Here is a 110,273-nt window from a genome sequence, read left to right on the forward strand (position 1 = left end):
GCTATTCCCGGGCTGATGTGGCGCGGATTCTGGATCATGCGGCGGCGCTGCATATCCAGGTTCTGCCGGAAATCGAGGTTCCGGCCCACAGCTTTTGCCTGAACCTCGCCCATCCCGGCCTGCAAGACCGTGGTGACAACCGGGCCGAGGTCTCGATCCAGGGCTACCGTGACAATATCGTGAACCCCGCCCTGCCCGAGACCTGGGCCTTCCTGGAGCCCCTGGCGCTAGAGGTCGCGCGGCTGTTCCCCATGGCGATGATCCACCTGGGCGGCGATGAACTGCCGCCCGACGCCTGGGCGGGCTCGCCCGAGGTGACGGCGCTGAAAGCGCGCGAGGGGCTTGCGACCCATCTGGATGTGCAGGGCTGGACCATGGCGCGGATGGCGGGGTTTCTGGCCGACCACGGCTTTCGCTCGGCCGCCTGGGAGGAGGCCACGCGCGGCAATCAAGGCGGCATCGGCCATGACGCGCTGATCTTTTCCTGGACCGGGCAGGGCGAGGGCGTCCATGCCGCGCGCAAGGGCCATCAGGTCGTGATGTGCCCGGCGCAGAACACCTATTTCGACATCGCCCACAGTGCCGATGCGCAGGATTGGGGCGCGACCTGGGCCGGGATCACGCCGCTAGAGCAAGTCGTGAACTGGAAACCCGTCCCCGACTCTGCCCCCGATATCGCGGACAGGGTCGTGGGCGTCGAGGGCTGCTTCTGGGGCGAATTCACGACCGAGGACGCGCAGATGGAGCCGATGGTGGCCCCCCGCATCCTTGGCCTGGCCAACAAGGCCTGGGACCGGGCGGACAGCGTCGACGGCCCCAAGCTGCGCGCCTTGGCGCAGGCCTATGCGCCGCTGTTGGATCGGATCGGCTGGCAACGGCACCGGGGGGCGTAGGGTTAAACCCGGGGTGTACCCCGGGCTACGCTGTGGCGACAGACTTCCCGATCCTGCAAGCGCGCTCTTGTGGCGCTGCGTAGCCCGGACCTTAAAGCCCCGCCTCACGCGCGATCTCGGCCTTGCTTTTCCGCGCCCTTTCGGTGGCGGATTTCAGCTGGCCACAGGCCGCCATGATATCCTCGCCCCGCGGTGTGCGGATGGGCGAGGCATAGCCCGCGTTGTGGATGATATCGGCAAAGGCATGGATGCGGTTGCCGCTTGACCTTTTATACGGCGCGCCGGGCCACTCGTTGAAGGGGATCAGGTTGACCTTGGCCGGGATGCCCTCCAAGAGCTTGACCAGCCGATGCGCGTCTTCCTTGGTGTCGTTCACGCCCTGCAGCATCACATATTCAAAGGTGATGCGTTCCGAATTCGACAGGCCGGGATAGGCGCGCAGCGCGTCCAGCAGCGTCGCGATGTTCCACTTTTTGTTGACCGGCACCAGCGCATCCCGCACCTCGTCGGTCGTGGCATGGAAGCTGACCGCCAGCAAACAGCCGATCTCGGTCGCGCAGCGGGCAATTTCGGGCACCACTCCGCTTGTCGACAGCGTGATCCGGCGGCGGCCAAGGGCGATGCCCTCGTCATCCATCACCACCCGCATCGCGTCGCGGACATTGTCGAAGTTATACAGGGGCTCGCCCATGCCCATCAGCACGATGTTGGACAGAAGCCGCTGTTCCGGCTTGGGCTGGCCCTTGACCGGCCATTCGCCCAGATCGTCGCGCGCCAGCATGACCTGACCCACGATTTCGCCAGCCGTCAGGTTGCGCACCAGCTTTTGCGTGCCGGTGTGGCAGAAGGAACAGGTCAGCGTGCAGCCAACCTGAGACGAGATGCACAAGGTCCCGCGCCCCTCTTCGGGGATATAGACCACTTCGACCTCATGGCCGCCGGCGACCTTGACCAGGTATTTCCGCGTGCCGTCATTCGAGACCTGGCGCGTCACCACCTCGGGCAGTTCGATCACGAAATTCGCTGCCAAAAGCTCGCGGTAGTCGCGGGCCAGGTTGCTCATCGCCATGAAGTCGCGCAGGCCCCAGTAATAGACCCATTGCCAGACCTGGCCCAGGCGCATCTTGACCTGCTTTTCGGGCGTCCCCGCCGCGATCAGCGCCTCGCGCAATTGGTCCCGCGTCAGGCCGATGATGTTGGTCTTGCCCGTCTCGGGCAGGATGCGCTTGATGGTCAGGACGTCCTGCGTGATGGGCGCAGCGGCTTCGGTCATGGCGATGTCCGGGATAATGCGGGTTCAGCCGCCCCACTTACCCGATTCGGGTGAAGAACGAAACCCATGCGTTGCGAAAGCCTGCCCCCCGCCCCCGACATGGCTTGCCAGCCGCGTATGCCAGGGGCTAGCCTTTGCCCAAAAAGCGACCCATTGGAGCCAAGCCCATGTCCACCCTTGTCTTTTCCGGCTATTCCGACCTTGCCTGGCTGGTGGGCGGCACGCCCTTTGACCTGACCCCCAGTGGGTTTTCCTATGTCTCGGCCTGGGGCGTGACGCTTCGGGTCACGGGGTCTGGCCTGGTCTATGCCGATGGACTGCCTTCGGGCGGGCGGATCGCCAGCGTGGTCATGGGGGGCGATGTGCCGGTGATGACCTGGACCGGGCTGTCGGTGCTGGCCACCGGCTTTGCCCTGAACGCCTTCACCGCGCCGGACGCGCTGAAGCTGGAACAGCTGATGCTGGCCCTGTCCGACCGGATCGAGGCGGGCGACGGCAATGGGTCTGTCCATGGCCGCGCGGGCAATGACACGATTTACGCCGGGGCGGGCGACGACTGGATCTTTGGTGATGGCGGGCGCGACACCTATTTCGGCGGCGAGGGCACCGACGGCGTCAGCTTTCGCACCCCGGCCGCGGGTGGCCATGGCATCAAGCTGAACCTGACCTATGCGACCCAGGTCCGCGACGACGGCTTCGGCAATTACGAGGCCGCCACCGACGTCGAGCGCTGGGAAGGGTCGGATCTGAACGATTCCATGGTGGGCGCTGCGGCGTCGGACACGTTCTGGGGGGCCGATGGCGATGATACGTTGCGCGGCGGCGGCGAGAGCGACTGGCTTTATGGCAATGCCGGCAACGACCGGATCTATGGCGATGCCGGCGTCGATATCCTGAACGGCGGGCGCGGGGTGGATTACTACGACGGGGGCGCGGATGGCGATATCCTGCAATTGTGGATCGACGAGGGCAATGACACCGGTGCCCGCATCGACCTGCGGCTTTACGGCGGCAACATCCTGAACGACGGTTTCGGCAATGTCGAAACCGCGGTGAACATCGAAAACATCGAGGCGACCGCCCTGGCGGACTGGCTTCATGCCGGCGACCGGGCCACGGCGCAACCCGTGGTGATCCATGGGCTGGCAGGGGATGACACGCTGATCGGCGGCCGGGCCTCTGCGGTGCTGAACGGTGGCGAGGGGGCCGACCTGATCCAGGGTGGCGCGGGCGCCGAGAGCATCTCGGGCGGGGCGGGGGTCGATACGCTGGACGGCGGGGCGGGGGTCGACATGATCGACCTTTACCTGACGACCTTTGGCCTGCCGAACGGCGTGCGGGTGAACCTGAGCCTGGCCACGGGGCAAATCCAGGACGACGGTTTCGGCAATGTCGAAACCGCGCTGAACTTCGAAAACCTGTCCCTGTCGGATCAGGCGGATGTGGCCACCGGCAATTCCAAGGCCAACCAGATCCATGGCAATGGCGGGGCGGATTGGCTGGTGGGGGCGGCGGGTGACGACTTCCTGTTCGGCGGGGCGGGCAATGACACGCTGCAGGGCGGGTCGGGCAATGACTGGATCGAAGGGGGGGCAGGCGACAACCGCTTGACCGGGGGCACCGGGGCCGACCGCTTTGCGCTGGACGCGGGCGGCGGGATGCAAAGCCTGACCGATTTCGTCTCGGGCCTGGACAGTATCATCCTGGACATCGACTTCATCGACTTTGGCGGCGCCTTCGCCCTGACCGAGGCGCAATTCGCCCAAGGCCTTGCGGCCGTGACCGAAGAGACGCGGGTGATCCATGATCAACCGACGGGGCGGCTGTGGCTGGATGCGGATGGCGCGGGGGCCGGTGGGGCGGTGCTGATCGCGACGCTGACCAACCATGCCGCGCTGACCTATGGCGATTTCGGCATCACCTGGGTCTAGCGCAAAGAAAAAGGGCCTCCGCTGGCGGGGGCCCTTCGACGTCCAAACCGGCGCTTACTTGCAGCGCTTGGAGGCCTCGCCCACCGCGGCGCTAAAGCCCGACAGGCTGAACGTGTCCTTGGTCTGCGTGCCCTTGCCGGACCGCGCCACCAGAACCGCGGTCGACCCCTTTTGCATCGCGGCCAGCATCTTGGCATCGTCATCGGGCGACCCGGCCCAGGCCCATTCGCCCTGCGTCACCATCTTGAACGCATTGCCGTCGATCGTGACATCGACATTCGACCCCTCGGCAAAGGTATAGCCGCCGGTGAAGGACACTTCGCCCGGCTGACCCGGCCGATAGGTGATGTAAAGCAGGATGTCGGACCGTTTCGCGGTCACTTCCTTGCCGTCGCGGGTGTTCACCGTCGTTTGCGGCTTGGACACGCCCCAGCACTCCACTGGGTCCTTTTCGGCAAAGACGCTCCACGCGGTCTTGGAGGCCACCACATTGTCCGAGGTCTGGGCCAAAGCGCCCGTCACCAAAGAGCCGGTCGCCATCACAGCCAGCGCCGCGCCCGTGGCCATTGCACGCATCATTCCCTTGGTCATCCTTGAACCTCCAGCCTCGCCCGCCCGGGCCCGTTGAGACGGTTTTTCCTGTGGCGCGGGTCTAAATCACTCGATACGAGATGTGGTAGCGAAAAGGTGCGGCCTGCGAAAGCCCCATGGGCTACACAAGGGCGTAAATTCGCTGAGAGCGAGGGGAAATGGCGGGAAATCTGAACGCGGAACGCATGGTCGAGGTTTGGCGCGGCGGCTTGCTGGAAAGCTATCACGCGGGGCATGCGGTGATTTGCGACGACAAGGGCAGCGTGATCGAGGCCTGGGGCGACCCTGCGGCGGTGGTCTTTCCGCGGTCCTCGGCCAAGATGATCCAGGCCTTGCCGCTGATCGAGACCGGGGCGGCGGATGCCTTTGGCCTGAAAGAGGCGCAATTGGCCTTTGCCTGCGCCAGCCACATCGGCCAGGGCTTTCATGTCAAGATGGCCGAGGCCTGGGTGACGGGGCTTGGCCTGTCCGAGGCCGATTTGCGCTGCGGGTCGCATGAGCCCGGTGACAAGATCGAGCGCGACCGGCTGATCGCGGCGGGCGAGCGGCCTTGCCAATTCCACAACAATTGCTCGGGCAAACATTCGGGCTTTCTGACCGTGACCAAGCATCTGGGCGCCGGTCCGGAATATGTGGACATCGACCACCCGTTGCAAAAGGCCATCTGGCAGGCGACCGCCGACGTGACGGGCGAAGAGGCCGCGGGCTGGGGTGTTGACGGCTGTTCGGCCCCCAATATCGCCATGACGGTGGCGGGCATGGCGCGGGCCATGGGGCGCTTTGCCGGGGCCACGGGTTCGGGCGACGCACGGGATCGCGCGATGTTCCGGCTGGCCAGCGCGATGCGCGCCTTTCCGGAACTGGTGGCGGGGGATACGGCCAGCGACACCGAGTTGATGCGGGCGATGGATGGCCGCGTGACGCTGAAGGGCGGCGCCGAGGCCTATCACATCGCCATCATCCCGGACCTGAAACGCGGCATCGCGCTGAAGATCGTCGATGGCGGCGCGCGGGCCTCTGATGCGGTGATGACCGCTTTGCTGGTGCGGCTGGGGGTGCTGGACGCGGCCCATCCTGCGGCGAAAAAGCGGCTGAACACGGTGCAAAAGAACTGGCGCGGGATCGAGACCGGGACGTTGCAGCTGGCGGAAGGGTTCCTGTAAAGGGCCATTCACCGCAGGGGACTGGGGTCTGACCCTGCCGACTGGACCCGCCTTTGACTGGGGCCTGACCCTGCCGCGGCGGCCCTTGGCCCATCTTCGGGCGTGACCTGCACAAGCATCGAAAGGCCCCTGCCATCCTGGCGGGGGCCTTTCTGCTGCGGTCAGGGGCCGGGTGATTTGGGTGGGGGCTTCTCTCACCCGGCCGGTTCCTGTCCTGCTCTCTGTATGCCGGGGATTCGTGTCGCGGATATGGCGGGGGCATGGCCTTTTCGCGGGCGACTGGGGGGGCCTGTTACGGGTTCTTGATTTGTAAACCTTCTGCGATAATCTTGTAACATGACGCTGCAATCGCCCACGCCCTTTCCTGCCCCCGAAGTGGTCTGCTTTGACCGCCGCGAGTTTGGCGCGATCTTTTCGGTCTATGGCCGTCAGGTCGCCGCCGGAGAGTGGCGGGACTACGCCCTGACCACCGGGCGCGATGCCGCCGTCTTTGCGATCTTTCGCCGCGCGGCAGAGGTGCCGCTTTACCGCATCGAAAAGCGGCCAGAGCTGCGGGGGCGTCAGGGGATGTTCGCGGTCCTTGGCCCGGATGGCCGCATCCTGCGCCGCGGCCATGATCTGGCGCAGGTGCTGCGGGTGCTGGAAAAGACCGTCAAGGTCGTCGAATAGCCCGCGTTACGGCCGGCGGTGGCTGGACAGCACGCGCCCCTCGGCGGCCTTGATGCGGGCGAGGCAGGCCTCGATCGGCTCATAGGCCACCGACATCGTATGGCCATTGGCATGGATCAGCAGGCTTTCCCCCACTGCCAGGGCAACATGGCCTTGCCAGAACAACAGGTCGCCGCGCTGAAACGGCCCCTCGGCCCGGGGCGTCGCCGCCTCCTGCAGGTCGCTATCCCCCGGCAGGGTGATCCCGCAGGCGTGATGCGCCAGCTGCACCAGGCCCGAACAGTCGATCCCGGCCCGCGAATTGCCGCCCCACAGATAGGGCGACCCCAGAAGGCTTTCCGCCACCGAGACCGGATCGGCCAGCCAGCGCCCCAGCGGCGTCAGGTGGACCATGGGCACGAAACCCAGCGGCGTTTCGGCAAAGGCCCCGACCTCGGCTGTCACGGTCAGGCGGGCGCCCATCGGCAGGGCGGCCCGTTCATGGGCCTGCACCCGCGGCTCCGGGTAAAGATGGCTGCTGGGCGCGCTGATCCAATGGGTCGCTGCTGTGCCCTCGGCCAGGGCGCTTTCCGGCAGCCAGCCGCAATAGCCATCGCGCTGCGCCTGGCCGAAGACATGGTCGCCCTCGCGGTCGATGACGGTAAACCGCTCGCCCAGCCACAGTTGGCGATCCCGGGGGCCGCCGGGGCTGCGCAACAGGTCGACCAGCGGCAAGGCGACGCGCAAGAGGCTGCCTTCGGTCAGGGGCAAGTCGGTCTGGCCCGCAAGGGTCGCAAGCGCCAGACGAGAGGTCGCGGGGGTCAGGCGGCGGTCGGTCATGTCAAACTCCCAACAGGGTGGGCAGCGCGCCCAGCACCGCCCGCGCGCCTTGGCCCACGGCACCCTTCGGGCGGGCGGGCAGGTCAGAGGGCGAATGGGCGTAAAGGTCGAAATGCAGATAGGGCCGGTCATCGACAAAGCGGCGCAGGAACAGAGCGGCGGTGATCGACCCCGCAAAGCCATAGCCCGGCGCGTTGTCCAGATCGGCAATCCCGGGCTCGATCACGGATTCATAGGCGTCATGGAAGGGCAGGCGCCAGACCGGGTCAAAGCCCTGCTGTGCGGCGGTCTCCAAAGCCGCGACCACGGCGGCGGCATCGGTGTAATAGGGCGCAAGGTCGGGGCCGACGGCCACCCGCGCCGCCCCGGTCAGCGTCGCCATCGACACCAGAAGGTCGCTTGGCTCTTCGCAGGCCCAGGCCAGCGCATCGCCCAGGATCAGCCGGCCTTCGGCATCGGTGTCATTGACCTCGACCGTCAACCCCTTGCGAGAGGTCAGGATATCCTTTGGCCGCATGGCATTGCCGGAGATCGCATTTTCCACCGAGGGCACGATGACCCGCAGCCTGACCTTCGTCCCCAGAGCCATGATCATATGGGCCAGGCCCAGGACGGTGGCCGACCCGCCCATGTCCTTTTTCATCAGCTGCATCCCCGAGGAGGGCTTGATGTTCAGCCCGCCCGTGTCGAAACAGACCCCCTTGCCGACCAGGGTCAAGGACGGCCCCTCGGTCCCCCAGCGCATCTCCATGATGCGGGGCGCGCGGTCAGGGCTTGCGGCCTGACCCACGGCATGAACCATGGGGAAACCTTGGGCCAGATCCTGCCCCAGGACCGTCGTCACCCGGGTGCCATGACGGGCGGCCAGAGCCTCGAAGGCGGCTTGCAGCTGGGCCGGGCCCATGTCTTGCGCGGGCGTGTTCACCAGGTCACGGGTCAGGTATTCGCCCTCTGCCATGGCCAACAGGCGGGCCTGGTCCAGCCCCTGTGGCGCGACCAGAAGCGCGCCGGGGGTGCCGGATTTGCGATAGCGGTCAAAGCGGTAGCCCTGCAAAAGCCAGGCAAGCGCGGCCTCTTCGCGCTGGGCCGGGGTCATGTCGCCCTCCAGCCGCCAGGCGCCTGCCGGCAGGCCCGCGATGGCCCGCGCCAGGCCAAAGCGCTGGCGACGCCGCGCCTTTTCCGTCCCCAGCCCTGCCACAGCGCCGATCACCCCACCGGGACCGGGCAAAAGCCGCACCTCGCCCAAAGCCGCCTCGAAACCCGACGAAAGCAGCCACTCGGCCTGGGGATGGGTCTGCGCCAGCGCCGGCCAGTCCTCGGCGCGGATCACGGTCAGGGGGCGCGCGCCATCCGCATCGGCGAAACGGGGCTGGCTCAGGGGGTAAGTGGGGGCAAGGGTCATCGGCTTCTCCGGCTCTGGGGGCGGAGAATAGGTCAGGATGCGGCCGTCGCCTAGGTTGGAAATGCAAGGAATTCCCCGGCCTGAAAGGGCAGGGCTTTGATGGCGCCGCGCAGCCCGGGGTATGGTCCCTGATGGCGGGAAACCCGGGGCCTCTCCCCCGGGCAACGCCACGCCACCACAGCCCGTTCAGACCACAGCCCGGTCAGACCACAGCCCGGTCAGACCACCGTCTGATCGGCCAGGCAGTCTTGGGCCATCGACCTTTCGGCCACCCGCAACAGCCGCGCCCAGACCGCGGCAAAGGCCGTGGGGTCCTGCGCTTCCAGGCAGTCGCGCACATCGCCCGCCACCGCGCCAAGGCTGATCATTCCGATGTTTTCCGACATGCGCTGCAACCGGCGCAAGCGGCGGTTCAGGTCATCCATGTCATGCGCTTGCACCTGGGCCGCAAGCCCGGCCATGGTCAAGGCCAGCTCTGTCAGGGCCCGCGTCACCACCTGTTCGGCCGAGGCCGTGCCAAGGTTGCGGTATATCGTGGCAATCGGCTCGACGCTTTGGCGCACCCGTTCCTTTGGCCGCAGGGCAAAGACATTGCCCCCGTTCCTGTCACCCGTCTTCATGTCCCAACTCCGTATCACACACCCAAGGCGGAATGTGCGCCGGCTTGCTTTAGAATTGGTTGCAGGTCTTTCGCGGGCCGCGTCATAAATATGCAAGATACCTCTCGAACTTGCTGCGATTGCATCCTATCTAGGGAAAAACCCCAAGGAGCCTTGCATGGAACACGCCAGACCCCTTCCGGCCTACCTCGTCAGCCGCTTTCAAGGCTGGAGAGCCACAACCTATCAGGACAACCGCGCCTGGTATCGCCGCTTGGCCGAAAGCGGCCAGCATCCCCGCGCCATGGTGATTTCCTGCTGCGACTCGCGCGTGCATGTCACCTCGATCTTCGGCGCGGACGAGGGGGAGTTCTTCATCCACCGCAACGTGGCGAACCTGGTGCCGCCCTATAATCCCGATGGCGAGTATCACGGGACCTCGGCGGCGGTCGAATATGCGGTGACTTCGCTGGGGGTGGCGCATATCGTGGTGCTGGGCCATTCGTCTTGCGGCGGGGTCAAGGGCTGCGACGCCATGTGTTCGGGCCATGCGCCGGAACTGCTAGAGAAAAGCTCTTTCGTCGGGCGCTGGATGGACATTCTGCGGCCGGGCTATGAGCGGGTGCGCCACCTGCCCGACGGCGAGCGCATCCCCGCGCTAGAGCGTCAGGCGGTGCTGGTCAGCCTGGAAAACCTGATGAGCTTCCCCTTCGTCGCCAGCGCGGTCCAAGGGGAGATGCTGACCCTGCATGGCCTGTGGAACAACACGGGCGAAGGTCTGCTGGAGCAATACGACCCGGCCCGCGGCTTTGTCGCAGTGGGCTGAGGCCTGGGTTTAGGTTTGCAGGTTGAGGGCTGCGGCCCAAGCCTTGTGAAGAAGGCCGGTGGAGAGATCCGCCGGCCTTTTTCGTGGCCTCCGGCCTTTTTTCTGGCACCCCTCGTCCTGGCCCCGGCGTTTGGGACAGCCCCTCACGTCAAGCCGGGTGCTTGCGGCCAAGCGGGCGCTCGGGCAGAGCCCTCGCGCTGCCCGGCAGGCCCGGGGGCGGCGGGCTTGCGCCCGCCGCTATTGCAGCTCTTTGCCCTCGGGCCAGGACAGCGTCGTGGTCAGGGCAATGTCCTGCACGGCCTTGGGCCCGAGGTCGAAATCCCAGGCCAGAAGGCCGCGTTGGCCTTCGGGGTTTTCTTCGGAGGCCGCGGGTTCGGCCTCGTAACTTACCTTCAGATCCTCCTGTTCCGAATAGGGCACCTGATCCATCAGGCGGACCTTCCAGGCCTCGTCGGTCAGGTTCTCGATCGTCAGGACGGCCTTTTCCTGCCGCTCGGTCGAGGAGGTAAAGACCCCGCGGTCGCCGGTCATGGTCTGGGGCATGTCGCGCGTCAGTTTCAGCCCCGGGATGGCGCCGAAGCCCAGCTTGGCCTTGTCGCCCGGGGCCAGCGAGGCCAGCTCGGCCTGACCGGTCAACATGCCATCGCGGTAAAGGAAGGCGGTCCCCGGAAGCAGAAGTTCTGCGCCCGCATTGGTGATCTCGGCTTGCAAAAAGGCGGTCTGGTCGTAGCGCGGCACGGCCAGGGCCAGGACCGTGGCGGGCAGGGTCTGGCTGTCCAGGCCCAGGCGCAGGTCCTCGATCCCATCGGCCAGGTCGACCGGGACGGGGTAGTGATAGGTCACCGTGTCACCCTGGAACGCGACGCCGGCCACCATACTGCGCGCTTCGACGGCGGGGGCAGCGGCCATGAGGGGTTCGGCCATGGCATCTTCGGAAGCATAGACGCCTCTGACCTTGGCCTGTGCGGCCGGATCGACGACCTGCCGCAGCTCTGGCCAAAGCTGGCTCGCCTGCGCCTGTTGCCCGGGTTGCGCGGTGGACAGGGTCAGGTCGACCCCGGTCCAATCCTCGCCGCCATATTGAGTGACCAGAAGCCCGCGGTCCAGCTCCACCGTGCCCGCCTTGCGGTCCAGCCGCAGGTCATAGACCGGGCGCCATGCGGCCTCGGAGACGAAGTGTTTCACCGTCACATGGCCCTCGCCGCCCTTGGCGGTCACGGCGACGGTCAGGGCGGCGCGGTCCTCTGCGCCTTGGGACAGGGCGGCTTCGGCCTCATCGGCCTTGGTCAGGGCCTCTTGTGCCTTGGTCACGGCTTCGGTGGCGGCGGGCAGATCGGTCTGTGCGGTGATGGCGGCCTGACGCGCCTCCAGCACCTTGGCGGCCACCATGTCGGAAATCGCGGTCAGGCTTTCGGCGCTTTGCCCCGCCGCATCCAGCTTCAGCCCGGACAAGAGCGCGATGCGGGCGTTTTGCGCCTCGACCTTGGCATTGACCTGGGCCAGGGAGGCTTCGGCGGCGCTCAGGGCGGCGCGGGCCTCCTTGACGGCGGCTTTGGCGGCCTTGGTGGCTTCGGTCTCGGGCAGGTCCGAGGGGGGCAAGCGGTCGGTGCGCAGGGCAAAGGCGCCCAGGTCGGTGTCGGTCGAGGCGAGGCGCAGAAGCGTCGGCTCGGTTTCCAGGGGCAGGTCGGTGATGACCAGGTCATGGGCGCCCGCGGCGGCGGTGAAGGTGACTTCGCGGGTGACTTCGGCGCCCTGGGGATAGATCGTGACGGCGGTGATGCGGGAGGAGGCCTGGATCGTCTCGGCCCAAAGCGGCGCTGTGGTCAAGAGCAGGGCAAGGCTTGTCGCGAGTTGGGGGGCAAGGCGGGTCATGAAATCCTCCGGTGTCTATGGCGGCAGGGTAGGGGAGGCGTTCAGGTCGGGCAAGAGCGGCCCGGGGGGATGCGCGGCGGATGGCCGGGTCCAAGCGGAGCGCCTGCGGCGCAAGTTGATGTCTCGCCTCTGGGGCTGCGCCCCAACCGGCTCGGCGCTTGGGCTGCGTCCCGGGGCGGAGGCCTGCACGGGCGGGGCCTTGCAACAAGCGGGGCCGCATGTTCGCCGCCAAAGGGGCGAGGCGGGATCGTCCGGGCTCATGGCCCCTGGCGGGCCTCGTCCTTGCTCAGGCGGGAGAGCCAGCGCCCGGCCGGCGGATGGGCCGGGGCCTTGCGACCTTGGGCCAGCACGGGACCGGTTGCCGCCGTCCCCGGCAGGGCCGCAGGCGGGGGCTCGATGCCCCCGGTTGCGGCGGCTTGGGGCGGGGGGGATAGGTCCGGCGTGAACCAGGGCCGCAAAAGCGCCATCGGGTGGCGGCGCAGCGTCAGGCGCAGGCTCAGGTAGTCTTCCACCACCGCCTCGCCCTCGCTCATCTGCGCAAAGACCACCGCCGGTTCCGTGATCCCCTCGCCGTCCAGATCCCCCGCAAACAGCGGCAATTCGCGGCCCTTGACCAAGGCGCGGGCCTCCCACAGGGCCTCGCGCCGGGTGATCCCCAGGTCGGCAAAGGCATCGGCCTCGGCCAGGCGCTCCAGCGTGGCGGGCGAGGCCCCGGCGCGGCGCCAGACATCCTGAACCCCCGTATAGCCATTCCGGCGCGCGGCGGTGATCCACAGGGCCTCTTCCTCGGCCAGGCCGGTGATCTGGCGCAACCCCAGGCGCAGCGCGAGGCCCGCCTCGGTCTCTTCCATCACATTGTCCCAGGCCGAGCGGTTGATCGCGGGCGGCAGCACCAGAACCCCATGTTCGCGGGCATCGCGCACGATCTGGGCCGGGGCGTAAAACCCCATCGGTTGAGAGTTCAAAAGCGCGCAGGCAAAGATCCCGGGGTGGTGGCATTTCACCCAAGCGCTGGCATAGACCAGAAGCGCAAAGCTGGCGGCATGGCTTTCGGGGAAGCCGTAACTGCCAAAGCCCTCGATCTGGGCAAAACAGCGGGCGGCGAAATCGGTGTCATAGCCATTGGCGGCCATCCCCGCCAGAAAGCGGTCGTGGAATTCGGACACGCTCCCATGTTTCTTGAACGTGGCCAGCGACCTGCGCAGCCGGTCGGCCTCGGAGGGCGTAAAGCCCGCACCGATGATGGCGATCTGCATGGCCTGTTCCTGAAACAGCGGCACGCCGAGGGTTTTCCCCAGCACCCGTCCCAAAGCGTCGGAGGGGAAGGTGACGACCTCTTGCCCATTCCGCCTGCGCAGATAGGGATGGACCATGTCGCCCTGAATGGGTCCCGGGCGGATGATTGCCACCTGGATCACCAGGTCGTAAAAGCAGGCCGGCCGCATCCGGGGCAGGAAGTTCATCTGCGCCCGGCTTTCGACCTGAAAGACCCCCAGACTGTCGGCCCGCCCCAGCATGTCATAGACCCTTGCGTCCTCGGGCGGGAGCGTCGCCAGGGTGTAATCCGCCTGGTGGTGCTTTTGCAGCAGGTCAAAGGCCTTGCGGATGCAAGACAGCATCCCCAGAGCCAGGATATCGACCTTGAGTATCCCCAGGGCGTCGATGTCGTCCTTGTCCCAGCAGATGACGGTGCGATCCTCCATCGTGGCGTTCTCGATGGGGACAAGCTCGTCCAGCCGGCCTTCGGTGATGATGAAGCCGCCGACGTGCTGCGACAGGTGCCTGGGGAAGCCCTGGATTTCCTCGATCAGGGACAGCGTCAGTTGCAAGCGCCGGTCGGCGGGGTCCAGGCCGATTTCGCGCAACCGCTGTTCATTCATGGTCTTCGAGGACCCAAAGCCCCAGATTTGCGAGGACATGGCCGAGAGCGTGTCCTCGGTCAGGCCCATGGCGCGGCCGACCTCGCGGACGGCGCGCTTGCCGCGGTAGTGGATGACCGTGGCGCAAAGCCCCGCGCGGTGGCGGCCGTATTTCTCATAGATATGCTGGATGACCTCTTCGCGGCGTTCATGTTCGAAGTCGACGTCGATGTCGGGGGGCTCGTTCCGGGCCTCGGAGATGAAACGTTCAAAGACCATCGTCCCGATTTCCGGACTGACCGAGGTGACGCCAAGCGCATAGCAGGTGATCGAATTGGCGGCAGAGCCGCGGCCCTGGCACAGGATGTTCCGCGACCTGGCAAAGGCCACGATGTCATGGACGGTCAGGAAATAGGGCTCGTATTTCAGTTTCCCGATCAGGTCGAGTTCGTGGCGCATCTGGGCGCTGGCACGCTCGGGCGGGCCCTCGGGGTAACGCCAGGCCAGCCCCTCCCAAGCCAGGCGGGCAAGGCGGGCGGCTGGGGTTTCGCCATCCGCGACCTCGGACGGGTATTCATAGCGGAGTTCGTCCAGGGAGAAGGTCAGGCTCTGGGCGAGGGCGCCCGCGCGGTGGACGGCGTCTTCGAACCCGCGGAAAAGGCGCAGCATCTCGGCTTCGGACCGCAGGCGGGTTTCGGCATGGGGGGCGGCGTCAAGGCCAAGCGCCTCGATCCGGCGGCCCAGGCGGATGGCGGTCAGGACATCAGCCAGGCGGCGGCGCGCGCCGTGGTGCATCAGGGGGCGGGCGGTGGCCAGGGTGGGGATCTGCAGGTGGTCGGCCAGCCGCGTCAGGCGGGCAAAGCGGGCGAGGTCCTGGCCGTCATAGGCCGGGGCCAGCGCCAGGTGGCAGGCGCCCGGAAAGCGGCGCGTCAAGCTTTGCGCGCGTTTCACCCAATCGCCCGCGCCGCCCGGCACCGGGGACGTGGCTTGTGCCGTTTCCGGTCCGGAGGGGGCGCTTGTGCGGTGAGGGGGCTGGCCTGTCAGCTGGACAGGGCAGGCGAGCTGTGCCGGCCGGGGCGGCGGCTGTGATGTGCCCGGTTCTGGGGGGGCAGGCCTTGGGGCTGTGGTCCTTGGGGCCGCAGTCTTTTGGGCCGCAGTCTTTGGGGCCGCAGTCTTTGGGGCTGTGGTCTTTGGGGCTGTGGTCTTTTGGGCGGTGATCTCCGGTGAGGCCGTCTTATGGGTTGCAATCTCTGGTGGATGCAGCAGCAGCGTCATGCCCTCGCCCCAGGCCAGAAGGTCGGTCAGGCCGATGTCGCAATCGCCCTTGGGCGCGCGGGTGCGGCCCAGGGTCAGGAGGCGGCAGAGCCTCCCCCAGGCGGCGCGATCGCGGGGCAGGGCCGTGATCTCCATCCCGTCGGACAGGACCAGGCGGGCGGCGGGGATCAGGCGGATCGGGGGGCCAGAGGGGGGGGGCGTCACGGGTCCCGCGCGGGGGCCAGAGTTGTGTTTGGCGTCTTGGGGGGGCTTGCGGCCCGTGACGGGGGCCCCGTCTGGCTCCCCGTCTGGCCCCCCGTCTTGTTTCCTGTCTTGTGCGCTGTCTTCGGCGATCTTGCGGGCGATTTCGCGGGCGCGGGTGTGCGCACGCACGATGCCCGCGACAGAGTTCGTATCGGCGATGGCCAGGGCGGGCAGGCCGAGATCGAGGGCGCGGGTGATCAGCTCCTCGGGGTGAGAGGCCCCGGTGAGGAAGGTGAAGTTGGAAATGGCGCTGAGTTCGATGAAGGGCATGGGCGCGCACTGAATTGGGAACATATGGCGAACATACTGCCCCGTCCGGGCGCGGTCCAGTGAGTCGGAAGGGGCCGAGAATTGGGGAGCCGAGAGCTAGGGAGCCAAGCGCGGGCGGGCGGGAGCGGGGGCGGCAGTTTCCCGGGGGCGCGCTGTGGGAGCGGCCGGGTTTGGGGCCCGTGTCGGGTGCCCGAGTTGGGTGCCCGAGTTGGAGCCTGTCGCTTGCCCGCTCCGTCCTTCATCCGGGAGGCCCGGGTTCCGCAGTCCCCGGCAGGGCCGGTCGAGGGGGCTCGATGCCCCCGAGAGCGGCGATGGGGTCGTGTCAGGCGGGGGTCTTGGGCGCCTCGGCCTTGGGCGCTTCCGTCTTCAGCAACAGCCCCAGCGCGACCAGCACCAGGCCAATACCGCCCAGCACGTTCAGCGGCGGGTGGTCATGGCCCAAGGCCAGCTCCCACAGGATCACCCAGGCTGGCACCAGGTAGGTATAGGCCATGACCTTGGCCGCCGGCAGCCGCAGGGCCGCGAATTGCAACAGGACAAAGGTCATCGCCGAGGCCGCAAGCGCCACATAGACAAGGCAGATCCAGACGATCGCCGGCAGGGCGGCCCAATCGGTCGCCAGGACATCCCGCCCGCCCCAGGCCGCCAGCAGCACCAGCCCCGCCATCATCGTGCCAAAGGTAAAGGACAGCGCGCTTTCTCCGCGGTTCAACTTGCGCACCATCGGCGCATAGATCGCATGGGCGATGCAGCCGGCGAAATAGATGACCTCGCCCCGCCCGATGTCCAGCGCCAGAGCCGCGCCGATATCGCCGCGAAAGACCACCCACAGCGCGCCAAGCGCCCCCAGCGCCAGGGCCAGGGCCATCCGCGCCGAGGTCCTTTGCCGCAAGATCACCCAGCCAAACCCCGCCGCCATGATCGGCGTCAGGGTAAAGACCGCGGCGGTCGGGATGGCCTTGGCGGTCTGCAGGCCCTTGAACATCAAGACGAAATAGGCGGCCAGAAGGGCTCCAAGCACCAGGTGGCGCCAAGGCGCGCGAAAGGCCTGGCGGGGCAGGCCGGGCCCCAGGGCGGCCACAAGGCCCACGGCGGCCCCGGCCAAGGCAAAGCGCGCCACGGTCAGGGCCGCGGGCGAGATCAGCGGAGCCGCCAGCGCCCCCAGCGAGAAAGAGCCCGCAACCAGGGCCGAGAAGGCCAGCATGGCAAGATGGCCTTGGGCGGAAGGGGTCATGCGGGCTCCGGGCTGGGTGGGTGGGCTGCGATGGGGGCCAGGGTGCAGGGCCAGAGGGAGAGATCCTGGGCAGGGCAGTCTTGGGGCGGGGCCGGGGGCGGGTCAAGGGGGCTCTGCCGATGTGCTGGAACAGCGCCGCAAGCCGGGGCTTCGGTCGCGCAAGCTGCCCTGCCCGGGTTGGGGGGCCAGATTGGGGAGCAGATTGGGGCGCGCGGGCCGGGGGCATTGCAGCGGGTCCTTGACCTTCAAGGGAGCCTTGGGGGCTGGCCTTGGGACGCCGCCGGGATGGTGCTCTGTCAGGCCGTCAGGGCACCGCGTCTTGCGGCCATGTCTTTCGGCTCCCGCCCCGGGGCCGAACTTCAGGCAGCTGACGGCCCTTGCCCCCCCCGGCACGGCCCCCCCGGGGAGGCATCCGCGGACGCCCCCCAGCCCCCCGTCAAGCGCAGTTCCACCCCGCTGCGGCCTTTTTCAGCGCGGTCAGGAAGGCCTGGACCTTCAGCGTCCGGTGCAGGTCGACATGGGTCACAAGCCACAGCGGGCTTTCCCAGTCGGGGCCAAGGCGCAGGACCTCGACCAGGTCGGGATCGCCTTCGGCCTCACGCACCGGGATGAAGCCCAGGCCCAGACCCGCCCGCACCGCAGGCGCCCAGGCCTCGGGCTCTGACACCCGCATCGTCACGCAGGTCTCGGGCACATTCTCGCGCAGCCAGCGGTTGAAGGGGGCGCGGTTCTCGGCATCGGTCGGCCCGACAAAGCGGTGGTCCGCGTAATCCGCCGCCCCCTGCGGCACGCCACGGGCCGCCACATACCCGCGGGAGGCATAAAGCCCCATTCCCATCCGCAGCAGGGGTTGCACCACGTAATCGGCGTCCTCGGGCATGGCGCCGGCGCGGATCGCCACATGGGCCTCGCCATAGTCCAGCCGATACAGCCGCATGTCCGAATGATAGCGGATCACCACGCCGGGATGGTCGTCCTGAAAGGCCGCAAAGATCGGCGTCAGCAGTTTCGCCATTCCCGCGATCGAGGTCACGACCAGCTCTCCGGTCACAGTCTCGCCCTGGCCCTTGATCCGGCTGACCAGCTGGGCAAATTGCTCATCCGTGCGCTGGGCGGTGGACAAAAGGTCGCGCCCCGCCTCGGTCGCCGTATAGCCGCGCGCGTGACGCTGGAAGAGCTTGGTCCCCAGCCGCTTTTCCAGCGCGTCGATGTGGCGGATCACGGTGGCATGGTGGACGCCCAGGACCTCTGCCGCGCCCGAGACGGTGCCAAGGCGGGCGACTTGATAGGCGGTGCGGATTTCGTCCCAGGTGTCGAGACTCATGATTTGCGGCTCATGCAGGGCTCTTTCTGTGCGCGGGTGAACAGGTGATGTCAGACTTGGGGGGGAGACCTTGGGTTTTGCAAGGGTCAGACTGTGGAAAGTTAAAGACTGGGTAAAGTTGAAGACTGGGTAAACTTGCAAGCGAACAGGAGGATATCGCGATGAAATATGTGGTGATGGGTGTGAAGGTGCTTTTGACGGCGGCCTTTGCCGCGGCGGGGCTGGCGAAACTGGCGGGCGTCGAGATGATGGTGCAGACTTTCGACGCGGTGGGCGTCGGCCAATGGTTCCGTTATGTGACCGGGCTGATCGAGTTCGGATCGGCCATCCTCCTTTGGGTTCCGGGCCTGCAGGCCTATGCGGCGGGCCTTTTGGCCTGCACGATGGTCGGCGCGATCATCGCGCATTTCACGGTTCTTGCCGCCATGGGCGCGGGGGCGGCCGTTCCGGCCATGGGTCTTCTGGTGTTGGCGGTCTTTGCGCTTTGGGCGCATCGTGATCAGATCCCGGGTCTTGTGCGGGCCTGAACCTGCAGGCTCTTGAGGTTCGACCTCTGCCCGGGGTAGGGAAATCCCTGTCGGGCGGAGGGTTTCATGGCATCCAGGCTGTTCAAGATCGCGCTGGCCCTGATCTTTGCGCTGGCGGGGATCGCGCTGGCCTTGGGCTATGACCGCATGGGCCTGCGGGCACAGGCCCTGGGCCTGCCCCTTGTCGCCAGGGTGCCCGCGGGGCTGTGGCAGGTGGCGGCGGCGGTGTTTCTGGTCATGCCGGGGCGGGTCGGGTATGGCGCGCTGATGGGGCTTGTGGCTGCGGGTGCCGCGCTGGCGGCGCATCTGATGACCCTGGGGATGGATTCCGCGCCGCCCGCGCTGGCTCTGTTCCTGGCCTGCCTTGTGCTGCTGCTGCGTCATCGTGGCGACCTGCGCCAATGACTCCCTGCCAGTAATACTTGACTCTTCCCGCGCTGCGGCTTAGGTCAGCGCCAATTCCCCGGAGGCACCAGGCTTCCGGTCCCTTGGCCATGGCCGGGATCGCCATCCGTCAGCGCGTTGCGCCCACGGGTGCTTTACCGCTTTGGCCGCCAGAGTCTTTAACGCGCGATGGAGCGTATGATGTTCGAGAGCCTTTCCGAACGCCTTGGCAGCGTCTTTGACCGCCTGACCAAGCAGGGGGCCTTGTCCGAAGCCGATGTCGAAGCCGCGCTGCGCGAAGTGCGCACGGCTTTGCTGGAGGCCGACGTTTCGCTTCCCGTGGCGCGCGACTTCATCAAGAAGGTGACGGCGCGGGCGACGGGTCAGGCCGTGACCAAGTCGGTCACGCCGGGCCAGCAGGTCGTCAAGATCGTCCATGACGAGCTGATCGCGGTCCTGGCCGGTGAGGGCGCGCCCGAGGCTTTGAAGATCGACAACCCGCCCTCGACCATCCTGATGGTGGGTTTGCAGGGGTCGGGCAAAACGACCACGACGGCGAAACTCGCCAAGCGGTTGAAGGAAAAGAACAACAAGCGCGTTCTGCTGGCGTCTTTGGACACCAACCGTCCCGCCGCGATGGAGCAGCTGGCGATCCTGGCCGGGCAAGTGGGCGTCGACAGCCTGCCCATCGTCAAGGGCGAAACCGCGGTGCAGATCGCGCGCCGGGCCAAGCAGCAGGCCTCTTTCGGCGGCTATGACGTGCTGTTCCTCGACACCGCCGGCCGTCTGCACATCGACGAAGTCCTGATGGACGAGGTTCAGGCCGTCCGCGACATCGCCGACCCGCGCGAGACGCTTTTGGTTGTCGATGGTCTGACCGGCCAAGACGCGGTCAATGTCGCGGCCGAGTTCAACGGCAAGGTTGGCATCTCGGGTGTTGTCCTGACGCGGATGGACGGCGACGGGCGCGGCGGCGCGGCGCTCTCGATGCGGGCCGTGACCGGCAAGCCGATCCGCTTTGTCGGTCTTGGCGAAAAGATGGACGCGCTGGAGGTCTTTGACGCCGAACGTGTCGCGGGCCGAATCCTTGGCATGGGCGACATCGTGGCCCTGGTCGAACGCGCCCGCGAGACCTTTGAGGCCGAACAGGCCGAACGCATGGCCAAGCGCTTCCAGAAGGGTCTGTTCAACATGAACGACCTGCGGATGCAGCTGGAACAGATGCTGAAAATGGGCGGGATGCAGTCGATCATGGGGATGTTGCCCGGCATGGGCGGCATGGCCAAGGCGGCGGAAAAGGCCGGTTTCGACGACCGTATGCTGAAGCGTCAGATCGCGTTGATCCAGTCGATGACCAAAAAGGAACGGGCGAACCCCGACCTGTTGCAGGCCTCGCGCAAGCGCCGGATCGCCTCGGGGGCAGGGGTCGAGGTGCAAGAGCTGAACCGTCTTTTGAAACAGCATCAGCAGATGGCTGACATGATGAAAAAGATGGGCAAGGGCGGCATGATGAAGCAGGCCATTGCCCAGATGATGGGCGCGAAAAATTCCGGGGGTGGGGCCGGGATGCCCGACCTGAAGAACATGGACCCCAAGCAGCTGGAAGAGGCTGCCAAGGCGATGAAATCCGGTATGGGCGGGATGCCGCGCCTTCCGGGGCTGGGTGGCGGCATGGGCCTGCCCTCGGGCCTGTCGGGGATGTTCAAAAAGAAATGACCGCGCCCGTTCTTCATACGGCGCGTCTGACGCTTCGTCCTCCGGTGATGGAGGACTTCCCGACCTATGCCGCCTTTCTGGCGGGTGGGCGGTCGGGTGGCGTCGGCGGGCCTTTGGACACCAAGGGCGCCTGGGCCTATTTCACCTCCGATGTTGCGCTTTGGCCTTTGCAGGGTTTTGGCGCGCTGATGATGGAAAAGGACGGCCAGCTTGTCGGGTCGATCAGCCTGAACGGCGGTCCGCTGTTCCCCGAGACCGAGATCGGCTGGATGGTCTATGACGGCCATCAGGGTCAGGGCTATGCGCCCGAGGCTGCCTCCGTCGTGCGCGACTGGGCCTTGGGTCCGCGCGGGCTTGCGACACTGGTCAGCTATGTTGGCCGCGACAACGCCCCCTCGCGGCGGGTGGCCGAAAAGCTGGGCGCCGCAATCGACCCTCAGGCCGTCTCCATGGGCTCCGAAACGCTTGTCTACCGCCACAGGAGGCCTGCATGAGCGACACCCAACGTGCGGCAGAGATCCTGCGCGAGCACCGCGCCTCGATCGACCGGCTGGATGCGATCCTGGTCTATACCCTGGCCGAACGCTTCAAGCACACGCAATCGGTCGGCAAGCTCAAGGCCGAACACGCCCTGCCGCCGTCTGATCCCACGCGGGAATCCCGCCAGATCGAAAGGCTGGAGGCTTTGGCCCGTGATGCCGACCTCGACCCCGAATTCGCCAAGAAATTCCTGAACTTCATCATCTCGGAAGTGATCCGCCACCACGAGAAGTTGCAGAAGTAGGGCGCGCAATCGCCTCCGCCAAAGGTGCGTGACATCACGCACCCTACCGAAGACGGGGGCAAGAAGGCCCCCAGAAGACCCCCGGCGCGCAAGCGCCACACTGAACCCCCGGCGCGCAAGCGCCACACTGAACCCCCGGCGCGCAAGCGCCACACTGAACCCGGTGCGGAAGCGCCAAGCAACCGGCCTTCGCGCCAAGACCAACAACCAAGGAGACTATCCCATGTCCATGAAAATCCGCCTCGCCCGTGGTGGCTCCAAGAAGCGCCCGCACTATTCGATCGTCGCCACCGACTCGCGCATGCCGCGCGACGGCCGCTTCATCGAAAAGCTGGGCATCTATGACCCGATGCTGGCCAAGGACAACGAAAACCGCGTGAAGATGGACCTGGACAAGGTCAAGGCCTGGCTCGCCAAGGGCGCCCAGCCGACCGACCGCGTCGCCCGCTTCCTGGAAGCCGCTGGCGTGCTGGCCAAGACCGTCCGCAACAACCCCAAGGCAGCCGTCCCCGGCAAGGCCATGACCGAGCGCGCCAAGAAGAAGGCCGCTGCTGCCGCCGCTCCCGAAGCTGCCGAATAAGCCCCGGGCCGCTTTGGCGGTCTGACTGGACAAAACCTTCCGCGGGCGGCACCTTGCCGCCCGTGCGTGTTTCCAAGAGGCCCAAATGCCCGATCCCTCTGATCTTATCTGCGTTGGCGTCCTGTCGGGCGCTTTCGGTGTCCAGGGCGAAGTCCGGCTGAAAAGCTTTTGCGCCATGCCCGAGGATATCGCGGCCTATGGCCCGCTTTACACCGCCGATGGCAGCCGTCAGTTCCAGATCAAGCTGACCCGCGACGTGGCGGGCGGCATGTCGGCCCGCGTCAAGGGGATCGAGACCCGCGAAGAGGCCGAGGCCATGAAGGGCACCGAACTTTACGCCGAGAAATCCCGTCTGCCGCGTCTGCCCGACGATGAATTCTACCACGCCGACCTGATCGGCCTCGAGGTCCGCGACACGCAAGGCGCGCTGCTGGGGACGGTGCGCGCGGTGCATAATCACGGCGCGGGCGATATCCTGGAGGTCGCGGGGCCCAAGGCGCTGCTTCTGCCCTTTACCATGGCCGTGGTGCCGACGGTCGATCTGACCGCGGGTCGCATCGTGGCCGACCCGCCGGATGTGGCAGAGTAGGCTTCGGCCAAATCGGGCGGCCAGGGTGCTCTGACCGCCCCGCCTGACACCTGTAAGGGCACACACCGCCGCAGCGTTTCGGCCAGGGCAGCGCACCACAGCCGCCGCCCCCCGTCAAGGCCCTCCCCCCTGCATGCCCGGCGCAACCCCCGGAAGAGGCAGCGCCACAGCTGCAAGCCTTGGCTGCATTTCCCGACCGAAAGGTCAATAATTTCGCCCCCCGCACGCCGAGGCACTGGACGGAGCCCCCGCCTTGGGTGAGAAGTTAACCTCTTTCAACACCCGAGGTTTCCGATGACGACCCGCCTGCGCCTCCTGCAGGGCGCAACCGCGCTGCTGTATATGGGCCCGCTTTTGGCGGGGCTGTCGGGGCATGGCTGGGCCATGGTCCTGCCCTTTGTCGCGATCTTTACCCTGTGGAGCGTCATCCTGCGCCCGCATCTGTGGCCCACGCCGGACCAGGTCCGCCGCCCCGAGGCCCTGGTGGCGCTGGCGTCCCTCTTGGCCACCCAGGCGCTGCTGGTCGTGATCTGCTTCGCCTTGGGGCGCGGTTTTGGCGGGGTCATGGGGATGCGGGTGGCGCTGCCCTTCTGGTTCCCGGCGGCGCTGTCCTTTCTGTCGGTGCCGCTGTCGCGCCTGACCTGGCCCAAGCCCAGCCAGGACTTCGACCCGCTGGCCCATCGCCTGGGGACGGCCGCGCCCGAGGGTCCCGGGCCCCTGATGACCGCCCTGACGCGCCTGCCCGACACCGCCTCCGAACTGCAGCTGCAAGCGCATCTGATGGCCTCACGCGCCGATCCCCAGGACCTGCGCGAGGCCCTGGCCGCGGCCCCGGGGCCGGTCTTTGCCCGGGCGCGCGTGATCCAGGCCACCGATCCCGAGATGGCGGCCTTTTTTGCCGGCTCCCGCTATGCCGCCAGCCTCTTCCCCCCCGCGCCCGAGGACCTGAGCCTTTATGCCACCCGCGCGCTGCGGGTGCTGGAGGATGACCCGACCCTGGCCGCCGATTTCCCGCCCCCCGCTGCGTTGCGCGCGGCGATGGCCCAGGACCCCGCCGCCGCCCTGGCCCTGGGGCGCCTTGCTGGCCTGATCGAGGGCATCTTGCAGCCCGCCTGAAGGGGAATTGGCGACCGAAGGGGATCTGGCCGCCGCCACGGGGAGCTTCCTGGACCATCACCGATCTTCGCGTGCCCGCAGGCGCAGTTTACCCCGCACCCGCCGCGATTTCAACCGCGGCAGGGCGCCCCCTTTCATACTGATCCAAATATCTCCGGGGGTGCGGGGGCTGGCCCCCGCTCGCTTGCCAAGTCGCGCCGCGCTGGACAAAAGCCCCCCCCTCGGCCATTCAGGCGCAAAGGAGAACCGCATGCGCAAGGTCCTGATCACCGGCACGGCCGGTTTCATTGGCTTCCACCTAGCCAAGCTGCTGTTGGACCACGGCTTTCGGGTCCAGGGCTATGACGGCATGTCGGATTACTACGACGTGCGGCTGAAACAGCGCCGCCATCAGATCCTGTTGCAAAACCCCGGCTTCACCACCATCGAGGCCCAGCTAGAGGACCGCGAGACGCTGGACCGCGGTGCCGATGCCTTTGCCCCCGATGTGATCGTCCACCTCGCCGCCCAGGCCGGGGTTCGCTACTCCTTGGAGAACCCCCGCGCCTATATCGACGCCAATGTGGTGGGCAGCTTCAACGTGATGGAAGTCGCGCGGCGTCACAAGGTCGCGCATCTTCTGATGGCCTCGACCTCTTCGGCCTATGGCGCGAATGAGGTGATGCCCTTCACCGAGACCGACCGTGCCGATCATCAGCTGACGATCTATGCGGCGACCAAGAAGGCGACCGAAAGCATGGGCCATGCCTATGCCCATCTGTGGGGCATCCCCACGACGATGTTCCGGTTTTTCACCGTCTATGGCCCCTGGGGCCGCCCCGACATGGCATTGTATAAATTCGTCCAAGCCATCCTGAAGGGCGAGGCTCTGGACATCTATAACCACGGTGAGATGTATCGCGACTTCACCTATGTCACCGACCTGGTCGAGGCCATCCGCCTGTTGATCGACACCCCCCCGGTGCTGGGCCAGGCGGTGGAGGGCGACAGCCTGTCCCCCGCAGCGCCTTGGCGGGTGGTCAATATCGGGAACTCTGACAAGGTCAAACTGCTGGATTTCGTCGAGGCGATCGAGGCCGCCACCGGGCGCAAGGCCATCCGCAATTACATGCCGATGCAAAAGGGCGATGTGCCCGCGACCTGGGCCAATGCAGACCTTCTGCGCCGCCTGACCGGCTATGCGCCGAAGACCGATGTGCGGGAGGGCGTGCAGGCCTTTGTGGACTGGTATCGCGATTATTACGGGGTGTGAGAGCGGAGCCCGGGCAGCGCGGGCGGCGCTCCCACCCACCCACCCCGCGCCACCCGCGCTGCCCTCGCGGAGAGGGCAGCAGCAGGCGGAGAGGGCTCACTCGCCGTAGGGCACCCAGATCGTCTTGACCTCGGTCGCCTGGGCCAGAAAGGCGCGGGCGTCGGCTTGGGTCCAATCGCGGGCGCGGCCATGGTTGACCCAGGTGCGCTTCAGGTTCCCCGCCGCCTCTTTCTCGATCAGCGTGGACAAAGGCTGGCTGGAGAAGCTCCAGACCGCATCCACATCCAGATGCCCGGCCAAAGGCTTGGCCAATTCCGCAGCGCTGCCGGTGACGATATTGACCACGCCGGCGGGCAGGTCAGAGGTCTCCAGCACCTGATAGAAATCGGTGGCCGTCAGGGGGGCCAGTTCCGAGGGCACCAGGACCATCGTGTTGCCCATGGCGATCCCTGCGCCCATCACCGAGACGAGGCCCAGCAAAGGCGCCTCGTCCGGGCAAAGACAGCCTATCACGCCCACAGGCTCATGGACCGCTACGGCCAGGCCACGCATCGGCACCGGTTTCACCGCGCCTTCGTATTTGTCGGCCCAGGCGGCAAAAGTGAACAGCCGGTCCACGGCGGCGGCCACTTCCTCCGCCCCGGATTTGCCAGTCTGATCCTTGATCCGTTTGGCGAATTCATCAGCCCGGGCCGAAAGGTTTTCCGCGATGTAATACAGGATCTGCGCCCGGTTGTGCCCGGTCGTCCGCCCCCAGCCTTTCGCGGCATGGGCGGCCTCGACCGCGTTGCGGATGTCCTTGCGCGAGCCCAGGCCCACATGGCCCAAAAGCTTGCCCTTGGCCACGACGGCGCGCGAATAGCCGCCATCGGGGCGCGCCTGCTTGCCGCCGATGAACAGTTTGGCGGTGCGGTCCATGTCGGGGACCTGCTCGATGGCGGCATCGGTCAGCGCCACCGGCGCCAGGGCCTTGGTCTTGGCCGAGGGTTTCAGATAGGCCGCAAGCCCCTCCCAACCGCCTTCGCGGCCAAAGCCGCTTTCGCGGATGCCGCCAAAACCCGCCGCCGCGTCGAAAAGGTTGGTCGCATTGACCCAGACGACCCCGGCTTTGATCTTGGGCGCAAGGTCCAGCGCCAGGTTCACATTCTCGGTCCAGATGCTGGCTGCCAGGCCGTAACGCGTGTTGTTGGCGATCTCGACCGCCTCGGACGGCGTGCGGAAGGTGGTCGAGACCAGAACGGGGCCGAAGATTTCCTCCTGCATCAGGGTATCGGCCGCCTGCAGGCCGCTGATCAGCGTCGGCGGATAGAAGCAGCCCTCGGGCAGCGGGCAGGCGGCGCGGTAGATCTCGCCGGAGGGGTTGGCATCGACCAGGGCCGTGATGGCGGCCAACTGCACCGGATCGACGATGGCGCCGACGTCGATGGATTTGTCCAAAGGGTCGCCGATGCGCAGGGCATCCATCCGGCGTTTCAGCTTGGTCAGGAAGCGGTCCGCGACGCCCTCTTGCACCAGAAGCCTGCTTCCCGCACAGCAAACCTGGCCGCCGTTGAACCAGATCGCATCCACCAGCCCCTCGACCGCCGAGTCCAGATCGGCGTCGTCAAAGACGATATAGGGCGACTTGCCGCCCAGCTCCAGGGTCAGGGCCTTGCCGGTGCCTGCCGTGGCCTGACGGATCTTGCGCCCGACCGAGGTCGAGCCGGTGAAGGCCACCTTGTCGACGTCGGCCGCGACAAGCGCCGCGCCGGTCTCGCCATCGCCTGTGATGATGTTGAGCACGCCCTTGGGCAGGCCGGCCTCTTTCGAGATTTCCGCAAACAGAAGCGCAGTCAGCGGCGTATATTCGGCGGGCTTCAGCACCACCGTGTTGCCTGCGGCGAGGGCGGGGGCGACCTTCCAGGCCAGCATCAGAAGCGGGAAGTTCCAGGGGATCACGGCAGCGCAGACCCCTTGCGGCTCATGCCCCGGGATTTCGCTGTCCAGCAGCTGGGCAAGCCCCGCGTGGTAATAGAAATGCCGGGCGACCAGGGGGATGTCGATGTCGCGAGATTCCCGGATCGGCTTGCCGTTGTCCATGGTTTCCAGGACCGCAAACAGCCGCGCATGTTTCTGCACCAGCCGGGCCAGGGCATAAAGCACCCGCGCCCGCGCAGCCCCGCCGATCCGCGCCCATTTCGACTGCGCCTTGCGCGCGGCCGCCACGGCCAGCGCCACATCGTCAGAGGTGCCCTGCGTCACCTCGGCCAAGATATCCCCGGTGGCCGGGTTCCGCGTGGCAAAAGTCGCCCCGGGCGCTGTGAAGGCGCCGTCGATCCAATGGCCAAAGCGCTGATGCCGGGAAAGCCAGGCCTTGGCCTCGGAATTGCCCTCGGGCGCTGTGCCATAGTCCATGCTGTCAAAAATCTCGCGGATCGTGGGTTTGGTCATGGCGTGTCTCCCGAGGGATCGAAGGGGAACGCGGGGGGCAGAGGTGCGCCTCCGGCGGGGATATTTATGAAAAGATGAAAGGGAGGCGCATTCTTTCGTTTCATCTTTTCCCAAATATCCCGGGGTGAGGCCGAAGGCCGAGGGGCAGCGCCCCTCTCTTAGCCCATCGCATGGCGGTTGCTGGCCGAATAATGGCCGGTCAGGTGGTGTTCCAACTGGCGCTCGATATCGCCCAGAAGCGAGGAGGCGCCGAAACGGAAGAGGTCGGGTTGCAGCCAAGGATGGCCCATTTCCTCTTTCATCAAGGCCATATAGGTGAGGGCGTCTTTCGCCTTGGCGATGCCGCCCGCCGGTTTGTAGCCCACTTTGATCCCCGTGCGGTCCTGATAGTCGCGGATCGCGCGGATCATGGTCAGGGTGACGGGCAGCGTCGCGTTGACGCCCTCTTTGCCGGTCGAGGTCTTGATGAAATCGGCGCCCGCCATCATGCAGATGAGGGAGGCGCGGGCGACGTTGCGCAGCGTGCCAAGTTCGCCGGTGGCCAGGATCGCCTTGACATGGGCATCGCCACAGGCCGCGCGCATCTCGCGCATTTCGTCAAACAGCGCCTGCCAATTGCCGGTCAGGACATGGCGACGCGAGATCACGATGTCAATCTCCGCAGCCCCCGCCCGGACGCTTTCGCCGATTTCCGCCATCCGCAGATGCAGGGGCGAGAGGCCCGCCGGAAAGCCCGTGGACACCGCGGCCACCGGGATGCCAGAGCCCTCCAGCGCCTGAACGGCTGTTTCCACCATGTCGTGATAGACGCAGACCGCGCCGACCTTCAGGCCCGGCAGGCCCAGGGCCTGCAGCATCTCCGCCCGCACCGGCTGGCGGGCCTTGGCGCAAAGTCTGCGGACGCGGCCGGCGGTGTCGTCGCCCGACAGCGTCGTCAGGTCGATCAGGCTGATGGCCTTGAGAAGCCAGGCGGCCTGGAAATCCTTTTTCACCGAGCGGCGCGCGCCGATGGTCGCGGCCCGGCGCTCGATCGCCGAGGTATTGGCCTGCACCCCCGCCACCCAGTCCAGATCCAGCGCCATGCCGGGGTTGCGGGCATGGGTCACCTGGGGCAAGTGATGGGCTGTGATCTCTGATATGGCTTCCATGCCCTGCCTCCCTTTGGCTGGCCAGAGGTTTGCACGGGCGGGCCAAGGCTGGCAAGGTGGGACCTAGGCCTTTCGGTGAAAATCTGACTGTTTGGTCAGAAAGTCGCTCTGGTGGGAATGTTAACGATCACATATGGTCTGATCCGGTGATTCCGGCTGATTTGGGGGGGATATGTCGTTCTTTGAAAGCTATGACCCGCGGTTCGACCGCTTTGTCATGTTCAATGCGCCGGTGAAAAAGCTGGCGACCGGGTTTGACTGGGTCGAAGGGCCGGTCTGGTTCGGCGATGCGGGGTGTCTGCTGTTCAGCGATATCCCGAACAACCGCATCCTGCGCTATACGCCGGGGCAGGGGATTTCGACTTACCGCGCGCCGTCGAACTTCTCGAACGGGCACACGCGCGACCGGCTGGGGCGGTTGGTGTCTTGTGAGCATGGCACGCGGGCGGTGACGCGGACCGAGCATGACGGGCGGATCACGGTCTTGGCCGACAGCTATCAGGGGCGACGGCTGAATTCGCCGAATGACGTGGTGGTCAGCGCGGATGGCGCGGTCTGGTTCACCGATCCGCATTACGGGATCGGTTCGAACTACGAGGGCTATCAGGCGGAACAGGAATTGCCCTGCCATGTCTATCGCATCGACCCTTCGGGGGTGCTGGAGGCGGTGATCACCGACATGAACTGCCCCAACGGACTGTGTTTTTCCCCCGATGAGAGCCTGCTTTACGTGGCCGATACCGGGCGGATCGGGATGGGCGATCCGACCCATATCCGGGTGTTTGACATGGTTGCGGGGCGGCCCTTGGGGGGGCGCGTCTTCCATGCGATCCAGCCCGGGGCGGCGGATGGGATCAGGGCGGATGCGGACGGAAACATCTGGTCCTCGGCTGGGGACGGGGTGCATTGCGTGGCGCCCGACGGGACGCTTCTGGGACGCATCATCGTGCCGGAAATCGTTTCAAATCTGTGCTTTGGCGGGCGGGAAAAGCATGTGCTTTACATCACCGCCACCACGAGTCTTTATGCGTTAGCGCTAAACAGAAAGGGAGTGCAGCACCCATGACCGCACAAATCGGTTTGATCGGGCTCGGCACCATGGGGGCCATGCTGGCCCTGAATATCGCGGAAAAGGGCTTTCCCATCGCGGTCTGGAACCGCACGACCCAGGTGACGCGGGACTTCGCGGCGGGGGCCGGAGAGCTGGCCTCGCGCATTGTTCCGACCGAAACGCTGGAAGAGCTGGTGGCGGCGATTGCCAAGCCGCGGGCGATCATCCTGATGGTGCCGGCGGGCGCTGCGGTGGATCAGCAGATCGAGGCGTTGAGGCCGCTGTTGGACGCCGATGACCTGATCATTGACGCGGGCAATGCCAATTTCCACGACACGGACCGGCGGGCGGCTGCGGCCTCGGGTTATCGGTTCCTGGGCATGGGCGTCTCGGGCGGCGAAGAGGGCGCGCGGCATGGGCCGTCGATCATGGGCGGCGGAGATGCGGGCGATTGGGCGCGTGTGGCGCCGGTGCTGGAGGCGATTTCGGCCAAGTATCAGGGCACGCCTTGCGCGACCCATATGGGGCCGGGCGGCGCGGGGCATTTCGTCAAGGCGGTGCATAACGGCATCGAATATGCCGATATGCAGATGATCGCCGAGATTTATGGCGTGATGCGCGACGGGCTTGGCCTGAAGGCCTCGGAGGTCGGGGATGTGTTCCAGGCCTGGAACGAGGGGCCCTTGCAAAGCTATCTGGTCGAGATTTCGGCGGCGGTGGCCAAGGCGGTTGATGGCGACAAGCCGATGCTGGACGTGATCCTGGACCGTGCGGGCCAAAAGGGCACCGGGCGCTGGACGGTGATCGAGGCGCAGAACCTGTCGGCGCCCATTCCGGTGATCGAAGCGGCGGTGATGGCGCGCAATGTCTCGGCCCGGTTGGACGAGCGGCTTTTGGGTCAGGCAGAGTTCGGCGCGGCGCCGGTCGCCTTGCCCCCGGGGGCGGTGAGCGTCGCACAGCTGGAGCAGGCGATGATTGCCGGGAAAATCCTGTGCTATGCGCAGGGCTTTGACCTGATCGTGGCGGCAGGGCGTGAGTTCGGCTGGGCCTTGCCCTTGCCCGCGATTGCCCGGGTCTGGCGCGAGGGCTGTATCATTCGTTCGACCATGCTGAACGACATGGCGGTGGCGCTGGAAGAGCATCCGGACCGCAACCTGATGCTGGCGCCGTTCTTTGCAAGCCATCTGAAGGCCTCGGTCCCCGGGCTTCGGGCCGTTGTGGCTGCGGGCGTGGCGCATGGGCTGGCGATGCCGGCGCTGTCGCAGGGGCTGGCGTGGTTTGACATGATGCGGACGGGGCGGTCGACGGCCAACATGATCCAGGGGCAGCGCGACTTCTTTGGCGCCCATGGGTTTGAGCGGCTGGATCAGTCCGGGACCGGGCTGCATGGGCCCTGGGGTGGGCATATGGCCTGATGGCCCCCGGCGCGCTGTCGCGCTTGGGTCCATCGGGCGGAAGCGGGGGGCTGCGCGCCCCCCGCACCCCCGCGCCAAAGGGGCCCACGGGCCCCTTTGGAAACCCCGTGAATATTTGAGCCAGTGCGAAATCAGAGCCTTGCCGCAACATCCAGCATGCGGTTGGAAAAGCCCCATTCGTTGTCATACCAGCCGAAGACGCGCAGCATGCCGCCCTTGGTCAGGCGGGTTTCGGGCAGGGCCATCACGATGCTTTCCGGCCTGGCGCGCAGGTCCGACGAGACCAACGGGCGGTCGGTGGCGCCGATGACGCCTTGGGCCGTCTGGAAGGCGGCGTTGACCTGCGCGACCGTCGTCGGGCGCTCCAGCATCAGGGACAGATCCACGGCGGAGACGGAAGCGGTCGGCACGCGGACGGCAGAGCCTTCGATGCGACCGGCGATCTCGGGAAGGACCATGTCCAGCAGGCGCTGGGCGGAGGTCGTGGTGGGCACCATCGAGAGCGCCGCCGCGCGCGAGCGGGCGTAGTCGGCGGCGGGGGCGTCGGTCGTGGGCTGCGACCCGGTATAGCAATGGATCGTGGTCATCGACCCGGTGACGATGCCCCAATTGGCGTGGATCAGTTTCGCCAAGGGCGCCAGCGCATTGGTGGTGCAAGACGCGTTGGAGATCAGGCGCTGATCCGCGATCCGGTGGTCGTTGGCGCCAAGGACCACGGTCAGTTCGGCCGCCTTGGAAGGGCCCGAGATCAAGACCCGCCGGGCGCCGGCCTGCAGGCCAAGGCTTGCGACCTCGACGGCATCGGCGCGACCGGTGCATTCCATCACCAGGTCGATCCGGCTCAGGTCCAGGGTGGAAATGTCCGGCGTGCGGTAAAGCGGGATCTTGTGGCCATTCACCGCAAGCGTGGTGCCTTCAAGGCTGACTGTCCCGCGCCAGGGACCGAAGACACTGTCATATTCAAAGAGATAGGCCGCCATCGCCGCATCGGTGATGTCATTGATCCCGGCGATGGTCAGGCCCGGCCAACCTGCGGGATCAGAGGCCCAGGCGCGCAGGATCGACCTGCCGATGCGGCCGAAACCGTTGAGGAAAATCTGCATGACGGGCCCTCCTGCCGCTTTTGATCATATTGTCGCAGGCCTGGCAACCGGCTTGACTCGCAGGCGCGGCCACGGCAGTCCGAAGCAAAGGGAGGCTTGCATGGAATTTTCAAGGACGGTGAAGATTGCGCCCTCGATCCTGTCGGCGGATTTCGCGAATTTCGGCGCGGAGTGCCGGGCGATCGAGGATCAGGGCGCGGATTGGGTCCATGTCGATGTGATGGACGGGCATTTCGTGCCGAACCTGACCTTTGGTCCGGCGATGTGCGCGGCTTTGCGGCCCCATATCCGCGGGGTGATGGATGTGCATCTGATGATTTCTCCGGTGGATGCCTATCTTGAGGCCTATGCCAAGGCCGGGGCCGATGTGATCAGCGCGCATTTGGAGAGCGGGCCGCATGTCCATCGGACCTTGCAGGCGATCCGCGGGCTTGGGTGCAAGGCGGGGTTGGCGATCAACCCGGGGACGGGGATCGAGGCGGTGCCCTATCTGCTGGATATGGTTGATGTGATCTGCGTGATGACGGTGAACCCCGGCTTTGGCGGGCAAAAGCTGATCGAAAGCGCCTATGACAAGATCCGCGCCTTGCGGGCGATGATTGGCGACAGGCCGGTGCATATCGAGATTGACGGCGGGGTGACTGTCGAAAACGCGGGCGCCCTGGTGGCGGCGGGGGCGGATGTGCTGGTCGCGGGCTCTACCGTGTTCAAGGGGGGATCGGTGGATCGCCCGCAGGTTTACGGCGCCAATATCGCGGCTTTGCGGGCGGCGGCGGAAGGCTGAGGGGGCTGGCGCCCCGGGTCAAGCCCGGGGCGGCGGGGCTCTCAGAGGAGCCGAAGCGCCTGTTCTGTCGCGCTTAGGAACTGGTCGGCCTGGGCCTCGGTCAGAATCAGCGGCGGGCGGATTTTCAGCACGTGACCCCTTGGCCCCGTGGCAGAGATCAGCACCCGCGCCTCACGCAACAGATTGACCAAGCGGGCGGCTTTGGTCGCCGAGGGGTGGCCGTCCTGCAGAATATCCACGCCGAGGAAAAGGCCGGATTGGCGGGTCTGGCCAAGCGCCTCATGGGTCAGGCTGCGCAGGCCTTGGGCCATGATGGCGCCGATCCTGGTGGCATTGGTCAGCAGGTCTTCGGCCTCGATCACCTCGATCACCGCCATGGCTGTGGCGCAGGCCACCGCATTGCCGCCGAAGGTGTTGAAATAGCGCGCCTTTGCGCCGAAGGGGGCCAGGACCTCGGGCCGGGCGACCAGGCCTGCGACGGGATAGCCATTGCCCATGGGTTTGCCCATCGTGACGATGTCGGGAGTGATGGCATGGGTCTGAAAGCCCCACCAATGGGCGCCGGTGCGGCCAAAGCCGGGTTGGACCTCGTCGGCAATGAACAGCGCGCCCGCGGCATGGGTGGCCTGGACCGCCGGGCCAAGGAAGGCCCCCGGGATCACGCCATCCGAGGAAAAGATCGTGTCGACCAGAAGGGCTGCGGGTTTGATCCCGTGGCGTTGCAGGTCGGCGAAGGCGGCGGTGACGTCGGCGGCAAAGCTGGCCGCGTCGCGGGGCGCGGGGACCAGCCGGACATGGGGGCCAAGGTCGACGCCGCGGCCAAGGCTAGGCGAGGCGCCGGCCATCAGATGCGTGACGCCGTGATAGGCGTTTTCCGTCACCACGATGCCGGTGCCTTGGGTCGCTGCGAAACAGATGCGCAGGGCCAGGTCATTGGCCTCGGAGCCGGTGCAGGTGAACATGACCTGCGACAGATCGGGCGGGAAATGCGACAGCAGTTTTTCGGCGCAGTCCAGGACGGTGTCGTTCAGGTAGCGCGTGTGGCTGGCATAGGTCTCGGCCTGCTTGGCGGTCGCGGCAAGGACATGGGGATGGGCGTGACCAAGGCTGGCCACGTTGTTGTAGCAATCCAGATAGACCGCGCCCTGGGCGTCATACAGCCAGGCGCCCTTAGCCCGGACGAAATGCACCGGGGTTTCGTAGAAAAGGCGGTAGGCCGGGCCAAGCAGGCGCGTGCGGCGGTCGATCAGGGCCTGAGCCTCGGGCGGCAGCGGGGTGCCGGGGCGATAGGCGTTCACCATGGTCTCGTCAGGGTTCATCACAGGCTCCAGTCGAGATCGGTGAGCGCCCGGAGCCCTGCCGCGGCGGAGGGCGTGTTGCGCAGGATATAGGCGGCGTTTTCGGGGTAACGGGCGGCGCGGGTATGGGCGATGGCCAACGTCGTCAGCATCCGCGTCCGGGTCAGCAGCGACAGAAGCGCCAGTTCCGCAGGCGTCAGCGGCAGGGTCGCGTGATAGGCGCTGGCAAAGGCGGTCAGGCTTTGACCCGGGCGGGCGGGGTCGATCTGATACGAGGCCGTCACCGCCATGTCGCAGACCCGCGCGGTCCGCAGCATGTCGCCGAAATCGAGGATTCCGGTGATCTGGTCGGGGTCCTTGGGGCTGACCAGCAGGTTGTGCGGGTTCAGGTCGTTGTGGACCACTTGCCAGGGCAGGTCGGGCAGGATCGGCAGGGCCCGGGTCTGAAACGCGTCAAGGGTCGCATCGCACAGGCCGCGGAGGTCGGCGGGAATATTGGGCAAAAGCGGCGCCAGGCGGGCGGCGTGGCGGATGTCCCATTGCAGGTCCTGCGCCTCGCCCGGGTGGCGAAAGGCGGCCAGCGCCCGGGTCAGGTTGGCGTTCAGCCGTCCCATGGCGGCGCGTTGGGCGTCGGAATGGGCGGCGGCGTGCAGCGGAGCGCCCTCCAGATAGGTCAGCAGCCGCAAGAGGCCATGTTCGGTTTTCACCATATGCCCGCCATCCAGGGCCGGAATGACCGCCGGAACCGCCAGGCCAGAGTTCGAAAGATGCAAGAGCGCCTGGGTCTGGAAATCGGTGACGGCCAGGGGCTCTGCCGGGTTGGCAAGTTTCAGGACATGGCGGGGGGCGCTTTCCACCCGGAAGTTCAGGTCGCGTTCCGAGGTCAGCGGCGTCAGCGGCGCCGTGATGCCCCAGTGGCGGGCCAGCAGGGCCTGGGCCTGCGATGCGGGCAGGATCGGCGGCGGGGTGGTAAGGTTGGAACCAAGCGGCATGGGGCGATTGGGGGGGAAGGCGGCTGCGGTGTCAATGGGGGGCGTTGGGGGGGGGGCGTTGGGGGGGCATGTGAACAGGCACCCTGCGGGCCCTTGGGTCATGCGGCGTAACCCGGGTCAGTCCATATCCAGCCACAGGGGGAGGTGATCCGAGGCGATGTCGGGCGCGGTCCAGGTGCGGCGCAGGCGGGGGGCAAGCTCTGCGCTGGCAAAGATATGGTCCAGCTGGCGGAGGCGCGTTTGCCCGGCGATGACCTTTTCATGGGTGTGCAGACGCGCGCCCAGATGGGCCACGGCATCGACCATCTGACCGGCATAAAGCGCGCCGGGGTGATAGGGGGTGTCCCCCGTGATGGCGAGGTATTCGGGCGACCCCGGCTCCATGTTGAAATCGCCCAGCCAGAGTTGCGCCATGGGGCAAGGCGGCTCGGGCTGGCTTTCGGTCCAGTTGCGGGCGGGCTCGTCGTCTTGGCCGCTCCAGGGGCCGGAGGTCTGGGCGGCCAGGGTCTTGAGCGCGGCGATCTGGGTCAGGCGTTCGGCGCGGCCAACATGGGCGAGGTGCAGGTTGAACAGGCGCAAAGGCCCATTGGGTGTGGCGATCACGGCCTCGATCGCGCAGGTCTGGGTGTTGATCGGCGTGATCATGCGGTCAAGCGGCAGGGGATGCGTGCGGCTCCACAGGATCGGCCAGCGCGACAGGACCAGCGGGCCGAACTGGCGGCGGCGGAGGGGATCATCGGCCGTGGCGGCGTCCATGTCGAAAGCCGCACCATAGACGGCAAAGCGCCCGGTGGCGCGGGCCAAAAGCGCGGGTTGGTCGTCATGGCCCGTGCGCGACCAGTGGCGGTCGACCTCCTGCAGGGCGGCAATATCCGCCTGCCCCACGATTTTCGCAACGCGGGCAAGGTCATAGGCATTGTCTTGGCCGAAACCATATTGGATGTTGTAGCTGAGAAGGCGCATTTTGGCTCCACTTGCCCGGGGCAGTCTGCCGCCCCCTCAGGTTATTTGTGAAAAGAGGACGGGGGAAGTGGGTGTGAACCGGATCGACGCGATGCGGCCGGATGGGCCGGGGTTCGGGGCGCTGGCCGTGGGGGTCAGGACGCTAACGATGGTGCATCCCGCGCGGCGGGATGTGCTGCGGGGCGGGGTCAGGGACCGGCTGTTGCGGGTGGAACACTGGTATCCCGCGGTTGCTGGCGGCGGGGCAGAGTATCGGACCCTGTTGCGCGACGGGCGGCGCGAAGTGGTCTTGCACGGGCGCGCCGGGCGGGGGGCGGAAGCCTTGGGCGGGGACTATCCGCTGGTCATCCTGAGCCATGGCTTTCCGGGCAACCGCATCCTGCTAGGCCATTTCGGGGAGTTTCTGGCGTCGCAGGGCTACCGCGTGGCCTCGGTCGATCATGAGGAAAGCACCTATGGCGATGCGGCCTATCTGGGGGGCAAGGGGTTCCCCTCGACCCTGGTGAACCGGGCGGCGGATACCGGGTTTGTGGCGGCGGAACTGGGCGGGGATTATGCCATCATCGGCTATTCGATGGGGGGCTATGGCGCCTTGGTCGCGGGGGGCGCATCTCTGTCGGTCAAGGCGCGGGAGTGGGCCGCGGATGAGGGCTTTGCCCTGCCTGGGCGTGAGGTGCCGCCGCGGTTGAAGGCGATCCTGCCCATCGGGCCCTGGGGTCGGCAGCGGGACTTCTGGGATGCGGCGGGGATGGCGGAACTGGCGGTGCCGATGTTCCTGATGGCGGGGTCAGAAGACCATGTGTCCGATTACAGCGCCATGCGGCAGATCTGGGCCGAGGCGCGGGGGGAACGCCATCTGCTGACCTTTCACGGGGCGGGGCACAATGCGGCGGCGCCGATTCCCGCGCCGATTGAGGCCTGGGAGAGGTCCGACCATCTGAGTTTTGTGCCGTTTGACCATTATGCCGATGCGGTCTGGGATACGGTCCGCATGAACAACATCGCGCAGGGCTATGCGCTGTGGTTTCTGGACCGGCATCTGAAGGGCGCCGTGACCAATGCGCCCCCCGCGCCGGTGGGGACTAGTCTGGAGCCCGCACGGTAAAGGGGCGGGGATAGCGGAACTCTTGCAGGTTGGGCGTGGTGCCGATCCGGTCGACCACGGCGAAAAGGCCGGGCGCATGAAGCGGCGTCAGCACCCCATGCCAGACCCCGCGGTGCAGGTTGATGCCCTGCGCGCCATTGGTCAGAAAGGCGCGAGGGATCTCGGCCGGGCTGGTCGACACGATGACCAAAAACGGCTGCTGGTGCATCGGGATGAAGGCCTGAGAGCCCTCGGGGTGACGTTCGATCAGGGCGAAGTCATAGGGCAGGGCGCGGGCCTGAGCCAAAAAGATCGAGATGCCGGGGCGCGCATCGGTCACGTCGATCAAGGCGCGGTCGTGGTGGCGCTGGCAGAGGCCCTCGTTGATCAAGCGGAAGTCGCCGGTGGCCTCCAGCACATCACCGAAGGGGGCGAAGGCCTCAGCCGTCAGGGGAGTGGCGGGGATATGCATCGGGTCCTCTGGGTCTGCGTTGGCCACCGGCCTGGGCTGTCAGGCGCAAAAAGTGGCGGCGGTCGGTCAGGGCGGCCTGAATCAGGCCGGGCAAGGCGGGCTTCAGATGGGCGGCAAGCGTCGAATGGCTTTGGTTGGGGAAGTAGATGTGGTCTGCTTCGGTAAAGTCCAGCGCTTGTTGGTGATCATCGGCGGCGTGCAGCAGGTAGGTGCGGGCCGCTTGCGATTTCGGCGCGGTCAGGGTCTCGGGCAAATCGGCGGTCAGGGTGCGCCAACGGGGCTCCCACCGGGCTGCGGGGCGGTGTTGCGGGCCCATGGCGATCACGGCGTCTATGGGCAGCAGATGGGTGGCCTGCAGCGCCAGAAAGCCGCCCATCGAGGCGCCAAGGGCGAGGGTTCGGGGGTATTTGGGCGCCCGTGCCAGGGTGCCCGCAAGGCCGGGCGCGGTGCCCCAAGAGCGGGTCTTGTCGATCAGGAAAGCCGTCGGATGCGGGCGGGTCGACCTTATCCATTCGGGCGAGGGCGGGCGGGAAGGGTCATGGCCGATGGAGGCGCAGGCCAGGATCAGCGTTTCGGTCGTGCCGGGCAGGTAAAGCAGGTCGTAATGCGCGCCTGTCACCAGAGCCTCTGGCGTCACAGCAGCGCCATCCTTGTGGCAAGGTCGGCCTTGATCCGGGCGATCATGAAATCGCTGAACAGCCTGATCTTGCTGTCCTTTTGGCTGCGCGACTGGGACAGGAGCGACAGTTGCACCGGCAGGGGGGGGGTCTTTTGGGCCACGGGGATCAGGGTGCCGGCGGCCAGATGCTCGGCCACTTCGAAGGTGGGTTTCAAGACGATGCCATGGCCCTGCAGCGCCCATTCGGTCAGGACATCGCCATCGTCGGATTCGAACGGCCCCGAGATTTCAAAGCGCCGCGGGCCCTCGGCGGTTTGCAGCGTCCATTGGAACTCTTTCGCGCCGGGAAAACGCAGGTTCAGGCAGGCGTGATCGGCCAGGTCCTCGGCCGACTGGGGCATCCCGCGCGCGGCGACATAGGCGGGGGCGGCGCAAAGCAGCCGGGGGCAGTCGGAAATCTGGCGGACCTTCAGCGTCGAATCCTCCAGCTGGCCAAGGTGGAAGGCGACGTCCAGGCCCTCGGCTGTCAGGTCGATGACGCGGTCCGAGAGGCGAAGGCGGATGTCGATTTGCGGGTAAAGCGCGGAAAAGGCGGGGATATTCGGCGCGATAAAGCGACGGCCCAGGCCCAAAGGCGCCGCCACAAAGATCACCCCGCGCGGGTTTTGCGCGGCATCCATCACCGCGGCCTCGGCCTCTTCGATGGCCGCCAGCACGCGTTTGGCGCCATCGTAAAACAGCCGCCCGTTCTCTGTCGGTTGCAGGCTGCGGGTGGTGCGGTTGAAAAGCCGGACGCCGAGGTGCTTTTCCAGCTCTGAGATTCGCGCCGAAGCCACGGCCGGAGAGGTGCGCTGATCCCGCGCGGCGGCGGACATCGAGGCCAGTTCATAGACCCGGACGAACATTTTCAGGTTGTTCACATAGGACATTGCCCAAGCCTTCATCTTTCAGGCGCTTTTTGAAAGTCCTGAGGTATTCGCAGGATTAACAGACAAGTGCGGCCCGGTATAGGGTCGGGCAAAAGGGGGCCGCATCATGTATGACTGGATCGTGCTTTGGGACCTTGTCCAGGTGGCGGTGCGCTGGCTGCATGTGATCACGGCGATGGCCTGGATCGGGTCCAGCTTTTATTTCGTCGCGCTTGACCTGGGCTTGCGGCGGGCGGAGGATCTGCCGGTCGGCGCGCAGGGCGAGGAATGGCAGGTCCATGGCGGCGGCTTTTACCATATCCGCAAATATCTGGTGGCGCCGGCCACGCTGCCCGACCACCTGACCTGGTTCAAATGGGAGAGCTATTCGACATGGCTTTCCGGCTTTGCCCTGCTGACCCTGGTCTATTACCAGGGCGCCGAACTGTTCCTGATCGACCCCGAGGTGATGGACCTGGCGGTCTGGCAGGCGGTGGCAATTTCCATGGCCTCGCTCGCCTTTGGCTGGGTCGCCTATAACGCCATCTGCAGGGTCTTTGTGAATGCCAATCAGACGGCGGTCATGGTGGCCTTGTTCGCCGTTCTGGTCGGGATGAGCTGGTTTTACACCCAAGTCTTCAGCGGGAGGGCCGCGCTGCTGCATCTGGGGGCCTTTACCGCCTCGATCATGAGCGGGAACGTGTTCTTCATCATCATGCCCAATCAGCGGATCGTGGTGGCGGACCTGAAGGCGGGGCGGAAGCCTGATCCGAAATACGGCAAGATCGCCAAGCAGCGCAGCACGCATAACAACTATCTGACGCTGCCGGTGGTGTTCCTGATGCTATCCAACCACTATCCCTTGGTGTTTGCGACAGAGTATAACTGGATCATCGCCGACCTTGTCTTTTTGATGGGCGTCACGATCCGGCATTGGTTCAACACGGTTCATGCCCGCAAGGGGCAGCCGATCTGGACCTGGGCCGCGACGGCGCTTTTGTTCCTGGCGATCTGCTGGCTGGCCACCGCGCCGATGCGCCATCCCGCGCCCGAGGCGGCCTTGAAAGGCGAGGCGCTGATCCTCGCCGCCGCCCCCGGGTTTGACGATGTGGTGTCCATCGTGCAGGGCCGCTGTTCGATGTGTCACGCCCGCGAGCCCGTGCAGGAGGGTATTCATTACGCGCCCAAGGGGGTCGTGCTGGAGACGCCCTCGGACATCGCTCGTGAGGCGCGGCGCATTTATGAACAGGCCGGCCTGACCCGCGCCATGCCCCCCGCCAACATGTCCTATATCGAGCCCGAGGAACGCGCCGCCATCGTGACATGGTTTCAGAGGCAGGGTCAGGCGCTTTAATCGCTTCCCCGACCGGCGGTTTTGTCATAGGCCCGTCACGCAATTGCGCCAAAGGTTTCGCAAAGCTGCGGAGGGGATGATGACGGAAGATGTGGCCGATCTGGCGGGAGACTTCCCCGAGACCCAAGTGGCCGACCCCGGCCCGATCTTCACCTATTCGACGCCGGACATGCCTTGGCTGCGGCGCTCTGTGATTCGTGTGGTCGAGCGGTTGTCGGGGCGGGCGCGGTTCGAGAGGCTCTATCGCCACTGGCAGGCGACGCGCGACCCCGATGCACCGATCTTTTCCGAGGCGGTGCGCATCTTGGGCTTTGACCCCCAGGCCTCGGCCGCCGATCTGGCACATATTCCGGCCACCGGGCCCTTGTTGATCGTGGCGAACCACCCGTTTGGCATCGCCGATGGCCTGTCGATCGGCCATCTGATCGCCAAGGTGCGCCCGGATGTGAAGCTGATCTGCCACTCGCTTTTGTGCAAGCCGCATGAGGCGCGGGGCGTCTTGATGCCCATCGACTTTGGCCCGGGCCCCGAGGCGCGGCGCACCAGTGCCGAGACGCGCAAAAAGGCCGTCGATTGGCTGGATGGCGGCCATGCGCTGATCATCTTTCCGGCGGGGGGGGTTGCGACCTCGGTCACGCCCTTTGCGCGCAATGCCGCGGATTTCCTGTGGCATCCGTTTGTCACGCGACTGGCGCGGCGGGCGGGGGTGCAGACGCTGGCGATCTATGTGGGCGGGCGCAACTCGCGGCTGTTCCAGGTGGCCAGCCATTTTTCCTATATCCTGCGCGTGTCGCTGATTTTCCACGAGACGCGGCGGCGGCTGAACAAGCCTTTGACGATGCGAATCGCGGCGCCGGTCGATTGTGCGGCGATGGAAAAGGGCGATGTCGTGACCTGGCTGCGCGAGCGTTGCTTTGCCATGGCAGAGCCGGGCGGGCCTGCCGCCGAGGTCGAGTTCGTCTTTCCGCCGCGGGTTCAGGTCTGAAGCTGTTTTGACGCCTCGCGCAGCGCCCGGGTCAAGGGCGCCAGCGCCGAGGCGGTCAAGCGGTTGAATTGCCAGTATAAAGGCACATCCAGCGCGGTGTCGGGCACCAGTTCGACCAAGGCGCCGCTGGCCAGGTGGCGTTGCGTCAACTGATCGGGGTTCATCCCCCAGCCAAGGCCCAGAAGGCAGGCCTCGACAAAGCCTTGGGACGAGGCCATCCGGTGACAGGGCAAGGGAAAACGCTTGCCCGTCAGGCGGTTGGCCCAGGTCTCTTGCAGGCGGTCCTTGTCGTTGAACCGCAGCGAGGGCGCGCGGGCGAGGCTGGCTGCATCGACCATGGGGAACCAGCGCGCCTTGAAGCCGGGGGCGCAGGTGGCCCGGTAGCGCAGCGCGCCCAGGGGCAGCGTGTCGCAGCCCTGCACCGGGTCGGGATGCGAGGTGATGGCGCCCACGACCTCTCCGGCCTTCAGCAGTTGAAGCGAGTGGTCCTGGTCGTCGATCACCACGTCAAAGAGCAGGCCCTTGACCGCCGCAAGCGCCGGCATGACCCAGGTGGCCAGGCTGTCGGCATTCAGCGCGATGCGGGTGATGGCGGGGCCTGTGGGAAGGCGCAGTTCGCTGGCAAGCGATTGGTTCAGAAGCGAAATCTCTTCGTGGTGCCGCACAAGGCGCAGGCCGGTGGGCGTCGCCGTGCAAGGCTGGCCACGGCGGATCAACAGGGTGCCCGCGGCCTCTTCCAGCGCCTTGATGCGCTGCGAGATGGCCGAGGGCGTCAGGCCAAGGTCCGCCGCCGCCAGGTCAAAGGCGCCGCGGCGGTGGACGGCGGCAAGGGCTGCAAGCTGGGCCGGGTCGAACATAAGCGCGCCTTCATCGGGGACAGAAAGTTTAATTTGATTGAACCCGCGGGATGCGTCAGGTCAAGGGCAAAGCCGCCACAGGAGCCCGCATGTCGACCCCATTGATCCAAGGTTTTCTGACCGGCTTCAGCCTGATCCTGGCCATCGGGGCGCAAAATGCCTTTGTGCTGCGCCAGGGCATCCGGCGCGAGCATGTGGCGGCGGTCGTTGCGGTTTGTGCCGTTTCGGATGCAATGCTGATCGCGGCAGGGGTGGCGGGGTTTGGCACGGTGACGGCGGCCCTGCCCTGGCTTGTCCCCGCGATGCGCTGGTTCGGCGCGGGCTTCCTTGTGTGGTATGGCTTCCTGCGGTTTCAGGCGGCCCGCAAGGGCGGCGAGGCGCTGCGTCCCGCCGATGCCGCCCCCACGCCCCTGCGCCAGGTGCTGATGACATGCCTGCTGCTGACCTGGGCCAATCCGCATGTCTATCTGGATACGATGGTGCTTTTGGGTTCGATCTCAACACATTATGCCCCGCAAGAGGCCGCCTTTGGCCTTGGCGCGGCCCTGTCCTCCTTCACCTTCTTCGCAAGCCTGGGCTTTGGCGCCCGCCTGCTGGCGCCGCTGTTCGCCAAGCCCCGCGCCTGGGTCATTCTGGAGGTTCTGGTGGGTCTGACCATGTGGACCATCGCGGCCAGCCTGATCCTGGGGTGAATGACAAGTCCGGCTCCAACATGCCCCGGCCACATGTCGCGAGGCCCAAACATGTCGCGGGGCGGTCCGGAGGGGCCTGCAAGGTCCCTTCGGGCGGGGGGTTTGGGGGGCAGCCGCCCCCCAAGCTCCCCCGTTGCCACCCCCACCGCACGCATTGGTTACCAGACCTTTAACCCTTTTCCCCATCCTCCCCGGTCAAGCGATTTCCCCCGGAGGTTTCGATGGCGAACAAGACGTCCCTGCAGCTTTTGCCCTATCTGGCGCCCTCTCAGGCCCAGAAGCATGTGACCTATAACGCGGCCATCCAGCTGTTGGATGTGCTGGTCCAGACCTCGGCTGAAAGCCGCTTTCTGACCGCGCCGCCCCTGACCCCCGTGGCGGGCGACAGTTACATCGTCGGCCCCGGCGCCTCTGGCGACTGGACCGGCGAGACCAATTCGGTCGCGGTCTTCAACGGGTCGTTCTGGGATTTCTACGAACCCAAGACCGGCTGGCGCGTCTGGGTGCAATCCGAGGGCGCCGAGGCGGTCTTTGATGGCACCGACTGGACGACCTCGGCTGACCGGCCAGAGCGGGTGGCGCGCCTTGGCATCGCCACCGATTCGGATGACACCAACCGCTTGGCCCTGTCCTCGGATGCCAGCTTGTTCAACAACGCAGGCGCCGGCCATCAGTTGAAGATCAACAAGGCCGCGGCGGGGAATACCGCCTCGATCCTGTTTCAAACCGGCTTTTCGGGCCGGGCCGAGATGGGGACGGTGGGCAACAATGACTTCACGCTGAAGGTCTCGGCCGATGGCACGACCTTTGTCAACGGGCTGACGATCGAGGCCGCCACCGGCCGCCTGGTCGCCTCCCGCGGGATCAAGGTCACGCCGGTGGCGGGCGATCCGGCCGCGCCCGAGAATGGCGATATCTGGTATAATGCGACCACCGGCAAGCTGCGCATCCGTCAGGGCGGCGCGACGGTCAACCTGGTCGACCTGGCGCTGGGCGCCGAGCAGACCGCGAACAAGGGCCTGCCGCTGGGCTATGCCAGCCTTGATTCCGCGGGCCGTGTGCCTGCGACGCAGCTGCCGTCCTATGTCGACGAGGTGATGGAGTTCGCCAACCTGGCGGCCTTTCCCTCGACCGGCGAGATCGGCAAGATCTTTGTCGCGCTGGACACCAACAAGACCTGGCGCTGGTCGGGCACGGCCTATGTCGAGATCTCGCCCGGGCCGGGCAACACCGATCAGCTGACCGAGGGCGTGTCCAACCTTTACTATACCGCGCCGCGCAGTCTGAACACGGTGCTGACCGGCTTTGCGGCGGCGGCAAGCCGGGCGGCGATCACCGCCTCGGATTCGGTGCTGACCGCCCTGCAAAAGACGCAGAAATACCATGCCGATCTGGCGCCGGTGGCTTTTGGCGGGTCCTATGCCGATCTGACGGGCAGGCCCACCACGGTGGCGGGCTTTGGCCTGACGGACGCGGTGGACCTGGCTTCGACCCAGACGATCACCGGCAACAAGACCTTTTCCGGCACGGTGACTTTCGCGTCGCAGACCGTGGCGGACAACGCCTTTCAGCTGCGCGACAATGCCGACACGACCAAACGCGCGCAATTCGAGCTGGCCAATGTCGCCACCGGCACGACCCGGACCCTGACCGTGCCCAACAACAGCGGCACGCTGATGCTGGCCGAAGAGGATTTCGCAACCCGCGCGGCGCTGGTGTCCTGGGCTGCGGGGCGGACGATCTCGGTCGGGCGGGTGGTCCATGCGGCGGGCCATTCCTGGCGCTATCAGGGGTCGGGCACGGCGATTTCCGATCTGCCGGGCTGGGTGCCCAATGGCGTGGCCACGGCTGTGCATTTCGGCGCCGACCTGACCGGCGGGGTCAATGCCATTCCCGCGGTCAGCGCGCTGATCGACTATGTCAATTCGCAGGGCGGCGGCGTCGCGCGGCTTCCGGCGGGGACCTATCTCTGGACGGGCAGCATGTCCAAGGCCAACCTGCAAAGCGTTATCCTGGAGGGTGAGGGCAACCGCACCCGCCTGGTGCGGGTGGGCAACCAGACCGCGGCGGCGATCCGGTTTTGGGGCGGGTCGAACAACCGCGTCCGCGCCTTGTTGATCGAATGCCAGGGCTATTCCGGCCGCGGCGTCCTGTTCCAAGAGCGCTTTTCCGGCATCGAGGATTGCGAGTGCAACAACTGCCCCGACCGGCCCTTTGCCATGCAGGGCGGCGGCGATACGACCTGGGGTCTGGACAGCGCGGGGCGCATCTCGGACGATCCCTTGTTCACCACGCCGGTCTTTTTCCCGATCGGCTGCTGGATGGAGGAATGTCGGGTGACGCGGACCGGCGGCACGGCCTTCAGCCAAAAGCAGATGCACCATTCGCGCATCACCCGCTGTTTCTGCCAGGATGTCTATTCCGAGGGCATCACCATCGACAAATGCGACTGGTCGGTCATCACCGGCAACACGCTGTTGAACGTCGGTCTGGTGGATGTGCAATCCTTCCCGGACCTGGACGCCGGGTCGGGCTATCTCTCGGTCGGTGGTGGCGGTGTCGGCGGTGTCGGCATCGACGGCGCCACGGGTTCGCGTTTTGCCAAGAACACCATCATCGGGGTGCAGAACAACCAGGCGGTGCGCAACAACCGCATCAAGGCGGCGATCAACCTGGTCAACAACCTGGGCCCCTCGAACGGAATTCAGGTCGAGGGCAACTATATCTCGGATGCCAAGACCGGGGTCTGGCTGAAGGGCACCAGCTCGGGGGCAACCGGCAACAACTTCCGCCATCAGATCGAGGCCAATGTGTTCGATTCGATGGGGACGGCGCCAGGCACCGGCAGCACGCAATTCGGCGCCATCTGGATCGACGCGGGCTGTGCCGACAACATCATCGGCGAGAACACCCAGATCGGGGGGATTCCGCTGATTTCGGGCGCAGTCGGGGCCAATACGGTCGATTTGACTGCGGCGCCGGTGCCCTTCCTTGTGCCGATCGCCGGGGATTACATCATGACCACCTGCGGCGCGGGCGGAGGCGCGGGCACGGTCGCGGGCGGCGCGGGGCGCTGCGACCTCTTCCCCTTCTCGCCGCGCACCGACATCGGCGTGACGGGGGCCGCGATCAACGTCTCGGTCGGAGTGGCTACGGCTGCGGCGCGGGTGGTGATCTATGATGCCGATGCCTTTGGCCGCCCCTCGACGCTGTTGTATGAGTCTGGCGACCTGGATTGCGCGACGGCCGGGGTGAAGACGGCGGCTTTCTCGATCAGCATGCGCCAGAATCGCACCTATTGGATCGGGGTGCGGACCTCATCGACGGCGACTTTGTCGACCTGGCCGCTGACCGCGACGCCCGACATCAACGGCGGCGCCGCTCCCTCGACCCTGGCGCGCAAGGTGGCACGCCGGACGATCTCTTTCGCGTCGGCTGCGCCTTCGGTCTGGGGCTGGAACAGCAACGAGATCGCCGCTTCGGCGGCAACCTCGGTCTGGCTGAAGGTCTGATCGACCGGACCCCCATGCAAAAGAAAAGACCCGGCGCCTTGCGGTGCCGGGTCTTTTGTCATCTGTGACAGGTTCAGGCCGCAGCCATGGCCTTCAGAACGTCTTTCTTGATCGCCAGCGCGTCGGAGGACAGCTCGGTGTCCTTGGCCTTCAGCAGGAAGGCGTCCAGGCCGCCGCGGTGATCCACGGTGCGCAGGGCATGCGCCGTGATGCGCAGCTGGAAGCTGCGGCCCAGGATGTCCGAGATCAAGGTGGTCTCGTTCAGGTTGGGCAAGAACCGGCGACGGGTCTTGTTGTTGGCGTGGCTGATCTTGTTGCCAGACATGGGGCCTTTGCCCGAGAGTTCGCAGACGCGCGACATGTGGTGTTCCTTCGTGTGTCAAGACGAGAACACCGCCCATGAGGCGGCGTCCGAATTCGATTGCAGCGGCTTTAGGCGGAATCACTGGCAAGGTCAAGGGCGGAACGTGACAGCTTGGCCAGAAGCCCGCCATTCAACAGGTCGGCCGCGGCGGCTTCGGGCGGGCGGCCCCGGGCCACCTGATCGGCCAGGGCCGCCATCCGTTCGGCGACATCGGGGCGCAGCAGCACCGAAAGCAGCCCCTCGCGGACCTCTTGGGCGAACCAGTGCCGGGCCTGGTCGGCCCTTGTGCGGTCGAAATGGCCCTGTTCCTTGCGCCAATGAGTCAGGCGCCCAATCGCCTCCCAGGCCTCGGTCAGCCCGCGCCCCTCGGTGGCCGAAACGGTCAGGGCTGCGGGGAAATCCTCCGGGTCCTGCGGGCGGGGCCGCATCAGCCGCAGGGCGCCAGCGTAATCGGCCAGCGTCCGTTGCGCCTGGGGCAACAGATCGCCATCGGCCTTGTTGACCAGCAAAAGGTCGGCCATCTCCATGATGCCGCGCTTGACGCCCTGCAGCTCGTCGCCCCCCGCGGGCGCCAACAGCAGCAGAAAGACATCACACAGCGCCGCCACCACGGTTTCGGATTGGCCGACGCCCACGGTCTCGATCAGGACCACATCGAAACCCGCCGCCTCGCAAAGCGTGACGGCCTCGCGGGTGCGGCGCGCGACGCCCCCCAGTTCGGCCCGGGCCGGAGAGGGGCGGATAAATGCGCGCGGCTCACGCGAAAGCCGCTCCATCCGCGTCTTGTCGCCGAGAATCGAGCCCCCGGTGCGCGCCGAGGAGGGGTCCACCGCCAGCACCGCGACCTTGTGGCCAAGGCCTGTCAGCATCAGCCCAAAGGCCTCGATGAACGAGGATTTGCCGACGCCGGGCGTCCCCGTGAGCCCGATCCGCAAGGCGGGGCGCGGGGGCAGGGCGGTCAGCAACTCCAAAGCCTGCGCCCGGTGATCGGGCCGCGCGCTTTCCACCAGGGTGATGGCCCGGGCCAGCGCCCGGCGGTCGCCTTGGGTCAGGTCATGGGAGAGTTGGGCGATGTCCATGGGGCAGTTGTGACAAAAGCCGGGGCGGGGGGGAAGGGGGCATCGGGTCGCGGCCTGCAGGGCGGACTAAACCCTGGCGATTGCCCTGATCTACCCCCGATTGCGTCACAGTCTTGCCATGCGGTGCGGCAAGCTTGGCACAACTTTGCATGACAGGATTTTCCGGATGAGTTTGCCCCTTTCTCTTTTGACCATGGCCCTGACCCTTGGGCTGATCGCGCTGGCCCTGGTCAAGACCGCGACCATCGCCCGCGCCCATTACACCTATTCCAGCCATGCGCTGGAAAACATCGCAGGATTTTCGCCGCTGTTTCTGGGCCTTGCCCTGATGGCCGCCATGCCTGTCGGGTTGGAAACCAACGTCATCGCCTATGTGATCGGCGGCGACTGGGACAGCCCCTATGTCTTGCATTTCCCCACCGCCGAGGATTTCTGGCTGCGCTTTGTGCCCTATCACCTGGCCACCCGCTCTGACACGGTCTTGTCAGACTACCGGCTGGCGTTTGACGTTGTGGCTCTGGGGTGGGCGGGGCTTGCCCTGCGCAGCCTGATCAAGGGCGCCAAAGAGCGGGGGGCGGTCTCTTGGGCGCGGATTTTGCCTTGGGTCCTGGCCTATGCGGCGGTCTATTTCGTCGCCATCGAGACGCTTTTGTATCTTTTCGCTCATGTGCTGGGCTCTGTGATGTTGCTGGGCAATTACTGGTTTGTGCCGCTGATCTTGATGTTCTTTGCGGCAGCCGGGGGCTCGACCAAGATCTATGACAGCAGCGGCAGGCATATCGGCGAGATCCGCCGCTATTAGCCTCGTGCCGCTCTTGGGCCTTTGCGGGCGGGCATCTTCCCCGGTGCCCGCCTTTGCGTTATAGGCTGGGCCCATGTCCCAGAACCCGCCCAATCTCCGCCCCGACCTTGCGCCCCGTGCGCTGATCACCGATGCCCCGCGCCCGGGCCAGCCGACCATCGGCATGGTATCGCTCGGTTGCCCCAAGGCGCTGGTCGACAGCGAACGCATCCTGACCCGCCTGCGAGCCGAGGGCTATGCGATCTCACCCGATTACCAGGGGGCCGAGGCGGTCATCGTCAACACCTGCGGCTTCCTGGATAGCGCGAAGGCCGAGAGCCTGGCCGCCATCGGGGAGGCCCTGCAGCACAACGGCAAGGTGATCGTCACGGGCTGCCTGGGGGCAGAGCCCGAGTATATCACCGGCGCCCATCCCAAGGTTCTGGCCGTCACCGGGCCGCATCAATACGAACAGGTTCTGGATGCGGTCCACAAGGCCGTGCCGCCCTCGCCCGATCCGTTCATCGACCTTCTGCCCGCGACCGGCGTGACGCTGACGCCGCGGCATTACAGCTATCTGAAAATATCTGAGGGCTGTAACCACAAGTGCAAGTTCTGCATCATCCCGGACATGCGCGGGCGCCTGGTCTCCCGCCCCGCCCATGCCGTGCTGCGTGAGGCGGAAAAGCTGGTCGAGGCCGGGGTGCGGGAACTCTTGGTGATCAGCCAGGATACCTCCGCCTATGGCGTGGATATCAAACACGCGGCCTCTCCGTGGAAAGACCGCGAGGTGCGCGCCCATATCACCGACCTTGCGCGGGAGATGGGGTCGCTTGGGGCCTGGGTGCGGCTGCATTACGTCTATCCCTATCCGCATGTCCGCGACCTGGTGCCGCTTATGGCAGAAGGACTGATCCTGCCCTATCTGGACATCCCGTTTCAGCACGCCCATCCCGATGTGCTGAAACGGATGGCGCGGCCGGCGGCTTCGGCCCGCACGCTGGACGAAATCGCGGCCTGGCGCAGCATCTGCCCCGATATAACGCTGCGGTCGACCTTCATCGTGGGCTATCCGGGAGAGACCGAGGCCGAGTTCCAGACCCTGCTGGATTGGCTGGACGAGGCGCAATTGGACCGCGTCGGGGCCTTCCAATACGAAAACGTCGCGGGGGCGCGGTCGAACGACCTGCCCGACCATGTGGCGGATGACGTGAAGCAAGACCGCTACGACCGCTTCATGGAGAAGGCCCAGGCGATTTCCGAGGCCAAGTTGGCGGCCAAGGTGGGGACCACGATCCAGGTCATCGTGGACGAGGTGGATGAGGACGGCGCGACCTGCCGCACCAAGGCCGACGCACCCGAGATCGACGGAAACCTGTTCATCGACGAGGATTTCGAGGGGCTGAAGCCGGGGGATATCGTGACGGTCGAGGTGGATGAGGCCGGGGAATACGACCTGTGGGGCCGGGTGGTGTGAGGGGATGAAACGGTTGACCTGGCTGCTTGCCGCGCTTCTGCCCTGCTCGGCCCAAGCGGACGACATGCCCGAGACCCTGGAGCGGATGGCTCGGGTCGCTCGGGAGGTGCCTTGCGTGGTGACGGCCGAGGTCGAGGGCACTTTGCTCTTGGTCAAGGACTGCAAGGGGGCCGAACTGCGCTACAGCCCCGACAAGTTGATGGTGGAGTTGCAGGACATTTCGGACGAGGCCGACAAGGAACGCCTGACTCGTCAGCGGATCGAAGCCGGGATCGCGGCGGTTTATCGCTCGGTCGAACCGACGCTGGCCGATGTTCAGAAAGACTTGGTGCCGGTCATTCGGCCCATATCCTTTTTCCGAGGCCTCGCCCCCAGCCCGGACCCGATCCTGTCGCGCGGCTTCCTCGACGGGTTGGGCATCGCCTACGCCATTTCGTCGCCGGGTACTCTGGCCTATGTCAGCGAGAAGACGGCGCAAGACCTCGGGCTGGATGCTGCAGGGCTTGACGCCTTGGCCCGGGAAAACTTGGCGGCGCGGGCGTTGAGCGTGACTTGGGAGCCCCTGAGCCAAGCGCCCTGGATGGCCTCGGCCCGGCTGGACCTGGCCATCCAGGGCAGTCTTCTCCTCGTGCCCGAGGCCTTTGCCCCCCTGGCCGCCGAACATGGCGATCTGATTATCCTGCATCCTGACCAGACCACGTTGCTTGTTCTCGCCTCGGACGAAGTCGATCCGCTGCTTATACGGCAGACGGCAGCAGAGTTGTTTGCAGGCTCCCCGCTCGGGATCACGCCCGAGCTGTTCCTATGGCACGAGGGCAAGATCACGCTTTTGCCGTGACCGTGGCCGCCATCGACGTCGCTTCTCCTGTTCCCTGGCCTTGGTACATCGCGCGCCAATCGGCGCGACCAACCCCTTCACCAAACCATCACCCCTCCATCACGCATCCGTTACCTGCACCCCCTAACCCCGCTCCAAGCCTTGCAACCTTCGGAGCCCCCATGCGTCTTCTCTCTCTCGCCCTTGTGGCCGCCATCGCCCTGACCGGCGCGGCCCAGGCCCGTGATGTCATCCACCTGACCGGGTCGTCCACCGTCCTGCCCTTCGCCACGATCGTGGCCGAGGCCTTTGGCCAGAACACCAACTTCAAGACCCCCGTCGTCGAAGGCGGCGGCACGGGCGCCGGCATCGCCAAGTTCTGCGAGGGCGTCGGTGAAGGCTCGGTCGATATCGCCAATGCCTCGCGCAAGATGAAGTCGGGCGAGGCCAACACCTGCCGCAAGAACGGCGTCACGGAGGTCCTGGAACTGCGCTTTGGCTATGACGGCATCGTCTTTGCCTCGGCCGCGCAGGGCCCCGCCTTCGCCTTCACGCCCTCGATGCTGTTCAAGGCCATGGCGGCCGAAGTCGATGTCGGCGGCCAACTGGTGCCCAACCCCTATACGACCTGGAACCAGATCGACCCCGCTTTGCCTGCGCAAGAGATCCTGTTGTATATCCCGGGTTCCAAGCACGGCACGCGTGAGGTTTTCGACACCAAGGTCACGACCAAGGGCTGCACCGTCTTCAAGACCGACAAGCTGTTCAAAAAGCGCGACGGCAAGGCCGATGCCTGCCTGACCTATCGCAACGACGGCCGCGTCGTGGAAATCGACGGCGATTACACCGAGACGCTGTCGCGCCTGAAAGCCAATCCGCAAGCCATCGGCGTCTTTGGCCTGTCCTTCTATGAGAACAACACCGACAAGCTGCAGGTCGCCTCGTATATGGGCGTGGTGCCGTCGAAATCGACCATCTCTTCGGGCAAGTATTTCATCTCGCGCCCGCTGTTCATCTACATCAAGACGCAGAATTACAGCGTCGTTCCGGGCCTGAAAGAGTTCGCGCAGTTCTTTGTATCCAACGAGATCGCAGGCGCGGGCGGGCCGCTGGAAAGCTATGGCCTGGTCGTCGACCCCAAGCTGTCCTCGGCCCAAGCCAAGACCAACTGAGCCTGAACGGCGGGTCGCAGCCGCCCAAGGACCAAGCGCCCTCCCCCCGTGGGAGGGCGCTTTTCCTTTGCGCCCCAGCGTTGTGATACGCGGCAATTCAAGTGTTCCGTCGCGCACAGTCACTGTGCTGAGCCAGATTTAGCCTATTGAAATCGCAAGGTTTTCACCAATTATCACGCAAGCGTGAGGCCCCTTGTGACACTCCTGTGACGTCCCCAGATGTGTTCGGCAAGGCAGGGAAATGCCGGGCCCCACAAAGGCCGACGCGACATTTCCGGACTGCCGAAGCAGACCGCCGCCCCCAAATGGAACAGGAGGGGTGGCAACCAAAGGAGATCAAAGATGATCCGCAAGAACATGATCCTCGTGGCACTGGCCACCACCTTGGCCGCCGGTTCGGCCTTTGCCGGGACCCAAGTCACCGGCACCGTCGCGAAAGTCGACACGGCCCAGGGCTATGTCTGGCTGGACAATGGCGTCAAGTATGACGTCGGCACCGAATTCGCCCATGGCATCCTGCCGGGCAACGGCGTTTCGCTGGTCGTGACGCCCAGCGGCACCGACTTTGACGTGGTCAGCGCGCAGCCCACTGGCCTGTAATCCCTCCTCCCAACCAACTCTGAAAAGGAAATCATCATGATCCGCAAATCCGTCCTCTTCGTCGCCCTCGCCGCCACCCTGGCCGCCGGCTCTGCCTTTGCCTCGACCAAAGTGTCGGGCGCCGTGACCCAGGTCGATGCGCCGAACGGCTATGTCTGGCTGGAAGGCGTCCGCTATGACGTGGGCCGCGACTTTGCCACCGGCCTGACCGCTGGCAACCAGATCGAGCTGGTGACGATCACCAATGGCACCGCGCAAGACGTGGTCCATGCCTCGATCGCGGGCTTCTAAGACGACCCGTCGGATGTTCCTCATCTGACGTCAGGGGGTTCCTTCGGGAGCCCCCTTCTGCATGTCCGCCAAAAGCGCGCGGACCGAGGTCACGACATGGGCAAAGCGGTCGCCGCCCAGGTTCACCCCGCCATACCAGCGCGTCACGACGATGATGCGACCACGGGTGCCGTCCCGCTCCAGCATTTTCAGGATCACCGCCGCAGCCCCGGACTCGCCGTCGTCATCCTTCAGGCTTGTGCCATCGGGCAGGATCGCGGCCCAGGTGTTATGCGTGGCCTTGGCGAATTTCTTGTGGGATTTCAGGGTGGCGAGGAAGGCCTTGATCGCGGCCGCATCCGCCACCGCCCCCCCGCTGGCCGCATACCGCGAGCCCCGGTCCCGCACCGTATCCATGATCTGCAACATGGGCGCACCCTAGCCGCGTCTTGCGCGGGTGCAAAGCCCCGGCCATAAGGCGCCATGCTGCCCATTCACGCCATATTGCCGGAACTGCGCGCGGCCCTGTCCGGGGGGCAGGCGGTGTTGCAGGCGCCTCCGGGGGCGGGCAAGACCACGGTCGTGCCGCTTGACCTTTTGCCGCTGGTCCGGGGCCGCATCCTTTTGCTGGAACCACGCCGCCTTGCCGCCCGGGCCGCAGCCGAGCGCATGGCCGAAACCTTGGGCGAAAGCTGCGGCCAAACCGTCGGCTACCGGATCAGGGGCGAGGCCAAAGTGGGGCCAATGACCCGGATCGAGGTCGTGACCGAAGGCATCCTGACACGGATGATCCAGTCCGATGCCGAATTGCCCGGCATTGGGTGCGTGATCTTCGACGAATTCCACGAACGCAGCCTTCATGCGGACCTTGGCCTTGCCCTGACGCTGGAAATCCGCGGCGCGCTGCGGCCCGATCTGATGGTGCTGGTGATGTCGGCCACTTTGGATGCGGGCCCCGTGGCCGCGCTGATGGGGGCGCCCATCGTGACCTCCGAGGGGCGCGCCTTTCCGGTCGAGACCCGCTGGCTGGGTCGCAGCCCCGACCGGCTGGAGCCCGCCATGGCCGGGCTGATCCGTCAGGCTTTGGACGAAACTCAGGGCGGGCTTCTGGCCTTTCTGCCCGGCGAAGGAGAGATCCGGCGGGTTCAGGGCCTGTTGGGCGACCTGCCGGGCTGCACCGTCCTGCCTTTGTTCGGTGCGATGGATTTTGCGGCCCAACGCGCGGCCTTGGGTCCCGTGCCGGGGCGGCGGGTGGTGCTGGCGACCTCGATTGCGGAAACCTCGTTGACGCTGCCCGATATCCGCATCGTGGTGGATGGCGGCAAATCCCGTCGCGCGCGGTTCGATCCGGCAAGCGGCATGGCGCGGCTGGTGACGGAACGCGTCACAAGGGCCGAGGCCGAACAGCGCCGCGGCCGGGCAGGGCGGGTCGCAGAGGGCATCTGCTATCGCCTGTGGACGCGCGGCGAAGAAGGCGCGCTGGCCGCCCATCCCCCGGCCGAGATCGAAAGCGCCGACCTCGCCCCGCTGGCTCTGGAACTGGCGCTGTGGGGCGAAGAGGGGCTGCCCTTTCTGACGCCGCCGCCGCCGGGACCTTTGGCCGAGGCGAAAGCCTTGCTGGAAAGCCTGGGGGCCGTCGAAAAGGGCCGCATCACCGCCCATGGTCGCGCGCTGGCCGCCCTGCCGGTGCATCCGCGCCTGGGCCATATGTTGTTGCGGGCGGGACCTGGGGCCGCCCCCCTCGCCGCCCTGATGGAAGACCGCGACCCGCTGAAATTCGCGCCCCCCGACCTGGCGCTGCGCGTCAAGGCGTTGGAGAACCCCGGCGCCTTTGCCCGCGAACATCCCTATGAAATCAACCGCGTGGCGCTGGATCGCATCCGGGTCGAGGCCAAAAGGCTGGCCCGCGCGGTGCCCGGCCAAGAGGGTGGGCTTTCCTTGGGCCAGATGGCGGCGCTGGCCTATCCCGACCGCGTCGGCCTGCGCCGCAAGGGGGATCAGCCGCGCTGGCTGTTGTCGGGCGGCAAGGGGGCGGCCATGACCCCCGGCACGCCGCTCAGCGAAGCGCGGCTTCTGGTCGCCACCGATCTGGACGGCGACCCAAGGGAGGCGACGATCCGCCAGGCCGTCGCCCTGACCGAGGCCGAGTTGCGCGCCACCCATGGGGCGCAGATCACCTGGCGCGAGGCCTGCACCTATAACCGCCGCGAAGGCCGCATCCTCTCACGCCGGCAGGAATGTTTCGGCGCCCTCGTGCTGGAGGACCGCATCTGGGAAGCCCCGCCCGAGGCGATCTCTCGCGCGGCCTTTGAGGGCTTGCGCGAACTGGGCCTGCCCTTTTCGCCCTCGGCCCGCCGGTTGCGCGCCCGCATCGCGCTGACCCGGTCGGAGGGCTGGCCCGAGGTCACGGATGCGGCGCTTTTGGCCGATGCCGATTGGCTTTTGCCCTATCTGACGCGGTGCAAGACCGATGGCGACCTGAAGAGCCTGGACCTGACCGAACCCCTGCTGGCCCTGCTGACCTGGGAGCAGCGCGCCGAACTGGATCGGCTTGCCCCGGCGCATTTTGAAACCCCCCTGGGCCGCCGTGTCCCCATCGACTACGAGGGCGAGAACCCGGCCATCGAACTGCGCCTGCAAGAGATGTTCGGCGTGACGGTGCATCCCGTGGTCGGCCAGGCGCGCAAACCGCTGCGGGTGACGCTGCTGTCGCCGGGGCAAAAGCCCATCCAGGTGACGATGGATATTCCGGGCTTCTGGCGGTCGTCTTATGCCGATGTGCGCAAGGACATGCGCGGCCAGTATCCGCGCCACCCCTGGCCCGAAGACCCGACCGAGGCCGAACCCACCCTGCGTGCCAAGCCCCGCGGCACCTAGGTCCGGGGTAGGGTGTGCTTCAGCGCACCATGCGAAAAGGCCCGCCGGTGAGGGCGGGCCTTTGGCAATTCTCGGGGCGCTTTTACCGCCGGCGGTCGCGCCGCGCGCTCATCGGCTGGAAGGCCACGCCGACATGGGCTTCGCAATAGGGCTTGCCCGCCACCGAAGGCAGGCCGCAGAACCAGAAATCCTCGGTCGCGGGGTCGCCGATCGGCCATTTGCAGGTCCGCTCCGTCAGCTCCATCAGCGTCAGCTTGCGCGCGCGCTTTTCGACTTCACGCACCGAGGCCAGGGCCTCGGGCGAGATCTCGTTGGCGGAAGGCTGCGGCGGCAGGGGTTGGCCGGCCGGAATGATCACCTTGCGCGAGGGCATCGGCACCACGGCGGGCACATCGGCCACGGGCGCGGCCGCGACGGGGGCAGGCTGGGGAGCGGGGGCCGGGGCAGGTTTGGGCGCAGGCGCGGGCTCGGCCTTGACCGGCTCGGGCTTCGGAGGCGCCACGGGGGCCGCGGGCGCCACGACGGGCGCGACCTCTTCGGCCTCTTCCTCGCCAGGGCCGACCCGGTTGGACAGGCCCAGGCGATGCACCTTGCCGATCACGGCATTGCGCGTCACGCCGCCCAGCTCTTTGGCGATCTGACTGGCAGACTGGCCCTCGCCCCACATTCTCTTGAGCGTCTCGACGCGCTCGTCGGTCCAGGACATGGGTCACCTCTTTCCGCTGGCCAGCCCGTGTTTTGCATTAAAGACGGGACAGGGGTCAATACAAGGGCAGGGGGCCAGAATCAAGGCGCGAATCGTTCGATTGCGAATCGGAACAGGGGTTTGGCGGGTGGCCCCATGGTTTGGCTTGCGGCCCCGGGGCGGCGGCTTCGGTGTGCGCCTCTGGCCAGCTGCCGCGAAACCGGCCATGATGGCGCCATGTGCGGACGCCTGACCCTGACCCATCCGACCGAGGCGCTGGCGGCGCTGTTTTCCGCCACGCCCGGCAACGACTTGCCCCAGGTGCCGAATTACAACCTGTGTCCGACGCAGGATGTGCCGGTCGTGACCTCTGACGCCGGGCGGCGCTTGCGGGCGATGCGCTGGGGTCTGGTGCCCTCGTGGTATAAAACGCCGACCGATGGGCCGCTGATCATCAACGCGCGGTCCGACACCGTGGCCGAAAAGCCCGCCTTCCGCGAGGCGATCCGCCAGCGGCGCTGCATCCTGTTGGCCAGCGGCTTTTACGAATGGAGCGCCGGCGAGGGGCGCGAGCGTCTGCCCTGGCACATCACCCGCGCCGATGGGGCGCCCCTGGCTCTGGGGGCGCTGTGGACGCCTTCGGGAGATATGGCGACAGTGGCCGTGGTGACGCTGGGGGCGGGGCCGAACCTGATACCGATCCATGACCGCGAACCCCTGGTGCTGGACCCTGCGGATTGGCCGCTGTGGCTGGGCGAGGCGGGCCACGGCGCAGCGCGCCTGATGCAGGTGACGGCGCCGGGCGTGCTGGTCAGCCACCGGGTCGACAAAGCGGTGAACTCGAACCGCGCAAGCGGGCCAGAGCTGATCGAGCCGATCTGACCGCCCTGCGACCACCGCAGCGAAAGAGGGAGCGCTTGGCTCTCTGCGTTCCCAGCGAACAGCAGCCCACCCATGACGCGCAGCCCCAAACTCAGCCGGCCCCCTAGACTCAGCCCACCCAGACCCCGCCGCCCCAAACCCCGCGAACTTCAGGTCCTGGTTTTGCGGCCCGGCTTCGGACCGGTCCGCCCGTGTTGCTTTCATACTGACCCAAATATTCCGGTGGGGTCCGGGGAGGCAGCGCCTCCCCGGGGGCGCGTGCGAAGGGGTGTTGAGCCCGCCTCACCCCGGTGCTATACCAATCCCAGCGCGGGCGTTGTGTAATGGTAAGACCTTAGCCTTCCAAGCTAAAGACACGGGTTCGATTCCCGTCGCCCGCTCCAATCCTTATCCTGCTGACCGATTGGTTGCCCTGCTGCTGCCGGGCAAGCGTGCCGCGCGCTTTGCGTTGGGCGGGTCCAAAGAAGGCTCTGCGCCTGCCGATGTGGCGTTTGGACTTGTCCGGAGCCCGGGCCTGCCGAAGCGGCGGCCTGGCGGGCATATCACCCGGCCTTGCGCCATCTTGGACTACAGCCGGCGGGCGGCGTCTTTCAGCTTGAAGCCCTTGCCGCCCATCGGCTCCCACAGCCATTGGCCCATCCACAGCGAAAACACCATCGGCCCGGCCTCGTTGCGGGCGGTCAAGGCGGCCTCGACCCGCGCGCGCCAATCGGCCGCGCGTTGCCGCAAGGCAGCGTCCCTTTGGCTGGCCGCGATCAGAGCGCAGATCGGCAGATCCGTCACCTGTTCATGGACCAGCTTCAGCAGGGCCTGGGGGCCGCGGTCCTCGACCTGGGTTTCGGCCTGGGTCAGGGCCTCTTCCAGACAGGCCCAGCCCCAGGTCAGCGCGGCCTTCAACATGCCGTCAAGCCCGCCATAACGCTGCACCAAAGAGGCCCCCGCCAGCCCGGTCTTCAGCGACACGGACGAGAACGTGACCCCCTTTTCGCCATCCGCGGCGATCAGCCCAAGGACGGTGGCGTAAACTTGGGAATCGGGAAGGGACCGGGGACGCGCCATTGTTCAAGCCTATGCCGCTTTGCGAAAAATTCAAGGTTCATGATGTATTGCGCGCCAAACCGGCGGTTTGCCGCGTCAGGGCACACCTGTCAGGGATAGGGGGGTCACAGCACCAGGCCCGGGTCGCGGTCCAGGTCCAGGCCCGGGAAGACGCGGGTTTCAAGGTCAGCGCCCGAAACGCCGAACAGCGCTTGCAGGGCCCAGGCCGGATAAGACCGCACATCCGTCGTCGGCATCAGGTCGCGGCTTTCGAAAAGCGCGCTCTCGCCCAGGCCCGGCCATTTGCCGAAAACCTGCCCACCGCGCAGCGCACCGCCCGCCAGGATCGCAAGCCCCCCCGTGCCGTGATCGGTGCCGCCCGTGCCATTCTCGCGCGCGGTGCGGCCGAATTCGGTGATGCCAAGGACCAGCGTCGTCCCCCAGGCCGCGCCCAGACCCTCTTTCAGCGCCACGATCGCATCGGACAGGCCGCCCAGCTGGCCCGCCATCGCGCGGGCCTGATCCTTGTGCATGTCCCAGCCGCCAAAGGAAAAACTGGCAATCCGCGAGGGCCCCAATAGCCGTTGCGCGACATAGGTCCCCAGCTGCCGATACTGCCCCTTGCCGCGCGGCACGCCGCCCGTCATGCCATCCGCCGTATCGGCCAGACGCTGCGCCTGGGCAAAGGGTGCTGCGAACAGCGGATCGGCCTCGTTCAGCGCGGCGATCAATTGCAGGCCCTGCGGCGACAGCGGGCTTTCGTCGACCGGGAACCAATGGTCGGTCGGCGTGGCGCCCTCCAGCAGCAAAAGCCGCTGTTGGCCGACCGAAACCCCGGTCTCGGCATGGGCGCCGGGGATCAGGCCAAGGGCGCGGTTCAGCCAGCCGTCATGGGCCTGGGTCGGCGTGCCATCCAGCGCGTCGGTGCCGTTTTCCAGCGCGTCCTGGCCGACGAAATGGCTGCGGCCCTGACGATAGGGGGTGGCGGTGGCATGGGCGAACCCCAGCTCTCCGGCGCGCCACAGCGGCATCAGGGGTTCGGCCGCGGGGTGCAGGGTAAAGAAGTCGTTCAGCGCCGGGCCCTGACCTGCGGCCAGCGTCGGGCGCAGGGCGGCAAAGCCCAGATCGCCCGTCGGGCGCACCACGTCCAGCCCATCCATCGCACCGCGCAACACGATGACGACCAGGCGGTTTTCGCCTTTGGCCTGGGCAAAGGTCACGGGCGTGACCAGGGGCGAGGCCGCGGCCGAACAACCGATCAGGAAGGCGCGGCGGGAAAGCAGCAGGTCCATCATCACCTCCGGCTGAAATCGGGCGAAGAGAGCAGCACCGTGACGCCCTCCCATTTCTGTTCGGCGCCCGCCACAGCGCGGCGCAGCATCGGGCTTGCCAGGTCGCCAAGCGCGAAATCGGCCAATTCGCGCGGGTCGGCGCCGTTGGTGCCGATGGCGCGGCCCATGTCGATCGCCCAATCCAGCCGGGCCGAAACCATGGGCGGGCTTAGCCACTCGGCCGCGGTTTCGGGCCAGCCTTCGGGGCTTGGCGCCTCATAGATCGGCTGGCCAAGTTTCTTCATCCGGTCCTCCAGCTTCATCCCGTCCTTGCGAAAGCCGCGCAGGCCGGCTTCGGTGCCCGTAAGGCCCCCCAGACGCAGGCTGGCCACGACATATTCATGCGGGCTGCGCAGTTTGGCGCGCTCAGAGGCGCGGGCGGCGGGATGGGTCAGCATCACGCGGTAGACCGGGGTCAGTGCGGTGTCATGGTCCAGATAGGCCCGCGCCATGGTCGCCACCAGATCGGCGGGCGGCTCATCGGCGATGAAATGCCGGGCGAGGTAAAAGGCCGTGGCCTCGGCCGTTTCGGGGCGGTGGGCCACGTCCTCGACCAGGCGGTCGATCTCGGCGGCGCCGGTCTGATAGGTCTGGCCCAGGATCAGCTTCTCCCCGGGTTCCTGGCGGGCATCCTCGACCCTTGGCCCCTCGGCGTCGTGCTTCATCCCGGCCAGAAGCTTGGCCAGCTCCGTCACATCGGTCTGGGTATAGCCGCGCCCCATCGTGTGCAGCTCCAGGAACTCGCGGGCGAGGTTTTCATTCAGCCCCTTGTTGCGCTTTTTGCCTTGCCGGGAGTTCGGCCCCACCGATTGCACCTGGGTCAGGAAAAGCTGCATCGCCGGATGCCACAGCGTCGCCTTCAGCATATCGGCCAGGCGGCCTGTGATGTGGGGGCGGATCGCCTCGTCGCGAAAGGGCGGGACCAGGGGACGCAGCGCCGCGCCCTGGATCGCCACCGTGATCCGGTTGGCCCAAAGATTGGCCAGCCTTTCGCGAAAGCCACACAAGGCCACGGCGGGACGCGAAAGCCAGACCTGCAGGTCTTGCGCCTCGATCTCGGCCAGACGCAGGGTGCCGGCGCTTGGGTTGGTCTTGTGGACCTTGGCCTTGCGGTCGGCGGTATAGGCCTCGATCAGCGGCCAACGCTCGGCCAGACCAGGGGTCGCCCATTGGTCGGCAGGCGCGTCGGGGGCGGTCAGTTGCGCCATCAGACGGTCGGCGTCATAGCCCGGGCCGGGCGCGCGGCCCGCAAGGGGGCCAAAGCCAAAGCGGATATCCTCGATCAGGCTGGGGGCGTCCATGGCGTCTCCGAGGATAGGGGCGTGGCGGGTCCTGGGTCCAAGCTGGGGGTCCGGCGCCCAAGGTTCAAGGTCAAACGCCCCGCGGAAAGGATTCCGTCGCCGGATGTCAGGACTTGAAGGGCGCCATCCCCGCGCGGGCCAATTCGTCGGCGCGTTCGTTTTCGGCGTGGCCCGCATGGCCCTTGATCCAGGCCCAAGTCACCTTGTGCCGCTTTTGCGCCTCTTCCAGCCGCTGCCACAGGTCGACGTTTTTCACCGGCGCGCCGCTTGCCGTCCGCCAGCCCTTGCGCTTCCAGCCGTGAATCCATTCGGTCACGCCGTTTTTAACATAGGCGCTGTCGGTGATGATGGTCAGTTCCGAGGGCCGCGCCAAAGTCTCTAGCGCCGAGATCGCGGCCAGCAATTCCATGCGGTTGTTGGTGGTCATCTGTTCGCCGCCCTGCAGCGTGCGTTCCTTGACGACCGTGGCGCCGTCGCGGGCCAGCAAAAGGACACCCCAGCCGCCGGGCCCGGGGTTTCCAGAGCAGGCGCCGTCGGTATAGGCGAAAAGTTCGGGCATCGGCGCTTTCCTGTGGTCAGGCGGTCACAGATACAGGCCAAAGCCCAAAGACACCAGAACCCCTGCGGTCAGAATCAGACGCAGCCGCATCCACCAGGGCGGCGTCAGGCCCGCGCGCCAAAAGGCGAAGTCCAGGCCCAAAAGGCCCAAGTAGCCCGCCGCAAGGGCCAGAAGCCGGCTGTCGGTCTCTCCGCGCAGGCCAAGGAAAACCCACAGCGCCGGCAGGACGGAAAGCCCATACCAGACCCAGGCCCGTGCGGTTGCCCGGGTGGCAAAGCCCCACAGCACGCCCGACATGAAGGACAGGATGACGATGCCGTAATCCAGGATCATCCAGACGCCCCAAAGCTCGGGGCCAAAGACGGTGACGCTGATCCCGGCCAGGGTCGGATTTGCCGCACTGGCCGCGCCCCAGGCAAAGGGGATCAACCCCGCGAGGCCCAGGACAAGGGCCGCGCGGGGGATCATGCGGGCTCTCGCAGGATGCGGGGGACCTTGAATTCGACGGTTTCCACCGCGGTTTCCACCTGTTCCAGCGTCACGTCATAGCGGGCGCGGAAGGCGGCGATGACCTCGTTCACCAGCTCTTCGGGGGCCGAGGCGCCTGCGGTGACGCCCACCGCCTTCGCCGTGGCCAAAGCGCGCCAGTCGATATCGGCGGCGCGCTGCACCAGTTGGGCATAGGCGCAGCCCGCAGCCCGCCCGACCTCGACCAAGCGCATTGAGTTCGACGAATTCGGCGCCCCGATCACCAAAAGCGCGTCGATCTTGGGGGCCACCGCCTTGACCGCGGCCTGGCGGTTGGTCGTGGCATAGCAGATGTCCTCTTTGTGCGGGCCAAGGATCGCGGGAAACCGGGTCTGAAGCGCCGTCACGATGGCGGCCGTGTCATCGACCGACAGCGTCGTCTGGGTGATATAGGCAAGCTTTTGGGCGTCGCGGACCTTCAGCCTCGCCACATCGGCCGGGGTTTCGACCAAAAGGACCTCGCCGTCCGGGAGTTGTCCCATGGTGCCGATGACCTCGGGGTGGCCCTTGTGGCCAATCATCACCATTTGCAGGCCGTTTTCATGGTGCCGCGCGGCCTCGTTATGGACCTTGGTGACAAGCGGGCAGGTGGCATCAACCGCAATCATCTGGCGCGCCTCGGCCTCGGCGGGCACCGATTTCGGCACACCATGGGCCGAGAAGATGACGGGGCGGTCGGCGGGGCAATCGGCGACCTCTTCGACAAAGATCGCGCCTTGGGCCCGCAGGCTGTCGACCACGTATTTGTTGTGCACGATCTCGTGGCGGACATAGACCGGGGCGCCCCATTTCTGCAGCGCCAGTTCGACGATCTTGATGGCGCGGTCCACACCGGCACAAAAGCCGCGGGGGGCGGCAAGGTAAAGGGTCAGGGGAGCAATTGGGGGGGCATTTTCGGCCATGAGCGCATCTCCGTTTGGGGCAGAGTAATCGCGCGGGGGGCGAAGGTCCATGGCCCCGGAAGGGCTGGGTGCGACGAAGAGTCGCGGACGGTTCAGGGCGTTGTGCCCCGGAGCGCGGGCCGAAAAAGACAGGTCTGCGAAAGCGAAGGGCCAGCGCGGCGGCTGGCCCCAGACATGTCGGCGGTCTTACTTGCCCTCGATCGCAACTTCGGGCGTGGGGGCCATGTCCATCATCGGGCGCGGCTCACGGGGGGGGCGGCCGATGACTTCGCGCAGCTCGTCCAGCTCGATGAAATTGTCGGCCTGGCGGCGCAGTTCATCGGCAATCATTGGCGGCTGCGAACGGATGGTGGACACGACCGACACGCGAACCCCTTGACGTTGCAGGCTTTCCACCAGCGGGCGGAAGTCGCCGTCGCCCGAGAACAGGACCGCGTGATCCATCCGCGGCGCCAGTTCCATGGCATCGACGGTCAGTTCGATGTCCATGTTGCCCTTGACCTTCCGGCGGCCCTGGCTGTCTGTGTATTCCTTGGCGGGCTTTGTCACCATGGTGAAGCCGTTGTAGTTCAGCCAGTCGACCAGCGGCCGGATCGGCGAATAGTCGTCGTTTTCCAGCAGCGCCGTGTAATAGAAGGCCCGAATCAAGCGCCCGCGACGCATGAACTCTTGGCGCAACAGCTTGTAGTCGATGTCGAAGCCCAGGGCTTTGGCGGCGGCATAAAGGTTGGAGCCGTCGATGAAGAGAGCCAGACGCTCGTCCTTGTAAAACATGGTGTTTCCCCTCAATTTCTGCCCCAAGCGGGGGTCAAGGTAATGCGATGCCCTCAGGCGTTTGATTGACGTAACAGCCGGGATAACCGGTCACAAGTAGGCCTATACGGAAGGGTAACCCAGATGCAGCGGCAGTATTTTCAAGTCCTGATAGCACTTGGGAGCAATCTTCCATGGCAAGGTAAAGCAAGTGTTAACATCCTACACGCGGCTTTGAACGCCTGTGAAGAGGCAGGTCTTCGCGTGGTGGCCCAGAGCCGGATTTTCGCCACGCCCTGCTTTCCGGCGGGGGCTGGTCCGGATTATGCCAATGCCTGCGCTCAACTGGAAGTAGAATCGACGGCCGAGGACACACTTGCGCGGCTTCATGCCGTCGAGGCGGATTTTGGGCGGAAAAGGATCAGTCGCTGGGCGGGGCGGACGCTGGACCTGGACCTGATCGCGATGGGGCAGACCGTGGCCCCCGACCTGGCCACCTGGACCCATTGGCAGGGTCTTGCGCCCGAAGCTCAGGCCGCCACGGCGCCCGACCGCCTGATCCTGCCCCATCCTCGGTTGCAGGATCGCGCCTTTGTCCTTGTCCCCCTGGCCGATATCGCGCCAGATTGGGTCCATCCCGTGCTGGGGCAGACCACGCGACAGCTGCTGGACGCCCTCCCCCAGGCGGAAATCGACGCGGTCCGGCCGATTGAAACCTGATTTCGCCAGGTGAATCCTGATTTCGCTTGTCAAGTTTTTTTCGCGGGCCTATGAGGTCCTTTCTCGTGCCCCCATCGCTTGGAGTTCCCATGGCCCGCGTGACGGTTGAAGATTGCGTTGACAAGGTTCCGAACCGGTTCGAACTGGTGATGCTTGCCGCCCATCGGGCGCGTGAGGTCCAGTCCGGCTCGCCCATCACGGTTGACCGTGACAACGACAAGAACCCCGTGGTTGCCCTGCGCGAAATCGCGGATGAAACCCAGATCGCCTCGGTCCTGCGCGAACGCATGATCGAAAGCTATCAGACCCAGATCGAGGTTGACGAGCCCGAAGAGGACCAGATGGCGCTTCTGATGTCGGGCGAGATTGACCGCCCGATGCAGGACGACATGTCCGAAGAAAAGCTGTTGCGCGCGCTTATGGAAGCGCAGGGTGACAATTAATCTGGGCGACAACTGAAAGCGTAATCGCGGATGATCGACGTCGAAGACCTGGTCGCTCTCGTCCGCAATTACAATCCGCGCAGCAATGCCGATTTGATCCGTCAGGCCTACGCCTACGGCATGCAGATGCACGACGGCCAGTGGCGGAAATCGGGGGAACCCTATTTCACGCATCCCGTGGCCGTCGCCGCCATCCTGACCGAACAGAACCTGGATGACGCGACCATCGTGACCGCGCTTTTGCACGACACGATCGAGGATACCAAATCCACTTATACCGAAATCGAACGGCTTTTCGGCCATGAGGTCGCCGAGCTGGTCGATGGCGTGACCAAGCTGACCAACCTTCAGCTTTCCTCGGCGCAAAACGAACAGGCCGAGAACTTCCGCAAGCTTTTCATGGCGATGTCGCGTGACCTGCGGGTCATCCTGGTGAAACTCGCCGACCGTCTGCACAACATGCGCACGATCAAGAGCATGAAGCCGGAAAAGCAGGCGCAAAAGGCGCGTGAGACGATGGATATCTATGCGCCCTTGGCGGGCCGCATGGGTATGCAATGGATGCGCGAAGAGCTGGAAGACCTTGCCTTCAAGGTCCTGAACCCCGAGGCGCGCAACTCGATCATGCGGCGTTTCCTGACGCTGCAGCGGGAATCGGGCGATGTGGTGCATCAGATCAGCGCCGATATCCGGGTCGAACTGGACCGCGAAAAGCTGGATGCCGCGGTCTATGGAAGGGCGAAAAAGCCCTATTCGATCTGGCGCAAGATGCAGGAAAAGGACCTGGCTTTCTCTAGCCTGTCCGACATCTATGGGTTCCGGGTGATCTGCGCCTCGGTGGCCGATTGCTACCGGATTTTGGGCGTGATCCATCAGCGTTGGCGCGCGGTGCCGGGGCGGTTCAAGGATTACATCAGCCAGCCCAAGGGCAATGGCTATCGGTCGATCCATACGACGGTTTCAGGCCGCGACGGCAAGCGTGTCGAGGTGCAGATCCGCACCCGCGACATGCACGAGGTCGCCGAAGCGGGCGTGGCCGCGCATTGGTCCTATCGGGAGGGGGTCCGCGCGCGGAACCCCTTTGCCGTTGATCCGTCGAAATGGATCAGCACCCTGACCGAACGCTTTTTCGAGGGCGACCAGGACGAGTCGGAATTCCTGGAAAACGTGAAGTTGGAAATGTATTCCGACCAGGTTTTCTGCTTCACGCCGAAGGGCGACGTCATCCAGCTTCCGCGCGGGGCGACGCCTTTGGACTATGCCTATGCGATCCACACCCGGATCGGGAATTCCTGCGTGTCGGCCAAGGTCGACGGCATCCGCGTGCCGCTTTGGACTCGGCTGAAAAACGGCCAGTCGGTCGAGATCATCACCGCCGAGGGCCAGCGGCCCCAAAGCTCGTGGATCGACATTGTGACCACGGGGCGGGCCAAGGCCGCGATTCGCAGGTCCTTGCGCGAGGAAGACCGGTCACGTTTCGTGAAACTGGGCCAGGAACTCGCCCGGGCGGCCTTTGACCATGTCGGCCGCAAGGCCAGCGACAAGGCCTTGCGCACCGCGGCCAAGATGCTGGGTCTGGCCGATGAAGACGATCTTCTGGCACGGTTGGGGTCCGCCGAACTGACCGCCCGCAAGGTGCTGGAGACGCTGTATCCCGAGCTGCAAACCGAAAAGGCCGATGAAATCGACGTTCAGCGGTCGATCATCGGGCTTGGCGCGGATCAGACCTTCAAGCGCGCCCTGTGTTGCCAGCCCGTCCCCGGCGAGCGGATCGTGGGCATCACCTATCCCGGCCGCGGCGTCATCGTGCATGGCATCGACTGTCGCGCGCTGGAAGAGCTGGAGGAACAGCCCGCCCGCTGGGTCGATCTGCATTGGCAGCCCGGTCGCCACCCGGCGGCTTATGGTGTGACGCTTGAGCTTGCGATCTCGAACGACGCGGGGGTTCTGGGCCGGGTTTGCGGCGTGGTGGGCGATCAAAAGGCCAATATCAGCGACCTGAAGTTCACAGAACGTAAACCGGATTTTTACAGACTGCTGATTGACGTGGAGTTGCGCGATGTCGAACACCTTCACATGGTCATGACGGCACTTGAAGCCGAGACCGATGTGGCCCAAGTCTCTCGCGTGAGGAATGTCACGCTTAAACCCTGAGGTCCCATGTTTCGCCGCCGCAATCCGCTGTCCTGGGCTCAATGGGCGAAGGAACAGGTCTATCCCCGCGGGGGCTTCAAGCGGGCCACGACCTATCTGTGGCACCGGCTGCGCCGCTTGCCCGACCCGCCGCACCGAATCGCCCGGGGGGTCTTTGCCGGGACCTTCGTGAATTTTCCGCCGATCCTGGGGTTTCAGGTGCTGTCGGCGCTGGGTCTGGCTTGGCTGATGCGCGGCAACCTGCTGGCCGCGGCGCTGGCGACCTTGCTGTCCAATCCGATCACAACGCCGATCATCGCCATCGTCAGCCTAAAGATGGGCTATTGGATGCTGGGCATCGACGGCGGCTTTACCGTCCATGCGGTGTTTACGGCCTTTGCCGCGGCGGGCCATGACCTGTGGTTCAACTTCCTTGCGATTTTCAACCACCACACCGCGCGGTGGGAGGGGTTGCGCGATTTCTGGGACCATATCTATCTGCCCTATTTCGTGGGGTCGATCATCCCGGGGCTTTTGACCTCGACCGTGCTGTATAAGCTGACGATCCCGGCGCTGACCGCCTATCAGGCGCTGCGCCGGCGGGCCTTGATGAAGCGGGTGGCCGCACGGCGCGCGGCGCGCGATGCCGCCGAAGCCGCGTCGCGCGAGTCCGGCGAATAGCTTCTTCCAAGGGGGGGCTTTCCGGTGGGGGCGTTCCGCCCTACACCTACGAAAAAATAGGGTGAGAGCCATGACTTATCTGGGTAGACTGCGTCTGGGTGTGAATGTCGATCACGTGGCCACGGTGCGCAATGCCCGCGGCTCGGCCTGGCCCGACCCTCTGCGGGCGGCGCTGTTGGCCGAGGCTTCGGGGGCGGATGGCATCACCGCCCATCTGCGCGAAGACCGCCGCCACATCCGCGACGCCGATATCGTCGCGCTGAAGGCCGGGCTGGGGATTCCGCTGAACTTTGAATGTGGCGCCACGGACGAGATGTTGCGCATCGCCCTGCAGACCCGCCCCCATGCCGTCTGCCTTGTGCCCGAAAAGCGCGAAGAGCGGACGACCGAGGGCGGGCTTGACGTGGCGGGTGACATCCCGCGCCTGACCGATTACGTCGCCGCCCTGCGCGAGGCGGGGGCGCGGGTTTCGATGTTCGTGGGTCATCAGGCCGCCCAGCTGGAGGCCTGCGCCACGATTGGCGCCGCGGTGGTCGAACTGCACACCGGCCATTATTCCGACCTGCATGCCGAGGGTCGCGAGGCCGAGGCCGCAGCCGAGCTTGCCGCCCTGACCCGCGGTGCGGCGCTGGCCCATTCGCTTGGGCTGGAGGTTCATGCCGGCCATGGCTTGACCTATGACAACGTGGCCCCCATCGCCGCCATCCCTCAGGTGATGGAGCTGAATATCGGCCATTTCCTGATCGGCGAGGCGATTTACGTCGGTATGGAACAGGCCCTGTCCGAGATGCGCCGCCGCATGGACCAAGCCCGATCTTCTGAAAACCGCCCATGATCCTGGGGATCGGCGCCGACCTGTGCAACATCGAGCGGATCGAGGCCACCCTTGCCCGCCATGGCGACCGCTTTCGCCAGCGCGTCTTCACCGACCTGGAACAGGCCCGCGCCGAGGCCCGCCCCATGGCGGTCGCCGCCACCTATGCGAAACGCTGGGCGGCCAAGGAGGCCTGCTCCAAGGCCTTGGGCACTGGGTTGCGCATGGGCATCGCCTGGAAGGACATGGCGGTCAGCAATCTGGACACCGGCCAGCCCGTCATGGCGCTGACCGGTTGGGCGGCGCAAAGGCTGGCGCAGATGACGCCGCAAGGCCATTGCGCCGTGGTGCATGTGACGCTGACCGACGATCACCCCTGGGCTCAGGCTTTTGTGGTGATCGAGGCGCGGCCTATCCCGGCAAGTTGACGGCCCCCCGCTTGACAAAAGCCCCCGCCCCGCGCCAAGAGCCTTGGGGTCAACGCAAGGAACAAAGCCATGGCAAAACAGGACGGCGGCATCGTCGAAACCGTCAAGACGCTCTTTTGGGCGGGCGTCATCGCGGTGGCCTTCCGCTCGCTGCTGTTTCAGCCCTTCTTCATCCCGTCCGAGTCGATGAAAGACACGCTGCTGGTCGGCGACTTTCTGTTCGTCAACAAGATGGCTTACGGCTATTCGACCGTGTCGTGCGAAATCCCCTTTACCAAGATCAGCCTTTGCCCGGTCCCGGGTCGGTTGAAGCTGCCCCTGCTGTCGGGCGACCCCGAGCGCGGCGATGTGGTCGTCTTCCGCCATCCCGTCAGTGGGCAGGACTATATCAAGCGGCTGATCGGCCTGCCGGGCGACAAGATCCAGATGAAAGAGGGCATCCTTTATATCAATGGCGAGGCCGCGCCCCAGACCCCCGATGGTGTCTTTGCCGAGGTCTTCGAGCCCCAGGGGTCGATGGACAGCACGCCGCGCTGTTCGAATGCGCCGGTGGGCGTTGGCGGCACCTGTGAAAAACAGCGCGCGATCGAGACCCTGCCCAATGGCGTGAAACATGCGGTGTTGAACATCGACATCAACGGCTATGCCGACAACACCGATGTCTTTACCGTGCCGATGGGGGAGTATTTCTTCATGGGCGACAACCGCGACAATTCGATGGACAGCCGCTATAGCCAAAGCGCGGGCGGGGTGGGCTTTGTTCCGGCGGAACTGCTGATCGGTCGGGCGGACCGGATCATGTTCTCATCCGCCGGGTCCTCGTTGTTCTATTTCTGGACCTGGCGCGGGGATCGCTTTTTGAAGGCGATCGAATGAAGATCGCGGCCGATATTCAGGCCTTTGCGGCCCGGATCGGCCATGGCTTCGCCGATCCCGCCTTGCTGGTCCAGGCGCTGACCCATGCGTCGATGTCCTCGGCCACCAGGGCCGACAATCAGCGGCTGGAGTTTCTGGGCGACCGGGTTCTGGGTCTGGTCATGTCCGAGGCGCTGCTCAAGGCCGACACCAAGGCCGCCGAGGGCGCGCTTGCACCGCGCTTCAATGCCTTGGTGCGCAAGGAAACCTGCGCCGAGGTCGCGCGGGACTGCGGGCTTGGCGATGTGCTGAAACTGGGTCGGTCCGAGATGATCTCGGGCGGGCGCAAGAAGGAAGCGCTTTTGGGGGACGCACTGGAGGCGGTGATCGCGGCGGTCTATCTGGACGGCGGGTTTGATGCGGCCCGCGCGCTGATCCTGCGGCTTTGGGGCGAGCGGATTGCCCGGGTCGAACAGGATGCCCGCGACCCCAAGACCAGCCTGCAGGAATGGGCGCAAGGCCGCGCCATGCCGCCGCCAGTCTATGAGGAAACCGGCCGCGAGGGCCCCGACCACCAGCCGATCTTTACCGTCCGCGTGACGCTGGCTGATGGCCAGACCGAGACGGCCAAGGCGGGATCAAAGCGCATCGCCGAACAGATGGCCGCGCGGTCGCTTTTGGGCCGCGTCACCGGCTGAGCCGTTCTGCCACTGGCCCCGGACGCGAAAACCGTCTATGGGGGCACAAAGGAGAACGATTGCATGACTGATCTGACGGAAGAGGCCACCCGGGCCGGATTTGTGGCGCTGATCGGCGAGCCCAATGCGGGGAAGTCGACGCTGCTGAACCGGATGGTGGGTGCCAAGGTCTCGATCGTCACACACAAGGTGCAGACGACGCGGACCCGTATCCGCGGCGTCGCCATGGCGGGGCAAAGCCAGATCGTTTTCGTCGACACGCCCGGGATCTTTCGGCCGCGCCGCCGCTTGGACCGGTCCATGGTCGCCGCCGCCTGGGGTGGGGCGGCCGATGCCGATGTCATCGTCATGCTGATCGAGGCCCATCGCGGCCTGACCGAGGGCAGCCAGGCCATCATCGACACCCTGCGCGAACGCTTTCCGCAGGGCGCGCGGATTGCCTTGGCGATCAACAAGATCGACCGGGTGCAGGCCGAAGTTCTGCTGGCTCTGACGCAGAAGTGCAACGAGGCCTTTCCCTTTGTCGAGACCTTCATGATCTCGGCCGAAAAGGGTTACGGCGTCGAAAAGCTGCGCGATTGGCTGGCGGCAGAGGTCCCGGCGGGCCCCTGGTTCTATCCCGAGGATCAGTTGGCCGATCTGCCGATGCGGATGATCGCGGCCGAAATGACCCGTGAAAAGCTGACCCTGCGCCTGCACGAGGAAATCCCCTATCAGCTGACGGTCGAGACGATCAATTGGGTGGATCAGCCCGATGGCTCGGCGCGGATCGACCAGGTGGTCTATGTGGCGCGCGATGGTCATAAAGGCATCGTCCTGGGTGCCAAGGGCGAGACGATCAAATCGGTGGGCACCGCCGCCCGGGCCGAGATCGCCGCCTTCCTGGATCGCAAGGTGCATCTGTTCCTGGAAGTCAAAGTGCGGCCCAACTGGTTGGAAGAGCCCGAGCGCTATTCCGAAATGGGCTTGGATTTCAAAGACGGCAATCCCAAGGGCTGAGGCGGTTTGGGGGCTGAGGGCAAAGCGGGGGCCAGCCCCCGCACCCCCGGAGTATTTGAGTCAGTATGAAAGGGACGCGGTTGATGGACCCTCGTCTGGCATCGGGCGTTTGGGTCGCGGCCTATCTGGCGCGGCTGCGGCTGGCGGTCATCCCGGCCTTTGTGGTCCAGAAGGGCGATGCGACGGCGGGGGCGGTGGTCGTCAAGATCGCCACCCTGGACGGGCAGGCGCGGGCCTTGCAGCGTCGGTTCGACTTTCAGGCGGACCGGCGGGTCTGGGTCGTTTTGGCCGAGGGCGAGGAACCTGCCGTCGATGCGGTGTTGACCCGCGAAAGGGCGCGTGACCGTGACCTTTGGGTCATCGAGGTCGAGGACCGCGGCGGGCGCTCACTTCTGGAGGAAGAGGGGCTCTCGGACTAGGCCGTACAGGGGTTTCAATGCGGCTGCCAGGGCCAGGCCCAGGACCGCGATCCCCGCCAGGTTCAGCGCTGCAGGGGTGGGGCCCAGAAGGGCGGGGTTCAGGATCTCGTAGGGCCATTGGCCGGTGAGCAGGCCCCGCATCGCGGCATAGGGCAGGTAGATCAGGCCCGGAAGCAACCAAAAGACCGGCCGAAACTGCGGTGGCCTTGGCGCGGCCAAAAGCCACCAGAGCGGCGCCAGCGCGGGCAAGACCCGGTGCAACAAAAGATCAGGATAGCGCAGGGCAGGGGCCACGGGCCCCGCAATCAGCGCCGCATAGACCAGACCCGTCATCGTTGTGGCCAAAAGGGTCATGGCGGCAAGGTTCGGGTCTTTGTACCCCCAGGCCGCCCGGATCAGCGTCACCGCCGCCAGGGCCGCCGCGACATTCGTGAAATACCGCGCCATGGACCACAGCCGCAGTAGGAGCGGCAGCGATTCGGTCGGATATTGCAGGGCCAGCCCCAAAAGGGCCACGGCAGCGAGGGTCAGGGCAAGCAGACGTGTCAACATGCGGCGGATATGGCGAGGCGCCGTGGTCAAGCCAAGGGGGAACCGGGGGGGAGTTTCGGGCCTCTCTTCCCGGGCGGCAGCGGGCTTGCGGGAAATCCTCCCATCCTTCGGGGAAATGGGCGAGGGCGGTTTCGGCGGAAGGGGGAAGGTTTGGATCGCACCTCCGGGAGAGGGGGAATAAAATACTATATACACGATTGATAAAGGCGTGTTTATTTCCTTGAATACACGACAAGACTGGTAGATAAAAAGTCCATACAACGGGCCAAGCCGGCCCTTGCCCAAGGAGAGACCCATGTTTGCCACCCTTCACGTCGCCGGCCGCATCCTGCCTTGGGCCGATGACGCCGCCGATGGCCGTGTCACCATCTCGACCGGTCTGCGCAGCCTGACCGGCTGGCCGGTCCTGCGCGGCTTGCAGACCGCGGCCCTGGCTCTGGCCGTGGGCTTTGCCGGCCTGACCGCGCAGCCGGTCCAGGCCCAGGCGCTGTTGAACGTCAGCTATGACCCGACGCGCGAGCTTTATGCTGATATCGACAAGGCCTTTGCCGCGTGGTGGGTGGCCGAGGGCAATCCGGCGCCGGAGATCCAAGCCAGCCATGGCGGGTCGGGCGCGCAGGCCCGTGCGGTGATCGAGGGGCTGGACGCCCAGGTCGTCACGCTGGCCCTGGCCGCCGACATCGACAAGATCGCCGCGCAAGGCAAGCTGCCGGCCGATTGGCAAGGCAAGCTGCCGCACAATTCCTCGCCCTATACCTCGACCATCGTTTTCCTGGTCCGCGAAGGCAACCCCAAGGGGATCAAGGACTGGGGCGATCTGGTGGCGGACGGGGTGGAGGTCATCACGCCGAACCCCAAGACCTCTGGCGGGGCGCGCTGGAACTATCTGGGCGCCTGGGCTTGGGCGGAACAGAACGGACAGGACCCGCAAGAATTCGTGAAGTCGCTTTATACCCATGTGCCGGTGCTGGACAAAGGCGCGCGGGACGCGACGACGACCTTTACCCAACGCGAGATCGGCGACGTGCTTCTGGCCTGGGAGAACGAGGCCTATCTGGCCCAAAAGGAACTGGGCGAGGATCAATATGACATCGTCGTCCCCTCGGTTTCGGTGCTGGCCGAGCCGCCGGTGGCTCTGGTCGAGGCCAATCTCCACTCGGACGACCAGCGCAAACTGGCCGAAGCCTATCTGAGCTTCCTGTATACCCCCGAGGCCCAGGCGATCATCTTCAAGCAGTTCTACCGCGGTTGGGACACGTCCAAGGCCGATCCCGCCGATGTGGCGCGCTTCCCCCAGCTAAAGCTGGTCGACATCGCCCATTTCGGCGGTTGGTCCAAGGTGCAGGCCGATCATTTCGCCGACGGCGGGATCTTTGACCAGATCTATGTCGCGCAATGATGACCGGCCTGGTTCACCGCAGCCCGATCCCCGGTTTCGGCCTTTCGGCCGGGGTGACGCTGACGATGCTGTCGGTCGTCGTGCTGATCCCGATCGGAGCCCTGTTCCTTGAGGGCTTTTCGGCCGGGATACCGACCCTGATCGACACGATCAACACGGGGCGCGTGCGGGCGGCGCTGTATCTGTCCTTCCGCCTCTCGGTGATCGCGGCCTGCGTGAACCTGGTCTTCGGCCTGGTGCTGGCCTGGGTCCTGACCCGCTATGACTTCCCCGGTCGCCGCATCCTGGATGCGGCGGTCGACCTGCCCTTCGCCTTGCCGACCGCCGTGGCCGGCATCGCGTTGACCGCACTTTATGCGCCCAACGGCGCCTTCGGGGCGCTGTTCAAGGACCTGGGCATCAAGATCGCCTATACCCAATGGGGCATCCTGATCGCGCTGATCTTTGTGGGCCTGCCCTTCGTCACCCGCACCGTTCAGCCCGTCGTCGAAGAGATCGAACGCGAGGTCGAGGAGGCCTCGGCCACCCTTGGCGCCAGTCGGGCCTATACGATCCGCCGGGTCATCCTGCCCCTGCTGATGCCCGCGGCGTTGACCGGCTTTGGCCTGTCGCTGGCGCGGGCGGTGGGGGAATATGGCTCTGTCATCTTCATCGCGGGCAACCTGCCGATGAAAACCGAAATCGCCCCCCTGCTGATCGTGATCAAGCTGGAGGAATACAACGACCCCGGCGCTGCCGCCATCGGCCTGGCCATGTTGGCAATCTCGTTCGGGATGCTGTTCCTGATCAACCTTGTGCAAGTCTTCAGCCGCCGGAGGATCGGGCATGTCTGACACAACCTTTCGCCCCGTGACCACCGAAACGCCCCTGACCCGGGTCGTGCTGATCCTGGTGTCGATGGCCTTCCTGGGGCTGTTGGTCGCGGCCCCTTTGATCACCGTCTTTGCCGAGGCCCTGGCCGAGGGCGCCGGTGCGGCCCTTGAAAGCCTCTCTCATCCCGAGGCGCAGGACGCCATCCGCCTGACCCTGATCGTCGCCGCGGTCTCGGTCCCCTTGAACGCGGTCTTCGGGGTGGCGGCGGCCTGGCTGATCACCAAGTTCCAGTTCCGCGGCAAGGCGGTGCTTTTGACGCTGATCGACATCCCGTTTTCCGTCTCGCCCGTGGTCGCCGGGCTTTGCATCATCCTGACCTTCGGGGCGAATTCGTGGGTCGGCTCCTGGCTGGTGGCGCATGGCTTTCCCGTGGTCTTCGCCCTGCCTGGGATCATCCTGGCCTCGATGTTCGTGACCTTTCCCTTTGTCGCGCGTGAGATCATCCCGGTGATGATCGAACAGGGAAAGACCGAGGAAGAGGCCGCGCTAACCCTGGGCGCAAGCGGCTGGCGGGTGTTCTTTACCGTGACGCTGCCAAATATCCGCTGGGCGCTGCTGTATGGCGTCCTGCTGTGCAACGCCCGCGCGATGGGAGAGTTCGGGGCGGTCGCCGTCGTTTCAGGCAAGATCCGCGGGCTGACCGCCACGATGCCGATCTCGATCGAGATGCTTTACAACGAATACCAATCGGTCGCGGCCTTCGCGATGGCCGCCGTGCTGGCCCTTTTGGCGCTCGTCACGCTGGCGCTGAAAACCCTGCTGGAATGGCGCTATGCCGATCAGCTTGCCGCAAACCGCAGACATTGAGGCGCATCATGCAAATCGAAATCGACGAAATCTCCAAGCTTTTCGGGGCCACTGCGGCTTTGCACCCGGTTTCGCTGTCCTTGCCCTCGGGGGCTTTGGTGGCTTTGCTGGGGCCGTCCGGTTCGGGCAAGACGACGCTCTTGCGCATCCTGGGCGGGCTGGAGTTTCCCGACACCGGGCGCGTGCTGTTTGACGGCCAGGACGCGACCGGGCTTTCGGTGCAAGACCGCCGCGCGGGCTTTGTGTTTCAGAACTACGCGCTGTTCCGCCATATGACGGTGTTTGAAAACATCGCTTACGGCCTGCGCGCCCGTCCCCGCGCCACCAGGCCAACCGAGGCCGAGATCGCGCGGCGCGTGGCCAAACTGCTGGAGCTGATCCAGCTGCCGCAGATCGCCCTGCGCTATCCGACCCAGCTTTCGGGCGGTCAGCGGCAGCGCGTGGCCCTGGCCCGGGCGCTGGCCATCGAACCGCGGATGCTGCTGCTGGATGAGCCCTTCGGCGCCCTGGATGCCAAGGTCCGCAAAGAGCTGCGCCAGGGCCTGCGCGACATCCATGACACGACCGGCCTGACCACGGTCTTTGTCACCCATGATCAGGACGAGGCGATGGAGCTGGCCGACCTGGTCGTCGTCATGAGTGGCGACAAGTCGGGGGGACGGATCGAACAGATCGGCCGCCCGCAGGATATCCGCGCCCGCCCCGCCTCCGACTTTGTCCGCACTTTCATCTCGGCTTGAAGAATGAATGTCCATGTCATGACCAAGGCTCTTGATCAGATCGACCGCAAGATCCTGACCCAGCTGATGCGGGATGCGACCTTGCCCATCGCGCAATTGGCCGACCGGGTCGGCCTGTCGCAGACGCCCTGCTGGAAGCGGGTGCAAAAGCTGGAGGCCGCCGGGGTGATCACCAACCGCGTCGCCGTGGTCGATCCGCTGCGCGTGGGTCTTGGCCTGACCGTGCTGTGCGAGGTCGAGGCGATGGACCACACGCCCGAATGGCGCGACCGCTTTCTGGGGGTGGTCAAGGCCTTCCCCGAGGTGATGGAGGTCCTGCGCCTGGGCGGTCAGTCGGATTACATGCTGCGCATCGTGGTTCCGGACATGCCGGCCTATGACCAGGTTTACCGCCGCTTGACCGACAAGATCCCGCTGAAAGGCGTCCGGTCACGCTTTGTCATGGAAAGCCTGCACCACAAGTTTGCCCTGCCGATCTAAGGGGGGCACCCGGGGCGCGGTGCGCTGAAGCACACCCTACGCTGGACGGGGTAGGGTGTGCTTCAGCGCAGCGTTCACCGCTTCACATAGGTTTTCCACAGCCAGATCAGCACCAGCGCCCCGGCAAGGGCACCGACGAACCCGGCCGCCCAAGAGGCCATCTCGGCCAGAAAGCGCAGCAAAAGCCCGCCCACCAGCGCGCCGCCGACCCCGATCAGGACCGTCGTCGGAATATCGGTGTTCAACTTCATCATCCGCGTGGCCAGAAAGCCCGCCGCCGCGCCGATGATCAGCAAGAGGACGATTTGCATGGCAGTCTCCTTGATGGCCCGAATTGATGGCCCGAACTGTTGGCCAGACTTGATGACCCGACCCCGGGGGCGCGTGTATTGGGGGCGCAAATCCGCCCTCACCTCCGATATGGTCATCCCACCGCCCGCGCAAAAGGGGGAGAGCGTGCGACCGCTTCCCCCCTTGCCCTTTTGCGCCTTCCGCGCCACACCTTGGCCATCATGACCCTTCCCGATCCCCTCACCCCGCTTGCCACCCTTGTCCGCCGCCATCCCGATGTCGAAGCGCAGGTCCTTTGGGCCTCGGGCGACACCTGGGAGGCGCAGGACGACCAGGACGAGATGATGGACGGCGAAGAGATCCCCTATTACGCCGAGGGTCTTTTGATGGAGGGCTTTGGCATGGCATGGCTGGCCCTTGGCGAGGGCGCCCAGGCCGAGGTCCTGCTTTTGATGGTCTGGGAGCCGGGCGTGACCCCGCCCCCCGCGCCCTTGCCCGAAGAGGGCTGGCAGGTCCTGGCACAGGGCCGGATCGAGGCCGCATGACCGCGCCCCGATCCATGACCCTGTCTCACGGGCAGAGGGCCACATGAGATTCCATGGTTTTGGCCCCCCCGTCCCCTTTGTGCGGCCTTGGGATGCGGCGCGGATGGCCTTGGGCTTGGCGCTGGGGCTGACGCTGGCGCAGGTCGGCATGGGGCTGGTGGCGGGGGATATCTGGGGCCACCCTTGGCTGATCGCGCCCTTTGGCGCCTCGGCGGTGCTGATCTTTGGCGTGCCGTCTTCGCCCTTGGCGCAGCCCTGGACTGTGGTGATCGGCAACGCGGTCTCGGGGCTTGTGGCCTTGGGCGTCTTGCAACTGGGCCTGCCGGTGGTGGCTGCGGCGATCCTGGCGGCCAGCCTTGCGGTGGCAGCCATGGGGCTTTTGCGCGCCACCCATCCGCCGGGCGGCGCTGTGGCCCTGGCGCTGGTCCTGGCCCAGACTTTGGGACAAACGCCCGACCTTGGGTTCTGGGCCTCACGGGTGGTTCTGGGCTCTTGCCTTCTGGTCGCGGTCGGCGTTTTCTGGAACCCGATGACCGGGCGGGCCTATCCGTTCCGCCACGCCAAGGGGTGAACATGTCGATTTATCAAAGCCTTCACGCTGATTGCGCCACCTTGGGCACGCGGCTTTTCACCGTGACCCTGCAGGACGAGGCCGCGGGGCTGGCGCGGCGCGCCTATACCTCACATCCGGTGGAATATCCGGTGTCGGGGACCAAACCCCTGACGCGCGACGGGTGGTATGACTTTTGCATCGGCGGGCGTCAGACCTTTGTGGCCAATACCGTGCCGGAATTCGCCAAGTATTTCTTTGACCATGCGCTGATCACCTCGCTGGGGCTTGGGTCTTGCATCAACGTGCCGATCTTTGGCGCGGGGCCGGTGCTTGGAACCGTCAACCTGCTTGCCGAAGAGGGGCATTTCACGCCCGAACGCCTGACGGCCTATCACGCCCTGATCGCGGGCGCCCATGCGGCCCTGGTTCAGGAAATGGCCAAGGGCGTCTGACCCAGCGCTTGGCGCGCGGCGAAGGCCCCCATGGCCAGACAGGCGGTCAGCAGGTATCCGCCGGTGGGGGCCTCCCAGTCGACCATTTCGCCGGTGACAAAGACCCGGGGCAGGGCGCGCAGCCGCAGCCCGTCCAGCGCGGCCCAGTCCACCCCCCCCGCGGTCGAGATCGCCTCATCCATCGGCCGCGGACCCTGATGCACCATCGGCAGGGACTTCAGCGCCTGCATCAGCGGCAGGGCGCGGCCCCATTCCATGACCAAAGCCGCCGCGGGCGCCGAAAGCCCCAGCTTGCGCAGGCGGTTGGGCATCGTGTCACCGGGTTTCAGCCGGGCGATCCGCGCCTCTAGGGCCAAAGGGGAAAGGTCGGGAAACAGGTCCAGCGTCACCTGCGCCCCCGCGCGGATGTCGCGCGAAATGGCGTAAAGCCCGCCGCCCTCCAGCCCGCGGGAGGCGATGACGAACTCGCCACGCTCACGACGGTCCGGCAGACACAGCGCCGCCCCCTTGACCGCCTGGCCGAAATGGCGCGCCATATGCGGCGACCAGGTGACGTTCAGCCCGAAATTCGCCGGGGCAAAGGGGGCAAGCCCGACATGCGGCGCCAGGATCGCGGTCCAGGCCCCATCCGACCCCAGCCGCGCCCAGCTTGCGCCCCCCAGGGCCAGGATCGTGACATCAGGCGTCACGACCTGCCGCCCCTCGGGCGTGTCAAAGACCATGCCGTTTTCGATGCCGACCCAGCGCCACCGCGTGTGCAGGGTCACACCCAGCGCCGCCAGCCGCCCCAACCAGGCGCGCAACAGCGGAGAGCCCTTCATCGCCACCGGAAAGACCCGCCCGGTCGAGCCCGCAAAGACCTCTTGCCCCAGGCCCCGCGCCCACTCCATCACCTGATCCGGACCGAAAGCCGCCAGCATGGGGTCCAACGGCGCACAGCGATAGGCGGCGGCGAAATCGGGCTCGACCTTGGTCAGGTTCAGCCCCGACTTGCCCGCCATCAGGAACTTGCGCGCGGGTGAGGGCTTGGCCTCGGCAAGGGTCACGCGTGCCCCGCCCTGCGCCAGGACCTCGGCCGCCATCAGCCCGGCCGGACCCGCTCCGATCACCAGGGCTTGCATCAGGCGCGGCCCGCGGTGGGGGACAGGGACAGCGGCGGAATCCCCATGGATTTCAAGGCCTCCGCCCATTTCGCGGCGTTCTCGGGGCCAAAGACCAGCGCGTCCGAGGCCTCACCGGTCAGCCAGTCATTGCGGGCGATCTCGCCCTCCAGCTGCCCCGGACCCCAGCCGGTATAGCCAAGCGCCAGAACGGCGCGTTCCGGGCCGCGACCGCGCGCCAAGGCCTCCAGCACGTCCAGCGTGGCCGTCATGCCAAAGCCCGGGCCGACATGCTGCGTCGCCGCCCCGCCGCGATAGTCGGGCGAGTGCAGGACAAAGCCGCGCCCGCGTTCGACCGGGCCGCCGAAGTGCAAGCGGATATCCCGGCGGCGGTCGGTCTGGTCGATCTGCAACTGGGTCAGAAGCTCGGGGAAAGTGATTTCCGTCAGGGGCTTGTTGACGATCAGCCCCATAGCCCCCTCGTCCGAATGAGCGCAAATCAGGATCACGGCGCGGTCAAAGCGCGGATCGCCCATCGCGGGCATGGCGACGATCATCTTGCCGGTCAGGTCCATGTGCCTATTGTGACGAAAGCGGCGGGCGGGCTCAAGTCCCATGCACCGCAAAGTGATGGCCCAACGTCCGCCTTGGGCTTTTCGGCGCGCGGGCTTGGGGCTAGGTTACGCCCATGCTGCGCTATGCAATCATCCTTTTGGCCACGCCTGCGATGGCCACCTCGCAAGACGAAGTCCTGTCGGCGCGGCTTTTGCCCGGTTGGCAGCAGGCGGACGGCAGCCATATGGTCGCGCTGGAGCTGACGCTGGCGCCCGGCTGGAAGACCTACTGGCGCGCGCCCGGCGATGTCGGCTTGCCGCCCAGTTTCGACTGGCAGGGGTCACAGAACCTGGACGCCGCCCGGTTCCATTGGCCCGCGCCCGAGGTGATCGCTTCGGGCGACACGGTGACGCTGGGCTATCACGACCGCCTGATTCTGCCGGTGACGCTGACGACGCAGGGGGCGGGGCCGCTGCGGGTGGATCTGTCGATGGATCTGGGGATCTGCAAGGACATCTGCATGCCCGCGCATCTGGAGTTCCACGCGGTGCTGGAGGGGGCCGGCGCGCCGGATGCGGCGATTGCGGCGGCTTTGGCGGCGGTGCCGGCGCAGGGCCAGGCCGCGCTGACCTGCGCGGTTGAACCCATCGCCGACGGGCTGCGCCTGACCGCCCGCATCCCGATGACGGGCGCCGAACCCTATGTGATCTTTGAAACCCATGACCCGAAGGTCTGGGTTTCGGCCGCACAAACGCGGGTCGAGGATGGCGCCTTGGTCAGTTCGGCCGACCTGGTTCCGCCCACGGGCGCGCCCTTTGCGCTGGATCGGTCGGGCGTGACGGTGACGGTTCTGGGCGCAGGCGCCCCGGTCGAGATCAAGGGCTGTCCCGCCGGTTAAATGGGGGCAGGTTAAATGGGGGCCGGTTGAAGGGGCCGGGTCTAGCGTTCCTTGCGGGCAATCCGGATCAGGGCGCGTTCCATCACCGCCATCAGCGGCGCCTTCGAGGTCGACCGCAGCGTCAGATCGGTTTCCACCAGGATCGACAGCGCCTTTTCGGTCTGCCGCGTGCCCCAGGCCTGAGCCTGTTTCATCATCCGGTCGCGGCGTTTGAAGAAGCCCCGCGCCTGGGCAAACCCCTGGGCCGGACCCTCGGGATGGGTGGCCATCATGTGCAGCGTCTGGAAATGCCGCAGCGCCGCGATGGCCAGTGTCACGGGGGCGATGCCCTGACCCTCCAGCCGCCGCATCAGGGGGCCCACCGCGCCGATCTGGCCCTCGGCGACCATGTCGATCAGCTCTTCGGCCTCGGTTTCGATGGTGGCGGGGGCGAGAGCGGCGATTTCCACAGGGGTCAGCGGCAAAGGGTCGCGAAACTTGTAAAGTGCGATTTTCTCAAGCGTCTGGCGGAAATCGCCCGGTTCCAGCACCTTTGACAGGGTCTGAAGTTCGGAAAGTGCATCGGGGGGGATCTGGGTCAGACCCGCCCGCGCCAGCTCGTCGGCGATTTCTTCGCGCGTTGGCGGGTCGTCGTAAAGCCCGATGCAGATCGTGTCATTGTTGCGCTCTGCCATGGTTTTCAGCGCGGATTTGCCGGTCAGATTGCCCGCCGTCACGACGATATTGGCGTCGCCCTTCCGCCACGCCTTGATCGCGCTTTCGATCAGACTGGACAGGCCATCCGTCGCATCCTCGACCACGACGACCCTTGGCCCCGGAAAGAACCCCACCGCCTTGACCGCATCCAGCAAAGCCGCGCCATCCTTGCGCAGGTCGGCGGCGGCCAGCCGTGTCAGCCGCATTTCGGCATCGGCCCCGGGGCCTGCCAAGGCCGCCACGACCTCGGCCCGTTTCAGGGCGACGCGCATGGCATCCTCGCCAAAGATCACCAAGGCGGCCTTGCCGGGATCAGGCTTTTGGAAATACCGCCGCGCCTCGGCGCCCTGAAGCTTCATTTCAGCTCCATCACCAGGCGGCGGACCACCTGATCGGCCAGGGCCTGCATCAGCCGTCGATGCGCATCGGCCGAGGCGGTCAGCCCCGCAACCGTCGATCCCGTCGCAGAAAAGGCCGTGAAATCCGTGACTTTGCCGCCAGTCACCCTTTGGCCATCGGCGGTCAGCGTGTAATCCGCCGTCCCGGTCAAAGTATAGCGCGTGGTGGCGCCATCCACCGTGATCCCCACCCCCGCCTGGGTCGTGGTGATCGTATAGGCCAGGTCAAAGCGGGGCGCCGAGGCCCGGCCCACCTGCGCCTCAAGCGCCGCGACAAAGTCGAAATCGTCGCGGGTCTTGGGCGCCTGGACCTGCACCTGATCCAGCAAAGCCCGGGCCGGAGACTTCACCCCATAGGCCGGGGTAAAGCCGCAACCGGCCAAGGCCAGCAGCAAAAACAGGCGTCTAGACGACCACATTGACGATACGCCCCGGAACGACGATCAGCTTTTTAACCGGCTGACCTGCCAGGAACTTGATCACATCTTCCTGGGCCAGCACCAGCTTTTCCACCTCCGAGGCCGGCATATCGGCGGGAACCGTCACCTCGGCCCGGCGCTTGCCGTTGATCTGGATCGGCAGCGTCACCTTGTCTTCCACCAGCATGGCGGGATCAACCACGGGCCAGGGCGCCTTGACGCAAAGCCCCGCGCCGCCCTGATAGGTCCAGATGGACTCCGCGATATGCGGGGTCATCGGCGACATCAGCTTGGCCAGGGTGCGGATCGCCTCTTTCATCGCGCTTGTCGAGGCCGAGGCGCGCGAGATCGTGTTGGTGAACTCGTAAAGTTTTGCGATGGCCTTGTTAAAGGCGAAACCGTCGATCCCTTGGGTGACTTCGGCAATCGCCTTGTGCATGGCGCGCAGAAGATCCGCGTCGCCTTCGCCCTGATGATCCACCGGCATCTCGCCAATGCGGGCACACAAGGCCCAGACCCGCGACAGATACTTGTAGGCCGCATCGGCGCCGGAGGCCGTCCATTCCACATCCCGCTCGGGCGGGCTATCGGACAGGACGAACCAGCGCGCGGTATCAGCGCCATAAGAGGCGATGATGTTCATCGGATCGACGACATTCTTCTTGGATTTCGACATCTTGGCCGAGGGGATGACCTCGACCTTGGTGCCGTCCTTCAAGGTCGCGCCCTCTTCGGTGCGCAGGATATCTTCCGGCAGGTGATAGACCGGGCGGCCGTTGGCGTCGGTGGTCTTGTAAATCTCATGAGTCACCATGCCCTGCGTGAACAGCGCGTTGAAGGGCTCGATGGCCTTGGCGGGCAGGTGGCCGGTCTTGTGCATCGCGCGGGCGAAGAAGCGGGAATACAGAAGGTGGAGGATCGCATGTTCGATCCCGCCGATATACTGGTCGACGTTCATCCAATATTCGGCCTCGTCCGCCACGGTCGGCGTCGTGGCGCGGGGTGCCGTAAAGCGGGCGTAATACCAGGACGAATCGACGAAAGTATCCATCGTGTCGGTTTCGCGCTTGGCCGGAGCCCCACACTTCGGGCAGGCGCAGTCGCGCCATGTGGGGTGGCGGTCCAAGGGGTTGCCGGGACGGTCGAAACTCACGTCATAGGGCAGTTCGACCGGCAGGTTCTTTTTGTCCTCGGGGACGACACCGCAAGCGTCACAATGGACGACCGGGATCGGGCAGCCCCAGTAGCGCTGGCGGGAAACGCCCCAGTCGCGCAGGCGGTAGTTGGTGACGCCCTTCCCGAACCCCTTGGCCTCGGCGGCGGTGACGGCTGCGGCAATTGCGGCCTCTCCGGTTTGCAGGTTATCCCCGGCAAACCCGCGGATGTAGTTGACCTTTTCCGACTTCATCGGCACGAAGGGTTCGGTCAAAGGGGCCTCGGCTTGACCTTCGGCAACAAAGACCGATTTGATCGCCAGACCATATTTGGTCGCGAATTCAAAGTCGCGGGCGTCATGCGCCGGGCAGCCAAAGATCGCGCCGGTGCCGTAATCCATCAGGATGAAGTTGGCGATATAGACCGGAAGTTCCCACGAGGGGTCCAGCGGGTGCTTCACGCGGACGCCGGTGTCGAAGCCGATCTTCTCGGCCGTCTCCAGCGCCTCGGCGGTCGTGCCGCCCAGACGGCACTTGGCGAGGAAGGCCTCAACAGCCGGATCGCCCGACAGCGCCTTGGCCATGGGGTGGTCCGGCGAAATCCCGGCAAACGACGCCCCCATCAGCGTGTCGGGCCTTGTCGTATAGACCTCCAGCCGGTCGAAACCCGCCGGAGCCCCCACGGTTTCAAACCCGAACTGCAAGCCGGTCGATTGGCCGATCCAGTTGGCCTGCATCAGCCGCACCTTCTCGGGCCAGTCCTTCAACCCGTCCAGCGCCGTCAAAAGCTCACCGGAGAACTCGCTGATCTTGAAGAACCACTGCGTCAACTCGCGCCGCTCGACCGCAGCCCCCGACCGCCAGCCCTTGCCGTCGATGACCTGCTCGTTCGCCAGAACCGTCATGTCGACCGGGTCCCAGTTGACCTGCGCGGCCTTGCGGTAGACCAGCCCCGCTTCCATCATGTCCAGGAACATGGCCTGCTGTTGGCCGTAATATTCCGGATCGCAGGTCGCCAATTCGCGCGACCAGTCGATCGACAGGCCCAGGGGCTTCATCTGCGCGCGCATATCGGCGATGTTGCCATAGGTCCAGTCCTTGGGATGGCCGCCGCGCTCCATCGCGGCATTTTCGGCCGGCATCCCGAAGGCGTCCCAGCCCATCGGATGCAGCACGCTGAACCCCTGCGCCTGCTTATACCGCGCCACCACGTCGCCCATCGTATAGTTGCGCACATGGCCCATGTGGATGCGCCCCGACGGATAGGGGAACATCTCCAGCACGTAATACTTCGGCTTGCCCGGGTCGCGCGTGGCCTTGAAGGCCAAGGCCTCATCCCAGGCCGCTTGCCATTTTGCTTCGATCAGGGCGGGTTCATAGCGCGACATCGTGGCCTCCTACTTGCGAGGCCGGAATTACACCCTTGCGCGCGAAAAGGTCCAGCGTTCAAAGCCGCCAAGACCTAAAAAACGTTGGCCCCAAAATTCACAGCTTGCTGTCGGCAATCCGCATCTGGCGGGCGCGGGCCAGGATCGCATCCTCGATGGCCGAGACGGTCTCGGGCGCCACGGCCCCGCCGCCCTGGCCCTGCAAAGCCACCCGCAAGGACCGCGCATCCAGCGCCGGGTCCTGCACATAGATCGTCGCGCGATACGCCCGACCGCCACCCGGAGGCCGCCCATAGCCCGTCACGATCACCCCGGTGAAAGGATCGACCGATTCGATGGGCAGGAAGTCCAGCACATCCAGGCTGGCGTTCCAGATATACTTGTTCACCCGCACCGTCACATTCGCATCGGTGTTTTTCGAGAACAGGTCCCAGACCGTCGTGCGGCGCGGTTCAGCCGCGGCACGCGCCTCGTTGGCGGCGACATTGGCGGCCCGCCGCTCGGGCGAGGTGCCAAGAACCCCGCAGCCCGTCAAAAGGACCAGACCCAGAACCATAGCCTTACGCGCGTGCTTATACATAGAGAGCCTCTTGCAACTGATCCGTGTCTAGCCCGTCCCCGTTGGCCTGCCAAGGGCTTTCACCCCAGGCCGCCGCGCCGCCGAATCCGAATCGAGAGCCCCCGGGTCCGGTGCGGTTCGGGCGCGGCTTTGGCGAGAATTCGCCGGTTTTGCGCTGTTTTCCGCCCGAGTTCCGCCACATTTCCGCCGCAAACCCCCGGAAAGCCCGACTGTTTCCGTCGTCTGCACAATCCTTGACCGGGTTTTCGGCCAAGTTTTGCAGGGCGGGGCGGGGTCGTGTGGCGGAACTGTGGCAAAGCTGCACCATAGATTTCGCCTTGCGGTCCGGCCCCGGCCCTATGCGTTGCAATCCGGGGCGGCAGTTGCGAAATAGACGTCATACCCAGCACAGACTTCCTGAGTTGGGCGACCCCTAAAAGACAACGAGGGAAAACATGAAAAAGATTCTTCTGGCGACCACCGTGCTGGCCATGACCGCTTCGGTCGCTGCTGCTGAAGTCGCGGTTTCGGGTTCGGCCCGCATGGGTATCGTGAACGACGGCACCGACACCGCGTTCTCGTCGCGCGTTCGTATCGTTTTCGCCGGTTCGGGCACCACCGACGGCGGCCTGTCGTTCGGCGCCGAAATGCGCGCTGACCAAAACGGCGGCAACGCTTCGGGCACCGCCAACGGCGACTCGACGGTCTTCGTTTCGGGCTCGTTCGGCACGCTGACCATGGGCGACGTCGCTGGCGGCGCTGCTGACAACCTGGTTGGTCAGGTTTCGGGCGTCGGCTACACCGGCCTCGGCGACAACAACGAAATCGGCTTCCTCGGCGGCACCGCCACCGCGGCTCGCTACAACTACACCTCGGGCGCTCTGTCGGTCGCCGTCGGCATCGGCCAACCCACCGCCGCTGACGAAGCTGCTTCGGTTGCCGTGAAGTATGCTGCTGGCTCCTACTCGGTCGCTCTGGGCTACTCCGACACCGCCACCGACAGCCAAGTCGACCTGAAGGGCACCGCCACCTTCGGCGCCGCCACCGTGTCGGCTCGCGTTGCTGACCGTGACTCGGCTGCTGACGTTGCTTACGCTCTGTCGCTCGACTACGTCGCTGGCGCTGCCACCGTCACCGCCTTCATGGGCGACAACGTGAACTTCGCTGGCCGTGACACTGCTGGTCTGGGCGTGTCCTACGACCTGGGTGGCGGCGCTGCTGTCAAAGCCGGCGTGGCCGACAACGGCACCGACACCATCTACGAAGCTGGTGTGACCCTGTCCTTCTGATCTTAACCGATCATAAGGGGAAAGAGCGGGCCTTGGCCCGCTCTTTTCTTTTGGCGCAGACCAATGTTAGATGCGCCCATGTCCTTGCATGAAATCCAAAGCCGCCTCGATGCCGCCACCGCCGCCTCTGGCCGCGCCCCCGGTTCCGTCACCCTGATCGCCGTCTCCAAAGTGCAGCCCGATGACCGCGTGCATCAGGTCCTGACCCAGGGTCAGCGGGTTTTCGGCGAGAATTACGTGCAAGAGGCCGCGGGCAAATGGCCCGCCTTCCGGGCGGCGTTCCCGGGCGTGCAGCTGCACATGATCGGCCCCCTGCAGACCAACAAGGCCAAGCAGGCGGTTGAACTGTTCGACGTCATCCAATCGGTTGACCGTTTAAGTCTGGCGGAAAAGCTCGCCCGTCTGGCGCAGGCGCGCGGGACAAGCCCGGACCTGTTCATCCAAGTGAACACCGGGGCCGAGCCGCAGAAGGCCGGTATCCTGCCGCAGCACCTTGACGGCTTTCTGGTGCAGGTGCGCGGGATGGACCTGCCCCCCCAGGGCCTGATGTGCATCCCCCCCGAGGGCGTAGACCCCGTTCCGCATTTCCGCGCCTTGGCCGATATGGCGGCGCGCAATGGTTTAAAGGGCCTGTCGATGGGGATGAGCAGCGACTTTGAGGCCGCTGTGGCCCATGGGGCGACCCATATCCGCGTCGGCTCGGCGCTCTTTGGCGCCAGAACCTACGCGTAAAGCCGGTTACAAGAGCCAGACCCGGGCGTAGGGCGGAAGGGCGATCTGGCCGTCATGCGCCTCGACCGGGTGATCGGACAGCGCGTCATGCATCCGCGTGACGCCATGGTCCCGCGCCCAGGTCTCGGGCAGGTGCAGCCAGTGTTCCGTCATGTTGAACAGCCCCAGCATCACCCCCGTCGGCGCCTGGCGCGCAAAGGCAAAGACTCCGCTTTGGCCGGGGTCAAGGATGCGCAGCGGATGGCCGGCGTGGATCGCCTCGACCGCCTTGCGCCGGGCGAGGATATGCTTGGTGCCGCGAAAGACCTGACCGGCCGGGCTGTCATCGGAATGGCGGAACTGCGCCATGTGCCAATCCATCCGCGGCCGATGGACCCAGCGGCTGTCATGGGCATGATCGGGCTGGTCGCGGTAGGTGTAATCGTTCAGCGTTGCCAGCTCGTCGCCCATATAGATCAAGGGGATACCGCCAAAGGCTGCAATCAGCGCATGGCCCAGAAGGATGCGCTGGACGGCCAGTTGTTCGGCCCCCGGGTCCTCGGCCCGCTCCAGCCCCGCGAGGGAGGCGAAGGACCCGCTAATCCTTTTGTCGCCGGTCTCCTCGTTGACCTGAAACAGCTCGCCCTTGGCGAATGACCCCGGAAAGGTCCCCTCATAGAAATTGGACAGGAAGGCCCGATGCGCCCCTCCCGACATATGCAGCGCGCCTGCGTCTTCGTCCGTCACGGCCCAGCCGATGTCGTCATGACAGCGGATATAGGTGGCATAGGTGGCGTTCGTCAGGGTCGCGGGAAAGTGCGTGCCCAGCACATGCCGCATCAACCGCGCATCCCGCGTGGCCAAGGCGCCCCAGAACTGCACCATCAGCGAGTTGTGATAGGCGAGGTTGCCCTCGCGTCCGTCATGCTTGCCACGACCCAGATAGGGCAGCATCTCGGAGGGCGCGACGATGGCTTCTTCCAGATGCAAAAGCGCGGGGCAGGCGATCCGGCAACAGGCCCGCAGCGCCTGCAGCAGCATATGGACCTCGGGTTCGGATTGGCAGCGCGTCCCCATCCGCTTCCACATGAAGGCCACGGCGTCCAGGCGCAGGACCTCGACGCCCTGGTTCGCGAGGAACAGCATGATTTCGGTGATTTCCAGAAAGACCTGGGGATTGGCCCAGTTCAGGTCCCACTGGTGTTCGTTGAACGTCGTCCAGACCCATTTGCCGAAATGCGGATATTCGGTGAAGGACCCCGGCGCGGTGTCGGGGAAGATCTCGACCAGAGAGCGTTCATAGGCGCGGGGCAGGGCGGGATCGTCGAACATCAGGTAGTAATCCTGATAGGCCGCATCGCCCTTGGCGGCCTTTTGCGCCCAGGCATGTTCCTTGGCGGTGTGGTTCAGCACCAGGTCGATGCAGACCGAAATCCCCCGCGCCCGCAGGGCCGCCGTGACCTCCTGGAAGTCTTCCATCGTGCCATAATCCGGGTTGATCGCCCGGTAATCCATCACCGAATAGCCGCCATCGCTGTCGCCGGGACGCGGCTTGAGGCAGGGCATGAAATGGACATAGGTGACGCCCAAGTCTTCCAGGTAGTCCAGCTTGTCCAAGACGCCCTTCAGCGTGCCGTTGAAGCGGTCGATGTAAAAGACATAGCCCGCCATGTCGGGCCGTTGGAACCAGTCGGGTTCCAGATCGCGCCGCAGGTCCAGCTTTTTCAGGTCGGCGGGGCGGGCGGTGTGGCCTTTCTTCAGCGCGGCCAAAAGGCGCTCGCGGAAGGCGTCGTAATCGGGATGGGCGCCATACAGCGCCTCCAGCATGGGCCACAGATCGGGCGCGCTGCGGTCAAGCCGCAAGCTGAAGATGTCGTCATCCGTGATGGACGCCGCTTTGGCCATGGCTGGTTCCTCCCTCTTCCGGAGGCCAGTTTAGGGTATTCAAAGCGTTTTGGAAAGTGTTTCCGGGACGATGACACGGTCGGCATGGCGCAGGCCGCGGGTCAGCCACAACAGGTCCGGAGCCGACATGGCGATACAGCCCGCGGTGGGCGCGCCAGGCCTGCGCCAGGCATGGACAAAGATCGCCGAGCCCATGCCGGGATGCGACACCGGCCAGTTCCAATCCATGATCAGCACCAGATCATACATCGGATCGGCGCGGCGCAGCCTTTCATGGCTGAAGTCGTAGGGCGCGCGCACCATCTTGTTGTAGTCGGGCGCCTTGGGGTCGTCCGACCACAGATCGCCCGGCCCAATGGGAAGCGCCCAATCCACCGGCCGCACCATGCGGTCGGGGCGGTAGAGGCAGCCCACGATGCCATGCACCCCGGCAGGCGTCGCGCCATCCCCCTCGCGTTTGCGCCGCGTCACGCCGCCCCGCCCAATCGTGCAGGGCAGCACCCGGCCCCGCACACGCAGGCCCATGGGGGTCAGAACCAGGTCGGCAGCTTTCATCTTTGAAACATTCCCTCGCAGGCTGACACGTCGGCGTGACGGGTTTGTCACATAACTTGAAGCCCCCGTGAAGCCGTCCCATCTTCGTCTCAACGAATGGAGGCGAACATGTCCACTTTGCGGAAAATTCTTCTGGTCGATGATGATGATGACCTGCGTGAGGCCCTGTCCGAACAGCTGGTCCTGACCGAGGATTTCGACGTCTTCGAGGCCCGCACCGGCGCCGAAGGGATGGAGAAGGCCAAGGCCGGCCCCTATGACCTGGTGATCCTGGATGTCGGCCTGCCCGACACCGATGGGCGGGAGCTGTGCAAGCGGATGCGCAAGGCGGGCGTCAAATGCCCAATCCTGATGCTGACGGGTCATGATTCGGACGCCGACACGATCCTGGGCCTGGATGCGGGCGCGAACGACTATGTGACCAAGCCGTTCAAGTTTCCCGTGCTTTTGGCCCGCATCCGGGCGCAGCTGCGCCAGCATGAACAGTCCGAGGATGCGATCTTTACCCTGGGGCCCTATACGTTCAAACCCGCGCAAAAGATGCTGGTGGATGTGAAGGACAAGAAGATTCGCCTGACGGAAAAAGAGACCAACATCTTGAAATACCTGTATCGGGCGCAATCAGGGGTTGTAGCACGTGATGTGCTTCTGCACGAGGTCTGGGGCTATAACGCCGGGGTGACGACCCATACGCTTGAGACCCATATCTACCGTCTGCGGCAAAAGATCGAGTCCGATCCGGCCAATGCGCGGCTGTTGGTGACGGAGAGCGGCGGCTACAAACTGGTCGCCTAAGCGTGCCGAAATGTGACACTTTGTCTGTAAAACAAGGCAAATGTTCGAAAAACGCTTAGGGATGCCGGAACCCTGCGCTAGGCTTTGGGCATACGAAGATGTTGTGGGGCCCTCTGTCCCAACAAAGGTCCCCTTGTCGTGTCGGGGTTATGGCACGGCTTCCTCCCTGTTGGACCTGGCCGGGCCTTCGTGCCCGGTCTTTTTTTGCCTTTCGACCGAGGGTTGAGTGATCGATTCACGGCTTGATAAGGTCTTTGCGCCACGTTACCCCTGTCGAAAATCACAGGAGACTTCATGCGTCGCTTTGCCCTTGCCCTCATCGCCCTTGCCGCCACCCCCGTGATGGCCGAGGATCTGGAATTCACCCTGATCAACAATTCCTCGCTGAAGCTGGTCGAAATGTATGTTTCGCCGCACGAGGCTGAAGAATGGGGTGAAAACATCCTGGCGGTGCCCGCGGTTGAACCCGGCACCCAGGGTCAAATCTCGATCGCCGATGGCGAAGAGGTTTGTGATTACGACCTGCGTTTCGTGATGGACAACGGCAACGACGTGTCCGGCACGCAGAACCTTTGCGAATTGGCGACCTTCACGCTGAACGACTGATGCGGTAGACCTTGGGCCGCGCCGCTGCATTTTGCCGGTGCGGCCCAAGGAGACTGCCATGTTCACGCTTGCCACCTGGAACATCAATTCGGTCCGCCTGCGCGAAGCGCTGGTCTGCCGGCTGTTGCAGGAGGAGGCGCCCGATGTGCTTTGCCTGCAGGAATGTAAAAGTCCGGTCGAACTGATCCCGCGCGACGGCTTTGCGGCCCTGGGCTATACCCATATGGTCGCGCGCGGCCAAAAGGGCTATAACGGCGTGGCGATCCTGTCCAAACTTCCGCTGGAAGAGGTGTCGGGCCACGATTTCGCCAGCCTTGGCCATGCCCGCCATGTCGCGGCGCGTCTGCCGAATGGCGTGGTGATCCACAATTGCTATGTGCCAGCGGGCGGCGATATCCCCGACCGCGCGCAGAACGAGAAATTCGGCCAAAAGCTGGATTACCTGACCGAGATGCGCGACCATTTCCGCACGGACGCGCCGCAGCGGTCCATCCTTGTCGGCGATCTGAACATCGCGCCGCGGGAAGATGACGTCTGGAACCACAAGCAGCTGTTGAAGATCGTCTCGCACACCCCCATCGAGGTGGATCACCTGGGGCAAGTGATGGAGGCGGGCGATTGGGTCGACGTCACGCGCCAGGACATCCCCGACGGGCGGCTTTATTCGTGGTGGTCCTATCGCTCTCCGGATTGGGATGCGGGCGACAAGGGGCGGCGGCTGGATCATGTCTGGGCCACGCGCGACATCGCGGCCTCGGCCCATGGCAGCCGAATCCTGCGCCCGGTGCGGGGCTGGGAGCAGGGCTCTGACCACGTGCCGGTCTTTGCCTCCTTTGACCTTTGACGTCGGGCGCATTAGACAGGTTTTAACCATAAGGCGGGGCAGGCGATGAAGATTGCGATGATCGGGACGGGCTATGTGGGCCTTGTGTCCGGGGTGTGTTTCTCGGATTTCGGCCATGAGGTCGTCTGCGTCGACAAGAACCCGGAAAAGATCGCCAAGCTGCAGGCGGGCCAGGTCCCGATCTATGAACCCGGGCTTGAGGCCTTGATGGCCAAGAACGTGACCGCCGGGCGGCTGTCGTTCACGCTGAACCTGGCCGAGGCGGTGGCGGGGGCGGATGCGGTTTTCATCGCGGTGGGCACGCCCACGCGGCGCGGCGATGGCCATGCCGACCTGACCTTCGTCATGGCTGCAGCGGCCGAGATCGCCACCGCGATGACGCAATATACCGTGGTGGTGACGAAATCGACTGTGCCGGTCGGCACGAACCGCGACGTGGCCCGCACGATCAAGAAGGCCAATCCGGCCGCGCAGTTCGATGTGGCCTCGAACCCGGAATTCCTGCGCGAGGGCGCGGCCATCGACGACTTCATGCGGCCTGACCGGGTCGTGGTGGGCGTGGAATCCGGCAAGGCGCGCAAAGTCATGGCCGATGTCTACAAGCCCTTGTTTCTGCGTGATTTCCCGGTGGTCTACACCGGTCTGGAATCGGCCGAGATGATCAAATACGCGGCCAATGCTTTCCTTGCCACCAAGATCACCTTCATCAACGAAATCGCCGCCCTGTGTGAAAAGGTCGGCGCCGATGTCAAGGATGTCGCCAAGGGCATGGGGATGGATGGCAGGATCGGGAACAAGTTCCTTCATGCCGGTCCCGGCTATGGTGGCAGCTGTTTCCCCAAGGATACCAAGGCCTTGGCCCGCATCGGTCAGGATCACGCCGTCCCCATGCAGATCACCGAGACGGTGATCAAGGTCAACGAAGAGATCAAGCGCCGGATGCTGGACAAGATCGTCGACCTTTGCGACGGCAACGTGAACGGCAAGACCATCGCGATCCTGGGCGTGACCTTCAAGCCCAACACCGATGACATGCGCGACGCGCCCTCGCTGACCATCGTTCCCGCGCTTGTGGGCGGTGGCGCCAAGGTCCGCGTCGCCGATCCGCAGGGCCAGCATGAGGGCGAGGCGCTGCTTCCCGGCGTGCGCTGGACCGACAATGCCTATCAGGCGACCCAGGGTGCCGATGTTGTCGTCATCCTGACCGAATGGAACGAGTTCCGCGCGCTGGATCTGGAAAAGATCGCCCGCAAGATGGCCCATCCCCGCATGGCCGACCTGCGCAACATCTATTCCGCCGAAGAGGTGCTGGAGGCCGGTTTCGAGAAATACGACGGCGTCGGCCGTTAACGCTTTTCCAGGAAGTCAAAGACATAGCGGTGCAGGCCGATCAAGCCGATCACGAAGGCCACCGCTGCAATGACCAGCACGTAATAGGGCGAGACGAAGCGGTCGTCGACGCTTGGGTAAAAGGCTGCCCGCATCGCCGTCACGAAATGGGTCATCGGTATCCATTTCAGATAGGAATAGACGCTGTCGGGCAGTTGGCTGATGGGGAACATCACGCCGGCCAGCAGGCTCATCGGCCGGTTGATATAGCTCCACAGGCTTTCATAGGCCGAAGACCACAGGAACAGCACCGAATTCATCGTCCCCACCCCAAGGCCAAGCGCCGCCGCCATGCCAAGGCTGAGCATGATGCCATAGACATCGGGATTCATGCGCAGGCCATAGAAGTGGATCGTGGCATAGACGGCCATCACGAAGACCAGGCAATTGGTGAAGACATTCAACAAAAAGCGCGACACCAGCACATCCACCACCGTGACCGAGGGAAAGCCCAAGAGGTTGCCCGAAAACCGCACCGAGCCCGCCACCCGGCTTGCCACATGGGAGTAAAGGTGGAAGGGCAGGACCCCCGTCACATAGTAAAGCTGAAAGTTCGTGCCCAGCGGCGGCGTGCGCTGCACGATCGAGAAGGTCAGCGCCAGGATCAGGATCGAAATCAGCGGGTCGATGAAGGTCCACAAAAAGCCCAGCGACGTCCGCGTCTCCCGCGAGCCGGTCTCGCGCATGATCAGCGCCATGATGACCCGCATGCTGCGAAACCGGCGCGAGCGGGGCTGTTGGGCCTCGGTCGGCGGGGTCCGGTCCAACGCGGTCGGGGCCGTCTCGGCGGAAATGGTCTGCATTTTAGTCGTTTTCCTGACGATCGGGGCGGTCGGCACGGCGCGGGCGACGAGGGGGCGCGCAGTCCGCGCTTGTGAGCACCGCCGCGGCTGGGATAGTATTACCAGCAAGATGAACAAGGCGCAAACCGCTGCGCAGATCTGGACAAGCTTGTGAAGACCCCCAACGCCAAGACCGACGCTGCCGCCAAGCCCGAGGTTGATGGCGTGACCGGGCCTTCGGGCATGTCCGGGGCCTTTGGCGGTCCGGTGCCGCCGGTGGCCGATGGCATGCCACGGCGGCAGTTGGCCGGACCGATGGGGCTTCATGCCCGCGCCTTGCGGCTGGCCCAGGATGAGGCGCCCGCTGCCCAGCCCGTGCCGCAACCCGTGCCGCCTCCCGCCCCGGTCCAGCAGGCACGTCCCCCGGTTCAACCGCAACCGCAACCCAAGCCAGCCCCCAAGCCCGCCGCCAAGGTCGAGAAAGAGCCTTTGACCACGGTCCGCGGCGCCCGGCTGCAAATGCGGCATTTCGTGCTGGCGGTCCTGTTCGTGTTCCTGGTCCTGCTGCCGCCGGCCATCTATGGCACCTATCTGCACACCACCGCCGTCGATCAATATCAAAGCGACGTCGGCTTCGGCAGCCGCACCCAGGAGGGGTCGAACACCTTCGATGTCCTGGGGGTTCTGGGCGGCGGCGGGGCCTCGACCAAGGATATGGATATCCTGAACCATTTCGTCGACAGCCAAGAGCTGGTCGAACGGGTCGATGCCAAGTTGAACCTGCGCAAGATCTGGTCGCGCTATCCCGAGGACTGGTTCTTTTCCTTCCCCGCAGATGGCCCGATCGAGGACCTGGTGAAGTATTGGAACGACATGGTCGTGGTGAACTACGACAGTTCTTCGGGGCTTATGACGTTGAAAGTCTTTGCTTTCACGCCCGAAGATGCCCAGGCCATCGCCCATGAGATCGTGGTGGAATGCACCGCCATCATCAACGAAATGTCCAAGACGGCGCAGGACGACACGACGCGCTACGCCCGCGAAACCCTGGCCAAGGCCGAGGGGCGCTACCGCGATGCGCAAAACGCCCTCGCCGAATTCCGCATCAAGAACCATATCGTCGACCCGCAAACCCAGCTGAACGGCGCCAGCCAGGTGATCAACAGCCTGGTGCAGCAAAGGGCCGAGGCTCAGATCAACCTGGACCTGCTGATCGGCCAGGTCGCCGACACAGACCCGCGCATCGCCAACCTGAAGCGGCGGATCGAGGTGATCGAGAATCGCCTTGACGAAGAGACCGGCAAGGTGGGCTCCTTGGGCAATCCCGACGACCCGGGCTATGCCGCGCTGATCCGCGACTACCAGGGGCTGACGCTGGAGATGGATTTCTCGCAGAAATCCTATATCGCGGCCCAGGGCGCCTATGATCAGTCGATGACCGATGCGGTGCAGCAGACGCGCTACCTTGCGACTTTCCTGACGCCGACTGTGGCGCAATCGACGACGGCGCCGGACCGTCCCCTGCAAATCTTCCTGACCTTGCTGACCGGCTTGCTGATCTGGACCTCGATTTCCATGATCTATTACGCGCTGCGGGACCGTCGATAGGGCTTGTCATGATCAGCTTCGAGCATGTGACCAAGGCGTTCTGGTATCGCGGCCAGCCGAAATATGTGGCGCGCGACATCCATGCGGTGATCCCGACCGGGGCCAAGATCGGCATCCTGGGCCGCAATGGCGCGGGCAAATCGACGCTGATGGGGATGATCGCGGGCAACATCAACCCCGATTTCGGCATGGTCAAGGTCAGCGGCGAGATCTCTTGGCCCATCGGCCTGACCGGCTGCATCCAGGGCGACATGACGGGGGCGCAGAATGTCCGCTTCATCGCGCGGGTCTATGGCGTGGACACGGACGAGCTGGTGGAATTCGTCGATGACTTCGCCGAGCTGGGCGCCAATTACTACGAGCCGGTAAAGACTTATTCGACGGGCATGCGCGGGCGGCTGAACTTCGGCATGTCGATGGGCATCCGGTTCAACACCTATCTGCTGGACGAGGTCCATTCGACGGGCGACCTGTCCTTCAAGCAAAAGGCCGAAGACCTGTTCAACGACCGGATGCACAGCGCGGGCGTGGTCCTGATCTCACATTCCGAACGCAACTTGCGCAGCCTTTGCACCACCGGCGCAGTGCTGGAACATGGCCGCCTGACCTTCTATGACACGATTGACGAGGCCATCGAGGCCCATAACAGAAATATGCGCTTTGGCAGTCCGAATGCGGCTTCGGTCGCCTGAGGACCGCGGCGCGACAGGAGAAAATGATGCATGTTCTGGTGACGGGGGGGGCGGGCTATATCGGCGCTCATGCCTGCAAGGCATTGAAAGCGGCGGGTTTTACGCCGGTGGCCTTTGACAACTTCTCGACCGGCTGGCGGCAGGCGGTTAAGTTCGGACCTCTGGCCCAGGGCGACCTGATGGACCGCGCCTCGATCGACGCGGCGATTGCGACCTATAAGCCGGTGGCGATCATGCATTTCGCGGCCCTGTCTCTGGTCGGCGAATCGATGACCAATCCGGGGAAATACTGGCGCACCAATGTGAACGGCAGCTTGAACCTGATCGAGGCGGCCTTGGCGGCCGGCATCAAGAACTTTGTCTTTTCAAGCACTTGCGCCACCTATGGCGAGCTGGATGGCGTGTCCTTGGACGAGGATACGCCCCAGACCCCGATCAACGCCTATGGCGGATCAAAGCGCGCCATCGAGATGTTGCTTCGTGACTTCGAAAAGTCGGATGGGCTGAATTCAGTGATCTTCCGTTACTTCAACGTCGCGGGTGCCGACCCGGAGGGCGAGGTGGGCGAACAGCATGTCCCCGAAACCCATCTGATCCCGCTGATGCTGGATGCCATCGACGGAAAACGCGCGGCTTTGACGGTTTTTGGCAGTGATTACAAGACCAAGGACGGCACCTGCATCCGCGATTACGTGCATGTCATGGATCTGGTTGACGCCCATATCCTTGGCCTGCGCTGGCTTTTGGACGGCAAGGCCAGCCGGGTCTTCTGCCTGGGCTCCGGCAATGGATTCACCGTCCGCGAGGTGATCGAGGCCAGCCGCATCGTCACCAACCGCGAGGTCCCGATCATCGAGGGCGCGCGGCGGGCGGGGGATGCGACCTCGCTGGTGTCGGGCTCGCAACGTGCGGTCACGGAACTGGGCTGGGAGCCGAAACGGTCGACCCTGCAACAGATGATCGGCGACGCCTGGCGGTGGTCGAAACAGCCCGCCTTTACCGAATAAAGCGACGGTCGCGCGCCTGGGTGGTCAGGCGCGCGGGGTCAGGCGGGGGAATGTCGGCGACCAACAGCGCAGGCCCCGCGCCGGCCTGCGCCATCACCTGCCCATGCGGCCCGGTGATCACCGACAGGCCGAAATAGGCGCAATCGCCCTCGTCGCCGCAGTAATTGGCATAGGCAATCGACAGCGCGTGATTGGCCGAATGGGCCGGGACGACCGATTGCGCCACGTTTTCAAACGGCTTGGGGCAGGCGGTCGGACACAGGATCAGATCGACACCCATCGCCTTCAAGGCGCTGATATGATGGTCGAATTCGATGTCATAGCAAATCAGCAGCGCGGCCTTGCGCCCGTGAAAGTCAAAGACCGCATAGGCCTCGCCAAAGGCAAACAGCCTCTGTTCGCGCGGCCCGAACAGCTGGATCTTGCGGTAATGCGCCAGTTCCGCGCCATCCGCGCCAAAGGCCACGGCAGCGTTATACAAAACCCCCTCCCGCTCGGCATAGCCCACGACCAGCCCACAGCAGGCCTCTCGCGCAAGCGCCGCCAGCCGCTGATGCCATGGCCCGCCCCGCGGTTGGGCCAGATCGACCAAAGCGTCCTGATTATAGCCCGGCAAATACAGCTCCGGCGCCACAAGCACCCGCGCCCCCATCGCCCCCGCAGCCCGCAACGCCGCACCAAGCGCGGTCATCCCCGCCTCGATATCACATTCCACCGACGGGCCCTGCCAAAGGGCGATTCGCATATCCTGTTCCATGGTTGTATCCGATCAGACCCCATGGAACCCCTCAAGCAAAACCGCCATAGTCGGCCCATGGATCGCTTGGCGCCTGAAAGAATGTTCCTGATGGTCGTCGAGACCGGCTCCTTTGCGCGTGCGGCAGAGCGGCTTGGCGCGGGCTCGGGTCAGGCGTCGAAACTGGTGCAGCGGCTGGAGGCGGAGTTGGGGGTGAAACTTCTGAACCGCACCACCCGCGCGCTGGCCCTGACCGAGGCGGGCCAGCTTTACGCCGACCGCCTGCGTCAGGTGATCGAGGCGCTGGACGATGTCACCGCCGATCTGCAGCACGCGGCCATCACCCCGCGCGGCCGCCTGCGCCTGACCGCGCCTTTGTCTTTCGGCACGATCCGCCTGGCCCCGGTGCTGGCCGATTTCGCCCTTTCTTTCCCCGATATCGCGCTGGAGGTGCAGTTCACCGACCGCCTGACCAACCTTGTCGAAGAGGGCTTTGACGCCGCCATCCGCATCGGCCTTGTCACCGATACCAGCCTCAAGGCGCGCAAACTGGGCGAGGCGCGGATCATCGCCGTGGCCTCTCCGGCCTATCTTGCGGCGCAGGGCACGCCGCTGGTGCCGCAGGATCTGACCGCGCATGAGGCGGTGATCGACCTGAACTCTCGGGAGCCGCGGTCCTGGCCCTTTGCGACCGAAAGGGTCCTGGTCCAGGGGCGGCTGGCGTTTTCCAACGCCACCGCCTGCCTGGCCGCGGCCGAGGCGGGGCTTGGCGTGACCCGCATCCCCGAGTTCGTGGCGGCAGGCAGCATCGCGGCGGGGCGGGTGGTTCACCTTTTGGCCGAATACGAGGCGCCTTTGCTGGGCATCCATCTGCTGTATCCCGCCGACCGCCGTGTGACCGCGAAACTGCGGGCGTTGATCGACTTCATGGCCCGCGCCCTGCGGTAACTTCCAATTCGGAAGGAATGAACTTCCCCGCGCCCGGATTGCCCTTTTCCTTGGAAGGGCGCATCTAGCCTCCATATCCAAGGAGAACCCCATGACCACTGTGACCACCGAATTCGCCACCGAGCGTTCCACCGACCTCGCCGCCGCCCTGCTGCGCGTCGTCAACGGCGGGCTCTTTCTGTTCCACGGCCTGGTGAAGGTCTTTGTCTTCACCCTCCCCGGCACCGTGGGCTATTTCGAGTCGATCGGCCTGCCGGGCTTTCTGGCCTATCTGACGATCCTGGCCGAAGTCGGCGGCGGCCTTGCGCTGCTTGTGGGCTTCCGCGTCAAGCTGGTGTCGCTGCCCCTGGCCGCCGTTCTGGTCGGCGCTGCGATCTTTGGTCACGGCGGCGCGGGCTTTGTCTTTTCGAACGCGGGCGGCGGCTGGGAATATCCGGCTTATTGGGCCATCGTGATGGTTGCCCAGGCCCTGCTGGGCGCTGGCGCCTGGTCCTTCGACCGCAAGTAAGCCCTTCCGGCTCCCTTTCGGGCGGTCCGGATGCGTCTGGGCCGCCCTTTTCATTGGAGATACATCATGTCCACCGCCTCTGCGCCGATCGAGATCGGCCATGTCGCCTTGACCGTGCGCGATCTGCCCGGGATGGCGACCTTCTACGAAAGCCTTCTGGGCCTGGCGCGGCTGTCTTCGGACAATGCTGTGGTGCGGTTGGGGACGGGGGATCAGACCCTGGTCGAACTGCGCGGCGACAAGGCCGCCAAGCCCAACACCGGGCGCGAGGCGGGGTTGTTTCACACCGCCTTTCTGATGCCGTCGCGCGCCGATCTGGGCGCCTGGCTGATCCATACGGCGGAAAACCGCATCGCCCTGGAGGGCGCCAGCGATCACCTGGTGTCAGAGGCGATCTATCTTTCGGACCCCGAGGGCAATGGGATCGAGGTCTATGTCGACCGGCCCCGCGTCGCTTGGTATGGGCCCGATGGCCAGATCAAGATGGCCACCGACGGGCTGGACCTGAACGCCGTCGCCCGCAGCGCAAAGGGCCCCTATCGCGCCGCGCCGAAGGGCCTGGTCGTGGGCCATGTCCACCTGCAGGTCGGCAACCTGACCGAGGCCGAGGGATTTTACCACGATACCATGGGCTTGCCGATCACGGCGCATTATCCCGGCGCGGCCTTTTATGGGTCGGGCGGCTATCATCACCACCTGGCCACGAATATCTGGAACTCACGCGGGGCCAAGACCCGCACGCCGGGCATGACCGGCCTGGTCGAAGTGGGCCTTCGCGCCGACCCCGGCCTTTTGCCCGCAACCCTGACTGACCCCTGGGGCACCCAGTTCACCGTGACGGAGAAGTAAATGCTGATCGACGGCAAATGGACGCAAGACTGGCAGCCGGTGCAGGCCAAGGATGAAAAGGGCGGCTTTGTTCGTCAGGTCTCCAGCTTTCGGCACCGTCTGGGCGGCGCTTTTCCCGCCGAGGCCGGGCGCTATCACCTTTACGTCGCGCTGATCTGCCCCTGGGCCTCGCGCACCTTGATGGCCCGCAAACTCAAGGGGTTGGAGGATGTGATCACGGTTTCGGTGGTGGAACCGGCCCTGACCGCGCAGGGCTGGGAATTCGCCACGCCCGATCCCCTGACCGGGGCGAAATATATGCATCAGGTCTATACCAAGGCCGATCCCCATGTCTCGGGGCGGGCCACGGTGCCGGTCCTGTGGGACAAGGTAACGGGGCAGATCGTGAACAACGAATCCGCCGATATCCTGCGGATTTTCAACGAGGATTTCGGCGGCTTGGCCTCGGGTCCCGACCTGTATCCCTTGGCTTTGCGGGGCGAAATCGACGCCCTGAACGAGGTGGTCTATCCCGGCCTGAACAACGGCGTTTACCGCGCGGGATTTGCCACGACGCAAGAGGCCTATGACGAGGCCGTGGCGCTGGTGTTTGACACGCTGACGGCCCTTGAGGCCCGGATGTCGGACGGCCGCACCTGGCTGATGGGGGAGATTTTCACCGAGGCCGATATCCGCGCCTTTGTCACCGCGGTGCGCTTTGACGTGGCCTATCACGGCATCTTCAAATGCAACCTGCGGCGCTTTGCCGATCATGCCCGCCTTCAGGCCTGGATGGAGCGGGTCCTTGCGCTGCCGGGGGTGGCCCAGACGGTCAGCCTGGACCATATCAAGCGCGGTTACTACTCGATCAAGACGTTGAATCCGAACGGAATCATCCCGCGGGGGCCGGATCTGGCCTGGGCACGGGGGCTGGCATGACCCATGTCCTGATGTTGCATGGTGTGGGCGGCAATGGGGCGGGGCTTTTGCCTTTGGCCTCCCATCTGGACCTGCCGGGGTTGACCTTTTCGGCCCCCAATGCGCCGCATCCGGCGGGGCCGGGGGCTTGGGCGTGGTTCGATATCGCGGGGGTGACGGTGGAAAACCGCCCCGCAAGGGTGCGCGCGGCGCGGGCGGGGCTGGATGCGCTGATCGAAGGGACGCCGGTGCTTTTGGGCTTTTCCCAAGGGTCGATCATGGCGCTGGATGCTTTGGCGCGGGGCAAGGTCGCCACGGTCGTGGCCTTTGCCGGGCGTCTGGCCTTTGACGGCCCCCTGACCCCGCAAGCGGGCGCCCGCGTCCTGCTGTTGGGCGGCCAACATGACCCGATGATGCCGCCCGATGTCACGCGTGAGGCCGCAGCCCGGCTGCAAGCTGCGGGCGTCACGGTCCAGATGCTGATCGAACCCATCGGCCACGAGATCGGCCCGCAAGGCCTTGCCGCCGCACGCAAGTTTCTTCAGTAACCCGCCGCAATCAGCCGCTGCAGCTCGGAAAACGGCACCGGGCGAGAGAAGAGATAGCCCTGGAACTCGTCGCACTGGCTTTCCTCAAGCCAGTGCCTTTGCTCTTCGGTCTCGACGCCTTCGGCCACAACCTTGGCGCCGAAAACCCGCGCCAAGGTCAGGACCGCCGTCACCAAAGCGCGGAAATCGGCGTGCGCAATCAAGGTCTTGTCGATCTTGATGCAGTTGATCGGATAACGCGAGATGCCGGCAAGGTTCGAATAAGCCGTGCCGAAATCGTCGATGGCAAAGGTATAGCCCATGTCGGCGATCTGGCGCATGACCTTTTGCAGGCGGCGGTCATGTTCGACAAGGACGGATTCGGTGATCTCCAGCTCGATCACGCCGCCCACGGGTTCCAAAAGCCGCCGCGCCTGGCGCAGCTGTTTCAAAAACGCGGGGTCGGTGAACTGCTTGGCGCTGACATTGACCGACAGATCGACCCTTGCGCCCTCGCCGCGCAGCACGACCAGGTGGCGCGCCGCCTCGCGCAGCGCCCAGCGGCCGATGGGGGCGATGCGGCCGGTCGCCTCGGCCACGGGGATGAACTCGGCGGGCATGACGGCCGGGCCCGAGGGCTTGTTGATCCGGATCAGCGCCTCGGCCGCGACGATCTTGCCGGTGCGCAGGGACAGGCGCGGCTGATAGAACAGCTCCAGCCGGCGACGGCGCAGGGCCTCGGTCAACTCGGCCTCGACGCGCAAGAACCGTTCCGACCGCGCCGCCATTTCGGGCCGGAAGATCCGCGCCTCGGCCCCGCCGTTGCCCTTGGCCTCGAACAGGGCCAGATCGGCCTGGCGCAACAGCTCGTCAAAAGTTGTCCCCGAGGGATCGGCCAAAGCCAGCCCGATCGAGCCCGAAACCGACAGGTCATTGCCCTCGACCCGCAGGGGGCGGCCCAGGGCTTTCAGCACGGCATTGGCTTGACGCAAAAGGGTTTTTTCCCCGTCATGCGCGATCAGACAGCAGAATTCGTCGCCTCCCAGCCGCGACAGGGGCGTGCCCGGCGGCAGGGCGCCCGACATGCGTTCGGCGATTTCCTGCAACAGCCGGTCGCCCGCCGCATGGCCCAAAGTGTCGTTGACGAACTTGAACCGGTCCAAGTCCAGAAGCAGCATCGCCGACCCTCGCCCCTGCGCCGCATGGTTGCCCATATAGCCCGAGGCCGAAGCCGCAAGGTAGGCCCGGTTGCGCAGACCGGTCAGCGAATCCCGCGAGGCCAGCGCCTCCAGCCCGCGCTTGGCGTTTTCCTGATCGGTGACATCGGTTTCCGTGATCACAAAATTCGGCCCGCCATCGACCGGGTCCTGACCCAGCCGGATCGAGACCTCGTGCATCCGCACCCCGCGCGAGGTCATGACCTCGGAGAGGTAAGTGCCCTCGATTTCGTCGCCCGCGCCCGACAGGGCCGCGCGGATGGTCGGGTTCAAAAAGCGTGGCAATTCCGCCTGTTGCCGCCCCGGGAACGACTTCAGCGCGGCCAGGTTCGCATAGGTGCAGGTCCCATCCGGCGCATAGGTCGACACCATCGACGTCGTATACAGCAGCACCTGGGCCGAGATGATTAGGCTGCGGTCCTCGGCCCCCACGGCGCTGGCCTCGACCAACATGGCGATGGCACCATGGGGCAGGCGGCAGCCGCGAAACCGGCAGACCAGGGCGCGGGGGATGCCCCTGGGATAGATCGTCCAATGTTCGTCGAAAATCTCGCCGCGGGCAAAGGCGGTCTCGTATTGCGCCAGGCGGATGCGGACCGACGTGCTCATGTCGGCGCCCAGATCGCGAGAGGAAAGCTCTGCGAAATCAGGGGCTTCCCACAGGATCACTGCGCTTTCATTGGCCCAGACGATGCGACATTCCTGCAGGTCATAGACCCAGACCGCCTGACGGCTGGCGCGAAGGACGGAGAGGTCGGACAGGCCGGGAAGGGCAGTTTCCGCGGAGATTTGCGCCATCCGATCCGACATGTGCACCAAAAACCGCCCTGAAACCTTGACCGTTTCGGACTATAGGGCTTGGGCGGAGTTTGAGAAGGGCCTAGCGCCCCACCCTATCCTTTTCGTCAGTCCGCTGGGACCTCGTCCTGGCGCAGCAGGCCCATGATCTCGCGTTTCAGGGCGATGAAGGCGGGGTCCAGCACAAGGTCCTCGTGGCGCGGGCGGTCAAAGCCCACGTCCAGCACCCGGCGGATCTGCCCCGGACGACCCGACATGACAAAGACGCGGTCGGCCAGAAGGATCGCTTCTTCGATGTCATGGGTCACGAAAAGCACGGTCTTTTTCGAGTGGTCCCAAACGCGCAGAAGCAGCCGTTGCATCTGGTGGCGCGTCTGGCTGTCCAGCGCGCCAAAGGGCTCGTCCATCAACAGCACGGCGGGGTCGTTGGCCAAGGCGCGGGCAATGGCCACGCGCTGCTTCATGCCGCCCGAAAGCTGCGCCGGATAGTGGTCGGCAAAGGCCTCCAACCCGACCTCGTGCAAATAGCGGGCGACCGTCGCCGGGTCATCCACGCCGCGCCGCTTGGGCCCATAGGCCACATTCTGCGCCACGGTCAGCCAAGGGAACAAGGTATAGCTTTGGAACACCATGCCGCGGTCGGCGCCGGGGGACGTGACCTCTTGGCCGCCAACCTGGATCGACCCGCTGGTCCGGTCCTCCAGCCCCGCGATCAGGTAAAGCAGCGAGGACTTGCCGCAGCCCGAAGGCCCGACGATGACGGCGAATTCATTGGGCCGCACGTCCAGCGACAGGCGGTCCAGCGCCAGCACGGGTTGCTTGCCGCCATAACGCAAGGTGACGTTGCGGACGTCGATATCGGCGGATTTCATCGCAGGGTCTCCGCCCAGGGGGCAATCAGGCGGCGGGCCAGGCGAAAGCCCTGGTCGGTCAACAGGCCCAAAAGCCCGATCATCGCGATGGCCAGAAAGATGATGTCGACCTGAAACCCGCGCGCGGCCTTCAAAGAGATATAGCCCAGGCCCGCCCTTGCCGCGACAAGCTCTGCCACGACCAGATAGGTCCAGGCCCAGCCCATCGTGACGCGCAAGACGTCCAGAACGGCGGGCAGCGTATAGGGAAAGACGATCTGGCGCACCGTCTCGCCCCGGGTGGTGCCCAGGGTATAGGCGGCGTTCACCAGGTCGCGCGGCACGGCGCGGGCGGCATCGGCCACCATGACAAGCTGTTGAAAGAACACGCCAAAGATGATGACCGAGATATGGCTTTGAAAGCCGATCCCGATCCACAGGATGAACAGCGGCACGAAAGATGTCACCGGCAGATAGCGGATAAAGTTCACCAGCGGCTCTAGCCCGGCCTGAACCAGGCGATATGTCCCCATGTAAAGCCCCAGCGGCACGGCCACGACCGACGACAGGGCAAAGCCGGTCAGCACGACCCGGGCCGAGGCCCAGGTGTGCATCCACAGCGTCCCGTCGGCGGCAAGTTTTCCGGCTGTGGCCAGCACCTTGCCCGGCGCGGGAAGAAACATCTGGGGCACGCGGCCGCCATAGGTGACGGCCGCCCAAAGGCCCAGGACCAGCGCCCAGACCGCCAGCCCCATGCCGATCGTGACCCCGCGCGGAATGGCGCGGAACGGTGTGAACAGGCTCATTGCAGGAAGGAGGTATCGACGATGCTGTCGTAAGTCACATCCATATGCAGCTTGCCCAGGCCGCCCCAGATTTCACCGCCAAGCTTGATCAGCTTGCCCGCCTCGCCCACGGCGCCACCGGCAAAGAAGGCGGCGTTGCGTTCGGCGCCATAGAACTGCACCCCCGCCGCCGAGGCCGCAAAGTCCTTGGGGTCAGACAGCCAGCCGCCGACGCCCTTGGCCATGATTTCATAGGACTTTTCCGGATTGGCCAGCAGGTATTCATGGGCCTTCTTCAGACCCGCCACCAGGGCCTTCACGTCCTCGGGTTGGTTGGCAATCGTGTCGCAGCGCAGGGCGATCACGTCGACGATCAGCCCCGGCGTCTGATCCGAGCTGACCAGGACCTTGCCCACCTTCTGCTCTTTGGCCAGCGTCAGATGGGGTTCCCAGGTCACGGCCACCGGGATTTGCCCCGCCATGAAGGCCGCCGCCGCATCATCCGCCGTCATGTTGACGATGGTCACATCGGCCTCGGTCATCCCCGCCTCTTTCAGCAGGATGTTGAACCAGAACTGGCTGACCGACCCTTCGTTCATGCCCACTTCGCGTCCCTTGAGGTCGGCAATCGAGGTCACATCGGCGGGCGCCAGGATGCCGTCGCCGCCATGGCTGTCGTCCAGCGCATAGACCGACTTGAAGCACATCTCGTCCGAGCGATATTTCATGATCTCGTCGATGGTGGCCGCCGTGCCCTGCAATTCGCCCGACGCAACGCCCGCCATGGTCAGCGAGGCTTCTTCGATGATCTGCGGATCGACGGTCAGGCCGCCTTCCTCAAAGTAACCCAACTCTTTGGCCAGAAAGATTTCGCCATAGCCGACCCAGGTGGTCATGCCCAATTTGATCTCGCCCGCCTGGGCCGATCCCGCGATGATGGCCATCGAAACGCCGGTCAGTAGTTTACGCATCCTAGGGCTCCCTGTTTTTTGGCATCGGAACAGGAAACGCCCAAAGCTTCAACCAAGGATTTGTTTCGCCTTGGATAGGGCGAGCCTAAGCCCTGCTTTGCTGAAAACTTGGGCAAATGGCGCGGCGCTTGCGGTCCGGGATTGAACCCCGGCGCGGGGGCGCTACAGTCGCGGGATGAACTTGTTTTCGCTGCATGGCAAGACTGCGCTTGTGACCGGCGCCTCACGCGGGCTGGGGGCGGAAATCGCCCTGGGGCTGGCCGAGGCCGGAGCCGATCTGATCATCACCGCCCGCAGCCTGCAGGCTTTGGGGCCGACGACCGCCGCGCTGCAAGCCATGGGGGCCAAGGTGACGGCCATGGCGCTGGACCAGGGCGGCGGGGATTTTTCGGCGCTGGAGGGGCTGGCCGTCGATATCTTGGTGAACAACGCCGGCGTCGAAGAGGTCCGCCCCTCGGTCGATGTCACGCCCGAACTGTGGGACCGCATCCTGGACACCAACCTGAAGGGCGCGTTTTTCACCACGCAGGCCCTGGCGCGCGGCATGATCGCGCGGGGGCGGGGGTCCGTGATCAACCTGTGTTCGCTGACCTCTTTCGTGGGGGTGCCGACGGCGGCGCCCTATGGGTCGTCGAAATCCGGGCTTTTGGGCATGACGCGGGCCTTGTCGGCGGAATGGGCGGGGCAGGGGGTGCGGGTCAATGCGATTGCCCCCGGCTATTTCCGCACCGACCTGACAGAGGTCTTTTACCGCGACGAGGATTGGGCCGAGGCGATGCGCGCCAAGATCCCCCAGGGCCGCTTTGGCCGCGGCGAGGATCTGGTGGGCGCCGTGGTCTTCCTTGGCTCCGAGGCCTCGACTTACATCACCGGGCAATGCATCGGCATCGACGGCGGCTATCTGGCTGCGATCTGAGGGGACCATGGTTCAATTCATCACCTATGCCGATCTGGACGCCCAGGGCCGCGCCGCCCTGTTGCAGCGGTCCGAAACCGACCTTTCCGGCTTTTACGACCGCGTCAGACCGATCATCGAGGCGGTGCGGACCGAAGGCGACGCCGCCCTTCTGCGCTTTGCCGCCGAAATCGACGGGTCCAATGTCACCACCCTGCGCGCCACCGAGGCCGAGTTCGACCAGGCCTTTGCCACGCTGGACCCCGCCTTGACCGCGACGATCACCCAGGCCCTGACCCATATCCGCAGCTTTCACGAGGACCAGCGGCCCGGTCCGATGACGCTGAAAGAGATCGCGCCGGGTGCCTGGGCGGGCGACCGGTTCACGCCGATCCGGTCGGTGGCGCTGTATGTGCCGCGGGGGAAAGGGTCGTTTCCCTCGGTCACGATGATGACTTCGGTGCCCGCGGTGCTGGCGGGCGTGCCCGATATCGCGATTTTCACGCCGCCCACGCCCGATGGCGGGGTGGATGCGGCCACCTTGGTCGCGGCGCGGCTGGCGGGCGTGCAGACCGTCTACAAGGCGGGCGGCGCGCAGGCGGTGGCGGCCGCGGCCTTTGGCACCCAGACCATCACCAAGGCGCTGAAGATCGTCGGCCCCGGCTCGCCCTTTGTCGTGGCGGCCAAGCGGCTTTTGTCGGACCGGATCGACACCGGGCTTCCGGCGGGGCCGTCGGAATGTATCATCTTCAACGATGGCAGTTTGCCGGGGCGGCTTGCGGCGCTGGACCTGCTGATCGAGGCCGAACACGGGCCGGATTCCTCGGCCTGGCTTGTCACGCCCTCGCCCCGCACCGCGGACGAGGCGCTGGCCGCGCTGCCCGCCCTGATCGCCGCCCTGCCCGAGCCGCGGCGGGGGTTTGTCACCCAGGTCCTGTCGTCGCGCGGCGGGGTGCTGCTGATGCCCGACCTGGCCAGCGCCTATGACTTCATCAACGCCTATGCCCCCGAACACCTGGAGATCCTGTCCGACAGCCCCTTTGACCACCTGGGTCCGATCACCGAAGCCGCCGAGATCCTTTTGGGCGCCCATACGCCCGTGACCCTGGCCAATTTCTGCCTTGGCCCGAACAATGTGCTGCCCACCAGCGGCGGCGCCCGGACCCATGGGCCGCTTTCGGTCAGCGATTTCCTGAAGCGCACCTCGGTTGGCCATGTCACGGCAAAGGGTTGGACGGTGCTGGCCCCCATGGCGCAGGCCCTGGCCGATTACGAAGGCTTTCCCGCCCATGCCGGCGCGATCCGCAACCGATAGGCCGCAAACCCGCCACATTTCCGCCCCAGGCGCTTGGCACACCTGATCCGTTTCGGACAGGAGAACCGCCATGGCCACGGCCCCCACGGATGCGCAAGGCTTCCTCATCGACCCTTCCAGCCCCGCGTCGGGCAAAATCGGCACGACGATCGGCGGCCTTGCGGTCTGGAGCGCGGTGCAGACCGCCGCCCATCTGGTGCGGCCCTGGGGCACCTGGACCGACCTGACCGTCAGCTATTCCTTTGGCGAGACCGCGACCCTGCCCGCAGGCTATGAGCCCTTCTCCAGCGCCATGGCCAAGGCCGGCGCGCGTCTGGCCATGGCGCTTTATGCCGAGGTCAGCCGCGTCACATTCTCTGAGACGACCGGGGCGGCCGACATCACCTATATGTTCGGGACCGGGTCCACCAATGGCGGCGGCTGGGCGAATTATCCCTCACCGGGGGGCGGTTACGTCCAGGTTGGCCATG

112 protein-coding genes and 1 tRNA gene (2 of these 113 only partly in view) are annotated in these 110,273 nt (G+C 65.5%); 67 read left to right on the forward strand and 46 right to left on the reverse strand.

Annotated features, from left to right (window positions below):
- Positions 1-893, forward strand: the end of a protein-coding gene (locus NX862_RS00270; RefSeq protein ID WP_264491870.1) for a beta-N-acetylhexosaminidase. The gene continues 919 nt to the left of window position 1, outside the view; the window shows 893 of its 1,812 coding nt (coding positions 920-1,812); its start codon lies beyond the left edge, outside the window; the stop codon is at positions 891-893.
- Positions 894-984: 91 nt separating this feature from the next.
- Here NX862_RS00270 and rlmN read toward each other — a convergent pair whose 3' ends face one another.
- Positions 985-2,166, reverse strand: coding sequence for a dual-specificity RNA methyltransferase RlmN (rlmN, locus tag NX862_RS00275; RefSeq protein WP_264491871.1), 1,182 nt, complete (start codon positions 2,164-2,166; stop codon positions 985-987).
- 167 nt (positions 2,167-2,333) lie between these two features.
- On the opposite strand from rlmN, the gene NX862_RS00280 reads away from it, so the two are divergent.
- Entirely contained in the window at positions 2,334-4,097 is a 1,764-nt protein-coding gene (locus NX862_RS00280) for a calcium-binding protein (protein WP_264491872.1), read from the forward strand.
- Between the two features lie 54 nt (positions 4,098-4,151).
- Here NX862_RS00280 and NX862_RS00285 read toward each other — a convergent pair whose 3' ends face one another.
- Positions 4,152-4,688, reverse strand: a complete 537-nt coding sequence (locus NX862_RS00285; protein WP_264491873.1) for an invasion associated locus B family protein — start codon at positions 4,686-4,688, stop codon at positions 4,152-4,154.
- A gap of 158 nt (positions 4,689-4,846) precedes the next feature.
- Between NX862_RS00285 and NX862_RS00290 the strand changes: the two genes are divergently transcribed.
- Positions 4,847-5,851: an asparaginase gene (locus tag NX862_RS00290; RefSeq protein ID WP_264491874.1), complete on the forward strand. Its 1,005-nt coding sequence runs from the start codon at positions 4,847-4,849 to the stop codon at positions 5,849-5,851.
- Positions 5,852-6,187: 336 nt separating this feature from the next.
- Complete coding sequence (locus tag NX862_RS00295) at positions 6,188-6,520, forward strand: DUF2794 domain-containing protein (protein ID WP_264491875.1); 333 nt, start codon at positions 6,188-6,190, stop codon at positions 6,518-6,520.
- A 6-nt stretch (positions 6,521-6,526) separates the two neighbouring features.
- On the opposite strand, the gene NX862_RS00300 is transcribed toward NX862_RS00295, so the two are convergent.
- From NX862_RS00300 to NX862_RS00310, 3 genes are all read right to left on the reverse strand, one after another.
- The gene (locus NX862_RS00300; RefSeq protein WP_264491876.1) at positions 6,527-7,339 is read right to left on the reverse strand and encodes a C40 family peptidase; all 813 of its coding nucleotides are present in this window, start codon (positions 7,337-7,339) and stop codon (positions 6,527-6,529) included.
- 1 nt (position 7,340) lies between these two features.
- Positions 7,341-8,741, reverse strand: a complete 1,401-nt coding sequence (locus NX862_RS00305) for a leucyl aminopeptidase family protein (RefSeq protein ID WP_264491877.1) — start codon at positions 8,739-8,741, stop codon at positions 7,341-7,343.
- A gap of 218 nt (positions 8,742-8,959) precedes the next feature.
- Entirely contained in the window at positions 8,960-9,361 is a 402-nt protein-coding gene (locus NX862_RS00310; protein WP_264491878.1) for a hypothetical protein, read from the reverse strand.
- A 157-nt stretch (positions 9,362-9,518) separates the two neighbouring features.
- Between NX862_RS00310 and NX862_RS00315 the strand changes: the two genes are divergently transcribed.
- On the forward strand, positions 9,519-10,166 hold the full coding sequence (locus NX862_RS00315) for a carbonic anhydrase (protein WP_264491879.1): 648 nt from the start codon (positions 9,519-9,521) through the stop codon (positions 10,164-10,166).
- A 237-nt stretch (positions 10,167-10,403) separates the two neighbouring features.
- Here the strand turns inward: NX862_RS00315 and NX862_RS00320 are convergent, their stop codons facing one another.
- The 4 genes from NX862_RS00320 to NX862_RS00335 all read right to left on the reverse strand — a co-directional run bounded on the left by NX862_RS00320 (position 10,404) and on the right by NX862_RS00335 (position 18,243).
- Positions 10,404-12,038 carry a DUF4139 domain-containing protein gene (locus tag NX862_RS00320; RefSeq protein ID WP_264491880.1) on the reverse strand — a complete coding sequence of 545 codons (1,635 nt, stop codon included), beginning with the start codon at positions 12,036-12,038 and terminating at the stop codon, positions 10,404-10,406.
- A 257-nt stretch (positions 12,039-12,295) separates the two neighbouring features.
- Positions 12,296-15,685, reverse strand: a complete 3,390-nt coding sequence (locus tag NX862_RS00325) for an error-prone DNA polymerase (protein WP_264491881.1) — start codon at positions 15,683-15,685, stop codon at positions 12,296-12,298.
- A gap of 322 nt (positions 15,686-16,007) precedes the next feature.
- A complete protein-coding gene (locus NX862_RS00330; RefSeq protein WP_264491882.1) occupies positions 16,008-16,919 on the reverse strand; it encodes a DMT family transporter in 912 nt (303 codons plus the stop codon).
- 436 nt (positions 16,920-17,355) lie between these two features.
- Entirely contained in the window at positions 17,356-18,243 is an 888-nt protein-coding gene (locus tag NX862_RS00335; protein ID WP_264491883.1) for a LysR family transcriptional regulator, read from the reverse strand.
- A gap of 161 nt (positions 18,244-18,404) precedes the next feature.
- Here NX862_RS00335 and NX862_RS00340 point away from each other — a divergent pair, with 161 nt between their 5' ends.
- The 9 genes from NX862_RS00340 (at position 18,405) to NX862_RS00380 (ending at position 25,191) form a co-directional block, all read left to right on the forward strand.
- Positions 18,405-18,770: a DoxX family protein gene (locus NX862_RS00340; protein WP_264491884.1), complete on the forward strand. Its 366-nt coding sequence runs from the start codon at positions 18,405-18,407 to the stop codon at positions 18,768-18,770.
- 66 nt (positions 18,771-18,836) lie between these two features.
- On the forward strand, positions 18,837-19,175 hold the full coding sequence (locus tag NX862_RS00345; protein WP_264491885.1) for a hypothetical protein: 339 nt from the start codon (positions 18,837-18,839) through the stop codon (positions 19,173-19,175).
- Positions 19,176-19,355: 180 nt separating this feature from the next.
- A complete protein-coding gene (gene ffh / locus NX862_RS00350) occupies positions 19,356-20,870 on the forward strand; it encodes a signal recognition particle protein (protein WP_264491886.1) in 1,515 nt (504 codons plus the stop codon).
- Complete coding sequence (locus NX862_RS00355; protein ID WP_264491887.1) at positions 20,867-21,364, forward strand: GNAT family N-acetyltransferase; 498 nt, start codon at positions 20,867-20,869, stop codon at positions 21,362-21,364. Before ffh ends, NX862_RS00355 begins: the two co-directional genes overlap by 4 nt.
- The gene (locus NX862_RS00360) at positions 21,361-21,654 is read left to right on the forward strand and encodes a chorismate mutase (RefSeq protein WP_264491888.1); all 294 of its coding nucleotides are present in this window, start codon (positions 21,361-21,363) and stop codon (positions 21,652-21,654) included. The genes NX862_RS00355 and NX862_RS00360 overlap by 4 nt, the downstream gene beginning before the upstream one ends.
- A gap of 223 nt (positions 21,655-21,877) precedes the next feature.
- The gene (gene rpsP, locus NX862_RS00365; RefSeq protein ID WP_264491889.1) at positions 21,878-22,234 is read left to right on the forward strand and encodes a 30S ribosomal protein S16; all 357 of its coding nucleotides are present in this window, start codon (positions 21,878-21,880) and stop codon (positions 22,232-22,234) included.
- 85 nt (positions 22,235-22,319) lie between these two features.
- On the forward strand, positions 22,320-22,823 hold the full coding sequence (gene rimM / locus NX862_RS00370; RefSeq protein WP_264491890.1) for a ribosome maturation factor RimM: 504 nt from the start codon (positions 22,320-22,322) through the stop codon (positions 22,821-22,823).
- 294 nt (positions 22,824-23,117) lie between these two features.
- Positions 23,118-23,939, forward strand: a complete 822-nt coding sequence (locus NX862_RS00375; protein ID WP_264491891.1) for a hypothetical protein — start codon at positions 23,118-23,120, stop codon at positions 23,937-23,939.
- Between the two features lie 250 nt (positions 23,940-24,189).
- Positions 24,190-25,191, forward strand: coding sequence for an NAD-dependent epimerase/dehydratase family protein (locus NX862_RS00380; protein WP_264491892.1), 1,002 nt, complete (start codon positions 24,190-24,192; stop codon positions 25,189-25,191).
- 96 nt (positions 25,192-25,287) lie between these two features.
- Here the strand turns inward: NX862_RS00380 and NX862_RS00385 are convergent, their stop codons facing one another.
- Together NX862_RS00385 and deoC are read right to left on the reverse strand one after the other, a co-directional pair.
- Complete coding sequence (locus tag NX862_RS00385; protein ID WP_264491893.1) at positions 25,288-27,621, reverse strand: aldehyde dehydrogenase family protein; 2,334 nt, start codon at positions 27,619-27,621, stop codon at positions 25,288-25,290.
- A 158-nt stretch (positions 27,622-27,779) separates the two neighbouring features.
- Entirely contained in the window at positions 27,780-28,769 is a 990-nt protein-coding gene (deoC, locus tag NX862_RS00390) for a deoxyribose-phosphate aldolase (RefSeq protein ID WP_264491894.1), read from the reverse strand.
- 172 nt (positions 28,770-28,941) lie between these two features.
- Here deoC and NX862_RS00395 point away from each other — a divergent pair, with 172 nt between their 5' ends.
- Together NX862_RS00395 and gnd are read left to right on the forward strand one after the other, a co-directional pair.
- Positions 28,942-29,835 carry an SMP-30/gluconolactonase/LRE family protein gene (locus NX862_RS00395; protein WP_264491895.1) on the forward strand — a complete coding sequence of 298 codons (894 nt, stop codon included), beginning with the start codon at positions 28,942-28,944 and terminating at the stop codon, positions 29,833-29,835.
- A complete protein-coding gene (gnd, locus tag NX862_RS00400) occupies positions 29,832-31,235 on the forward strand; it encodes an NADP-dependent phosphogluconate dehydrogenase (protein ID WP_264491896.1) in 1,404 nt (467 codons plus the stop codon). Before NX862_RS00395 ends, gnd begins: the two co-directional genes overlap by 4 nt.
- 131 nt (positions 31,236-31,366) lie before the next feature.
- On the opposite strand, the gene NX862_RS00405 is transcribed toward gnd, so the two are convergent.
- Positions 31,367-32,338 (reverse strand): type I glyceraldehyde-3-phosphate dehydrogenase, encoded by a 972-nt coding sequence (locus NX862_RS00405; protein ID WP_264491897.1) that lies wholly within the window; start codon positions 32,336-32,338, stop codon positions 31,367-31,369.
- Positions 32,339-32,438: 100 nt separating this feature from the next.
- On the opposite strand from NX862_RS00405, the gene rpe reads away from it, so the two are divergent.
- The gene (gene rpe / locus NX862_RS00410) at positions 32,439-33,122 is read left to right on the forward strand and encodes a ribulose-phosphate 3-epimerase (protein WP_264491898.1); all 684 of its coding nucleotides are present in this window, start codon (positions 32,439-32,441) and stop codon (positions 33,120-33,122) included.
- A 41-nt stretch (positions 33,123-33,163) separates the two neighbouring features.
- Here the strand turns inward: rpe and NX862_RS00415 are convergent, their stop codons facing one another.
- The 3 genes from NX862_RS00415 to NX862_RS00425 form a co-directional block, all read right to left on the reverse strand.
- Entirely contained in the window at positions 33,164-34,441 is a 1,278-nt protein-coding gene (locus NX862_RS00415; RefSeq protein WP_264491899.1) for an aspartate aminotransferase family protein, read from the reverse strand.
- Positions 34,441-35,412: a phosphotransferase gene (locus tag NX862_RS00420; RefSeq protein ID WP_264491900.1), complete on the reverse strand. Its 972-nt coding sequence runs from the start codon at positions 35,410-35,412 to the stop codon at positions 34,441-34,443. Before NX862_RS00420 ends, NX862_RS00415 begins: the two co-directional genes overlap by 1 nt.
- Before the next feature lie 117 nt (positions 35,413-35,529).
- Complete coding sequence (locus NX862_RS00425) at positions 35,530-36,375, reverse strand: endonuclease/exonuclease/phosphatase family protein (protein ID WP_264491901.1); 846 nt, start codon at positions 36,373-36,375, stop codon at positions 35,530-35,532.
- A gap of 73 nt (positions 36,376-36,448) precedes the next feature.
- Between NX862_RS00425 and NX862_RS00430 the strand changes: the two genes are divergently transcribed.
- Positions 36,449-37,480 (forward strand): alpha/beta hydrolase family protein, encoded by a 1,032-nt coding sequence (locus tag NX862_RS00430; protein ID WP_264491902.1) that lies wholly within the window; start codon positions 36,449-36,451, stop codon positions 37,478-37,480.
- On the opposite strand, the gene NX862_RS00435 is transcribed toward NX862_RS00430, so the two are convergent.
- Genes NX862_RS00435 through NX862_RS00445 form a run of 3 tightly spaced genes read right to left on the reverse strand, consistent with a single transcriptional unit; the run spans position 37,458 to position 39,479 of the window.
- Positions 37,458-37,931 carry an ureidoglycolate lyase gene (locus NX862_RS00435; protein WP_264491903.1) on the reverse strand — a complete coding sequence of 158 codons (474 nt, stop codon included), beginning with the start codon at positions 37,929-37,931 and terminating at the stop codon, positions 37,458-37,460. The genes NX862_RS00430 and NX862_RS00435 overlap by 23 nt on opposite strands.
- Positions 37,900-38,568, reverse strand: coding sequence for an alpha/beta fold hydrolase (locus NX862_RS00440; protein WP_264491904.1), 669 nt, complete (start codon positions 38,566-38,568; stop codon positions 37,900-37,902). Before NX862_RS00440 ends, NX862_RS00435 begins: the two co-directional genes overlap by 32 nt.
- Positions 38,565-39,479, reverse strand: a complete 915-nt coding sequence (locus tag NX862_RS00445; protein WP_264491905.1) for a LysR family transcriptional regulator — start codon at positions 39,477-39,479, stop codon at positions 38,565-38,567. The genes NX862_RS00440 and NX862_RS00445 overlap by 4 nt, the downstream gene beginning before the upstream one ends.
- Before the next feature lie 106 nt (positions 39,480-39,585).
- On the opposite strand from NX862_RS00445, the gene NX862_RS00450 reads away from it, so the two are divergent.
- The gene (locus tag NX862_RS00450; protein WP_264491906.1) at positions 39,586-40,812 is read left to right on the forward strand and encodes a urate hydroxylase PuuD; all 1,227 of its coding nucleotides are present in this window, start codon (positions 39,586-39,588) and stop codon (positions 40,810-40,812) included.
- A 79-nt stretch (positions 40,813-40,891) separates the two neighbouring features.
- Entirely contained in the window at positions 40,892-41,797 is a 906-nt protein-coding gene (locus tag NX862_RS00455) for a lysophospholipid acyltransferase family protein (protein ID WP_264491907.1), read from the forward strand.
- On the opposite strand, the gene NX862_RS00460 is transcribed toward NX862_RS00455, so the two are convergent.
- Positions 41,788-42,654 carry a LysR family transcriptional regulator ArgP gene (locus NX862_RS00460; protein WP_264491908.1) on the reverse strand — a complete coding sequence of 289 codons (867 nt, stop codon included), beginning with the start codon at positions 42,652-42,654 and terminating at the stop codon, positions 41,788-41,790. The two genes, NX862_RS00455 and NX862_RS00460, sit on opposite strands and share 10 nt — an antisense overlap.
- Positions 42,655-42,743: 89 nt before the next feature.
- Between NX862_RS00460 and NX862_RS00465 the strand changes: the two genes are divergently transcribed.
- On the forward strand, positions 42,744-43,346 hold the full coding sequence (locus NX862_RS00465) for a LysE/ArgO family amino acid transporter (RefSeq protein WP_264491909.1): 603 nt from the start codon (positions 42,744-42,746) through the stop codon (positions 43,344-43,346).
- Between the two features lie 221 nt (positions 43,347-43,567).
- Positions 43,568-46,858 carry a DUF2793 domain-containing protein gene (locus NX862_RS00470; protein WP_264491910.1) on the forward strand — a complete coding sequence of 1,097 codons (3,291 nt, stop codon included), beginning with the start codon at positions 43,568-43,570 and terminating at the stop codon, positions 46,856-46,858.
- Positions 46,859-46,931: 73 nt separating this feature from the next.
- Here the strand turns inward: NX862_RS00470 and rpmB are convergent, their stop codons facing one another.
- The gene (rpmB, locus tag NX862_RS00475) at positions 46,932-47,219 is read right to left on the reverse strand and encodes a 50S ribosomal protein L28 (protein ID WP_264491911.1); all 288 of its coding nucleotides are present in this window, start codon (positions 47,217-47,219) and stop codon (positions 46,932-46,934) included.
- Positions 47,220-47,290: 71 nt separating this feature from the next.
- Positions 47,291-48,301 carry a methylmalonyl Co-A mutase-associated GTPase MeaB gene (gene meaB / locus NX862_RS00480; protein WP_264491912.1) on the reverse strand — a complete coding sequence of 337 codons (1,011 nt, stop codon included), beginning with the start codon at positions 48,299-48,301 and terminating at the stop codon, positions 47,291-47,293.
- Positions 48,302-48,494: 193 nt separating this feature from the next.
- On the opposite strand from meaB, the gene NX862_RS00485 reads away from it, so the two are divergent.
- From NX862_RS00485 to NX862_RS00510, 6 genes are all read left to right on the forward strand, one after another.
- Positions 48,495-49,103 (forward strand): hypothetical protein, encoded by a 609-nt coding sequence (locus NX862_RS00485; protein WP_264491913.1) that lies wholly within the window; start codon positions 48,495-48,497, stop codon positions 49,101-49,103.
- A gap of 73 nt (positions 49,104-49,176) precedes the next feature.
- On the forward strand, positions 49,177-50,559 hold the full coding sequence (gene rimO / locus NX862_RS00490; protein WP_264491914.1) for a 30S ribosomal protein S12 methylthiotransferase RimO: 1,383 nt from the start codon (positions 49,177-49,179) through the stop codon (positions 50,557-50,559).
- A 4-nt stretch (positions 50,560-50,563) separates the two neighbouring features.
- Positions 50,564-51,397 carry a DUF1444 domain-containing protein gene (locus tag NX862_RS00495; RefSeq protein ID WP_264491915.1) on the forward strand — a complete coding sequence of 278 codons (834 nt, stop codon included), beginning with the start codon at positions 50,564-50,566 and terminating at the stop codon, positions 51,395-51,397.
- 161 nt (positions 51,398-51,558) lie between these two features.
- Positions 51,559-52,548, forward strand: coding sequence for a substrate-binding domain-containing protein (locus NX862_RS00500; RefSeq protein ID WP_264491916.1), 990 nt, complete (start codon positions 51,559-51,561; stop codon positions 52,546-52,548).
- Positions 52,549-52,890: 342 nt separating this feature from the next.
- Entirely contained in the window at positions 52,891-53,148 is a 258-nt protein-coding gene (locus NX862_RS00505; RefSeq protein WP_264491917.1) for a hypothetical protein, read from the forward strand.
- A 36-nt stretch (positions 53,149-53,184) separates the two neighbouring features.
- The gene (locus tag NX862_RS00510; protein ID WP_264491918.1) at positions 53,185-53,439 is read left to right on the forward strand and encodes a hypothetical protein; all 255 of its coding nucleotides are present in this window, start codon (positions 53,185-53,187) and stop codon (positions 53,437-53,439) included.
- 30 nt (positions 53,440-53,469) lie between these two features.
- Here NX862_RS00510 and NX862_RS00515 read toward each other — a convergent pair whose 3' ends face one another.
- The gene (locus NX862_RS00515) at positions 53,470-53,847 is read right to left on the reverse strand and encodes a YigZ family protein (protein ID WP_264491919.1); all 378 of its coding nucleotides are present in this window, start codon (positions 53,845-53,847) and stop codon (positions 53,470-53,472) included.
- 54 nt (positions 53,848-53,901) lie between these two features.
- On the opposite strand from NX862_RS00515, the gene hrpB reads away from it, so the two are divergent.
- Entirely contained in the window at positions 53,902-56,295 is a 2,394-nt protein-coding gene (gene hrpB / locus NX862_RS00520; RefSeq protein WP_264491920.1) for an ATP-dependent helicase HrpB, read from the forward strand.
- 82 nt (positions 56,296-56,377) lie between these two features.
- On the opposite strand, the gene NX862_RS00525 is transcribed toward hrpB, so the two are convergent.
- A complete protein-coding gene (locus tag NX862_RS00525) occupies positions 56,378-57,001 on the reverse strand; it encodes a GcrA family cell cycle regulator (protein ID WP_264491921.1) in 624 nt (207 codons plus the stop codon).
- Positions 57,002-57,217: 216 nt separating this feature from the next.
- On the opposite strand from NX862_RS00525, the gene NX862_RS00530 reads away from it, so the two are divergent.
- Positions 57,218-57,862, forward strand: coding sequence for an SOS response-associated peptidase (locus NX862_RS00530; RefSeq protein WP_264491922.1), 645 nt, complete (start codon positions 57,218-57,220; stop codon positions 57,860-57,862).
- Between the two features lie 309 nt (positions 57,863-58,171).
- A tRNA-Gly gene (locus NX862_RS00535) sits at positions 58,172-58,245 on the forward strand.
- 184 nt (positions 58,246-58,429) lie between these two features.
- On the opposite strand, the gene NX862_RS00540 is transcribed toward NX862_RS00535, so the two are convergent.
- From NX862_RS00540 to NX862_RS00570, 7 genes are all read right to left on the reverse strand, one after another.
- Positions 58,430-58,921: a transcriptional regulator gene (locus NX862_RS00540; protein ID WP_264491923.1), complete on the reverse strand. Its 492-nt coding sequence runs from the start codon at positions 58,919-58,921 to the stop codon at positions 58,430-58,432.
- 104 nt (positions 58,922-59,025) lie between these two features.
- A complete protein-coding gene (locus NX862_RS00545; protein ID WP_319800854.1) occupies positions 59,026-60,192 on the reverse strand; it encodes a DUF1501 domain-containing protein in 1,167 nt (388 codons plus the stop codon).
- Between the two features lie 2 nt (positions 60,193-60,194).
- On the reverse strand, positions 60,195-61,532 hold the full coding sequence (locus NX862_RS00550; RefSeq protein WP_264491925.1) for a DUF1800 domain-containing protein: 1,338 nt from the start codon (positions 61,530-61,532) through the stop codon (positions 60,195-60,197).
- 106 nt (positions 61,533-61,638) lie between these two features.
- Complete coding sequence (gene rnhA / locus NX862_RS00555; RefSeq protein WP_264491926.1) at positions 61,639-62,091, reverse strand: ribonuclease HI; 453 nt, start codon at positions 62,089-62,091, stop codon at positions 61,639-61,641.
- A 24-nt stretch (positions 62,092-62,115) separates the two neighbouring features.
- Entirely contained in the window at positions 62,116-62,559 is a 444-nt protein-coding gene (locus NX862_RS00560) for a DUF3429 domain-containing protein (protein WP_264491927.1), read from the reverse strand.
- Complete coding sequence (gene ispH / locus NX862_RS00565) at positions 62,556-63,521, reverse strand: 4-hydroxy-3-methylbut-2-enyl diphosphate reductase (RefSeq protein ID WP_264491928.1); 966 nt, start codon at positions 63,519-63,521, stop codon at positions 62,556-62,558. Before ispH ends, NX862_RS00560 begins: the two co-directional genes overlap by 4 nt.
- A gap of 186 nt (positions 63,522-63,707) precedes the next feature.
- Positions 63,708-64,295 (reverse strand): LabA-like NYN domain-containing protein, encoded by a 588-nt coding sequence (locus tag NX862_RS00570; RefSeq protein WP_264491929.1) that lies wholly within the window; start codon positions 64,293-64,295, stop codon positions 63,708-63,710.
- Positions 64,296-64,418: 123 nt separating this feature from the next.
- On the opposite strand from NX862_RS00570, the gene folK reads away from it, so the two are divergent.
- The 10 genes from folK (at position 64,419) to NX862_RS00620 (ending at position 72,464) form a co-directional block, all read left to right on the forward strand.
- A complete protein-coding gene (gene folK / locus NX862_RS00575; RefSeq protein WP_264491930.1) occupies positions 64,419-64,994 on the forward strand; it encodes a 2-amino-4-hydroxy-6-hydroxymethyldihydropteridine diphosphokinase in 576 nt (191 codons plus the stop codon).
- A gap of 89 nt (positions 64,995-65,083) precedes the next feature.
- The gene (rpoZ, locus tag NX862_RS00580) at positions 65,084-65,437 is read left to right on the forward strand and encodes a DNA-directed RNA polymerase subunit omega (RefSeq protein WP_264491931.1); all 354 of its coding nucleotides are present in this window, start codon (positions 65,084-65,086) and stop codon (positions 65,435-65,437) included.
- 30 nt (positions 65,438-65,467) lie between these two features.
- On the forward strand, positions 65,468-67,591 hold the full coding sequence (locus tag NX862_RS00585; protein WP_264491932.1) for a RelA/SpoT family protein: 2,124 nt from the start codon (positions 65,468-65,470) through the stop codon (positions 67,589-67,591).
- A 6-nt stretch (positions 67,592-67,597) separates the two neighbouring features.
- Positions 67,598-68,251, forward strand: a complete 654-nt coding sequence (locus tag NX862_RS00590) for a DUF2062 domain-containing protein (RefSeq protein WP_264491933.1) — start codon at positions 67,598-67,600, stop codon at positions 68,249-68,251.
- 70 nt (positions 68,252-68,321) lie between these two features.
- Complete coding sequence (locus NX862_RS00595) at positions 68,322-69,086, forward strand: pyridoxine 5'-phosphate synthase (protein WP_264491934.1); 765 nt, start codon at positions 68,322-68,324, stop codon at positions 69,084-69,086.
- Entirely contained in the window at positions 69,083-69,493 is a 411-nt protein-coding gene (gene acpS, locus NX862_RS00600) for a holo-ACP synthase (protein WP_264491935.1), read from the forward strand. Before NX862_RS00595 ends, acpS begins: the two co-directional genes overlap by 4 nt.
- Before the next feature lie 69 nt (positions 69,494-69,562).
- Positions 69,563-70,369, forward strand: a complete 807-nt coding sequence (gene lepB, locus NX862_RS00605) for a signal peptidase I (RefSeq protein ID WP_264491936.1) — start codon at positions 69,563-69,565, stop codon at positions 70,367-70,369.
- Complete coding sequence (rnc, locus tag NX862_RS00610; RefSeq protein WP_264491937.1) at positions 70,366-71,046, forward strand: ribonuclease III; 681 nt, start codon at positions 70,366-70,368, stop codon at positions 71,044-71,046. The genes lepB and rnc overlap by 4 nt, the downstream gene beginning before the upstream one ends.
- A 63-nt stretch (positions 71,047-71,109) precedes the next feature.
- The gene (era, locus tag NX862_RS00615; RefSeq protein ID WP_264491938.1) at positions 71,110-72,045 is read left to right on the forward strand and encodes a GTPase Era; all 936 of its coding nucleotides are present in this window, start codon (positions 71,110-71,112) and stop codon (positions 72,043-72,045) included.
- 83 nt (positions 72,046-72,128) lie between these two features.
- On the forward strand, positions 72,129-72,464 hold the full coding sequence (locus NX862_RS00620) for a DUF1491 family protein (protein WP_264491939.1): 336 nt from the start codon (positions 72,129-72,131) through the stop codon (positions 72,462-72,464).
- Here NX862_RS00620 and NX862_RS00625 read toward each other — a convergent pair.
- On the reverse strand, positions 72,432-73,016 hold the full coding sequence (locus NX862_RS00625; RefSeq protein ID WP_264491940.1) for a Pr6Pr family membrane protein: 585 nt from the start codon (positions 73,014-73,016) through the stop codon (positions 72,432-72,434). The genes NX862_RS00620 and NX862_RS00625 overlap by 33 nt on opposite strands.
- A 295-nt stretch (positions 73,017-73,311) precedes the next feature.
- Between NX862_RS00625 and NX862_RS00630 the strand changes: the two genes are divergently transcribed.
- The 5 genes from NX862_RS00630 to NX862_RS00650 are packed head-to-tail and all read left to right on the forward strand — an operon-like array spanning position 73,312 to position 77,315.
- Positions 73,312-74,415: a sulfate ABC transporter substrate-binding protein gene (locus NX862_RS00630; RefSeq protein WP_264491941.1), complete on the forward strand. Its 1,104-nt coding sequence runs from the start codon at positions 73,312-73,314 to the stop codon at positions 74,413-74,415.
- Positions 74,415-75,248, forward strand: coding sequence for a sulfate ABC transporter permease subunit CysT (cysT, locus tag NX862_RS00635; RefSeq protein ID WP_413694522.1), 834 nt, complete (start codon positions 74,415-74,417; stop codon positions 75,246-75,248). The genes NX862_RS00630 and cysT overlap by 1 nt, the downstream gene beginning before the upstream one ends.
- Positions 75,241-76,095, forward strand: coding sequence for a sulfate ABC transporter permease subunit CysW (gene cysW, locus NX862_RS00640; RefSeq protein WP_264491943.1), 855 nt, complete (start codon positions 75,241-75,243; stop codon positions 76,093-76,095). The genes cysT and cysW overlap by 8 nt, the downstream gene beginning before the upstream one ends.
- An 8-nt stretch (positions 76,096-76,103) precedes the next feature.
- Entirely contained in the window at positions 76,104-76,835 is a 732-nt protein-coding gene (locus NX862_RS00645; RefSeq protein WP_264491944.1) for a sulfate/molybdate ABC transporter ATP-binding protein, read from the forward strand.
- A gap of 18 nt (positions 76,836-76,853) precedes the next feature.
- Positions 76,854-77,315: an Lrp/AsnC family transcriptional regulator gene (locus NX862_RS00650; protein ID WP_264491945.1), complete on the forward strand. Its 462-nt coding sequence runs from the start codon at positions 76,854-76,856 to the stop codon at positions 77,313-77,315.
- Between the two features lie 74 nt (positions 77,316-77,389).
- Here the strand turns inward: NX862_RS00650 and NX862_RS00655 are convergent, their stop codons facing one another.
- Complete coding sequence (locus NX862_RS00655) at positions 77,390-77,626, reverse strand: GlsB/YeaQ/YmgE family stress response membrane protein (protein ID WP_264491946.1); 237 nt, start codon at positions 77,624-77,626, stop codon at positions 77,390-77,392.
- Positions 77,627-77,827: 201 nt separating this feature from the next.
- Here NX862_RS00655 and NX862_RS00660 point away from each other — a divergent pair, with 201 nt between their 5' ends.
- The 3 genes from NX862_RS00660 to NX862_RS00670 are packed head-to-tail and all read left to right on the forward strand — an operon-like array spanning position 77,828 to position 79,156.
- On the forward strand, positions 77,828-78,151 hold the full coding sequence (locus tag NX862_RS00660) for a hypothetical protein (RefSeq protein WP_264491947.1): 324 nt from the start codon (positions 77,828-77,830) through the stop codon (positions 78,149-78,151).
- A gap of 43 nt (positions 78,152-78,194) precedes the next feature.
- Positions 78,195-78,722, forward strand: coding sequence for an HPP family protein (locus tag NX862_RS00665; RefSeq protein ID WP_264491948.1), 528 nt, complete (start codon positions 78,195-78,197; stop codon positions 78,720-78,722).
- A 2-nt stretch (positions 78,723-78,724) separates the two neighbouring features.
- Positions 78,725-79,156 (forward strand): GAF domain-containing protein, encoded by a 432-nt coding sequence (locus NX862_RS00670; RefSeq protein ID WP_264491949.1) that lies wholly within the window; start codon positions 78,725-78,727, stop codon positions 79,154-79,156.
- Here the strand turns inward: NX862_RS00670 and NX862_RS00675 are convergent.
- Together NX862_RS00675 and NX862_RS00680 are read right to left on the reverse strand one after the other, a co-directional pair.
- Positions 79,132-80,277 carry a TIGR03862 family flavoprotein gene (locus NX862_RS00675; protein WP_264491950.1) on the reverse strand — a complete coding sequence of 382 codons (1,146 nt, stop codon included), beginning with the start codon at positions 80,275-80,277 and terminating at the stop codon, positions 79,132-79,134. The genes NX862_RS00670 and NX862_RS00675 overlap by 25 nt on opposite strands.
- Positions 80,277-80,831, reverse strand: a complete 555-nt coding sequence (locus NX862_RS00680; RefSeq protein WP_264491951.1) for a YqgE/AlgH family protein — start codon at positions 80,829-80,831, stop codon at positions 80,277-80,279. The genes NX862_RS00675 and NX862_RS00680 overlap by 1 nt, the downstream gene beginning before the upstream one ends.
- 113 nt (positions 80,832-80,944) lie before the next feature.
- On the opposite strand from NX862_RS00680, the gene NX862_RS00685 reads away from it, so the two are divergent.
- Entirely contained in the window at positions 80,945-81,709 is a 765-nt protein-coding gene (locus NX862_RS00685) for a protein-disulfide reductase DsbD domain-containing protein (RefSeq protein ID WP_264491952.1), read from the forward strand.
- Positions 81,710-81,750: 41 nt separating this feature from the next.
- Here the strand turns inward: NX862_RS00685 and holA are convergent, their stop codons facing one another.
- The 4 genes from holA to NX862_RS00705 form a co-directional block, all read right to left on the reverse strand.
- Positions 81,751-82,764 carry a DNA polymerase III subunit delta gene (gene holA / locus NX862_RS00690; RefSeq protein WP_264491953.1) on the reverse strand — a complete coding sequence of 338 codons (1,014 nt, stop codon included), beginning with the start codon at positions 82,762-82,764 and terminating at the stop codon, positions 81,751-81,753.
- Positions 82,761-83,222 carry an LPS assembly lipoprotein LptE gene (gene lptE / locus NX862_RS00695; protein ID WP_264491954.1) on the reverse strand — a complete coding sequence of 154 codons (462 nt, stop codon included), beginning with the start codon at positions 83,220-83,222 and terminating at the stop codon, positions 82,761-82,763. The genes holA and lptE overlap by 4 nt, the downstream gene beginning before the upstream one ends.
- Positions 83,209-85,764 (reverse strand): leucine--tRNA ligase, encoded by a 2,556-nt coding sequence (leuS, locus tag NX862_RS00700; protein ID WP_264491955.1) that lies wholly within the window; start codon positions 85,762-85,764, stop codon positions 83,209-83,211. Before leuS ends, lptE begins: the two co-directional genes overlap by 14 nt.
- A gap of 97 nt (positions 85,765-85,861) precedes the next feature.
- Positions 85,862-86,344 (reverse strand): DUF3576 domain-containing protein, encoded by a 483-nt coding sequence (locus tag NX862_RS00705; protein WP_264491956.1) that lies wholly within the window; start codon positions 86,342-86,344, stop codon positions 85,862-85,864.
- 434 nt (positions 86,345-86,778) lie between these two features.
- Here NX862_RS00705 and NX862_RS00710 point away from each other — a divergent pair, with 434 nt between their 5' ends.
- Positions 86,779-87,612, forward strand: a complete 834-nt coding sequence (locus tag NX862_RS00710) for a porin (RefSeq protein WP_264491957.1) — start codon at positions 86,779-86,781, stop codon at positions 87,610-87,612.
- 63 nt (positions 87,613-87,675) lie between these two features.
- Entirely contained in the window at positions 87,676-88,344 is a 669-nt protein-coding gene (locus tag NX862_RS00715) for a YggS family pyridoxal phosphate-dependent enzyme (protein WP_264491958.1), read from the forward strand.
- 6 nt (positions 88,345-88,350) lie between these two features.
- On the opposite strand, the gene NX862_RS00720 is transcribed toward NX862_RS00715, so the two are convergent.
- Both NX862_RS00720 and NX862_RS00725 read right to left on the reverse strand, forming a co-directional pair.
- The gene (locus NX862_RS00720) at positions 88,351-90,228 is read right to left on the reverse strand and encodes an amylosucrase (protein ID WP_264491959.1); all 1,878 of its coding nucleotides are present in this window, start codon (positions 90,226-90,228) and stop codon (positions 88,351-88,353) included.
- Positions 90,229-90,267: 39 nt separating this feature from the next.
- A complete protein-coding gene (locus NX862_RS00725) occupies positions 90,268-90,783 on the reverse strand; it encodes a L,D-transpeptidase family protein (RefSeq protein ID WP_264491960.1) in 516 nt (171 codons plus the stop codon).
- A 108-nt stretch (positions 90,784-90,891) separates the two neighbouring features.
- On the opposite strand from NX862_RS00725, the gene NX862_RS00730 reads away from it, so the two are divergent.
- The 4 genes from NX862_RS00730 to NX862_RS00745 all read left to right on the forward strand — a co-directional run bounded on the left by NX862_RS00730 (position 90,892) and on the right by NX862_RS00745 (position 94,378).
- Positions 90,892-91,578, forward strand: coding sequence for a response regulator transcription factor (locus NX862_RS00730; protein WP_264491961.1), 687 nt, complete (start codon positions 90,892-90,894; stop codon positions 91,576-91,578).
- Between the two features lie 294 nt (positions 91,579-91,872).
- Positions 91,873-92,184: a hypothetical protein gene (locus NX862_RS00735; RefSeq protein ID WP_264491962.1), complete on the forward strand. Its 312-nt coding sequence runs from the start codon at positions 91,873-91,875 to the stop codon at positions 92,182-92,184.
- A gap of 58 nt (positions 92,185-92,242) precedes the next feature.
- Positions 92,243-93,028: an exodeoxyribonuclease III gene (locus NX862_RS00740; RefSeq protein ID WP_264491963.1), complete on the forward strand. Its 786-nt coding sequence runs from the start codon at positions 92,243-92,245 to the stop codon at positions 93,026-93,028.
- Positions 93,029-93,073: 45 nt separating this feature from the next.
- A complete protein-coding gene (locus tag NX862_RS00745) occupies positions 93,074-94,378 on the forward strand; it encodes a UDP-glucose dehydrogenase family protein (protein WP_264491964.1) in 1,305 nt (434 codons plus the stop codon).
- On the opposite strand, the gene NX862_RS00750 is transcribed toward NX862_RS00745, so the two are convergent.
- On the reverse strand, positions 94,375-95,220 hold the full coding sequence (locus tag NX862_RS00750) for an ABC transporter permease (protein ID WP_264491965.1): 846 nt from the start codon (positions 95,218-95,220) through the stop codon (positions 94,375-94,377). The genes NX862_RS00745 and NX862_RS00750 overlap by 4 nt on opposite strands.
- A 150-nt stretch (positions 95,221-95,370) precedes the next feature.
- Here NX862_RS00750 and NX862_RS00755 point away from each other — a divergent pair, with 150 nt between their 5' ends.
- The 3 genes from NX862_RS00755 to galE are packed head-to-tail and all read left to right on the forward strand — an operon-like array spanning position 95,371 to position 98,506.
- Positions 95,371-96,807 carry a KpsE/RkpR family capsule polysaccharide export protein gene (locus NX862_RS00755; RefSeq protein WP_264491966.1) on the forward strand — a complete coding sequence of 479 codons (1,437 nt, stop codon included), beginning with the start codon at positions 95,371-95,373 and terminating at the stop codon, positions 96,805-96,807.
- A gap of 8 nt (positions 96,808-96,815) precedes the next feature.
- Positions 96,816-97,499, forward strand: coding sequence for an ABC transporter ATP-binding protein (locus NX862_RS00760; protein ID WP_264491967.1), 684 nt, complete (start codon positions 96,816-96,818; stop codon positions 97,497-97,499).
- A 23-nt stretch (positions 97,500-97,522) separates the two neighbouring features.
- Positions 97,523-98,506, forward strand: coding sequence for a UDP-glucose 4-epimerase GalE (galE, locus tag NX862_RS00765; RefSeq protein WP_264491968.1), 984 nt, complete (start codon positions 97,523-97,525; stop codon positions 98,504-98,506).
- Here the strand turns inward: galE and NX862_RS00770 are convergent.
- Positions 98,496-99,251: a nitrilase-related carbon-nitrogen hydrolase gene (locus tag NX862_RS00770; protein WP_264491969.1), complete on the reverse strand. Its 756-nt coding sequence runs from the start codon at positions 99,249-99,251 to the stop codon at positions 98,496-98,498. The genes galE and NX862_RS00770 overlap by 11 nt on opposite strands.
- Positions 99,252-99,344: 93 nt before the next feature.
- Here NX862_RS00770 and NX862_RS00775 point away from each other — a divergent pair, with 93 nt between their 5' ends.
- The 5 genes from NX862_RS00775 to NX862_RS00795 all read left to right on the forward strand — a co-directional run bounded on the left by NX862_RS00775 (position 99,345) and on the right by NX862_RS00795 (position 102,992).
- Complete coding sequence (locus NX862_RS00775) at positions 99,345-100,190, forward strand: LysR family transcriptional regulator (RefSeq protein ID WP_264491970.1); 846 nt, start codon at positions 99,345-99,347, stop codon at positions 100,188-100,190.
- A gap of 91 nt (positions 100,191-100,281) precedes the next feature.
- Positions 100,282-100,698: a DoxX family protein gene (locus NX862_RS00780; RefSeq protein ID WP_264491971.1), complete on the forward strand. Its 417-nt coding sequence runs from the start codon at positions 100,282-100,284 to the stop codon at positions 100,696-100,698.
- A 66-nt stretch (positions 100,699-100,764) separates the two neighbouring features.
- Positions 100,765-101,547 carry a VOC family protein gene (locus tag NX862_RS00785; protein WP_264491972.1) on the forward strand — a complete coding sequence of 261 codons (783 nt, stop codon included), beginning with the start codon at positions 100,765-100,767 and terminating at the stop codon, positions 101,545-101,547.
- Positions 101,548-102,465: a glutathione S-transferase family protein gene (locus NX862_RS00790; protein ID WP_264491973.1), complete on the forward strand. Its 918-nt coding sequence runs from the start codon at positions 101,548-101,550 to the stop codon at positions 102,463-102,465. It begins immediately after the preceding gene.
- A complete protein-coding gene (locus NX862_RS00795; RefSeq protein WP_264491974.1) occupies positions 102,462-102,992 on the forward strand; it encodes an alpha/beta hydrolase in 531 nt (176 codons plus the stop codon). Before NX862_RS00790 ends, NX862_RS00795 begins: the two co-directional genes overlap by 4 nt.
- On the opposite strand, the gene NX862_RS00800 is transcribed toward NX862_RS00795, so the two are convergent.
- From NX862_RS00800 to NX862_RS00815, 4 genes are all read right to left on the reverse strand, one after another.
- On the reverse strand, positions 102,986-104,986 hold the full coding sequence (locus NX862_RS00800; protein WP_264491975.1) for a putative bifunctional diguanylate cyclase/phosphodiesterase: 2,001 nt from the start codon (positions 104,984-104,986) through the stop codon (positions 102,986-102,988). The genes NX862_RS00795 and NX862_RS00800 overlap by 7 nt on opposite strands.
- Before the next feature lie 107 nt (positions 104,987-105,093).
- Entirely contained in the window at positions 105,094-105,858 is a 765-nt protein-coding gene (locus NX862_RS00805; protein ID WP_264491976.1) for an ABC transporter ATP-binding protein, read from the reverse strand.
- Positions 105,855-106,643, reverse strand: coding sequence for an ABC transporter permease (locus NX862_RS00810; protein ID WP_264491977.1), 789 nt, complete (start codon positions 106,641-106,643; stop codon positions 105,855-105,857). The genes NX862_RS00805 and NX862_RS00810 overlap by 4 nt, the downstream gene beginning before the upstream one ends.
- Positions 106,640-107,593, reverse strand: coding sequence for an ABC transporter substrate-binding protein (locus NX862_RS00815; RefSeq protein WP_264491978.1), 954 nt, complete (start codon positions 107,591-107,593; stop codon positions 106,640-106,642). Before NX862_RS00815 ends, NX862_RS00810 begins: the two co-directional genes overlap by 4 nt.
- A gap of 175 nt (positions 107,594-107,768) precedes the next feature.
- Here NX862_RS00815 and NX862_RS00820 point away from each other — a divergent pair, with 175 nt between their 5' ends.
- The 3 genes from NX862_RS00820 to NX862_RS00830 all read left to right on the forward strand — a co-directional run.
- Positions 107,769-108,509, forward strand: a complete 741-nt coding sequence (locus NX862_RS00820; protein ID WP_264491979.1) for an SDR family NAD(P)-dependent oxidoreductase — start codon at positions 107,769-107,771, stop codon at positions 108,507-108,509.
- Positions 108,510-108,516: 7 nt separating this feature from the next.
- Positions 108,517-109,803 carry a histidinol dehydrogenase gene (gene hisD, locus NX862_RS00825; protein ID WP_264491980.1) on the forward strand — a complete coding sequence of 429 codons (1,287 nt, stop codon included), beginning with the start codon at positions 108,517-108,519 and terminating at the stop codon, positions 109,801-109,803.
- A gap of 70 nt (positions 109,804-109,873) precedes the next feature.
- Positions 109,874-110,273: the 5' end (the start) of a LamG-like jellyroll fold domain-containing protein gene (locus NX862_RS00830; protein ID WP_264491981.1), read on the forward strand. 2,648 nt of this gene lie beyond the right edge of the window; the window shows 400 of its 3,048 coding nt (coding positions 1-400); its start codon is at positions 109,874-109,876; its stop codon lies beyond the right edge, outside the window.

The sequence above is a fragment of the Stagnihabitans lacustris genome (assembly GCF_025950525.1).
In the GTDB taxonomy this organism is placed as follows: Bacteria; Pseudomonadota; Alphaproteobacteria; order Rhodobacterales; family Rhodobacteraceae; genus Stagnihabitans.

Excerpts from the sequence above, each read along its gene's own strand:
- NX862_RS00495 (WP_264491915.1), top strand. The coding sequence starts at position 50,564 with ATGAAACGGTTGACCTGGCTGCTTGCCGCGCTTCTGCCCTGCTCGGCC.
- NX862_RS00710 (WP_264491957.1), top strand. The coding sequence starts at position 86,779 with ATGAAAAAGATTCTTCTGGCGACCACCGTGCTGGCCATGACCGCTTCG.
- NX862_RS00420 (WP_264491900.1), bottom strand. The coding sequence starts at position 35,412 with ATGCCGCTTGGTTCCAACCTTACCACCCCGCCGCCGATCCTGCCCGCA.
- NX862_RS00660 (WP_264491947.1), top strand. The coding sequence starts at position 77,828 with ATGACCCTTCCCGATCCCCTCACCCCGCTTGCCACCCTTGTCCGCCGC.
- NX862_RS00720 (WP_264491959.1), bottom strand. The coding sequence starts at position 90,228 with ATGGCCAAAGCGGCGTCCATCACGGATGACGACATCTTCAGCTTGCGG.
- NX862_RS00360 (WP_264491888.1), top strand. The coding sequence starts at position 21,361 with ATGAGCGACACCCAACGTGCGGCAGAGATCCTGCGCGAGCACCGCGCC.
- galE (WP_264491968.1), top strand. The coding sequence starts at position 97,523 with ATGATGCATGTTCTGGTGACGGGGGGGGCGGGCTATATCGGCGCTCAT.
- NX862_RS00510 (WP_264491918.1), top strand. The coding sequence starts at position 53,185 with ATGATCCGCAAATCCGTCCTCTTCGTCGCCCTCGCCGCCACCCTGGCC.
- NX862_RS00715 (WP_264491958.1), top strand. The coding sequence starts at position 87,676 with ATGTTAGATGCGCCCATGTCCTTGCATGAAATCCAAAGCCGCCTCGAT.
- NX862_RS00425 (WP_264491901.1), bottom strand. The coding sequence starts at position 36,375 with ATGCGCCTTCTCAGCTACAACATCCAATATGGTTTCGGCCAAGACAAT.
- NX862_RS00455 (WP_264491907.1), top strand. The coding sequence starts at position 40,892 with ATGACGGAAGATGTGGCCGATCTGGCGGGAGACTTCCCCGAGACCCAA.
- NX862_RS00470 (WP_264491910.1), top strand. The coding sequence starts at position 43,568 with ATGGCGAACAAGACGTCCCTGCAGCTTTTGCCCTATCTGGCGCCCTCT.
- NX862_RS00775 (WP_264491970.1), top strand. The coding sequence starts at position 99,345 with ATGTTCCTGATGGTCGTCGAGACCGGCTCCTTTGCGCGTGCGGCAGAG.
- NX862_RS00445 (WP_264491905.1), bottom strand. The coding sequence starts at position 39,479 with ATGTCCTATGTGAACAACCTGAAAATGTTCGTCCGGGTCTATGAACTG.
- lptE (WP_264491954.1), bottom strand. The coding sequence starts at position 83,222 with ATGTGGTCGTCTAGACGCCTGTTTTTGCTGCTGGCCTTGGCCGGTTGC.
- NX862_RS00285 (WP_264491873.1), bottom strand. The coding sequence starts at position 4,688 with ATGACCAAGGGAATGATGCGTGCAATGGCCACGGGCGCGGCGCTGGCT.
- lepB (WP_264491936.1), top strand. The coding sequence starts at position 69,563 with ATGGCAAAACAGGACGGCGGCATCGTCGAAACCGTCAAGACGCTCTTT.
- leuS (WP_264491955.1), bottom strand. The coding sequence starts at position 85,764 with ATGTCGCGCTATGAACCCGCCCTGATCGAAGCAAAATGGCAAGCGGCC.
- NX862_RS00540 (WP_264491923.1), bottom strand. The coding sequence starts at position 58,921 with ATGGCGCGTCCCCGGTCCCTTCCCGATTCCCAAGTTTACGCCACCGTC.
- NX862_RS00405 (WP_264491897.1), bottom strand. The coding sequence starts at position 32,338 with ATGCAGATTTTCCTCAACGGTTTCGGCCGCATCGGCAGGTCGATCCTG.
- NX862_RS00650 (WP_264491945.1), top strand. The coding sequence starts at position 76,854 with ATGACCAAGGCTCTTGATCAGATCGACCGCAAGATCCTGACCCAGCTG.
- NX862_RS00675 (WP_264491950.1), bottom strand. The coding sequence starts at position 80,277 with ATGCAAGCCCTGGTGATCGGAGCGGGTCCGGCCGGGCTGATGGCGGCC.
- folK (WP_264491930.1), top strand. The coding sequence starts at position 64,419 with ATGCAGCGGCAGTATTTTCAAGTCCTGATAGCACTTGGGAGCAATCTT.
- NX862_RS00625 (WP_264491940.1), bottom strand. The coding sequence starts at position 73,016 with ATGTTGACACGTCTGCTTGCCCTGACCCTCGCTGCCGTGGCCCTTTTG.
- NX862_RS00805 (WP_264491976.1), bottom strand. The coding sequence starts at position 105,858 with ATGAAATCCGCCGATATCGACGTCCGCAACGTCACCTTGCGTTATGGC.
- meaB (WP_264491912.1), bottom strand. The coding sequence starts at position 48,301 with ATGGACATCGCCCAACTCTCCCATGACCTGACCCAAGGCGACCGCCGG.
- NX862_RS00670 (WP_264491949.1), top strand. The coding sequence starts at position 78,725 with ATGTCGATTTATCAAAGCCTTCACGCTGATTGCGCCACCTTGGGCACG.
- ffh (WP_264491886.1), top strand. The coding sequence starts at position 19,356 with ATGTTCGAGAGCCTTTCCGAACGCCTTGGCAGCGTCTTTGACCGCCTG.
- NX862_RS00630 (WP_264491941.1), top strand. The coding sequence starts at position 73,312 with ATGTTTGCCACCCTTCACGTCGCCGGCCGCATCCTGCCTTGGGCCGAT.
- NX862_RS00345 (WP_264491885.1), top strand. The coding sequence starts at position 18,837 with ATGGCATCCAGGCTGTTCAAGATCGCGCTGGCCCTGATCTTTGCGCTG.
- acpS (WP_264491935.1), top strand. The coding sequence starts at position 69,083 with ATGATCCTGGGGATCGGCGCCGACCTGTGCAACATCGAGCGGATCGAG.
- NX862_RS00305 (WP_264491877.1), bottom strand. The coding sequence starts at position 8,741 with ATGACCCTTGCCCCCACTTACCCCCTGAGCCAGCCCCGTTTCGCCGAT.
- NX862_RS00500 (WP_264491916.1), top strand. The coding sequence starts at position 51,559 with ATGCGTCTTCTCTCTCTCGCCCTTGTGGCCGCCATCGCCCTGACCGGC.
- NX862_RS00585 (WP_264491932.1), top strand. The coding sequence starts at position 65,468 with ATGATCGACGTCGAAGACCTGGTCGCTCTCGTCCGCAATTACAATCCG.
- NX862_RS00280 (WP_264491872.1), top strand. The coding sequence starts at position 2,334 with ATGTCCACCCTTGTCTTTTCCGGCTATTCCGACCTTGCCTGGCTGGTG.
- NX862_RS00645 (WP_264491944.1), top strand. The coding sequence starts at position 76,104 with ATGCAAATCGAAATCGACGAAATCTCCAAGCTTTTCGGGGCCACTGCG.
- NX862_RS00330 (WP_264491882.1), bottom strand. The coding sequence starts at position 16,919 with ATGACCCCTTCCGCCCAAGGCCATCTTGCCATGCTGGCCTTCTCGGCC.
- NX862_RS00795 (WP_264491974.1), top strand. The coding sequence starts at position 102,462 with ATGACCCATGTCCTGATGTTGCATGGTGTGGGCGGCAATGGGGCGGGG.
- NX862_RS00515 (WP_264491919.1), bottom strand. The coding sequence starts at position 53,847 with ATGTTGCAGATCATGGATACGGTGCGGGACCGGGGCTCGCGGTATGCG.
- NX862_RS00705 (WP_264491956.1), bottom strand. The coding sequence starts at position 86,344 with ATGTATAAGCACGCGCGTAAGGCTATGGTTCTGGGTCTGGTCCTTTTG.
- NX862_RS00485 (WP_264491913.1), top strand. The coding sequence starts at position 48,495 with ATGGCCCTGACCCTTGGGCTGATCGCGCTGGCCCTGGTCAAGACCGCG.
- NX862_RS00620 (WP_264491939.1), top strand. The coding sequence starts at position 72,129 with ATGGACCCTCGTCTGGCATCGGGCGTTTGGGTCGCGGCCTATCTGGCG.
- NX862_RS00780 (WP_264491971.1), top strand. The coding sequence starts at position 100,282 with ATGACCACTGTGACCACCGAATTCGCCACCGAGCGTTCCACCGACCTC.
- NX862_RS00545 (WP_319800854.1), bottom strand. The coding sequence starts at position 60,192 with ATGGACCTGCTGCTTTCCCGCCGCGCCTTCCTGATCGGTTGTTCGGCC.
- NX862_RS00730 (WP_264491961.1), top strand. The coding sequence starts at position 90,892 with ATGTCCACTTTGCGGAAAATTCTTCTGGTCGATGATGATGATGACCTG.
- rlmN (WP_264491871.1), bottom strand. The coding sequence starts at position 2,166 with ATGACCGAAGCCGCTGCGCCCATCACGCAGGACGTCCTGACCATCAAG.
- NX862_RS00375 (WP_264491891.1), top strand. The coding sequence starts at position 23,118 with ATGACGACCCGCCTGCGCCTCCTGCAGGGCGCAACCGCGCTGCTGTAT.
- NX862_RS00745 (WP_264491964.1), top strand. The coding sequence starts at position 93,074 with ATGAAGATTGCGATGATCGGGACGGGCTATGTGGGCCTTGTGTCCGGG.
- NX862_RS00750 (WP_264491965.1), bottom strand. The coding sequence starts at position 95,220 with ATGCAGACCATTTCCGCCGAGACGGCCCCGACCGCGTTGGACCGGACC.
- NX862_RS00415 (WP_264491899.1), bottom strand. The coding sequence starts at position 34,441 with ATGAACCCTGACGAGACCATGGTGAACGCCTATCGCCCCGGCACCCCG.
- NX862_RS00295 (WP_264491875.1), top strand. The coding sequence starts at position 6,188 with ATGACGCTGCAATCGCCCACGCCCTTTCCTGCCCCCGAAGTGGTCTGC.
- cysW (WP_264491943.1), top strand. The coding sequence starts at position 75,241 with ATGTCTGACACAACCTTTCGCCCCGTGACCACCGAAACGCCCCTGACC.
- rpsP (WP_264491889.1), top strand. The coding sequence starts at position 21,878 with ATGTCCATGAAAATCCGCCTCGCCCGTGGTGGCTCCAAGAAGCGCCCG.
- NX862_RS00655 (WP_264491946.1), bottom strand. The coding sequence starts at position 77,626 with ATGCAAATCGTCCTCTTGCTGATCATCGGCGCGGCGGCGGGCTTTCTG.
- NX862_RS00785 (WP_264491972.1), top strand. The coding sequence starts at position 100,765 with ATGTCCACCGCCTCTGCGCCGATCGAGATCGGCCATGTCGCCTTGACC.
- hisD (WP_264491980.1), top strand. The coding sequence starts at position 108,517 with ATGGTTCAATTCATCACCTATGCCGATCTGGACGCCCAGGGCCGCGCC.
- NX862_RS00560 (WP_264491927.1), bottom strand. The coding sequence starts at position 62,559 with ATGATCCCCCGCGCGGCCCTTGTCCTGGGCCTCGCGGGGTTGATCCCC.
- gnd (WP_264491896.1), top strand. The coding sequence starts at position 29,832 with ATGACCGCACAAATCGGTTTGATCGGGCTCGGCACCATGGGGGCCATG.
- NX862_RS00310 (WP_264491878.1), bottom strand. The coding sequence starts at position 9,361 with ATGAAGACGGGTGACAGGAACGGGGGCAATGTCTTTGCCCTGCGGCCA.
- NX862_RS00665 (WP_264491948.1), top strand. The coding sequence starts at position 78,195 with ATGAGATTCCATGGTTTTGGCCCCCCCGTCCCCTTTGTGCGGCCTTGG.
- NX862_RS00685 (WP_264491952.1), top strand. The coding sequence starts at position 80,945 with ATGCTGCGCTATGCAATCATCCTTTTGGCCACGCCTGCGATGGCCACC.
- NX862_RS00340 (WP_264491884.1), top strand. The coding sequence starts at position 18,405 with ATGAAATATGTGGTGATGGGTGTGAAGGTGCTTTTGACGGCGGCCTTT.
- NX862_RS00335 (WP_264491883.1), bottom strand. The coding sequence starts at position 18,243 with ATGAGTCTCGACACCTGGGACGAAATCCGCACCGCCTATCAAGTCGCC.
- NX862_RS00435 (WP_264491903.1), bottom strand. The coding sequence starts at position 37,931 with ATGCATATCCCCGCCACTCCCCTGACGGCTGAGGCCTTCGCCCCCTTC.
- NX862_RS00380 (WP_264491892.1), top strand. The coding sequence starts at position 24,190 with ATGCGCAAGGTCCTGATCACCGGCACGGCCGGTTTCATTGGCTTCCAC.
- NX862_RS00465 (WP_264491909.1), top strand. The coding sequence starts at position 42,744 with ATGTCGACCCCATTGATCCAAGGTTTTCTGACCGGCTTCAGCCTGATC.
- NX862_RS00800 (WP_264491975.1), bottom strand. The coding sequence starts at position 104,986 with ATGGCGCAAATCTCCGCGGAAACTGCCCTTCCCGGCCTGTCCGACCTC.
- NX862_RS00530 (WP_264491922.1), top strand. The coding sequence starts at position 57,218 with ATGTGCGGACGCCTGACCCTGACCCATCCGACCGAGGCGCTGGCGGCG.
- NX862_RS00740 (WP_264491963.1), top strand. The coding sequence starts at position 92,243 with ATGTTCACGCTTGCCACCTGGAACATCAATTCGGTCCGCCTGCGCGAA.
- rimM (WP_264491890.1), top strand. The coding sequence starts at position 22,320 with ATGCCCGATCCCTCTGATCTTATCTGCGTTGGCGTCCTGTCGGGCGCT.
- deoC (WP_264491894.1), bottom strand. The coding sequence starts at position 28,769 with ATGGAAGCCATATCAGAGATCACAGCCCATCACTTGCCCCAGGTGACC.
- NX862_RS00590 (WP_264491933.1), top strand. The coding sequence starts at position 67,598 with ATGTTTCGCCGCCGCAATCCGCTGTCCTGGGCTCAATGGGCGAAGGAA.
- NX862_RS00570 (WP_264491929.1), bottom strand. The coding sequence starts at position 64,295 with ATGTTTTACAAGGACGAGCGTCTGGCTCTCTTCATCGACGGCTCCAAC.
- NX862_RS00355 (WP_264491887.1), top strand. The coding sequence starts at position 20,867 with ATGACCGCGCCCGTTCTTCATACGGCGCGTCTGACGCTTCGTCCTCCG.
- NX862_RS00315 (WP_264491879.1), top strand. The coding sequence starts at position 9,519 with ATGGAACACGCCAGACCCCTTCCGGCCTACCTCGTCAGCCGCTTTCAA.
- ispH (WP_264491928.1), bottom strand. The coding sequence starts at position 63,521 with ATGGCCGAAAATGCCCCCCCAATTGCTCCCCTGACCCTTTACCTTGCC.
- NX862_RS00300 (WP_264491876.1), bottom strand. The coding sequence starts at position 7,339 with ATGACCGACCGCCGCCTGACCCCCGCGACCTCTCGTCTGGCGCTTGCG.
- NX862_RS00550 (WP_264491925.1), bottom strand. The coding sequence starts at position 61,532 with ATGGACGCCCCCAGCCTGATCGAGGATATCCGCTTTGGCTTTGGCCCC.
- NX862_RS00595 (WP_264491934.1), top strand. The coding sequence starts at position 68,322 with ATGACTTATCTGGGTAGACTGCGTCTGGGTGTGAATGTCGATCACGTG.
- NX862_RS00525 (WP_264491921.1), bottom strand. The coding sequence starts at position 57,001 with ATGTCCTGGACCGACGAGCGCGTCGAGACGCTCAAGAGAATGTGGGGC.
- hrpB (WP_264491920.1), top strand. The coding sequence starts at position 53,902 with ATGCTGCCCATTCACGCCATATTGCCGGAACTGCGCGCGGCCCTGTCC.
- NX862_RS00385 (WP_264491893.1), bottom strand. The coding sequence starts at position 27,621 with ATGACCAAACCCACGATCCGCGAGATTTTTGACAGCATGGACTATGGC.
- NX862_RS00680 (WP_264491951.1), bottom strand. The coding sequence starts at position 80,831 with ATGGACCTGACCGGCAAGATGATCGTCGCCATGCCCGCGATGGGCGAT.
- NX862_RS00790 (WP_264491973.1), top strand. The coding sequence starts at position 101,548 with ATGCTGATCGACGGCAAATGGACGCAAGACTGGCAGCCGGTGCAGGCC.
- NX862_RS00395 (WP_264491895.1), top strand. The coding sequence starts at position 28,942 with ATGTCGTTCTTTGAAAGCTATGACCCGCGGTTCGACCGCTTTGTCATG.
- NX862_RS00325 (WP_264491881.1), bottom strand. The coding sequence starts at position 15,685 with ATGCCCTTCATCGAACTCAGCGCCATTTCCAACTTCACCTTCCTCACC.
- cysT (WP_413694522.1), top strand. The coding sequence starts at position 74,415 with ATGACCGGCCTGGTTCACCGCAGCCCGATCCCCGGTTTCGGCCTTTCG.
- rpoZ (WP_264491931.1), top strand. The coding sequence starts at position 65,084 with ATGGCCCGCGTGACGGTTGAAGATTGCGTTGACAAGGTTCCGAACCGG.
- rpe (WP_264491898.1), top strand. The coding sequence starts at position 32,439 with ATGGAATTTTCAAGGACGGTGAAGATTGCGCCCTCGATCCTGTCGGCG.
- NX862_RS00810 (WP_264491977.1), bottom strand. The coding sequence starts at position 106,643 with ATGAGCCTGTTCACACCGTTCCGCGCCATTCCGCGCGGGGTCACGATC.
- NX862_RS00735 (WP_264491962.1), top strand. The coding sequence starts at position 91,873 with ATGCGTCGCTTTGCCCTTGCCCTCATCGCCCTTGCCGCCACCCCCGTG.
- rnc (WP_264491937.1), top strand. The coding sequence starts at position 70,366 with ATGAAGATCGCGGCCGATATTCAGGCCTTTGCGGCCCGGATCGGCCAT.
- NX862_RS00725 (WP_264491960.1), bottom strand. The coding sequence starts at position 90,783 with ATGAAAGCTGCCGACCTGGTTCTGACCCCCATGGGCCTGCGTGTGCGG.
- NX862_RS00460 (WP_264491908.1), bottom strand. The coding sequence starts at position 42,654 with ATGTTCGACCCGGCCCAGCTTGCAGCCCTTGCCGCCGTCCACCGCCGC.
- NX862_RS00815 (WP_264491978.1), bottom strand. The coding sequence starts at position 107,593 with ATGCGTAAACTACTGACCGGCGTTTCGATGGCCATCATCGCGGGATCG.
- NX862_RS00290 (WP_264491874.1), top strand. The coding sequence starts at position 4,847 with ATGGCGGGAAATCTGAACGCGGAACGCATGGTCGAGGTTTGGCGCGGC.
- NX862_RS00320 (WP_264491880.1), bottom strand. The coding sequence starts at position 12,038 with ATGACCCGCCTTGCCCCCCAACTCGCGACAAGCCTTGCCCTGCTCTTG.
- rimO (WP_264491914.1), top strand. The coding sequence starts at position 49,177 with ATGTCCCAGAACCCGCCCAATCTCCGCCCCGACCTTGCGCCCCGTGCG.
- NX862_RS00505 (WP_264491917.1), top strand. The coding sequence starts at position 52,891 with ATGATCCGCAAGAACATGATCCTCGTGGCACTGGCCACCACCTTGGCC.
- NX862_RS00820 (WP_264491979.1), top strand. The coding sequence starts at position 107,769 with ATGAACTTGTTTTCGCTGCATGGCAAGACTGCGCTTGTGACCGGCGCC.
- era (WP_264491938.1), top strand. The coding sequence starts at position 71,110 with ATGACTGATCTGACGGAAGAGGCCACCCGGGCCGGATTTGTGGCGCTG.
- NX862_RS00450 (WP_264491906.1), top strand. The coding sequence starts at position 39,586 with ATGTATGACTGGATCGTGCTTTGGGACCTTGTCCAGGTGGCGGTGCGC.
- rpmB (WP_264491911.1), bottom strand. The coding sequence starts at position 47,219 with ATGTCGCGCGTCTGCGAACTCTCGGGCAAAGGCCCCATGTCTGGCAAC.
- NX862_RS00760 (WP_264491967.1), top strand. The coding sequence starts at position 96,816 with ATGATCAGCTTCGAGCATGTGACCAAGGCGTTCTGGTATCGCGGCCAG.
- holA (WP_264491953.1), bottom strand. The coding sequence starts at position 82,764 with ATGAAGCTTCAGGGCGCCGAGGCGCGGCGGTATTTCCAAAAGCCTGAT.
- NX862_RS00770 (WP_264491969.1), bottom strand. The coding sequence starts at position 99,251 with ATGCGAATCGCCCTTTGGCAGGGCCCGTCGGTGGAATGTGATATCGAG.
- rnhA (WP_264491926.1), bottom strand. The coding sequence starts at position 62,091 with ATGCCCGAACTTTTCGCCTATACCGACGGCGCCTGCTCTGGAAACCCC.